99 protein-coding genes and 2 pseudogenes (2 of these 101 only partly in view) are annotated in these 115,343 nt (G+C 42.7%); 34 read left to right on the forward strand and 67 right to left on the reverse strand.

What is annotated here, in order from left to right:
- On the reverse strand, positions 1-699 hold the beginning of the coding sequence (ftsH, locus tag EGC80_RS21540; protein ID WP_101032522.1) for an ATP-dependent zinc metalloprotease FtsH. It extends 1,272 nt beyond the left edge of the window; only the first 699 of its 1,971 coding nucleotides appear in the window; it begins with the start codon at positions 697-699; its stop codon lies beyond the left edge, outside the window.
- A 45-nt stretch (positions 700-744) separates the two neighbouring features.
- Positions 745-1,374, reverse strand: a complete 630-nt coding sequence (rlmE, locus tag EGC80_RS21545; protein WP_101032523.1) for a 23S rRNA (uridine(2552)-2'-O)-methyltransferase RlmE — start codon at positions 1,372-1,374, stop codon at positions 745-747.
- Between the two features lie 90 nt (positions 1,375-1,464).
- Between rlmE and yhbY the strand changes: the two genes are divergently transcribed.
- A complete protein-coding gene (gene yhbY, locus EGC80_RS21550; protein WP_101032524.1) occupies positions 1,465-1,764 on the forward strand; it encodes a ribosome assembly RNA-binding protein YhbY in 300 nt (99 codons plus the stop codon).
- 94 nt (positions 1,765-1,858) lie between these two features.
- On the opposite strand, the pseudogene secF reads toward yhbY, so the two are convergent.
- From secF to EGC80_RS21625, 16 genes and pseudogenes are all read right to left on the reverse strand, one after another.
- Positions 1,859-2,362, reverse strand: a pseudogene (secF, locus tag EGC80_RS23075) (protein translocase subunit SecF); the annotation flags it as partial.
- Positions 2,363-2,585: 223 nt separating this feature from the next.
- Complete coding sequence (locus tag EGC80_RS22935; RefSeq protein WP_325049181.1) at positions 2,586-2,663, reverse strand: hypothetical protein; 78 nt, start codon at positions 2,661-2,663, stop codon at positions 2,586-2,588.
- 561 nt (positions 2,664-3,224) lie between these two features.
- Complete coding sequence (locus EGC80_RS21560) at positions 3,225-3,503, reverse strand: hypothetical protein (RefSeq protein WP_124012080.1); 279 nt, start codon at positions 3,501-3,503, stop codon at positions 3,225-3,227.
- Between the two features lie 441 nt (positions 3,504-3,944).
- Positions 3,945-4,421 carry a transcription elongation factor GreA gene (greA, locus tag EGC80_RS21565; RefSeq protein WP_101032525.1) on the reverse strand — a complete coding sequence of 159 codons (477 nt, stop codon included), beginning with the start codon at positions 4,419-4,421 and terminating at the stop codon, positions 3,945-3,947.
- Positions 4,422-4,649: 228 nt separating this feature from the next.
- A complete protein-coding gene (carB, locus tag EGC80_RS21570; protein WP_124012081.1) occupies positions 4,650-7,871 on the reverse strand; it encodes a carbamoyl-phosphate synthase large subunit in 3,222 nt (1,073 codons plus the stop codon).
- Positions 7,872-7,893: 22 nt separating this feature from the next.
- Positions 7,894-9,051, reverse strand: a complete 1,158-nt coding sequence (gene carA / locus EGC80_RS21575; RefSeq protein WP_124012082.1) for a glutamine-hydrolyzing carbamoyl-phosphate synthase small subunit — start codon at positions 9,049-9,051, stop codon at positions 7,894-7,896.
- Between the two features lie 189 nt (positions 9,052-9,240).
- Positions 9,241-10,053, reverse strand: a complete 813-nt coding sequence (gene dapB / locus EGC80_RS21580) for a 4-hydroxy-tetrahydrodipicolinate reductase (RefSeq protein ID WP_124012083.1) — start codon at positions 10,051-10,053, stop codon at positions 9,241-9,243.
- Positions 10,054-10,136: 83 nt separating this feature from the next.
- A complete protein-coding gene (locus EGC80_RS21585; protein ID WP_101032529.1) occupies positions 10,137-10,754 on the reverse strand; it encodes an FKBP-type peptidyl-prolyl cis-trans isomerase in 618 nt (205 codons plus the stop codon).
- 79 nt (positions 10,755-10,833) lie between these two features.
- Entirely contained in the window at positions 10,834-11,640 is an 807-nt protein-coding gene (locus EGC80_RS21590) for a M48 family metallopeptidase (RefSeq protein WP_124012084.1), read from the reverse strand.
- A gap of 169 nt (positions 11,641-11,809) precedes the next feature.
- Positions 11,810-13,048 (reverse strand): DEAD/DEAH box helicase, encoded by a 1,239-nt coding sequence (locus EGC80_RS21595; RefSeq protein WP_124012085.1) that lies wholly within the window; start codon positions 13,046-13,048, stop codon positions 11,810-11,812.
- Between the two features lie 136 nt (positions 13,049-13,184).
- Complete coding sequence (gene dnaJ / locus EGC80_RS21600) at positions 13,185-14,312, reverse strand: molecular chaperone DnaJ (RefSeq protein ID WP_101032532.1); 1,128 nt, start codon at positions 14,310-14,312, stop codon at positions 13,185-13,187.
- A 111-nt stretch (positions 14,313-14,423) separates the two neighbouring features.
- Positions 14,424-16,340: a molecular chaperone DnaK gene (gene dnaK / locus EGC80_RS21605; protein ID WP_124012086.1), complete on the reverse strand. Its 1,917-nt coding sequence runs from the start codon at positions 16,338-16,340 to the stop codon at positions 14,424-14,426.
- A gap of 815 nt (positions 16,341-17,155) precedes the next feature.
- Positions 17,156-18,430 (reverse strand): glutamate-5-semialdehyde dehydrogenase, encoded by a 1,275-nt coding sequence (locus EGC80_RS21610; protein ID WP_124012087.1) that lies wholly within the window; start codon positions 18,428-18,430, stop codon positions 17,156-17,158.
- Between the two features lie 10 nt (positions 18,431-18,440).
- Complete coding sequence (gene proB, locus EGC80_RS21615) at positions 18,441-19,550, reverse strand: glutamate 5-kinase (protein ID WP_101032535.1); 1,110 nt, start codon at positions 19,548-19,550, stop codon at positions 18,441-18,443.
- Positions 19,551-19,843: 293 nt separating this feature from the next.
- A complete protein-coding gene (locus EGC80_RS21620; protein WP_101032536.1) occupies positions 19,844-21,133 on the reverse strand; it encodes an NCS2 family permease in 1,290 nt (429 codons plus the stop codon).
- A 948-nt stretch (positions 21,134-22,081) separates the two neighbouring features.
- The gene (locus EGC80_RS21625) at positions 22,082-23,626 is read right to left on the reverse strand and encodes a M17 family metallopeptidase (protein WP_124012088.1); all 1,545 of its coding nucleotides are present in this window, start codon (positions 23,624-23,626) and stop codon (positions 22,082-22,084) included.
- A gap of 182 nt (positions 23,627-23,808) precedes the next feature.
- Here EGC80_RS21625 and EGC80_RS21630 point away from each other — a divergent pair, with 182 nt between their 5' ends.
- Positions 23,809-25,272, forward strand: a complete 1,464-nt coding sequence (locus EGC80_RS21630) for an aminoacyl-histidine dipeptidase (protein ID WP_124012089.1) — start codon at positions 23,809-23,811, stop codon at positions 25,270-25,272.
- Positions 25,273-25,359: 87 nt separating this feature from the next.
- On the opposite strand, the gene dinB is transcribed toward EGC80_RS21630, so the two are convergent.
- From dinB to EGC80_RS21725, 19 genes are all read right to left on the reverse strand, one after another.
- Positions 25,360-26,439: a DNA polymerase IV gene (gene dinB, locus EGC80_RS21635; protein WP_124012090.1), complete on the reverse strand. Its 1,080-nt coding sequence runs from the start codon at positions 26,437-26,439 to the stop codon at positions 25,360-25,362.
- A gap of 137 nt (positions 26,440-26,576) precedes the next feature.
- The gene (gene bfr, locus EGC80_RS21640) at positions 26,577-27,044 is read right to left on the reverse strand and encodes a bacterioferritin (protein WP_124012091.1); all 468 of its coding nucleotides are present in this window, start codon (positions 27,042-27,044) and stop codon (positions 26,577-26,579) included.
- Between the two features lie 12 nt (positions 27,045-27,056).
- Positions 27,057-27,527, reverse strand: coding sequence for a bacterioferritin (bfr, locus tag EGC80_RS21645; RefSeq protein WP_101032541.1), 471 nt, complete (start codon positions 27,525-27,527; stop codon positions 27,057-27,059).
- A 232-nt stretch (positions 27,528-27,759) separates the two neighbouring features.
- Positions 27,760-27,984, reverse strand: a complete 225-nt coding sequence (nqrM, locus tag EGC80_RS21650) for a (Na+)-NQR maturation NqrM (RefSeq protein WP_101032542.1) — start codon at positions 27,982-27,984, stop codon at positions 27,760-27,762.
- An 86-nt stretch (positions 27,985-28,070) separates the two neighbouring features.
- Positions 28,071-29,093: an FAD:protein FMN transferase gene (locus tag EGC80_RS21655; RefSeq protein WP_124012092.1), complete on the reverse strand. Its 1,023-nt coding sequence runs from the start codon at positions 29,091-29,093 to the stop codon at positions 28,071-28,073.
- A 122-nt stretch (positions 29,094-29,215) separates the two neighbouring features.
- Positions 29,216-30,463 (reverse strand): NADH:ubiquinone reductase (Na(+)-transporting) subunit F, encoded by a 1,248-nt coding sequence (gene nqrF, locus EGC80_RS21660; protein WP_124012093.1) that lies wholly within the window; start codon positions 30,461-30,463, stop codon positions 29,216-29,218.
- Positions 30,464-30,509: 46 nt separating this feature from the next.
- Positions 30,510-31,118, reverse strand: coding sequence for an NADH:ubiquinone reductase (Na(+)-transporting) subunit E (nqrE, locus tag EGC80_RS21665; RefSeq protein WP_101032545.1), 609 nt, complete (start codon positions 31,116-31,118; stop codon positions 30,510-30,512).
- Between the two features lie 5 nt (positions 31,119-31,123).
- Positions 31,124-31,756, reverse strand: coding sequence for an NADH:ubiquinone reductase (Na(+)-transporting) subunit D (locus EGC80_RS21670; protein ID WP_101032546.1), 633 nt, complete (start codon positions 31,754-31,756; stop codon positions 31,124-31,126).
- A complete protein-coding gene (locus EGC80_RS21675) occupies positions 31,756-32,541 on the reverse strand; it encodes a Na(+)-translocating NADH-quinone reductase subunit C (RefSeq protein WP_124012094.1) in 786 nt (261 codons plus the stop codon). Before EGC80_RS21675 ends, EGC80_RS21670 begins: the two co-directional genes overlap by 1 nt.
- Entirely contained in the window at positions 32,534-33,733 is a 1,200-nt protein-coding gene (locus EGC80_RS21680; protein ID WP_101032548.1) for an NADH:ubiquinone reductase (Na(+)-transporting) subunit B, read from the reverse strand. The genes EGC80_RS21675 and EGC80_RS21680 overlap by 8 nt, the downstream gene beginning before the upstream one ends.
- Entirely contained in the window at positions 33,733-35,067 is a 1,335-nt protein-coding gene (locus tag EGC80_RS21685) for a Na(+)-translocating NADH-quinone reductase subunit A (RefSeq protein ID WP_124012152.1), read from the reverse strand. Before EGC80_RS21685 ends, EGC80_RS21680 begins: the two co-directional genes overlap by 1 nt.
- Before the next feature lie 456 nt (positions 35,068-35,523).
- The gene (locus EGC80_RS21690) at positions 35,524-37,599 is read right to left on the reverse strand and encodes a TonB-dependent receptor (RefSeq protein WP_124012095.1); all 2,076 of its coding nucleotides are present in this window, start codon (positions 37,597-37,599) and stop codon (positions 35,524-35,526) included.
- A gap of 201 nt (positions 37,600-37,800) precedes the next feature.
- The gene (luxS, locus tag EGC80_RS21695) at positions 37,801-38,310 is read right to left on the reverse strand and encodes an S-ribosylhomocysteine lyase (RefSeq protein WP_124012096.1); all 510 of its coding nucleotides are present in this window, start codon (positions 38,308-38,310) and stop codon (positions 37,801-37,803) included.
- A gap of 90 nt (positions 38,311-38,400) precedes the next feature.
- On the reverse strand, positions 38,401-39,525 hold the full coding sequence (locus EGC80_RS21700) for a TRAP transporter substrate-binding protein (protein ID WP_124012097.1): 1,125 nt from the start codon (positions 39,523-39,525) through the stop codon (positions 38,401-38,403).
- A 150-nt stretch (positions 39,526-39,675) separates the two neighbouring features.
- Complete coding sequence (locus tag EGC80_RS21705; protein WP_124012098.1) at positions 39,676-39,975, reverse strand: BolA family protein; 300 nt, start codon at positions 39,973-39,975, stop codon at positions 39,676-39,678.
- Positions 39,976-40,117: 142 nt separating this feature from the next.
- Positions 40,118-41,539: a DASH family cryptochrome gene (locus tag EGC80_RS21710; RefSeq protein ID WP_124012099.1), complete on the reverse strand. Its 1,422-nt coding sequence runs from the start codon at positions 41,537-41,539 to the stop codon at positions 40,118-40,120.
- A 437-nt stretch (positions 41,540-41,976) separates the two neighbouring features.
- Entirely contained in the window at positions 41,977-42,636 is a 660-nt protein-coding gene (locus tag EGC80_RS21715) for an alpha-ketoglutarate-dependent dioxygenase AlkB family protein (RefSeq protein ID WP_124012100.1), read from the reverse strand.
- 31 nt (positions 42,637-42,667) lie between these two features.
- Positions 42,668-43,636: a magnesium transporter CorA family protein gene (locus EGC80_RS21720; RefSeq protein ID WP_124012101.1), complete on the reverse strand. Its 969-nt coding sequence runs from the start codon at positions 43,634-43,636 to the stop codon at positions 42,668-42,670.
- 41 nt (positions 43,637-43,677) lie between these two features.
- Positions 43,678-44,004, reverse strand: a complete 327-nt coding sequence (locus EGC80_RS21725) for a winged helix-turn-helix domain-containing protein (protein WP_124012102.1) — start codon at positions 44,002-44,004, stop codon at positions 43,678-43,680.
- Positions 44,005-44,232: 228 nt separating this feature from the next.
- On the opposite strand from EGC80_RS21725, the gene EGC80_RS21730 reads away from it, so the two are divergent.
- The 3 genes from EGC80_RS21730 to EGC80_RS21740 are packed head-to-tail and all read left to right on the forward strand — an operon-like array spanning position 44,233 to position 47,132.
- Positions 44,233-44,958: a PH domain-containing protein gene (locus EGC80_RS21730; RefSeq protein WP_164839517.1), complete on the forward strand. Its 726-nt coding sequence runs from the start codon at positions 44,233-44,235 to the stop codon at positions 44,956-44,958.
- The gene (locus EGC80_RS21735) at positions 44,951-46,567 is read left to right on the forward strand and encodes a PH domain-containing protein (protein WP_164839518.1); all 1,617 of its coding nucleotides are present in this window, start codon (positions 44,951-44,953) and stop codon (positions 46,565-46,567) included. Before EGC80_RS21730 ends, EGC80_RS21735 begins: the two co-directional genes overlap by 8 nt.
- A 4-nt stretch (positions 46,568-46,571) precedes the next feature.
- The gene (locus tag EGC80_RS21740; RefSeq protein WP_124012104.1) at positions 46,572-47,132 is read left to right on the forward strand and encodes a DUF924 family protein; all 561 of its coding nucleotides are present in this window, start codon (positions 46,572-46,574) and stop codon (positions 47,130-47,132) included.
- 37 nt (positions 47,133-47,169) lie between these two features.
- Here the strand turns inward: EGC80_RS21740 and EGC80_RS21745 are convergent, their stop codons facing one another.
- Positions 47,170-47,601 (reverse strand): universal stress protein, encoded by a 432-nt coding sequence (locus EGC80_RS21745; protein WP_101032560.1) that lies wholly within the window; start codon positions 47,599-47,601, stop codon positions 47,170-47,172.
- A gap of 328 nt (positions 47,602-47,929) precedes the next feature.
- Here EGC80_RS21745 and EGC80_RS21750 point away from each other — a divergent pair, with 328 nt between their 5' ends.
- Entirely contained in the window at positions 47,930-49,351 is a 1,422-nt protein-coding gene (locus EGC80_RS21750) for a coniferyl aldehyde dehydrogenase (RefSeq protein WP_101032561.1), read from the forward strand.
- Between the two features lie 54 nt (positions 49,352-49,405).
- On the opposite strand, the gene EGC80_RS21755 is transcribed toward EGC80_RS21750, so the two are convergent.
- Entirely contained in the window at positions 49,406-50,290 is an 885-nt protein-coding gene (locus tag EGC80_RS21755; protein ID WP_124693443.1) for an IS1595 family transposase, read from the reverse strand.
- Between the two features lie 184 nt (positions 50,291-50,474).
- Between EGC80_RS21755 and EGC80_RS21760 the strand changes: the two genes are divergently transcribed.
- The gene (locus tag EGC80_RS21760; protein ID WP_101032562.1) at positions 50,475-51,077 is read left to right on the forward strand and encodes a TetR/AcrR family transcriptional regulator; all 603 of its coding nucleotides are present in this window, start codon (positions 50,475-50,477) and stop codon (positions 51,075-51,077) included.
- A 309-nt stretch (positions 51,078-51,386) separates the two neighbouring features.
- On the opposite strand, the gene EGC80_RS21765 is transcribed toward EGC80_RS21760, so the two are convergent.
- Positions 51,387-51,704 (reverse strand): DUF1289 domain-containing protein, encoded by a 318-nt coding sequence (locus EGC80_RS21765; RefSeq protein WP_101034727.1) that lies wholly within the window; start codon positions 51,702-51,704, stop codon positions 51,387-51,389.
- A gap of 234 nt (positions 51,705-51,938) precedes the next feature.
- Here EGC80_RS21765 and EGC80_RS21770 point away from each other — a divergent pair, with 234 nt between their 5' ends.
- From EGC80_RS21770 to EGC80_RS21780, 3 genes are all read left to right on the forward strand, one after another.
- On the forward strand, positions 51,939-52,475 hold the full coding sequence (locus EGC80_RS21770) for a DUF4136 domain-containing protein (RefSeq protein WP_124014047.1): 537 nt from the start codon (positions 51,939-51,941) through the stop codon (positions 52,473-52,475).
- Between the two features lie 157 nt (positions 52,476-52,632).
- Entirely contained in the window at positions 52,633-53,277 is a 645-nt protein-coding gene (locus tag EGC80_RS21775; protein WP_124014044.1) for a DUF2913 family protein, read from the forward strand.
- A gap of 51 nt (positions 53,278-53,328) precedes the next feature.
- The gene (locus tag EGC80_RS21780) at positions 53,329-54,072 is read left to right on the forward strand and encodes a substrate-binding periplasmic protein (RefSeq protein ID WP_124014043.1); all 744 of its coding nucleotides are present in this window, start codon (positions 53,329-53,331) and stop codon (positions 54,070-54,072) included.
- A 7-nt stretch (positions 54,073-54,079) separates the two neighbouring features.
- Here EGC80_RS21780 and EGC80_RS21785 read toward each other — a convergent pair whose 3' ends face one another.
- A complete protein-coding gene (locus EGC80_RS21785) occupies positions 54,080-54,652 on the reverse strand; it encodes a DsrE family protein (protein WP_124014042.1) in 573 nt (190 codons plus the stop codon).
- Between the two features lie 114 nt (positions 54,653-54,766).
- Between EGC80_RS21785 and EGC80_RS21790 the strand changes: the two genes are divergently transcribed.
- The 3 genes from EGC80_RS21790 to EGC80_RS21805 all read left to right on the forward strand — a co-directional run bounded on the left by EGC80_RS21790 (position 54,767) and on the right by EGC80_RS21805 (position 56,426).
- Complete coding sequence (locus EGC80_RS21790) at positions 54,767-55,261, forward strand: GNAT family N-acetyltransferase (RefSeq protein WP_164839519.1); 495 nt, start codon at positions 54,767-54,769, stop codon at positions 55,259-55,261.
- Positions 55,262-55,634: 373 nt separating this feature from the next.
- Positions 55,635-55,889 (forward strand): DUF2960 domain-containing protein, encoded by a 255-nt coding sequence (locus EGC80_RS21800; protein WP_124014040.1) that lies wholly within the window; start codon positions 55,635-55,637, stop codon positions 55,887-55,889.
- Between the two features lie 27 nt (positions 55,890-55,916).
- Positions 55,917-56,426 carry an RDD family protein gene (locus tag EGC80_RS21805; RefSeq protein WP_101032569.1) on the forward strand — a complete coding sequence of 170 codons (510 nt, stop codon included), beginning with the start codon at positions 55,917-55,919 and terminating at the stop codon, positions 56,424-56,426.
- An 83-nt stretch (positions 56,427-56,509) separates the two neighbouring features.
- Here EGC80_RS21805 and lptG read toward each other — a convergent pair whose 3' ends face one another.
- On the reverse strand, positions 56,510-57,568 hold the full coding sequence (lptG, locus tag EGC80_RS21810; protein ID WP_124014039.1) for an LPS export ABC transporter permease LptG: 1,059 nt from the start codon (positions 57,566-57,568) through the stop codon (positions 56,510-56,512).
- Positions 57,565-58,677 carry an LPS export ABC transporter permease LptF gene (gene lptF / locus EGC80_RS21815; protein ID WP_124014038.1) on the reverse strand — a complete coding sequence of 371 codons (1,113 nt, stop codon included), beginning with the start codon at positions 58,675-58,677 and terminating at the stop codon, positions 57,565-57,567. Before lptF ends, lptG begins: the two co-directional genes overlap by 4 nt.
- Positions 58,678-58,950: 273 nt before the next feature.
- Here lptF and pepA point away from each other — a divergent pair, with 273 nt between their 5' ends.
- Positions 58,951-60,459 carry a leucyl aminopeptidase gene (pepA, locus tag EGC80_RS21820; RefSeq protein ID WP_101032573.1) on the forward strand — a complete coding sequence of 503 codons (1,509 nt, stop codon included), beginning with the start codon at positions 58,951-58,953 and terminating at the stop codon, positions 60,457-60,459.
- 150 nt (positions 60,460-60,609) lie between these two features.
- Here pepA and punR read toward each other — a convergent pair whose 3' ends face one another.
- A complete protein-coding gene (gene punR, locus EGC80_RS21825) occupies positions 60,610-61,512 on the reverse strand; it encodes a DNA-binding transcriptional activator PunR (protein ID WP_124014037.1) in 903 nt (300 codons plus the stop codon).
- Between the two features lie 207 nt (positions 61,513-61,719).
- Between punR and punC the strand changes: the two genes are divergently transcribed.
- The 5 genes from punC (at position 61,720) to EGC80_RS21850 (ending at position 68,955) form a co-directional block, all read left to right on the forward strand.
- Positions 61,720-63,003 (forward strand): purine nucleoside transporter PunC, encoded by a 1,284-nt coding sequence (gene punC, locus EGC80_RS21830; RefSeq protein WP_124014036.1) that lies wholly within the window; start codon positions 61,720-61,722, stop codon positions 63,001-63,003.
- Positions 63,004-63,370: 367 nt separating this feature from the next.
- Positions 63,371-63,820 (forward strand): DNA polymerase III subunit chi, encoded by a 450-nt coding sequence (locus EGC80_RS21835; RefSeq protein ID WP_124014035.1) that lies wholly within the window; start codon positions 63,371-63,373, stop codon positions 63,818-63,820.
- 33 nt (positions 63,821-63,853) lie between these two features.
- Entirely contained in the window at positions 63,854-66,766 is a 2,913-nt protein-coding gene (locus EGC80_RS21840) for a valine--tRNA ligase (RefSeq protein WP_101032577.1), read from the forward strand.
- Between the two features lie 145 nt (positions 66,767-66,911).
- Entirely contained in the window at positions 66,912-67,250 is a 339-nt protein-coding gene (locus EGC80_RS21845; protein ID WP_124014034.1) for a PBPRA1643 family SWIM/SEC-C metal-binding motif protein, read from the forward strand.
- Between the two features lie 169 nt (positions 67,251-67,419).
- The gene (locus EGC80_RS21850; RefSeq protein ID WP_124014033.1) at positions 67,420-68,955 is read left to right on the forward strand and encodes an MFS transporter; all 1,536 of its coding nucleotides are present in this window, start codon (positions 67,420-67,422) and stop codon (positions 68,953-68,955) included.
- Between the two features lie 716 nt (positions 68,956-69,671).
- Here the strand turns inward: EGC80_RS21850 and EGC80_RS21855 are convergent.
- The 4 genes from EGC80_RS21855 to EGC80_RS21870 all read right to left on the reverse strand — a co-directional run bounded on the left by EGC80_RS21855 (position 69,672) and on the right by EGC80_RS21870 (position 77,038).
- Entirely contained in the window at positions 69,672-72,065 is a 2,394-nt protein-coding gene (locus tag EGC80_RS21855; RefSeq protein WP_124014032.1) for an OmcA/MtrC family decaheme c-type cytochrome, read from the reverse strand.
- A gap of 437 nt (positions 72,066-72,502) precedes the next feature.
- The gene (locus EGC80_RS21860) at positions 72,503-74,968 is read right to left on the reverse strand and encodes an OmcA/MtrC family decaheme c-type cytochrome (protein ID WP_124014031.1); all 2,466 of its coding nucleotides are present in this window, start codon (positions 74,966-74,968) and stop codon (positions 72,503-72,505) included.
- Between the two features lie 335 nt (positions 74,969-75,303).
- Positions 75,304-76,260, reverse strand: coding sequence for a LysR family transcriptional regulator (locus tag EGC80_RS21865; RefSeq protein WP_124014030.1), 957 nt, complete (start codon positions 76,258-76,260; stop codon positions 75,304-75,306).
- Positions 76,261-76,330: 70 nt separating this feature from the next.
- Positions 76,331-77,038 (reverse strand): 16S rRNA pseudouridine(516) synthase, encoded by a 708-nt coding sequence (locus EGC80_RS21870; RefSeq protein WP_124014029.1) that lies wholly within the window; start codon positions 77,036-77,038, stop codon positions 76,331-76,333.
- A gap of 81 nt (positions 77,039-77,119) precedes the next feature.
- Here EGC80_RS21870 and glnD point away from each other — a divergent pair, with 81 nt between their 5' ends.
- Together glnD and EGC80_RS21880 are read left to right on the forward strand one after the other, a co-directional pair.
- Positions 77,120-79,771: a [protein-PII] uridylyltransferase gene (glnD, locus tag EGC80_RS21875; RefSeq protein ID WP_124693511.1), complete on the forward strand. Its 2,652-nt coding sequence runs from the start codon at positions 77,120-77,122 to the stop codon at positions 79,769-79,771.
- A gap of 614 nt (positions 79,772-80,385) precedes the next feature.
- Positions 80,386-80,886, forward strand: a complete 501-nt coding sequence (locus EGC80_RS21880; protein ID WP_124014027.1) for a YcxB family protein — start codon at positions 80,386-80,388, stop codon at positions 80,884-80,886.
- Between the two features lie 50 nt (positions 80,887-80,936).
- Here EGC80_RS21880 and EGC80_RS21885 read toward each other — a convergent pair whose 3' ends face one another.
- Positions 80,937-81,560 carry a uracil-DNA glycosylase family protein gene (locus tag EGC80_RS21885; RefSeq protein WP_124014026.1) on the reverse strand — a complete coding sequence of 208 codons (624 nt, stop codon included), beginning with the start codon at positions 81,558-81,560 and terminating at the stop codon, positions 80,937-80,939.
- Positions 81,561-81,646: 86 nt separating this feature from the next.
- Between EGC80_RS21885 and EGC80_RS21890 the strand changes: the two genes are divergently transcribed.
- The gene (locus tag EGC80_RS21890) at positions 81,647-81,892 is read left to right on the forward strand and encodes a hypothetical protein (RefSeq protein WP_124014025.1); all 246 of its coding nucleotides are present in this window, start codon (positions 81,647-81,649) and stop codon (positions 81,890-81,892) included.
- A gap of 63 nt (positions 81,893-81,955) precedes the next feature.
- Here EGC80_RS21890 and EGC80_RS21895 read toward each other — a convergent pair whose 3' ends face one another.
- Positions 81,956-82,339: an MAPEG family protein gene (locus EGC80_RS21895; RefSeq protein WP_101032588.1), complete on the reverse strand. Its 384-nt coding sequence runs from the start codon at positions 82,337-82,339 to the stop codon at positions 81,956-81,958.
- Positions 82,340-82,787: 448 nt separating this feature from the next.
- Here EGC80_RS21895 and bufA2 point away from each other — a divergent pair, with 448 nt between their 5' ends.
- From bufA2 to EGC80_RS21910, 3 genes are all read left to right on the forward strand, one after another.
- Entirely contained in the window at positions 82,788-83,246 is a 459-nt protein-coding gene (gene bufA2, locus EGC80_RS21900; protein WP_124014024.1) for a BufA2 family periplasmic bufferin-type metallophore, read from the forward strand.
- Positions 83,247-83,519: 273 nt separating this feature from the next.
- The gene (bufB, locus tag EGC80_RS21905) at positions 83,520-84,464 is read left to right on the forward strand and encodes an MNIO family bufferin maturase (protein ID WP_124014023.1); all 945 of its coding nucleotides are present in this window, start codon (positions 83,520-83,522) and stop codon (positions 84,462-84,464) included.
- A gap of 2 nt (positions 84,465-84,466) precedes the next feature.
- Positions 84,467-85,276 carry an HvfC/BufC N-terminal domain-containing protein gene (locus EGC80_RS21910; RefSeq protein WP_124014022.1) on the forward strand — a complete coding sequence of 270 codons (810 nt, stop codon included), beginning with the start codon at positions 84,467-84,469 and terminating at the stop codon, positions 85,274-85,276.
- A gap of 269 nt (positions 85,277-85,545) precedes the next feature.
- On the opposite strand, the gene EGC80_RS21915 is transcribed toward EGC80_RS21910, so the two are convergent.
- From EGC80_RS21915 to EGC80_RS21970, 12 genes and pseudogenes are all read right to left on the reverse strand, one after another.
- Complete coding sequence (locus EGC80_RS21915; protein ID WP_124014046.1) at positions 85,546-86,928, reverse strand: sensor histidine kinase; 1,383 nt, start codon at positions 86,926-86,928, stop codon at positions 85,546-85,548.
- Positions 86,929-86,930: 2 nt separating this feature from the next.
- The gene (locus EGC80_RS21920; protein WP_124014021.1) at positions 86,931-88,334 is read right to left on the reverse strand and encodes a sigma-54-dependent transcriptional regulator; all 1,404 of its coding nucleotides are present in this window, start codon (positions 88,332-88,334) and stop codon (positions 86,931-86,933) included.
- 147 nt (positions 88,335-88,481) lie between these two features.
- On the reverse strand, positions 88,482-89,690 hold the full coding sequence (locus EGC80_RS21925) for an FtsX-like permease family protein (RefSeq protein WP_124014020.1): 1,209 nt from the start codon (positions 89,688-89,690) through the stop codon (positions 88,482-88,484).
- 10 nt (positions 89,691-89,700) lie between these two features.
- On the reverse strand, positions 89,701-91,014 hold the full coding sequence (locus EGC80_RS21930; RefSeq protein WP_124014019.1) for an ABC transporter permease: 1,314 nt from the start codon (positions 91,012-91,014) through the stop codon (positions 89,701-89,703).
- An 11-nt stretch (positions 91,015-91,025) separates the two neighbouring features.
- Complete coding sequence (locus EGC80_RS21935; RefSeq protein WP_124014018.1) at positions 91,026-91,730, reverse strand: ABC transporter ATP-binding protein; 705 nt, start codon at positions 91,728-91,730, stop codon at positions 91,026-91,028.
- A gap of 157 nt (positions 91,731-91,887) precedes the next feature.
- On the reverse strand, positions 91,888-92,109 hold the full coding sequence (locus EGC80_RS21940) for a hypothetical protein (protein ID WP_124014017.1): 222 nt from the start codon (positions 92,107-92,109) through the stop codon (positions 91,888-91,890).
- Positions 92,110-92,162: 53 nt separating this feature from the next.
- On the reverse strand, positions 92,163-93,422 hold the full coding sequence (locus EGC80_RS21945) for an efflux RND transporter periplasmic adaptor subunit (protein WP_124014045.1): 1,260 nt from the start codon (positions 93,420-93,422) through the stop codon (positions 92,163-92,165).
- A 1,088-nt stretch (positions 93,423-94,510) separates the two neighbouring features.
- The gene (gene ltrA / locus EGC80_RS21950; RefSeq protein WP_124012858.1) at positions 94,511-95,983 is read right to left on the reverse strand and encodes a group II intron reverse transcriptase/maturase; all 1,473 of its coding nucleotides are present in this window, start codon (positions 95,981-95,983) and stop codon (positions 94,511-94,513) included.
- Between the two features lie 667 nt (positions 95,984-96,650).
- Positions 96,651-97,205: a tetratricopeptide repeat protein gene (locus tag EGC80_RS21955; protein WP_124013704.1), complete on the reverse strand. Its 555-nt coding sequence runs from the start codon at positions 97,203-97,205 to the stop codon at positions 96,651-96,653.
- 48 nt (positions 97,206-97,253) lie between these two features.
- A pseudogene (locus EGC80_RS23080) lies at positions 97,254-97,511 on the reverse strand (SEL1-like repeat protein); the annotation flags it as partial.
- Between the two features lie 774 nt (positions 97,512-98,285).
- Complete coding sequence (locus EGC80_RS21965) at positions 98,286-99,155, reverse strand: cobalamin-binding protein (RefSeq protein WP_372491513.1); 870 nt, start codon at positions 99,153-99,155, stop codon at positions 98,286-98,288.
- A gap of 48 nt (positions 99,156-99,203) precedes the next feature.
- Positions 99,204-100,265 (reverse strand): DUF2235 domain-containing protein, encoded by a 1,062-nt coding sequence (locus tag EGC80_RS21970; RefSeq protein ID WP_124013702.1) that lies wholly within the window; start codon positions 100,263-100,265, stop codon positions 99,204-99,206.
- Between the two features lie 122 nt (positions 100,266-100,387).
- Between EGC80_RS21970 and EGC80_RS21975 the strand changes: the two genes are divergently transcribed.
- The 3 genes from EGC80_RS21975 to EGC80_RS21985 are packed head-to-tail and all read left to right on the forward strand — an operon-like array spanning position 100,388 to position 103,210.
- The gene (locus EGC80_RS21975) at positions 100,388-100,930 is read left to right on the forward strand and encodes a hydrolase (RefSeq protein WP_124013701.1); all 543 of its coding nucleotides are present in this window, start codon (positions 100,388-100,390) and stop codon (positions 100,928-100,930) included.
- A 60-nt stretch (positions 100,931-100,990) separates the two neighbouring features.
- Positions 100,991-102,037, forward strand: a complete 1,047-nt coding sequence (locus EGC80_RS21980; protein ID WP_124013700.1) for a sulfotransferase family protein — start codon at positions 100,991-100,993, stop codon at positions 102,035-102,037.
- Positions 102,038-102,055: 18 nt separating this feature from the next.
- A complete protein-coding gene (locus EGC80_RS21985) occupies positions 102,056-103,210 on the forward strand; it encodes an aspartyl/asparaginyl beta-hydroxylase domain-containing protein (RefSeq protein ID WP_124013699.1) in 1,155 nt (384 codons plus the stop codon).
- Between the two features lie 46 nt (positions 103,211-103,256).
- Here the strand turns inward: EGC80_RS21985 and EGC80_RS21990 are convergent, their stop codons facing one another.
- On the reverse strand, positions 103,257-104,831 hold the full coding sequence (locus EGC80_RS21990) for a tetratricopeptide repeat-containing sulfotransferase family protein (RefSeq protein ID WP_124013698.1): 1,575 nt from the start codon (positions 104,829-104,831) through the stop codon (positions 103,257-103,259).
- A 161-nt stretch (positions 104,832-104,992) separates the two neighbouring features.
- Here EGC80_RS21990 and EGC80_RS21995 point away from each other — a divergent pair, with 161 nt between their 5' ends.
- From EGC80_RS21995 to EGC80_RS22005, 3 genes are all read left to right on the forward strand, one after another.
- The gene (locus EGC80_RS21995) at positions 104,993-106,339 is read left to right on the forward strand and encodes an ABC1 kinase family protein (RefSeq protein ID WP_124013706.1); all 1,347 of its coding nucleotides are present in this window, start codon (positions 104,993-104,995) and stop codon (positions 106,337-106,339) included.
- Positions 106,340-106,428: 89 nt separating this feature from the next.
- A complete protein-coding gene (locus EGC80_RS22000) occupies positions 106,429-106,815 on the forward strand; it encodes a VOC family protein (RefSeq protein ID WP_124013697.1) in 387 nt (128 codons plus the stop codon).
- Between the two features lie 221 nt (positions 106,816-107,036).
- Complete coding sequence (locus tag EGC80_RS22005; protein ID WP_124013696.1) at positions 107,037-108,743, forward strand: RluA family pseudouridine synthase; 1,707 nt, start codon at positions 107,037-107,039, stop codon at positions 108,741-108,743.
- A gap of 171 nt (positions 108,744-108,914) precedes the next feature.
- Here EGC80_RS22005 and EGC80_RS22010 read toward each other — a convergent pair whose 3' ends face one another.
- From EGC80_RS22010 to EGC80_RS22020, 3 genes are all read right to left on the reverse strand, one after another.
- Positions 108,915-109,496 carry a hypothetical protein gene (locus tag EGC80_RS22010; RefSeq protein WP_101032610.1) on the reverse strand — a complete coding sequence of 194 codons (582 nt, stop codon included), beginning with the start codon at positions 109,494-109,496 and terminating at the stop codon, positions 108,915-108,917.
- 281 nt (positions 109,497-109,777) lie between these two features.
- On the reverse strand, positions 109,778-110,572 hold the full coding sequence (locus tag EGC80_RS22015) for a 2OG-Fe(II) oxygenase family protein (protein ID WP_124013695.1): 795 nt from the start codon (positions 110,570-110,572) through the stop codon (positions 109,778-109,780).
- Between the two features lie 81 nt (positions 110,573-110,653).
- Positions 110,654-112,021: an aldehyde dehydrogenase family protein gene (locus EGC80_RS22020; protein WP_124013694.1), complete on the reverse strand. Its 1,368-nt coding sequence runs from the start codon at positions 112,019-112,021 to the stop codon at positions 110,654-110,656.
- 121 nt (positions 112,022-112,142) lie between these two features.
- Here EGC80_RS22020 and EGC80_RS22025 point away from each other — a divergent pair, with 121 nt between their 5' ends.
- The gene (locus tag EGC80_RS22025) at positions 112,143-112,499 is read left to right on the forward strand and encodes a winged helix-turn-helix transcriptional regulator (RefSeq protein WP_124013693.1); all 357 of its coding nucleotides are present in this window, start codon (positions 112,143-112,145) and stop codon (positions 112,497-112,499) included.
- A gap of 369 nt (positions 112,500-112,868) precedes the next feature.
- On the opposite strand, the gene EGC80_RS22030 is transcribed toward EGC80_RS22025, so the two are convergent.
- Positions 112,869-114,359, reverse strand: a complete 1,491-nt coding sequence (locus EGC80_RS22030) for an RNA-guided endonuclease InsQ/TnpB family protein (RefSeq protein ID WP_124013300.1) — start codon at positions 114,357-114,359, stop codon at positions 112,869-112,871.
- A gap of 73 nt (positions 114,360-114,432) precedes the next feature.
- On the opposite strand from EGC80_RS22030, the gene tnpA reads away from it, so the two are divergent.
- Both tnpA and EGC80_RS22040 read left to right on the forward strand, forming a co-directional pair.
- Positions 114,433-114,882, forward strand: a complete 450-nt coding sequence (gene tnpA, locus EGC80_RS22035; protein ID WP_124013301.1) for an IS200/IS605 family transposase — start codon at positions 114,433-114,435, stop codon at positions 114,880-114,882.
- Positions 114,883-114,954: 72 nt separating this feature from the next.
- Positions 114,955-115,343: the 5' portion of a substrate-binding periplasmic protein gene (locus tag EGC80_RS22040; protein ID WP_267898651.1), read on the forward strand. It continues 265 nt past the right edge of the window; the window shows 389 of its 654 coding nt (coding positions 1-389); it begins with the start codon at positions 114,955-114,957; the stop codon falls past the right edge of the window.

Raw genomic sequence — 115,343 nt, forward strand, 5'->3', positions numbered from 1 at the left:
AACACCAACAAACATTTCCACAAAATCAGAACCTGATATGGTAAAGAATGGCACCTTAGATTCACCGGCAATCGCCTTAGCTAGCAAGGTTTTACCCGTACCTGGTTGCCCTACCATCAACACGCCAGTAGGAATCCGACCGCCTAGCTTTTGGAACTTGGTTGGGTCACGTAAATAATCAACCAGTTCTTTTACTTCTTCTTTTGCTTCATCACAGCCAGCAACATCAGCAAAGGTGGTTTTAATTTGGTCTTCGCTCATCAGTTTGGCTTTACTTTTGCCAAACGACATTGCGCCTTTTCCACCACCGCCTTGCATTTGACGCATGAAGAATATCCAAACCCCAATCAACAGTAACATCGGGAACCATGAAATAAAGATTTGGGTTAAAAAACCTGACTCTTCAGCCTCTTGGCCTTTCATGGTGATACCTTTGCGATCAAGATCATTAATTAAATCTTGGTCAACAATAGGCATAATAGTGGTGAACTTTTCGCCGGTACGTTTAGTCCCTTCAATTGTTCGTTGGTCGCTTTTTATTTCGACCGTGTTAATTTGACCATTTCGAACATTGTCCAAAAAGGCGGAATAATCCATCTTCTGCGTATTCGAAGAAGAGGGGGAATAACCCTGAAACACTGACATCAGTACAACAGCGATGACAACCCAGAGAATTAAATTTTTTGCCATGTCACTCAATTTACTAGACCTCTTAACAGTCCTGCGATTATTAACGTTAGACTACTACAACTTGTAACCAGTCGCCACTAAGTAGACTTCTCGAGAGCGTGCTCTAGAGGAGTCTGGTTTACGGGTTTTTACTACTTTGAATGCCTGTTTAACTGTTTTTATGTAGTCGTCAAAGCCCTCCCCCTGAAAGACTTTAACAGCAAAACAGCCGTTGGGCGTCAACACTTGATGACACATATCTAACGCTAATTCAACTAAATACATACCTTTAGGTTGATCAACAGCATCCGAACCACTCATGTTCGGGGCCATATCTGATAGTACCACATCCACTTTATCTTGACCTACACGCTCAAGCAATGCTTCGAGTACTTTGTTTTCTCTAAAATCACCTTGAAGGAAATCAACACCAACAATCGGATCCATTGGTAAAATATCACAAGCAATGACTTTACCTTTGTCGCCAGCAAGTTTAACGGCCACTTGCGACCAGCCACCCGGTGCTGCACCTAAATCAACAACTGTCATCCCCTGTTTTATCAAGTGATCTTTTTGTTGGATCTCTTCTAACTTAAATGCTGCTCGTGAACGTAAACCGCGTTTCTGGGCTAATTTCACATAGTGATCATCAAAGTGTTCTTGCATCCAGCGACTTGAGCTCGCCGTACGTTTTTTTGTTGTCATTAAAATTCCGCAACGATTCAGAGTTACATAAGGTGTATATAAGGGTAGAATACCCGTTTTTCAACAGTAACTCAGCAAAAGTTGGTACAAATGAACTTAACAACCAAACAAAAACAGCATTTAAAAGGTCTGGCGCACAGTTTAAAACCAGTGGTGCTGCTTGGTGGCAATGGACTAACTGAAGGTGTTCTGGCTGAAATTGATAGCGCGCTTACACATCATGAATTGATTAAAGTAAAAGTAGCCTCTGCCGACAGAGAGCTCAAAAATGCCATCGTTGACGCCATTGTACGTGAAACCCAGTCTGCGAAAGTGCAACTTATCGGTCATGTCTTAGTCATTTTCCGTCAGTCTGCCGAAATGAAGATTGCTTTGCCTAAAGCCAAATAATCTCGCATTCTTTTATAAAAAGCCGCTGAATTCAGCGGCTTTTTTATTAGAGATGAATTATCATTAATCAAGGATGGTTGGGTAAAGGAACGACTTAATAATGTTGTGCCTTTAATCCTAAAAATTCAGGCAAGGTAGCATCAATTGAAAAAAATGACCAAGTACCTGTAACGATCCCAATAAATAATGCGATTAAATTCCCTCCAATAGTGCTCCACCCATTATCCGTAATCCATAATCCATAATCAATAATGCGTATACAGTTTATAATGTAGTCTCTGATGTCACCATTGAGCTCAAAAAAGTCGACTTAATAGCGCCATTATTAATGTCCGGCACATCCCACAAAGGCTTTGTAATAAGTTGTTTACCCATCTTATTTTCGATAATAGAGTCATTAAACGAGTAAGCTAAAATAGCCGCCAGTACGGTTAAATTTGATTCCATTTGGCTTACCGCAAAAAACCAACACAAACACCACATCATATACCAGAGCCAATAACGCACCAGAAGCTGTACGCCACTCAAAGCGAAAACTTGAATATTCCATAATACACGGCATAGCCATTAGACAACACAAGCCACCTTTGACGACCAATTATTGATCGACTTAAGACCCCCCCGTTGCTGCATAATACGTTAATACATTATTTAATACGGCTAATACCATTTTGAGATCAAAACGTTTATTTTTAATAAGAATATCGGCACCATTTATTGCCACAAACAAATTATCTTGTTGCTGTTCGATGCGTAACCTGTTGATCCCCGCTTAATATAGCAGATGATGGAATTGCTCTACTGTCAGTGATTGGGCCGGGTTAATTGTGAGTGTACCGCGACTCTTCACCATACCAAGACGCTAATGCACTCATAAACAAGATGATTAATATGCTAATTAATAACCAGTATTTCCACTGAGAATAATGATTTAATTAATGCGTTTTCGATTTGGATTTCATAATATTTGATCTCACTAAATCGAGGTGAGTTAAGCCTGGATAAAAAATGTATAGCCAGTAATGAGCGGTTTTAACCAACTCATCTATCTACAGTAAAGCTCATTAGTAAAGCTAATGACGTTTTCAATCAATGCAGAAAATCGTTAGCTGATGTGAGCGTGAACGAAAAGTAAATTAGATCTTTCTAGGCGGAAAGTCTTGAAGGGGCGACGTCGTTGACAAAATCCAGTCCAATTGTGGATTGACGTTAATTGGATACCCTATGGTTAAACTCGCTATTGGCGGCGAAAAAACTCATAGCCCAATACATCATTAGGACTTGTTTCATTTAATTGACGTTGAGCAATACTGATATAACGTGCCGAATAAGTGGCCACATAATAAATATCATTTGGATTAGATTGCTCAAAAATAGAGCCTGTTGATAATAGTTCCTAACTAGCTCAATAATGCACTGTTAACCTCTATGAGTGTGTCACTTAAGGCTGTTGGTTTATGTCAACGCACATCACTATCAATTGAACTATCAATTGAACTATCAATTGAACCATCGACTAACTGAACTGAAGACAGCATTATATCAAGAGAGGTTAAACTTATTGGCTGTTGACAAATACGATCATCTGTCACCGTATCCACATCATATGGGTAAGAGTATCCAGGAGACGTAGCAAATGGCACCGACGCTAACACCAACACGTGGCTATTGATGAGAAAGATTGAACACAACCCCACAATTACCAGCATGAGTAGTATACGAGCCCATGGAAACGTCATAATGACCTTATTTTATCAAACGACATAGTTGCTAGTATTTGAAATCAAAATGTCGAAATATAATTTAAATAGAAGATAGAAGATAGAACATAATTTCAAAGCAATGTTTCAACGGGATCTGTCAACGGAATGTTTCAAAAAATGTTGTATTTTGCCCGACAAAATGTAACAGCAATGTAAATCCAGGCGATAATATCTGTTGCACCTTTAATGTGCAAATGAATTTTTTTACATTTATTTTGGTCTATATGGAATGCACTCTGTTTGTAATAGATATAAAAAAGCACTAAATAGTATTCTATTTAGTGCTAGGTCAGGCTAGTGATCATTTATATCGATAATGGATTTAGCATAAAATAAAATAAATACTTAACCGGCTTTTTTAATTTAACAATTAAAACATATTGTTAGAAAATATTTACCCTAGCTGACTCACATCGCTTAAATATATTTAACCGCAACGATCTCATAATCAGTCAAGCCACCGGGTGTGGTAATCGATACTTCATCGCCTTCACTTTTACCAATTAATCCACGTGCAATCGGTGAATTAACAGAAATTAAATTTTGTTTAATTTCTGCCTCGTCATCACCCACAATACGATAGGTCACTTCGGCATCCGTATCCAAGTTCAAAATAGTCACTGTAGTACCAAAAATGATCCGGCCGGTATTGTCTAATGTGGTGACATCAATAATTTGAGCATTAGATAATTTACCTTCAATGTCACGAATACGCGCTTCACAAATCCCCTGATCTTCACGGGCAGCATGGTATTCTGCATTTTCTTTTAAATCACCTAATTCACGCGCAGAAGCAATCGCTTCGGTAATTTTTGGACGGCGATCGAACTTTAATATTACCAGTTCTTTACGTAGTTGATCTGCGCCAATTACAGTCATTGGGACCTTACTCATAATGTCTTTGTCTCCTTTAAAAACAAAAGCATCCCGTGCTGACAAAATCAACACAGTCAAAATTCAGTTGGAAGTACGCATTCTAGTTAGCATGCGTCTCTTGGATGCATCTTTTAGATGATGGCAGACAGCTTACCTAAGCTTTTACCGACTTGCTAGTCATGCTTCACCAAAATGTCATAAAAAAGGTCGCCTAATGGCGACCTTAATCATTAGCACACAATAAAGTTAACCTTTAATGCGTTTGTGTAACTCTTGCACTGAGGTCACTTTGATACGATCATCTGCAGCATGCGCTAAACACGTCGCAAAAGCGGCATTTAATGTCGTAGTGTAATTTACCTTATAGCGCAATGCTCCACGGCGGATCTGGCGAGAGTCTTCAATGGCTTGACGACCTTCTGTGGTGTTAACAATGTAGGTATATTCACCATTCTTAATACGATCAAGAATGTGTGGACGACCTTCATGTACCTTGTTAACTAAACGAGGATTAATCCCAGCTTCACCCAAGATAATGGCGGTACCATGAGTGGCATCAATTTGATAACCTAGCTCAATTAACTTAGAGGCTAAATCAGCAACACGTTTTTTATCACTATTACGCACAGATAATAACGCACGACCAGACTTAGGTACTTCAGATGTGGCACCCAGTTGTGCTTTTGCATACGCTTCAGCAAAAGTATCGCCAACGCCCATCACTTCACCAGTTGATCGCATTTCAGGACCTAACAGTGGATCAACACCTGGGAACTTGTTAAATGGCAATACCACTTCTTTGACAGAGAAATAAGGTGGGATCACTTCTTTGGTAAAGTTTTGTGAAATCAGGCTTTGGCCAACCATGACACGCGCGGCAATTTTAGCTAAAGGAACACCTGTCGCTTTAGACACAAACGGGACGGTACGGGCTGCACGTGGATTAACTTCAATCATATAGATTTCGTTATCTTTTACCGCAAACTGCACGTTCATTAAGCCGATTACGCCTAACTCAAAAGCCAATTTAGAGACTTGGTCACGCATTCTCGCCTGAACATCAGCACTTAAGGTATAAGGTGGTAATGAACAACCTGAGTCACCAGAGTGAACCCCTGCTTGTTCAATGTGCTCCATAATGGCGCCAACCACCACAGTTTCACCGTCACATACAGCATCTATATCCACTTCAATGGCATCATCTAAGAAGTGATCAAGTAATACTGGTGATGCATTAGAGACTTTAACCGCTTCATTAAAGTAGCGCAGTAAATCTTGCTTGTCGTAGACGATTTCCATCGCACGGCCGCCCAACACATAAGATGGACGAACTACCAGTGGATAACCGATAATTTCAGCTTCAATCACCGCACTTTCAACCGTCGTCACGGTAGCATTTTCAGGCTGCTTCATGTTTAAACGTTGAATCGCTTGTTGGAAGCGTTCACGGTCTTCTGCACGGTCAATCGCATCAGGACTGGTACCGATAATCGGTACGCCTGCGGCTTCTAATTCTCGCGCGAGTTTAAGCGGGGTTTGACCACCGTATTGTACGATTACGCCTTTTGGCTTTTCGATACGCACGATTTCGAGCACATCTTCTAACGTTACAGGCTCAAAGTACAAGCGATCAGATGTGTCGTAGTCGGTTGATACCGTTTCAGGGTTACAGTTAACCATGATGGTTTCATAACCGTCTTCGCGTAATGCTAATGCCGCATGGACACAACAGTAATCGAACTCAATACCTTGTCCGATACGATTCGGTCCACCACCCAGAATCATGATTTTTTCACGGTTCGATGGGTTAGCTTCACACTCTTCTTCATAGGTTGAATACATGTAAGCTGTATCAGTTGAAAATTCAGCAGCACAAGTATCTACACGCTTATAAACTGGGTGAATTTCATGGCGATGACGTAGTTTACGAATTTCACTTTCATTGACACCTAACACATCGGCTAAACGCGCATCAGAGAAACCTTTACGCTTTAATTGGCGTAAGTAGTTTTTCTCTAAACCTGACATACCCAGTTCAGCGACTTTCGCTTCTTGGTTAATCAAATCTTCGATTTGAACCAAGAACCAATGGTCAATATTAGTCAATGTGAAAATATCGTCACGACTTAACCCTGCACGGAATGCATCAGCGATGTACCAAATACGATCACAACCCGGCTCTTTTAATTCATGACGAATACGTTGCATAGCTTCGGGTGATTGTAAATCAACAACCGAATCAAAACCGTTACGACCCACTTCAAGGCCGCGTAAGGCTTTTTGCAATGACTCTTGGAAAGTACGGCCAATAGCCATTACTTCACCCACAGACTTCATTTGCGTCGTTAAGCGGTCATTTGCACCAGCAAACTTTTCAAAATTAAAACGCGGTATTTTGGTGACAACGTAGTCGATAGCAGGCTCGAACGATGCGGGTGTTTTACCACCAGTAATGTCGTTACTTAGCTCGTCTAATGTGTAACCGACAGCCAGTTTTGCGGCGATTTTAGCAATCGGAAAACCAGTCGCTTTAGAGGCTAATGCAGATGAACGAGATACGCGTGGATTCATCTCAATAATGACCATACGGCCCGTATCAGGACAAATACCAAACTGTACGTTTGAACCACCGGTTTCAACACCAATTTCACGCAATACGGCTAAAGAAGCGTTTCGCATTAATTGATATTCTTTGTCGGTAAGGGTTTGTGCTGGCGCAACGGTAATTGAGTCACCGGTGTGAACACCCATTGGGTCAAAGTTTTCGATAGCACAGACGATAATACAGTTATCGTTGCGGTCACGAACCACTTCCATCTCATATTCTTTCCAACCAATTAATGATTCATCAATCAATAATTCGTTAGTTGGCGACAAGTCTAAGCCTTGAGAACAAATCTCTTCAAACTCTTCTTTGTTGTAAGCAATCCCCCCGCCGCTACCACCCATGGTGAAAGACGGACGAATGATACAGGGAAAGCCCACCATATCTAATACGCCATAAGCTTCATCCATGTTATGCGCAATTCCAGCACGAGGACAATCTAACCCAATAGATTTCATCGCTTTGTCGAAACGACTGCGGTCTTCAGCTTTATCAATCGCATCCGCTGTCGCACCAATCATTTCAACATTAAACTCTTTTAGCACTCCTTTTGCTTCAAGCTGAAGGGCGCAGTTCAGTGCAGTTTGTCCACCCATAGTCGGTAGAATTGCATCAGGACGCTCCTTGGCAATGATGTTGCGTACCACTTCCCAATGTATTGGTTCGATATACGTTGCATCGGCCATTTCAGGGTCGGTCATAATGGTCGCAGGATTAGAGTTGACCAAAATGACACGATAGCCTTCTTCACGAAGCGCTTTACAGGCTTGCGCACCTGAATAATCAAACTCACACGCCTGACCAATAACAATTGGACCGGCACCTAGGATAAGAATACTTTTTATATCTGTACGTTTTGGCATTGCGTCGTCTTCTCCCAGATAACTACTTAGCGTGCTGACGGTATTGTTCAATGAGCTCGATAAAATGATCGAACAGTGGCGCGGCATCGGTTGGGCCTGGACTCGCTTCAGGGTGACCCTGAAAACTAAATGCAGGCTTGTCAGATAGATGAATACCTTGTAATGAACCATCAAATAATGACTTGTGAGTCACCTTAATGTTAGCCGGTAACGTGGTTTCATCGGCAGCAAAACCGTGGTTTTGACTGGTGATCATCACGCTGCCATTTTTAAGATTGCTCACTGGATGGTTTGCACCATGGTGACCAAATTTCATTTTTAAGGTTTTAGCACCAGAGGCAAGCGCTAATAATTGGTGACCTAGACAAATGCCAAATACAGGGATCTCTGTTGTTAATATTTGTTGAATCGCTGTAATGGCGTAGTCGCATGGCTCAGGATCGCCAGGTCCGTTTGATAGGAACACCCCATCTGGGTTCATCGCAAGTACATCGGCAGCAGAGGTTTGCGCGGGTACTACAGTCACATCACAACCACGATCAACCAACATACGCAAAATATTACGTTTTACACCGTAATCGTACGCGACAATTTTATATTTGAGTTCCGCTTCTGGTGTTTCAGACGGTAAACCACCGACTAATTTCCAGCTACCCATGCGCCATGTATACGCTTTATCGGTGGTCACTTCTTTGGCTAAATCCATGCCTTTTAGCCCTGGGAACGCTTTCGCGGCTGCCAGAGCTTTCGCTTCATCTAGGTCGCCGACCATAATACAACCGGCTTGAGCGCCTTTTTCACGCAAAATTCGAGTGAGTTTGCGAGTATCAATATCAGCAATACCAACCACATTATTCGCTTTTAAATAATCGCTTAATGATTGTTGGTTGCGGAAATTACTCGCCATAAGCGGTAAGTCACGAATAATTAAGCCACATGCATGAACCGAATCCGATTCTGTGTCTTCATCATTAGTACCTGTGTTACCGATGTGAGGATAGGTTAATGTTACTATTTGGCGTGAATATGAAGGATCCGTAAGGATCTCTTGGTAACCTGTCATTGAAGTATTAAATACCACTTCACCAACAGATATACCTGTAGCACCAATTGCGGTGCCAGAGAATACGGTTCCATCTTCGAGTACGAGTAAGGCAGACTGTGTCAACGCGACCTCCAGAAAAGAGCCAAGCCACTTAAATTAGGTGTTTTTATTTTGCACTATTTTTATTTTGCATTAAGATATCAATTTTCGTTACATTACGAAATTTTGACAAATTCTAGCGAGTCTATAAGAAATTAACTTTTACGTCTATATTTTGTCGGATTGTTTTCAAAAAAAAACACCAACGAGTGGTGTTTTTATTATCTAGTTCAATCCTAATACTTGCTGCATGTCATACAGACCTGCATTTTGATCTGAGAGCCAAAAAGCCGCCCTCATCGCCCCATTAGCAAAGGTCATCCTGCTCGTTGCTTTATGGGTTATTTCCAACCGTTCGCCCATATCAGCGAACATAGCGGTGTGTTCACCCACAATGTCACCAGCACGAACCGTTGCAAAACCAATGGTATTACGTTCGCGTTCACCGGTAATACCTTCACGTCCAAATACCGCACATTGCTCTAAATCACGACCCAATGTTTGGGCTATAATTTCACCCATTTTAAGCGCGGTACCTGACGGGGCATCTTTTTTATGCCGATGATGGGCTTCGATTATTTCGATATCGGTATAATCACCCATGACTTCTGTCGTCAGTGCGAGCAATTTCCACATCACATTCACACCAACAGACATATTAGGCGCTAACACCACGGGTACTTGTTCTGAATAGGCACCAATTAGCGTTTTTTGAGCATGATTAAAGCCTGTGGTACCGATCACGATTGCTTTGTGATTTTTCGCACACCAATCAAGATAAATAATTGAAGATTCTGGTGAGGTAAAATCGATCAGTACGTCAAAGTCATTAACAACACTATCAAGTGAATCGGTAATAGCAACATTCATTGCGCCGACACCAGCGAGTTCACCAGCATCAACACCAATTAGACTTGACCCGGTACGATCAATAGCAGCGCCAAGTACTATGACTTCTTGCTGTTTAGCAGATTCAATCAGTGTACGGCCCATACGGCCACTGGCACCAACTACAGCAATTCTCACTTTTGCAGTCATTTATTTCTCCCAGTTTTAACTAAAGGTAAACACAAAAACAGCATATACAAAAACGCCTAAGTTAACTTAGGCGTTTTTAATAACTAGATAATTTCTAACAACTCAATTTCGAATACCAAAGCTGAGTAAGGCGGGATTGATGCACCCGCGCCGCGCTCACCGTAAGCTAAGTGATGCGGGACATATAATTTAAGCTTAGTGCCAATAGGCATTAACTGTAATGCTTCAGTCCAACCGGCAATCACGCCAGATACTGGAAACTCAGCAGGCTGGTCACGAGCAACAGAGCTGTCGAATACATCACCACTGATAAAAGTACCATGGTAGTGAGTACGTACAGTTGAATCGTAAGTTGGTTTTTCGCCGTCACCTTGTACAAGCACTTCGTATTGAAGGCCAGACTCAGTTACCGTAATATCATCACGATTTGCGTTTTCTGTTAAGAATGCCTCACCTTCAGCAGCAGCTTCTTCTGCAGCAGCTTCTTGCTCTTCTTGTAAACGACGACTAATTTCAGTAAATGCAACTTGAAGCTCTTCCATTGATACTGCGCTTTCTTTACCGGCAAATGCATCAGCAAGACCAGCCTGAACGGCAGGGATATCAATACCTTCAAAAGAGTTTGCTGCTAGTTGCTCGCCCATTTGACGACCTACACCGTAGCTAGCATGCTGTTCCATTGTGCTGAACAAATCTGACATAATAATTTTCTCTCAATAAACATAAAAAATTCGCACCAGAGTTTATCACAATTAACTGCGTCAATGTTGGCAAAAAACGCTATTTAACGTGAGCCATTTTACACTCAGTCAAAGACTGTTTCCTTGCCTGTGTATAAAGCGGCATCACTTGATTTTGTGCCGCTTGCAAGTCTTCAATGCGATGACTGTGTGACGGATGCGTCGACAACAGCTCTGGCCCTTGCGCACCACCCGCTTTGGCCATGTTTTGCCACAAGGTAATACTTTGGTTAGGATTAAAGCCCGCTTTAGCCATTAACTCAAGACCGACGATATCAGCTTCTGATTCTTGGCTGCGACCAAAGGGTAAAATAATCCCCACTTTAGCCCCTAACCCAAGTCCGGCCATATACAGATCTTTATTGGCAACTCCCGATGCCCCAATAGCAGCATCCGCAGCCTGCATACCCAGCCCTGTTAGCTGGGCACGAGACACTTGCTCGTTACTATGTTGGGCTAATACATGGGCCACTTCATGTCCCATTACAGTAGCAAGCTGATCTTGGTTAACCGCGACGTTTAATAATCCACTATATACGCCAATGTGACCGCCGGGCAATGCAAATGCATTCACTTGATCTGATTCAAATAATACTACGTCCCATTGTTGCGACTGAACGGGTAATACTGCCGTAATACGCTTGGCAACACAGTTTACATAGTGGGTTTGCGCTTGGTTTTGACTTATTTTTTCAGTTTTCTTCATGGTCTCAAACGACTGAGCGCCCATCTGCTGCATCTGCGTATCAGAAAAAAGCAAGGTTTGCCCTCGACCTGTCGGCGATTGATTATTCACACAGCCAACTAATAAAGAAGTCAACAACATACTGAGTACTAACGGTTTCATCTGGTAAATCCTTATACTATTCACTTGCCATAGCGGTCAGTAAAATAATTATAGTCATTGATTATGGATAAGCGATGACTCATTTTACTGGGCAAACGTGTTATTGCCAAATGACAATGTCATTATGAGTGGCAGTCGAGACTAGATTACTGAGTATCAATTAAATCAATTAGGTCTTTTTATGGGGTGTAAAGTCACGAATACTGCGTTTGTTGGTTGTGCGTCGATTAGCTTGTTTGTCGCGAGGCGGACGTTTACTGCTTGAGTCGCTCGGTTTATCTGTCACCGGAAAACCCACTAATGCTTGCAAAGGTAATGCCTTTTGTGTCAACGCACGAATGGCATTTAAGCTTTCCATTTCACTATGACTCACCAAAGATATTGCAACACCTTGCAACCCAGCTCGGGCAGTACGGCCTATTCGATGGACATATACAGGAGCACTATTGGGTAAGTTAGCGTTTATCACCACAGGTAACGCTTCAATATCGATCCCACGAGCGAGTAAATCCGTTGCCACTAATACACTCACTTTTTGGGCTTTAAAATCAGCCAATGTCTGTCGGCGTAATGTTTGATCTTTATCGCCGTGAAGCGCGGCAGATGAAATTCCGGCTTTGAGTAGCTTTTTGGTTAATGAATCAGCATCATCTTTAGCATTAATAAACACTAAAACTTGCGACCATTGATGTTGATTAATCAAATTAATCAAGGCTTGTGCCTTGCTGCCTTTATTGACTAAATACAATTGTTGCTCAATTTCATCCACGGCGCTATTCAGGACGTTTGCTTCAATTCTTTGGCAGTTTTTGGACAAGACTTGCTGGGTTAATTGCACTAATGGCTCTGGAAATGTTGCTGAAAATAATAATGTCTGTCTGTTTGGCATTAGCGCTAATAGCTTGGTGATATCGGCTATAAATCCCATATCGAGTAAACGATCGGCTTCATCAAGCACTAATCGTTTTACTGAGCTCAAATCCACTATTTTCTGCTGGGTCAATTCCAATAACCGCCCCGGTGTAGCCACTATAATGTCTGCAGGCTTGTGTAAACGATCAACTTGTAACGATTGTAATTCTCCTCCGCAAAGCAAATCCATTGTGATATCAAGCGCCATTGCTATAGGGTTAAGAGTATCATGCACCTGTGAAGCCAGCTCTCTGGTTGGCACAATGACTAAAGCCTGTATTGCCGTTATATCGGCATTAACCTGGGCATTAACAGTCTGCAGTAAAGGGAGACCATAAGCATAGGTTTTGCCACTGCCAGTCTGCGCCAAGGCTAGTACATCTTTTCCGGCCAAAATAGCTGGAATAGCCAGAGTTTGAATACGAGTCGGCTCGTGGAGCCTTGCCGGTAATGCAGACAGTAAAGCAGGAGATAACGCTAAGGTTGAAAAAGGCATGGGATTATCACTAAGTGAACAATGGACGAAGTCTACTGAGGACGGTTGCAGAAGTAAAATAACTCACTATAAATAAAAAGGTTGCTTACCCTTGAGGTAAACAACCTTAATCGTCGTACGAGATAAAATAGGGCTATTAGCTATTTAAGTCTTGAAAAAAACTTTTAACCCCATCAAAAAAACCTTCTGCTTTTGGGCTATGTTTTTTTGATTCACCGGTTAATGTCGCTTCAAACTCCCGCAGTAACTCTTTTTGCGTGTCATTCAGATTAACAGGTGTTTCCATTACGACTTTGCACAACAAGTCGCCTACTGCATGGCTGCGAACTGACTTGACCCCTTTACCGCGTAAACGGAACATACGCCCAGTTTGAGTTTCTGTTGGGATCTTAAGGCTAACTTTGCCATCTAAGGTTGGTACTTCAATCTCGCCGCCTAATGCCGCTTTACTAAATGAAATAGGCACTTCACAGTATAGATTGTTGGCATCACGGGTAAAGATAGCGTGTTCACGTACACTGACCTGAACATATAAATCACCAGGAGGAGCGCCAAACTCGCCCGCTTCACCTTCACTGGTCAAACGAATGCGGTCACCCGTATCAACACCGGCTGGAATTTTAACTGACAGTGTTTTACTTTGTTCAACACGGCCTTCACCATGACATTTGCCACAAGGATCTTTAATGATTTTACCGCGACCATGACAAGTAGGACAGGCTTGCTGAACAGCAAAAAAGCCTTGGCGCATTTGTACTTGGCCTTGGCCATGACAAGTACCACAGGTGCTTGCCGAGGTACCTTTTTTAGCACCACTACCGTCACATAAATCACACGCGGCTAATGTCGGAATTCGCAGCTCTTTGGTCAATCCTCGTACGGCTTCTTCCAAAGACAATTCAAGGTTGTAACGTAAATCACTGCCTCGTGCAGCTTGACGTTGACCACCTCGGCGGCCACCACCAAAAATATCGCCGAAAACATCACCGAAGATGTCGCCAAAATCACCTTGGCCACCGCCGTGTCCACCACGATTAGGATCGACACCTGCATGACCAAATTGATCATAAGCCGCTTTCTTGTCGCTGTCGGTTAAAATTTCGTACGCTTCTTTAATTTCTTTAAAGCTGGCTTCTGCGGCTTTGTCACCCGGATTACGGTCAGGGTGAAATTTCATCGCTAAGCGTTTGTACGCTTTTTTAATTTCGCGTTCACTGGTGTCTCGTCCAACACCTAGAACTTCGTAATAATCACGCTTTGACATAGTGTTCAGTTTCTCGAAGGTGTGAGTAATTTGATAAACTTAATTTATACAAACGGGCGTTTGAGGATAACCCCAACGCCCGCTTTAATAGTAACTAACTGAAATTGCTAATTACTTTTTGTCTTCTTTAACTTCTTCGAACTCAGCATCAACAACATCATCAGCAGGCTTATCTTGGCCAGCATCTTGCGCTTGACCTTCTGCATCACCTTGAGCTTTAGCTTGAGCAATTTCCATTAGCTTAGCAGACGCTTCGATCAGACCTTGAGTCGCGGTATCAATGGCTTCTTTATCTTTGCCTTTAATGGCCGTTTCTAAAGTGGCGATTGCCGCTTCAATCTTTTCTTTTTCGTCGCTAGCTAACGCATCACCGGCTTCTTCAACTTGTTTTTTAGTTGAATGAGCTAAGCCATCGGCTTGGTTACGTGCATGAACTAACTCTTCAAATTTCGCATCTTCATCAGCATGAGCTTCTGCGTCACGTACCATTTGTTCAACTTCTTCATCAGACAAACCTGAAGAGGCTTTAATGGTGATGTTTTGTTTCTTACCTGTTTTCTTGTCTGTTGCAGACACATGTAAGATACCATCAGCATCGATGTCGAACATCACTTCTACTTGTGGTTGGCCACGTGGTGCTGGCTCAATACCTTCAAGGTTGAATTGACCTAATGACTTGTTCGCACTTGCTTGCTTACGCTCACCTTGAAGTACATGGATAGTCACGGCACTTTGGTTGTCGTCAGCGGTTGAGAATACTTGCTGAGCTTTAGTCGGGATAGTGGTGTTCTTCTCGATAAGCTTAGTCATCACACTGCCCATGGTTTCAATACCAAGAGATAGTGGTGTAACGTCAAGTAGAAGTACGTCTTTCACTTCACCAGAAAGTACGCCAGCTTGAATGGCTGCGCCAACGGCAACCGCTTCATCTGGGTTAACGTCTTTACGTGGCTCTTTGCCGAAGAAGTTAGTGACCGCTTCTTGTACTTTAGGCATACGAGTCTGACCACCAACAAGAATCACTTCATTGATGTCTGAAATTGATAAATCAGCATCAGCTAAGGCAACTTTTAACGGCTCTAGAGTACGTTGAATTAAGTCTTCAACCAATGACTCTAACTTGGCACGGGTAATTTTAACCACTAAGTGCTTAGGACCTGTTGCATCGGCTGTGATGTAAGGTAAGTTGACTTCAGTGTGGTTAGTGCTTGAAAGTTCGATTTTTGCTTTTTCAGCGGCTTCTTTCAAACGTTGCATAGCCAATGGATCGCGACGTAGATCTAAACCTTGGTCTTTTTTGAACTCATCGGCTAAATAGTTGATCAAACGGTTATCAAAGTCTTCACCACCTAAGTGAGTGTCACCATTGGTTGCTAACACTTCAAATGTTTGATCGCCATCATTGCTGTCGATTTCGATGATAGAGATATCGAATGTACCACCACCTAAGTCGTATACTGCAACAACGTTATCGCCTTGCTTCTTATCGATACCGTATGCAAGAGCAGCAGCAGTAGGCTCGTTGATGATACGCTTAACATCAAGACCTGCGATACGACCGGCATCTTTCGTTGCTTGACGTTGTGAATCGTTAAAGTAAGCAGGAACAGTAATAACCGCTTCGGTTACTTCTTCACCTAAAAAGTCTTCTGCTGTTTTCTTCATCTTTTTCAAGATTTCAGCAGAAACTTGTGGTGGTGCCATTTTATTTCCACGTGACTCAACCCATGCATCACCATTATCAGCTCCGATAATTTTGAATGGCATGATGTTCACATCACGTTGAACTTCGTCATCTTTAAAACGACGTCCAATTAAACGCTTAATGGCGAAAAAGGTGTTTGTTGGGTTGGTTACCGCTTGACGCTTGGCAGGTTGGCCAACAATAATTTCATCTTCGGTATAAGCGATGATTGATGGGGTTGTACGCTCACCCTCTGCGTTTTCGATTACGCGTGCTTTGCCGCCATCAAGGACTGCAACACACGAGTTTGTTGTGCCTAAATCGATACCAATAATTTTGCCCATGGGGTCCTCCGGAATTGACGTTATTCGTCGCTAATATGTTATTTGATGTTGATATGGGGATGATCAGCAAGTATTTCAAGCATTTTGTTACTTAACTTGAGATTCATAATTGACCACTCATATCAGCCTTGATACCTATATTGGGACAACAAAGTGAATTACAAGGGGATAAGTAAAATTTATCATCTAAAATTTATCATCAATTGCAGATATCGTTATAGCGCCAAGCTAAGTAAGTAAAGGGATATTATTTATCAATGCCATTGGCGGCTTAAGTGACCATAATAGTGAAAGCAACAACCGTGAGGTCAGCCCAATCGGGTACTGATATGATTTAGGCGCGGTATTATTATGGGCGACAGTGGCGACCGCCTTTTAAGTGCATTCGTTTTTTTAGCTCGTTACAACGGAGGTTGGTCGCAGTATTAACCTTAATAATGGCGTTGTTAATTATTCTGCCGTTTTAGCAATTTAATCCTCAACCGACAATATTAGCGCTAGGGTACTTTTAACACCGGTATTATTGATTGGTATTATTAATTGGAGGTTGAATTAGATACTAGGTTCTAGTGTCGCTGCTATAGCGGACTACGTCCTGCTAGTTCGCTACGCGGATAGAGCGCTGCGCTTCTAGAGCGGACTGCGTCCTGCTAGGGACAGCTTCGCTGCTAAGATCCTAGGCCGCTATGCGGATAGGCTGTTGATTTTATAGAATCTAGCAGCGAAGCGCTCTAGCCTCTAGGCCTATTACTTTTAGCTTATATAAAATCTAGCTGCTAGGCCTTTATTGTCATAAGCAACGCAAACAACACCGGTTATTGTCTACTGGTATAATCCCCCCAAGCTAGCCACTTATACGTGGTCAGTGCATCTAACCCCATCGGACCTCGGGCATGCAGCTTCTGCGTACTCACGGCCACTTCGGCGCCAAGGCCAAACTGTGAACCATCAGTAAAACGAGTACTGGCATTAACATACACAGCCGCTGAATCAACTCGGTTCAAAAAGTCACTCGCCGTATGAATGTTATCCGTTAAAATGGCCTCAGAATGCCCAGTAGAATATTGACGAATATGCGCCACAGCTTCGTCAATATGATTGACGATTTTGATCCCTAATGTGAGCGATAACCACTCGGTTGAGAATGACTCATCATGTGCCGGTGTCACCTCAAAACCTAACCCCTCAAGATAAGGTAAGGAGCTTGCACAAGCATGGAAGCGAACGCCCAACGAGTGCAAATGTGATGCTATATTGGGAATAAACTCGGCAGCAACGTGTTGATGTACTAACAAAGTATCCAGTGCATTACACACAGTAGGGCGCTGAACCTTAGCGTTGGCAATCACCTCGATTGCGCGCACTAAATCGGCTTGCTTATCGACAAATAAATGACAAATACCAATGCCACCTAAAATCACCGGAATACTCGACTGCTCAGCACACAATCGCTGCAGATTATGGCCACCGCGAGGAATAATCATATCCACATATTTGTCGAGTCTAAGTAAGCCGCTAACAAGACTACGCTCTGGTGAATCGATTAGCTGTACAGCATCTTTAGGCAAGTCTTCGCTAACAAGCGCATCACGGATCACGTCACTTAATACTTTATTTGTGGTTAAGGTTTCTTTACCGCCACGCAAAATCACTGCATTACCGGTTTTTAATGCTAACACGGCTATATCCACAGTGACATTTGGGCGAGCCTCATAAATAACCCCCACCACACCTACTGGCACACTGCGACGAGTTAATCGTAAGCCGTTATCTAATACCCGACTTTCAGCTTCTTTGCCGATAGGATCAGCCAGTGCGATAACATTATCAATGTCGGTAATAATAGCGCCCAAGCGCCCCTCATCAAGCATCAATCTGTCTATCATAGCTTCAGTTAAACCATTTTGTTTCGCCGCGGCAACATCTTGCGCATTCGCTTGTAAAATATCATTTTTACGCAGTGCTAAGCGATCGGCAATTGTCATTAATAATACCGATTTTTGTTTAGCGGTTAAACTCGCTAAGATAAAACTTGCTGCCTTAGCGCGTTGCCCTAATTGGGTTAAATATTCTGTTTCTGAGGCTGACATCTGCTTATCCTTAATTATCAAGTATGACCATATCATTGCGATGAACCACTGCATCACCGTAGTTATAGCCTAGTAAACTTTCTATCTCATCAGAGTGTTTACCGCTAATTTTGGTTAGATCATTGGCACAATATCGACTAATTCCTTTAGCCAAAATCTTGCCTGTTTGATTAACAATGAGTAAGGTCGCACCACGCTCAAAATGACCTTCAATATCAACAATACCTTTTGATAATAAGCTGCGACCATTAGCAACCACCGCGACAGAGGCGCCGGCATCAACAATTAATTTCCCTTGTGATGCGGGGCCAGCAAGGATCCATTGTTTACGACTCTCTAATGGGTTTTCTATCGCACTAAAATGAGTGCCAACCGACTCCCTAGCAGCCACTTTGGCAATCACATCAGGGTGATGTCCAGACGCTATCACGACTTCGATGCCTGCACGGCGCGCCACATCGGCCGCTTCTAGTTTAGTTGCCATCCCGCCGGTGCCAAGTCCGGAAACAGAGCCGCCAGCCAGTAAACGTAAACTGTCATCAATATTGACGACTTGTTTAATCAATTGCGCATTAGGATGAGTGCGAGGATCGGCATCAAATAAGCCTTTTTGATCAGTGAGTAAGATGAGTAAGTCAGCATCACAGAGCAGTGCGGCCCGCGCAGACAAATTATCATTATCACCGACTTTAATCTCATTGGTTGCGACGGCATCATTTTCGTTAATAATAGGGATAATATTATGCGCTAATAATGCATTTAAGGTGTCGCGGGCATTAAGGTAACGTTCGCGATCTTGTAAATCTGCACGCGTTAATAATAGTTGGCCAACTTGTAAACCATAAATACTGAATAATTGTGACCACGCCAAAATTAACTGACCTTGACCCACAGCAGCAAGTAACTGTTTGTTCGCCATAGTATCGGGCAACACCGGATAATGTAAATGCTCTCGCCCAGCAGCAATAGCACCCGATGTACACAAAACCACCTCAATGCCTGAACGCATAAGCGAAGCCATTTGCCTGGCTAATTCAACCATATGTGCTCTATCAAGCTTCTTACTGCCAGATGTCAGCACACTGGTACCCAACTTAACTACTACGCGGCGATAACCCATTTGTTTTACTCAATTTACCAAAACATTCAGTCCATTTTTATACCTAATTCACTCGATAATTCATAGTAAAAGCCGCTAATAGTAGATTATTTATCTAGATTAACCTCGGCTCGGGATAATAAACGGTTATCAAACAGTTCTTTGCCCCGCTAACTGCATTGCATTGACTTGCAATAGGCCGGCTATTGATGCGTCAATACGCCTTATTAGAAAAACAAAAAAAGGGCTATTAGCCCTTTTTTTATTGGCCTTCGCCAATTTATTACCGTTTGCCCATATTCATGGGATGCCCGTTAACCATAAATAAACTTGGCAATAAACAATGCCGCCACCACTAGAATACCTGAATTTAAATCTTTAAAACGCCCTGTCAGCAATTTGATCACCGCATAAGAAATAAACCCAAGACCAATAGCATTGGCAATAGAAAAAGTTAACGGCATTAATAAGCAAGTGACTACTACAGGAGCCGCTTCAGTTATATCGTCCCAATCAACATTCACTAACCCCGACATCATTAAGATAGCAACATAAAACAATGTCCCTGTTGTCGCATAAGCTGGCACCATAGCGGCTAAGGGCGAGAAAAATAATGACGCTATAAATAACAATCCAACGACTACTGCGGTTAAACCAGTACGACCGCCGGCACTCACCCCAGCAATACTTTCAATGTAGCTCGTGGTGGTTGATGTACCCAATGCTGCACCGGTAATGGTGGCAACGCTATCGGCGGTTAAAGCACGTTTTACACGAGGTAAACGCCCTTTTTCATCAAGTAATCCACCGCGTTGTGCAACAGCAATTAGGGTGCCTGATGTGTCAAATAGATCGACAAACAAAAAGGCAAACACCACAGATAGCATGCTCACTTCTAATACACTCGACAGGTCCATTTTCATAAATGTCGGTGCGATAGACGGTGGCATAGCCATTAACCCTTGATACTGCACATCACCAAAAAAGATGCCTAAAATCGTCACGATCAGAATACTGAAAATAACCGCGGCCTTTAGACCGCGATGAACCATGGCAATAATCAAGAAAAAACTTAACGCAGCCATCACAGCAGGAAACGAAGTAATATCCCCCATGGTCACTAACGTAGCCGGACTTGCTATCACAATCCCAGCATTTTTTAAGCCTATTAACGCTAAAAACAACCCAATACCGGCCGCAATACCAAAACGCAACGACATAGGAATACTATTGACAATCCATTCACGAATTCTGACTAAGGATAAAATCAAGAAGCACACCCCAGACATAAACACAGCGCCAAGTGCGGTTTCCCAGCTATAACCCATTTCCCCTACAACCGTGTAAGTAAAAAAGGCATTCAGTCCCATACCGGGGGCTAATGCAATAGGATAATTTGCCAATAACCCCATGACTAAACAACCAATCGCTGCGGCTAAACATGTTGCAACAAATACCGCACCATGGTCCATCCCGGCATCAGCAAGCATCATAGGGTTGACAAAAATGATGTAGGCCATTGTTAAAAAGGTAGTAAGTCCGGCCACAGCCTCTTGCTTAAGACTTGTGTTGTTCTGTTTAAGTTTAAATAATTTTTCTAACATGGAACGCGGTTCCTTGGGCAAAGGTTAAAATTGAATTAATAGCGTTAATAGTTTTGACAGTGTTATTAGCTACAGATGAGGATGCGGTAAGCCATATACCGCTTAACATTGTCACTACGTCGACATCTTTACAGAGGGCTTACTTTAATGCGGGGGAATTATAAGTACTTACGACCTTGATAGCTATAAATAGCCTTTTTCCTGAAAGATTTCAGTTTTTTATATAGCGCACGAAACTGCGACAATTCAGCTAATAACATCCTAAATCAATGCCGCTAACACTAAAACGATCCCAAATCACTACAACTAAATTATCACACCAAAATTGGGACAAAAAAAAGCCTACTCAATAGAGTAGGCAGACATGTTACAAGCATCCCATATGGGGAGAGGAAAACTAGCATCACTTAACATGATGAGGCGATAAATTAATTTACCACCCTGTCTAAAAACGTCAAACAAGACGAACAAAAGGTTGATGAATATTAAAACGACGTAAAGAGGGTCAATTCTTAACGTTTCATGGCGAATATACCGCCACGTAAAACGGTTACATCAGCAAACCAAGTGTTTTGCCAATAAAATTTGCTGTTACCTGTATAAGACATGGTCTTCTCCTGAATAATGTAAAGTTGCATAAACCTAGTAAAGCTTGGCTCGATTCCCTGGAACGTACATTTCTCAAATCCATTGAGACAACTTGTCACTCAGATCCTTGGAGGCTATATCCATCCTGGATTAACTAGAGCCGACAACCACAATGCTTGTCGACCCGATGAATTATACCGAACTGTAATTAAATTACAAGTATTATCGGCTTTAATTCACAAAAAACGCATTAAAAGTGACTTTATTACATTAAACCCGGATTATAATTATGTAATTATATTGTAAATAGCATGTTTTATTTATATTAAAATCTATAATATCATGCACTTAATAAGGTATTTACCACAACTTAGACAAGTGTAATAAAGCAACCAAAGGGCTTGCCGTTGGCTTACCATAGAGAGGATCGCCCTCAACAGCACTGCCAGCAATATCAATATGAGTGAATGCCAGTGTTGTTTGCATTAGTCCAGAGGCTTTTATTAAGAATGCTGCAGGATATTGATGTCCGCGAGCCGTAATTGAAGACGGTCCATTATTAGAAGACACCACATCGGCAACGCCATTTTTATCGGCAACCTTGTCAAAATCCTCAGTGCGTAAGCGAGAGACCTCGAACGGCTCACCCCATAATTCACCCACGTCTGCTAATAATGCGGCGACGCCTTGCTGTTTAGCGGCGCTATTTTCAACTAATGCTGGATAACCACCGTACGCGCGCACGACGTGACCGGTTAATGTTGCCAACGAAAATAATTGTGGATTCACAGCTGTTTGTGCCTGTATACGCAAATGTGATAACAAGTCAGCTAACACTAAACGACCTTCGGCATCAGTATTACCTATGCGAACTCGTACACCCGCATGGCTAGTAATAATTTCATCGGTGACAAACGCATCACTGCCGATACTATTTCTAACCAACCCAAGCTCTGCAACCACTTTGATACCTTTAGGTTTAAGTATCGACAATGCTTTCATTAATCCGGCGACAGCAGCTGCACCGCCTTTATCACGACTCATACCTGCCATAGAACCGGCCACTTTAATGTCAGCCCCGCCAGTATCGTAAATCACCCCTTTGCCCGCAAAGAATAACGTTTTTGTTATTGTTCCTTCGCCAACATATTCAAGCTTTACCACTCGAGGATGATGACGTTCAACCCCAAATGAGCTTCTGCCAACCGCACTCAATAGGGGATATTGCGCCTTCAACTGCTCCACTTGATCAATCACAGACACAGCTAAACCGCTATCAGCAAAAGCATCAATACAATATTGTGCAAACCCAATAGCGGACATCCGCTCAGGCTCTGTACCGCAGAGATCGCGTGCCAACACTCGCCCGGACTCCGCAGCATTAAGTAACATACTGTGTGCCGATGTATTCAATAATCCGATAGCCTCTAAACTTGGTAGTAATGACTTTGCTTCTCGCGCCTCTAAGGGTTGCCATAGCTCTTGCCCACACGCCAATGCTGCAACTTGTTCTGCATAGACAAAACGTTTATCGCTCACGGCGGGGACCACTAACAAAGGTTTAATGGCTCCCGCTGCTTTGGCAATGGCAATACCTTCTCGGGCGGCTTTAGCAAAAATTCTGACATCGCTGTACTCGTTAACGCTATCGGTCACGGGCGAGATAATCAAGCGACCGCCGGCTAAGCCAGATGCAAATAATAGTGTTGCACTTTTACCGACACGCATATCGATTTGACTGGCGTGCGCCGCCAGTAAACTGATTTCATCTTGCTTAATCTCAGCCAAACTTGTCGCGACGACGACTACCGCATCCCAACCTTCACCTTCAAAAATGGCTTCATCACTGGCGACATCAATAATGGGCACTTGAAATGCAGTAACAGCTTTGTTTGCTTGGTTCATAAAAAATCCTTAATCAATGGGTATACCGGTAGATTGATGGGTTCATAATTATTTACAGGTTTTGTGGACTAAACCTTGGCAAATTGATGTCGCAATATCAAGTAACCGCGCAGAATATGTTAAAATAAATGACATTATATTTTGTGTCGTATATCGACTAAATTCATCTTAGAGGGCGTTTCGTGACTGCATTAACTCAATTATATCCTCAGCCTCTTTGGCAATGGTTCGAACAAATTTGCGCTATTCCACATCCATCAAAACATGAACATGCGTTGTCGCAACACATTCAACAGTGGGCAAAAGCCCAAGGCCTTGAGGTTGTTGAAGACAAAGTAGGTAATTTAATCATCCGTAAGCCTGCCACTGCTGGAATGGAAAACTGTAAAATAGTGGTATTGCAAGCACACATTGATATGGTGCCACAAAAAAATACTGACAAAGTACATAACTTTGAAACGGACCCAATTGAAGCCTATGTTGATGGTGATTGGGTTAAAGCCAGAGGGACAACGTTAGGATCAGATAACGGCATTGGTATGTCTTCAGCGCTTGCGGTATTAGGCAGTAAAGACATCAAGCATGGGCCACTGGAAGTACTGCTCACCATTGATGAAGAAGCCGGTATGACAGGTGCTTTTGGTTTAGAAGCAGGTTACCTTGATGCAGACATCTTGATCAACACCGATTCTGAACAAGAAGGTGAAATTTACATGGGTTGTGCAGGCGGAGTTGATGCACATATCAGCGTACCTATGTCATGGCAAGCCCCTGAACACACAAATAGCAGTTTTCAGCTGACATTAGCTGGACTTAAAGGCGGTCATTCAGGGGTGAACATTCACCTTGGTCGCGCCAATGCAAACAAACTACTTGCCCGCTTTTTGTTTAAACACAGTGATGAACTGGCATTAGAACTTGTCAGCTTTAGCGGTGGCTCATTACGTAATGCCATTCCGCGTGAAGCCCATATCAGCTTTATGCTTCCTGCTGAAAATGTTGATAAATTACATCAAGCGATGGAGGCTTTCCAAGCATTAGTAAGACAAGAGCTCGCGCTCGTCGATCCAGCAATGGTGCTCAGCCTAGAGTCCATTGACGCCCCCACCAAAGTGATGGATGAAGAGGCACAAAATACCTTAATCGACTTATTGCATGCGAGCCCTAACGGCGTGATCCGCATGAGTGATGAAGTTCAAGGTGTGACTGAAACCTCGCTTAATATCGGCGTGATCAGTACCGAAGATGAAAGCGTTGAAGTCTTGTGTCTTATTCGCTCGCTAATCGATTCTGGTCGTGAAGAAGTCACAGGAATGCTCACCGCTCTGACTAATTTGTCGGGTGCAAGCATTGACCTAAGTGGTGCTTATCCCGGTTGGAAGCCAGATACAAGCTCACCCATTATGGCGATTGTGCGTGAAACTTATAACGACATTTATAAAAAAGACCCAACCATCATGGTGATCCATGCTGGTCTTGAATGTGGCTTATTTAAACAACCTTATCCACTTATGGACATGGTCTCAATTGGGCCAACCATTCGCTATCCCCATAGCCCTGATGAAATGGTCAACATCACCACCGTTGGTCAGTACTGGCAATTGCTACTTGCGGTACTAGAGCGTATTCCAGCTAAAGATGCTTAATCCGTTTTAGTGATGACGTTATCAACAAAATAAACAAATTAAAAGGCGACAATAATGTCGCCTTTTAATTTTTGTATTGTTCCAGTGTTAAAACTGTAAATCGAGCTGGGTGATTTTATCCGCACCATTATCTGTCGCTGCCAACGTCACGTCGGCTAAACCAACACTCACGCCAATCAAACGAATACCCCGCCCTTGGCTACGCTGCAAAGCTTGTTGCAGCAAGTCATGAAACAAGTTAATCGAAATCTCATCACTGCGATGCTCGATTGTGGTCTGTTTAAAATCATTAAATTTAAGCTTAACAACCTGTTTGTGGATCTGTCGGTCTTTAGCACTGCGATGTACCCGAGCACTGAGTTCTTGAATAAGCTGTGGTAACACTTGATGACATTGTTCTAAGGTAAAAATATCCTTGGCTAAGGTGGTTTCAACCCCAACAGACTTACGCACTCGGTGTGGACTAATTTGCCTTGAGTCGATCCCTTGTGCACGCTCAGCCAACACATGGCCAAATTTACCGAAAGCCTTAATTAATTGAGCCTTAGGATATTGTTGCACGTCATAACAAGTGGTTAAGCCAATATCGGCTAACTTTTTTGAAGTAACCTTGCCAACGCCAGGAATTTTACTCAGTGGCAAGTCTTTTACAAAATCACTAATTTGATTAGGGGTGATCACATATTGACCATTGGGCTTATTTAAATCGGAAGCGATTTTGGCTAAAAACTTAATCGGTGCAATACCCGCTGAAGCCGTTAATCCTGTGGCCTCAAAAATATCGTTGCGAATGGCTTTAGCAATTAATGTGGCACTGCCTTGGTGAACGTTGCAATCGCTGACATCAAGGTAAGCCTCATCTAAAGATAATGGCTCAACGAGATCTGTGTATCGATGAAAAATCTCACGAATTTGCAATGAAACCGATTTATACACTTCCATGCGTCCAGGCACTAAAATTAACAGCGGACACAACTGCAGTGCATGATAACTGGACATCGCGCTACGCACCCCAAATTGACGGGCCTCATAACTGCATGTGCTTATTACACCTCGGCGATCACTTCTGCCACCGACAGCAATAGCTTTGCCTCGTAGTTCAGGAAAATCTCGCATTTCAACGGCAGCGAAGTAGCAATCCATATCGATGTGAATGATTTTACGCATTCTATGACCATCATCATTAACTCAATTACCATGATGATACTGTATATATAAACAGTATTCAATCATTGTCTCACTGACACAAAAAAGCCCAAACTCAGTTGGGCTTTAGTAAATGGTAACCTGTATCAATGGATACGTTACATTTTGGTCTGTAAATAATTCTGTAAACCAACCATCTCAATCAGACCTAATTGCTTTTCTAACCAGTACATGTGATCAGACTCAGTGTCATCCAACAACACCTCTAAAATTTCGCGAGTTTGATAATCACTTTTGTCTTCGCATAGCGCGATCACCTTACGTAAATGATCAGCAACATGATATTCATAGGCTAAATCACTTTTAAACATTTCTTGCACATCTTTACCAATGTTCAACGCTTCACGACTGGCAACATCGGGAGTGCCTTCAAGAAATAAAATCCGTTGGACTAATTTAGCAGCATGCAACTTTTCGTCGTCTGACTCGTGCAAAATTCGGGTATACAGTTCGTTGAATCCCCAGTCTTCGTACATATGAGCATGGACGAAATATTGATCCATGGCAGACAACTCGCCGGTTAATAAACTATTTAGTGCATCGATGACTTCTGGATGGCCTTTCATGATAATTTCCTATTAGTCGTTAATTTGTGATTGAAGATAATTTTGAATACCCGTTTGATTGATAAGCTCTTGTTGCGACTCAATCCAATCTAAATGTTCTTCTTCATCTTCGAGTAAATCTTCAAATAAATCGCGGCTAACATAATCTTGCTGAGTTTCGCATACCTTAATGGCTTCACGCAAAAGCGCAATTTGTGCTGTTATAGCCGCCAGATCGCAGTTGAGCATTTCTTCAGCATGCTCACCGATACGCAATTTATCTAATTGTTGCAGATTAGGTAAACCTTCAAGAAACAATACACGTTCAATCAGCTTATCAGCATGCTTCATGTCTTCAATCGATTTTTTATATTCTTTCTCATTAAGCTTTTCCAATCCCCAATGTTTAAACATGCGTGCATGTAAAAAGTATTGGTTAATGGCAGTCAGCTCACAGGTAAGTACTCGATTGAGTTGGCTAATGACTTTAGGATGACCTTTCATAGTAATACCCTCGATAAATAACGTGATCTAGATCAATTACAAATAGAATAAAACACTATAGGGGAAAAGGCAAATTTTCCTTTCTTTTCACACACTTACTATTGATAATCATTATCATTATAACTAAGATTTGTAACTCACTAGTAATACACAAACATAAAAAAAGCCTTCAAAATGAAGGCTCTTTACAAAGCATTAGTTTGGTAACCTAGGCTTTAAATGACAAACGTCGTTAAATAATTCGATTTTGATTAAGCAACTCATTTCGAGCTTGCTCTTTTTCCATACGGCGTTTGCGGCTATCACATGGGTCGTCACAGTCACACGCCTTCTCAATACCTAAAACGCCTAAGCCACCACAACTGCCTGCTACGGCTTTCTTCTTTACAATATAACCCACAGACATAAATAAAAAGAACAATAATAATACTACAAACGCTGCAATAAATGTGCTCATCACAAACTCCAATTAACTCATTTAGATTAGGGTACTACTAGTTGAATCAATCAGTCGTTTAATCAACTAGTTTAAAAATAAGGAACCTACTCAAGATACGATTTAAACGCATCGCTGTAATAGACCTGATATCCCTGCTCTTGCTTCTCAATTAACATTACGGCTAAATTTTTCTCTCTAGCAAGTGTCAATGAAGCTTGTGTACCTAACACCATCATGGCCGTTGCATATCCATCCGCTGTCATACAACTAGAGTGTAACACGGTTGCAGAAGCAAGTTGATGCTTTATCGGGTAACCGTTACGAGGATCAATTAGATGTGAAAAGCGTTCGCCATTGTCTTGATAAAAGTTACGATAATCACCCGATGTTGCTAATGACATAGTCCCGGGCTCAATCACTTGCTGCACCGCTTGTCCTTCGCTTGTTGGCTGTTCTACTGCAACTCGCCAGGCGACATTATGGGCTTTAGTGCCTTTAACATTCAGTTCACCACCAATTTCGACTAAATAACCAGACACGTGATATTTGTCTAATATTGATGCAATTTTATCGACACCAAACCCTTTTGCTATTGAGGATAAATCAACATACAAGTCTGCATTGTGCTTAATTAATGTTAAGCCTTTTATCGACAGTTCCTTGATCCCCATCTTAGCTTTAGCGGCGTCAATTTGAGCTTGAGTCGGGATCGTTGTAGGCCGCTTATCGGGGCCAAACCCCCACAGGTTAATCACTGGCCCTAAGGTGATATCTAACGCACCATCAGTCTCTTGATAAAGACGCATGCCCTCTTTTATGACTTTAATAGTATCGGCCGATACTTTAACGCTTTGCTGTACTTGCAATTGATTAAACTTAGACAGTTCTGAGTCATGTCGGTAAGTCGACATTTGATTGTTAACCACGTCCAATGCCATATCAATTTCGGCTTGTAATAATTGTGGTCCTGGCAAGCTGCCATTGGGGACCACTTTAATATGATAAGTGGTCCCCATGGTACTACCAGATAATGAAATAATCGGATCTGGTGAGCTGCAGCTACTGGTCAATAATATTGGCAGTAACAATATTGGCAGTAACACTTGCTTGATTGATTTTACAGTCATCTCAAATTTACACTTGTATTAAATGAACAAAAAAAATTGCAGCGTGCAAGACTCGTGTTTGACCACCCTGTCTGCACTGCTGCAATTTAATGACTTACATGTCAATGTTATAAGTTAACGCATTAACCACCAAAATCATCTAATAAGATGTTTTCGTCTTCGACACCTAAATCTTTTAGCATACCAATAACCGCTGCGTTCATCATTGGAGGTCCACACATGTAAAACTCACAATCTTCTGGCGCATCATGGTCACGTAAGTAGTTTTCATACAATACGTTATGAATGAAGCCTGTATAACCAGTCCAGTTATCTTCAGCTTGCGGATCCGATAACGCTACATGCCATTTGAAATTTTCATTTTCAGCCGCTAAGCCGTCAAAATCTTCAACGTAGAACATTTCACGTTGCGAACGCGCACCGTACCAGAAGCTAATCTTACGTTTAGATTTAAGACGCTTTAACTGATCGAAAATGTGTGAACGCATTGGGGCCATACCGGCACCACCACCAATGAATACCATTTCCGCATCGGAGTCTTTAGCAAAGAACTCACCAAATGGACCAGAAATAGTCACTTTATCGCCAGCTTTTAAGCTCCAAATATACGAAGACATTTTACCACAAGGCAAGGTTAAATTACGTGGCGGTGGCGTAGCAATACGCACGTTTAACATAATTATGCCAAACTCTTCTGGGTAGTTAGCCATAGAGTAAGCACGAATAGTTTCTTCGTCTACTTTTGATTCTAACTTAAAGAAACCAAAGTGTTCCCAATCGCCACGGTACTTATCAGGCACTTCAAACTCAGCATATTTAATATGATGAGCAGGCGCTTCAATCTGAATATAACCACCGGCACGGAAAGGCACGGTTTCGCCATCAGGGATTTGCAGCTTAAGTTCTTTAATGAACGTCGCTTTGTTATCGTTAGAGACAACGTCACATTCCCATTTTTTGATGCCGAATATTTCTTCATCAAGCTCAATTTCCATGTCAGTTTTCACGTTTACCTGACAAGATAAACGACACCCCTGACGGGCTTCGCCTTTACTAATGTGGTCAAGTTCAGTGGGTAGAATATCACCACCACCAGACATAATGTTGACACGACACTGGCCACAAGAGCCACCGCCACCACAAGCACTTGAAATGAAGATACCGTTGTCGGCTAAAACGCCAAGTAACTTGCCGCCAGCACCTGTTGTAATTGTTTTATCTGCGTTGCCGTTAATACCAATCATGATATCACCGCTTGCCACCAGTTTTGATTTAGCGAATAAAATCACTAATACCAACACTAAGACAATCACAGTAAACATACTCACACCTAGATAGACATCTAGTGGAGTAGATTCAAGAATACCCATTCACTTATCCTTAAAGGTTCAAATTAATGTGTCGACTCAGTGACTCTTACAGAGAAACACCTGAGAATGACATGAAACCTAGAGCCATAAGGCCTGCTGAAACGAAGGTTATACCTAGGCCACGTAAGCCATTTGGCACGTCAGAATATTTCATCTTTTCACGAATACCGGCTAACAATACAATTGCTAATGCCCAACCAATACCAGAGCCGATACCAAATACTACGCTCTCGCCAAGGTTATAATCACGCTCTACCATGAAAGAGACTGCACCAAAAATTGCACAGTTCACGGTAATTAAAGGTAAGAAAATACCTAACGCGTTGTACAAAGGTGGGAAATATTTGTCTAACGCCATTTCCAAAATTTGTACCAATGCTGCAATCACACCGATAAAGGTGATGAACTTCAAGAAGCTCAAATCAGCTTCAGGCAAACCAGCCCAAGCTAATGCGCCTGGAGCCAGTAAACTTTGATAAATAATTTGGTTAGCTGGAACCGAAATAGCCAGTACCACAATAACGGCAACACCAAGTCCCATCGCAGTAGTCACTTTCTTTGATACCGCTAAGAAAGTACACATACCTAAGAAGAACGCTAGCGCCATGTTTTCAATGAAAATTGAACGAATTAATAAACTAATATAATGTTCCATTGCGTTTACCCTTTTGCTTCAACTTGCTCTGGCTTATAAGTACGGATCAACCAGATCAACCCACCGATCAAGAAGAATGCACTGGGTGGCAACAGTAATAAACCGTTAGGCTGATACCAACCACCATCAGAGATTTTGCTGAGGATTTCTACGCCAAATAATGAACCATTACCAAATAGTTCTCGCACAAAACCAACAGACAATAGAATAGCTCCATAACCTAAACCGTTACCGATCCCGTCCATAAAGCTCATCATAGGAGGCGTTTTCATTGCGTAAGCTTCAGCACGACCCATTACGATACAGTTAGTAATAATCAAACCAACAAATACTGACAACTGTTTAGAAATGGCATAAGCATAAGCTTGCAGTAGTTCGTCTACTACAATCACTAATGAAGCGATAATGGTCATCTGTACAATAATACGCACACTGCTTGGAATATGATTACGAATAAGCGAAATAAACAGGTTAGAAAACGCTGTTACCGCTGTTAATGCAATCGTCATTACCAATGCTGTTTCTAATTTACTGGTCACAGCAAGTGCACTACACACACCCAAAATTTGCAATGCAATTGGGTTGTTATTGATAATTGGTCCGGTCAGAATCTGTTTAAGTTCTTTAGCGTCAGCCATTAGCTTAACCCTCCGTTGCGTGCTTTAGCGATAAAGTCAGCAAAACCTTCTTTACCTAACCAAAAATCCAATGAGTGTTGAACACCGTTACTGGTCAATGTTGCACCGGAAAGTGCATCAACACCATGAACAGAGCTCGCCACTACAGGGTTTTTAGTTACACTAATTGCCAAGTTACCTTGAGCATCAAATAACTCTTTACCTTTCCACAATGCTTTCCATTTTGGATTTTCAACTTCGCCACCTAAACCAGGGGTTTCACCTTGGTCATAATAAACGAGTCCTTGCACCGTATTTAGGTCTGTGTCTAATGCCAAAAATGCATACATAGTTGACCACAAACCATAACCGTGGATAGGTAAAATCACGCTAGTCAGTTTACCTTCGTCATTACGAACAAGGTACACAACCGCTTTATCTGCAACACGTTTGATTGAGGCAACATCATTTTCAGGGATAGATGACCGGGCAGTATCACGAGAGGCTTTACGTTGATCATAAACGTTAGCATCACCCTCAACAAATTCACCGGTTTTAAGGTCAACTAACCGAGCTTCAACATATTGCTCGTACTTGCTTAGAATTTCTTTTTTGGTGACGTTACCTTCTTTGGTATTGATAAGGCTCGCCGCATCAAGAATATACTTTTGCTTATCGAGTAACTTATTTTCTTGCTGAATAGGTTTTAATAACACCGCCGCAGTTGAAACAAGCACTGAACAAATAAGACATAAGCCGACAACAACAAATAGCGTTCTACCGAACGAATCTTTATTACTAGCCACGAGCAATCCTCCGCTTAATATTTGCCTGTACTACAAAGTGGTCAAATAATGGCGCAAATAAGTTAGCAAACAGAATAGCTAACATAATGCCTTCAGGGAATGCAGGGTTAACCACACGGATAAACACCACCATTGCACCAATAAGGAAACCGTATGCCCACTTAGCCGTACTCGTAAACGACGCTGAAACAGGATCTGTCGCCATAAACATCATACCAAAGGCAAAGCCACCTAACACTAAGTGCCAATACCATGGCATTGCAAACATCGGGTTTGTGTCGCTACCAATCATATTAAGTAGAGTAGAAATTGCCACCATACCTAAGAAGACACCACCGACAATACGCCAAGATGCAATACGGGCATAAATAATAACTAGACCACCTAGTAAAATAGCAAAGGTAGACCCTTCACCTACAGAACCGGGGATAAAGCCCATGAAAGCATCAATCCAGTTGGTGGTTGAGGCATAGTCGAAAGTACCTTGTGCCGCTTGACTTAACGCCGTTGCACCAGAGTAACCGTCAGCGACAACCCATGTAGTATCACCAGACATGCTTAAAGGGTAAGCAAAGTATAAGAAAGCACGGCCAGCTAATGCAGGGTTTAAGAAGTTACGCCCTGTGCCGCCGAAGATTTCTTTTGCAACTACCACACCAAAGGTAATACCTAGTGCGACCATCCACAATGGGATAGTTGCTGGTAAGGTCAGTGCAAAGAGAACCGAAGTAACGAAGAAACCTTCGTTAATTTCATGGCCACGCACTGACGCAAACAGCACTTCCCAAAAACCACCGACAATAAAAGTCACTGCATAGATAGGTAGGAAGAAGCACGCACCATAGAACATCAAGGACGCAATGCCAGAGTCTGCAGAAAGTTGAGCTCCAAATAATTCAAATAAGCCTACTTGCCAAATATCGGGGGAACCGAAATCGGCGCCCATCGCGATTTGAGCTTGTAAACCTACGTTGTACATACCAAAAAACATTGCTGGGAATGTACATGCCCAAACCGTAATCATAATACGTTTTAAGTCAACATTATCGCGAACATGGGTTGCCCCGTGATTCACTTTACCTGGAGTATAAAATACTGTGGCAGCCGCTTCATAAAGGGCATACCACTTTTCGTACTTGCCGCCTTTTTCAAATTGCGGCTCAATACGTTCGATAAAATCTTTCAAACTCATTAGCCTTCCCTCTCGATCGTATCTAGACAGTCACGCAAATATGAACCGTAGTCATACTTACCTGGACATACGAACGTACACAATGCCAAGTCTTCTTCATCTAACTCTAATGCGCCTAAACGGGCTGCGCCGTCAAAATCACCAGAGAGTAAATCACGAAGTAGCATAGTAGGTAGGATGTCTAGAGGCATCACGCGTTCATAGTTACCAATAGGCACCATTGCACGGTCTGAACCGCAAGTGCTAGTGGTCATATTAAATAGACGCGATGGGCTTAAGTGACCTAAGAATGCACGAGTGATAGAGAACTTATCGGCACCAGGCATAGCCCAACCAAATAATTCTTTCTCATTACCTTCTTCCAGTACACTTACCTGTTGATGATATCGACCCAAATAAGCTTGAGGTCCTACCGCAGTAAGGCCGCTTAACACTGACCCCGAAATCACACGAACACCATCACCAACCGTTTCATCAGCAGTCAGTTCAGTGATGCTAGCACCTAAAACGCTACGAACAAGACGAGGGTTTTTCGCTTTAGGACCGCCAATCGCAACCACACGCTCAGTGTTTAACACACCTTGAGTAAACAGTTGGCCAAAAGCAATCACATCCTGATAGCCAACATGCCAAACAGTTCGTGCTGCAGAAGCGGGAAGAACGTGATGAATATGCGTACCCACCAAACCTGCTGGGTGTTTACCCGCAAATTCTTGAACGTGAGCATTGGCTGCTGGAATATCGGCACCTTGTGCTTTACATAGGTAAACTTTACCTTCAGTTAATCGTGCTAGGACATTAAGGCCGTTAGCAAAATCTTCTTTATGTTGAGCTATGACTACCACAGGATCGGCAGCAAGAGGTTGGGTATCAATGGCAGTCACAAAAATACCTGCTGCAGTAGAATCTACGGCGGGCACTTTACTGAAAGGGCGTGTACGCAAAGCCGTCCATAAACCTGAGTTAATCAGATTATCACGAACAACTTGTGCGTCTAACGTGTCTAACTTATCAGCATCATATTGAGCAAAAGCAACGCTATCGTCACCTTCCACAGCAATAACTACTGACTGAAGTACACGTCTTGCACCTCGGTTTATTTCTAAAATAGTACCACTGGCTAAAGCCGTATATTTAACGCCTAGATTCTTTTTATCTTCAAAAAGAACTTGGCCTTTTTGTACTTTGTCGCCCACTTTGATCTTCATCGTAGGACGTAAGCCAATATACTCTTCACCCAAAGTAGCTACGTGTCTAATGGCTGGGCCATTATGGATAACTTGCTCTGGACCGCCTGCTATAGGCAGTTCCAATCCTTTCTTAATTGTAATCATATCCACAAGCACTACGTTTGAAGGAAAGACAATGCGCCACGTTCCGCTAAAAAAACAAAGTATTAACATATACTTGCTATTTGAGCTAGCGCAGATTTAACTCGAAAATGCGATCATAATCACGCTGGTCGCGCGCATTTTACCGCAAATATGAGACTATCGCCACGAAAATTATAGGTGTTTTCATAACAATACATTACTTTGATAAATGGATTTTAGATCAGACTAAACGGATAAGAACCTGAGGGGGTTATGCCGTATGCTAGATTCTAACAAAGAGACTATAGCATTAATTTTAAAGAAATAATTTTAGTTGTTCACTCACAAAAACAGTTGTAGCAAAAATAATACCACCCAAATGAGTAGTCACTTGGGTGGTATTGGTGTTTTGACATAAAAACAACATAAGCTGTAACCAAATATGACTCAAGCTTGCCAGCGTCTAGAAACGACTCTCTAGAAATGACCTTTATAACCAAAATACGTGGTCATTTCCGACTGTCCTTGAAATCCCATTGCAGTGACATTTGCGACTAATTCTTCCTCTAACAGATTTTCAACTCGAGCATATAATTCATGTTGTGCGGTCAAACGATAAGTTGCGGCTAAATCAACCTTCCACTGACTGTCAATAGTACGCTCATTAGTAAGTGTTGCTTGATAACCTAACTCAGATTGATACAAGGCTTGCGCTATAATAGACATGTCGCCATAAATAACACCCGAGCTTAACGTCAGTTGTTGTTCTGGTACCCATGGTAATTGGCTATTAGTAGCAAAGCATCCCATCAACTCATTGCAATCGGCGTTATCGGTTTCAGCTTGGGTATATTGGTACTTTACGTTCAATGGAATAGAAAAGTGATCAAATGTCAGCCCATACGCTATGCTCAAGTCTGCGCCCACAACAGAAACGTCATTAATATTCTCTTGTAATGATATTTGTTCGTAGTCACATATCATGCCCTGCATACAGCTTACGTGTTGGCTATCGTAATCATGCATATAACCCGTCATTGCAATCGATAAAGCATCTTGCTGGTAGCTTAATGCTAATTGATATTGCAGTGCTTCTTGAGCAGTTTGCTCAATATTCCCCGCTGAAGCGACTGTCCAAGCTTGTTTGACTTGCAGCGCGGTTAACCATGATCCACTCTGATAAGCCACTTCAACAGAAGGCGACCAGCCATCATCAGAAAAGTCCGCCGCATTAAGGCTCGTATTTACATCACCAAGCTCACGAGAAACGCTGACATGTTCATAACCTAAACCGAGATTGATAGACCACTGATCATAATTTAATTTAGTGTCTACCGCTGATGAAAAAGCAGAAGCATCATCAGTATAGGTAAGCGCATACTCATCATCTGTTGTCGGCGTCAGTGATAAATCATTGTTCCACGACCACTCACGTTGACCTAAACGCATTTCAGCTTTATCTGTATGGTAGCGCGCACTATAAGTCACCTGATGCTGACCATACATGCTGACACCTTTGGTTTGCATACCAAAGCCTGCAAAATCGTTATTTTGTGTTAACGATCCTAAGTTCATCCCATCCGCGGTGGGAACGGCTTCAAACATGGCGATACTAGACAACAAAGCGCTGTCAATTTGCTGACCATCAACAAAACGCATTTCTCGAGATTGTTGTGAATAGGTTTGGTAATAAAAGTCTGTCGCCATCGTCGAAGTAGCAGACAATATGACCTTATGGGCTAATACGTAGCGTTGACGTTCGCCTTCAATATTGTCGGTGCTGGCTGCGGAGTATAATTGAGTCGGGTCTAACGAAAAATCAGCAGCTGTTAACCCCAATGTTCCTCGATCATCATCTTGCGATGAATATTGATAACTGAACTCGGTCGTTTGTTGATTGCTTGCACCAGCTAAACTATCGGCCGCAATTTTGAATAGAATATCTTTATGAGTAGCATCTGCATCTTGCGGGGCACGATAACCCACATCGTCAGATGCCGATTGATAATCGAGTGCCAGTAACATGCCATTTTGCTTTGTAGTACCGCTCACTACTACGCCACCATTTATTGCATTACTGTCACTGCCTTCGAGGTTGAGATCAGTTGCATATTTTTGGGGACTAATTTTTATAGACTGATAGTCAAGCTTACCAAAAGCCGCTTGCGAACTCTCCGTCACACTGGTCATGCTCGAAAAAGACACTTTTTGCTGGTGCAATAAATTGGGCTGCAACACTAAATGTTGTCCAGAATACGGCGCAGGAGAAAAGAAAATACCATCCTGTAAAATGGCTACACCGTCAATGGCACCTGCATGTGTGATGGTCACATCCTGATGTGATCCGGTAGGTAACACTGTCGCGCCCGTCAACCCTAGCGCAATATCACTTTGGCGATAATGAAATTGGCTTATCGATGACTGCTGCAAATCGAGTTGATTATTAAGGTTATCAATAGACTCTGTTACCGTTTCTGCAACGGCATTGGTAGAATGACAAACATAAAGCACTGCGGCTGCTAGCACTGACAGGCTAAATGGGTGGTTAGACATATTAATCTCCGTATATGTGTCTGTTCACGCAAAAGATCGTTTAAAATGACGAATAAATCACTAAGTTACGCTTATTACAATAACGGTTTCAGTTACATAAAAATAGCGTGCTATTAACGTTTACTCGACATTGGGTGTTTTATTAGCAAAAAAAAGCGGCCAAAGCCGCTTTTCTCGTGGGTATGAACTCAATCAATTAAATTAAAGATTGCCTAAAATTTCGTCACTCAGTTTTAAGTCATCATTTTGGTTAACGCTCACGCCCGCGGCAATGATCATCCGAGCAATGTCTTGCGCTTGTGTTAACGAATGCATTTCGTAAGTACCACATTGATATTCATTTAACTCAGGAATATCTTTCTGGTCAATGACATTGGTTACGTCAATCATTGCCGCTAGCCAGGCATCTGCAACTTTACTTTCTGTCGGTTGACCAATTAAGCTCATGTAAAAACCGGTACGGCATCCCATCGGTGAAATATCAATAATCTCTATACCATCACCGTTTAAATGTTCGCGCATAAAGCTTGCAAACAAATGCTCAAGGGTATGGATACCTCGTTCACTGAGGATATCTTTATTGGGTGCACAAAAACGCAAATCAAATACAGTAATAGCATCGCCACTAGGGGTGCTCATGTGCTTGGCAACGCGAACCGCTGGAGCATTCATACGAGTATGATCTACGGTAAAACTGTCTAGTAAAGGCATTGATTTCTCCCTAAATAAATAAAATAATTCGACAATATATTGCCTAATTCCAAGATAATACCACTATTCAAACATTGTCACAGTCTGAGTTTACTCTTGCTGTTGCGCGTCTAATTCAAACCGACTTAACGCATCTTCAGTATAACTAAAATAGCGTTTTACTGATTTTTCATTGGCTATGTAAGACTCAAGAACTTTATTAAACAGCACATCTTTAGCGGCTTCATGGTCAAGAACTTCATTTCTTGCTTGTTTTAACGCACGGATCACAGCATTAGGGAAGGGTTTAACCTGCACATGGTGTTCATTAAGCAAAATGTCCATCGCAGCGATATGGCCTTGAGTATAATCATCTAGCATATCTTGATTTATCGCTCTGGCAGCTACTTTCACAATCGCTTGTAAATCATCGGGCAAGGTCGAAAAAGCCTGCTTATTGATCAGAAATTCCATCGTTGACCCCGGTTCATGCCAACCAGGGTAATAGTAATATTTGGCCACCTGATCTAGTCCAAGAGGCAAGTCATTATAAGGTCCAACCCATTCGGCAGCATCAATCGCGCCAGTCTGCAGCGCACCGTATAATTCTCTACCCGCTAACGCCGTTACCGGAATGCCCCCCAGTTTCTTAAATACTTCGCCACCAATGCCCGGTAAACGCATCTTAAGACCCTTAAAGTCTTCAGGTGTTGCAATGATTTTATTAAACCAGCCCCCCATTTGCATACCGGTGTTTCCACCTGCAAGCGGTAAAATACCAAAAGGCTGATAAACTTCCTCCCACAGCTCCATCCCGCCGCCATAGTGAAGCCATGCATTCATTTGTTGTGCCGTTAAACCAAAAGGGATCGATGAGAAAAACTGGGCTGCGGGCGCTTTTTCTTTCCAATAATATGCCGCGCTATGCGCCATTTCAATCGTGCCATTGCTAACAGCATCGAACACGGATAAGGCTGGCATTAACTCGCCCGCACCGTAAACATTGATCACTAAACGGCCGTTAGACATCTTATTGACTAGTTGAGCAAACCGTTCTGGTGCCATGCCCAAACCGGCTAGGTTTTTTGGCCATGACGTTGCTAAGCGCCATTCAATCACTTGAAGGGGGGGTTGATCTATTTGAGAAAGAGAATTTGTCTTTGAAGGAGTCTCTTGTTGGCAGCCCAACAACAAGGTTAGGCCCATTAACCAGCAGGTTTGAATCACCTTGCTCATGTAAATATCCTTTTCAATCGCACTCTTCTATTTCATAACTGTAACATAATCATAACCAGTGACAAATACCGCCACGTTACAATACAAAATAAAAAAGCCTCACATAATCCGTGAGGCTTTTTTATAAATAGACCAGTAAGTTAATAACAATTAGCCTTTACAATTAGGGGTTTTAGGTACTTTATCCAATGCTTGCCATTCTGGCTGAGTATAAGCATTGATGGATAATGCATGCACACCGTTAGCTAACTCATCTGCAAGCGCTTGGTTAATCAAACGGTGACGGGCAAGCAAACGCTGGTCACTAAATTTATCGCTAACCACAACCACTTTAAAATGGGTTTCAGAATTAGGCGGAACATGATGACGATTACTTTCGTTAATCACCTCAAGATGCAATGGCTCGAAGGCATGATTCAATTTATCAGTAATGATTTGTTGGACAGACATAGTAATACTCTTGTTAATCCATATCGATGAAATCGAAGGGTACTGCTTTGCCGAATAAAGGTCAAACAAGCAGACTAAAACTTAAAGTTTGTGCACACCTTCTGTCGAGTCGATATCGACGCATATTAATGACCATTATCGATCAGCTTCTTGGCCAATCTGCTATATCGACACTATCCATGCAATACGCAGCATTGACCTCGTCTTGTTGTTGTAACACCTCACGCCCTAGCCATGCATTGATAAATAGCCCGTGTGGGTCATATGTCTGCTGCTGTTTTTCAAGATTAAAGTGCCTAGCGCCGCGGGGATCGGCGCCAACACCCGCCAGATACTGCCAATTGCCCCAATTCACGGCAACATCATAATCAATTAACTGCTGTTGAAAATAAGCGGCACCATAACGCCAATCACATTGTAGTTCATTCACAAAGCAACTTGCCACAATTTGCCTACCGCGATTTGACATATAGCCGGTGTCATTTAATTGCTTCATCAACGCATTCACTAAAGGGAAAGGTGTACTGGCAGTTTTCCACGCTTGAATACGTTGCACATAAAAACTGGTTAACGGCTTACGCCCACTAATGCCAGAGAATCGAAATAGCTGTTTATTGAATTTAAAGCCATACCAATGAAAATACTCACGCCAAATTAGCTCATACAAAATCCACTGGCTTGATTGGCTCGCACCATGTTGTGATTCAAATTGCTGCAAGGCAGACACCACTTGCCTTGCAGATAAACAACCATTAGCTAACCAAGGTGAAAACTTTGTCGAGCATTCCCAACCATCAAGCTCATTACGCATCTCCTTGTAGTGATGCGCTAAGTTTGAAGAAAAATAGCATTCTAATTGTAATAGCCCTTGTGCTTCGCCACCGCAAAATACATTGCTCATCATTTGAGTTTGTGGCACCCAGTCGGGGTAAGACAGCCAAGCCTGAAGCTGTTTATCTTGCTGCTTAAGCGCGACCATAGGTGGCAACCAAGATATTGTGTCAGCTGCTGCGGTAATATTGATGTTCTCGACTTGCTTGCGAAACTGACTGAAAGTTGGCGCAAGTTCGGCTAGCTCAAAAGGAAGTTGCTGTGAGTGAAACAGAGTTTGAGTGGTCATGGTCGAATATTGAATATCGGGGCATTGCTGCTGAATCGATTGCCAAGCGGTCTGCTCATCTGCACCACAATGATCACTACGATAGACCCGGGAAATATCATGGGCTTGGATAATATAAGCCAAGGATTTTTGCGCTGAAGCGTAAACAATATGCAGCTGTTGACCATATTGATTGAGCGCTTCGTCTAATGCCCGTAATGACTCAAGCAAAAATCGTAACCTGTGCTTACCAAGGTACTGAGCTTGATATTGGGTTGTTCGAAACCAATTGGGATCGATGCAATACACTATCATCAACTGCTGAGCATGCTGAGCAATATCAGAAAATATCGCATTGTCTGCCATTCGCAGGTCATCGCCTAACCAATAAAGCGCCCGGACTGTTGATTGCGATGTCGTTTTTATGTTTGAGTCTACGCAACCTTTGCCACCCGCATTGTTCATCTATTTATTACCACATCTTGAAACCATACCTAATAGGTACGTAAACACTGCGGTTAACGGTTCAGTAATAATCTATTTTTGCTATATACCCAAACTAGCTCGACTATCGATCTGCAAGGTCCTAGAGTCGCTTCGCTGCTAGTTCGCTACGCGGATAGAGCGCTTCGCTTCTAGGGACAGCTTCGCTGCTAAGATTTTATAGCATCTAGCCGCGCAGCGTCCTAGGCGCTTAGCTTTTTCGCTCGTTATCGCTTGTCATCGCCCGTTATCGCTTGTCATCTCTGGGATAGGATCAGCTTCGCTACTAATATTTTATAGCATCTAGCCGCGCAGCGTCCTAGCCGCTAGATCTTTCGCTTTTAGCTATGGCCATTAACGATATCTATTAACGATATCTATTAACGATATCTATTAACGATATCTATTAACGATATCTGTTAACGATAATAGTTGGGGATGATTTGTCGAAAGGTAAAGTTAATACGCGGCTCAACAACCTTAAGGCGTTTAGGCAAAGCATGTTGCCAGTGTTGCTGCATACCGGGATGCATAATAAGTAAGTCGCCCGATGCGAGCGCAAAATTAACTTTGGTCTTAGTTTGCTTATGGCGCACAACAAAGTCTCGACAGGCCCCCAAGGTAACCGATGCAATCGCCGAACCACTGACAATCTCAGGTTCATCATCACTGTGCCATCCCATACAGTCGTGGCCATCGGCATAGCGATTAACTAATACTGAATTAGTGTCGATTTGATGATCGTTAAGCAATTTTGCACGTAATCGGCTTAATACTTTTGGCCAAGCCAGTGCAGTGATGTGTAATTTGGAGTAATGATAATCGCAACCGGGGTCGCCAAACCAAGCCTGGGTTCGAGGAGTCAGATGTTGCTTACCATACACTTGTATAGAAACCCGCTCTAACGGATAGTGATTAACTTCATTTATCAATAACTGTTGCTGCTTAGGCGACAAAAAGCCTTTAATCCAAGTGACAGGTGGACTGATTTGGTTTTTAGTCCTTGCCTCGACAATATCATCTTGAGTTAAGCCGTCGTGAGGATCGCCAAAATCTAACCCATGCTGAAACTTTGTCACCTCAATAGCCTCCTTTAATCACTCACTTCGATTAATACCAACGCTTTATTTTAGCTATCCACAAGCCTGATAACACAATCACTGCCATTAGGCTCAATACTGCAAAATAGCCAAAGTGCCATTTTAACTCAGGCATATTATCAAAGTTCATTCCGTAAATGCCCGCGACTAAGGTTAATGGTAGAAAAATGGCCGTGACCATGGTTAACGTCATCATCACTCGATTGGTTTTATGGGCACTGACTGAAATATAGCCATTGATTAAGCTGTCCACTAAACCTTGATAAAGACTGGCTCGACTCGATAACCGTTCAAACTGGTTATATAAATAACTCAGTTGTTCATAGTCCATCTTAATATGCTGATGGCTGTCATCGCGAAGCCATTGTTGCAATATCTCTTCATGGTAACTAAACGAACGTTTTGCTTTTTGTAATTTACTGCTATAAGCGATTAACTCTGCAAGTAAATCATCGGTTGAAACATCAAAAATCTCATCTTCTATTTCACTTAAACGTTCTTCTAACGCCAACATCACTGCCAGATAATCAATCACAATTTGACGCATTAGTTCAAAACACACTTGGCTCATGTCCGTGCTATCTAGGTGACCTTGCTCGCGGATCCGTTGGAAAACTTTGCTGACACTGATTGACGGTTTAAGGTGTTGTGTCACTAAAAAATGGTCATTCACATGTAGCAGTAACTGGCTACGCTCAAGCAGAAGATATTCTTCCCTGTCTTTAAGCTCGTGGGTTAACAAATACGAATGGGTGCCATATTCTTCAAACTGTGGAGGATGACGTTCACGCTGTGCTTCTTCAAAATCGAGATGATCAATACCAAAGTCAGGATGTTGCTTAAAAAACGCTTGGCTATGCTGATCCGTAATATCGACCCATATTAACTGCTGTTGCGGATCATATTGACTCATGAGAGTCTCATCACCTTCAGCTAACAACAGACCTTGCGCATTGAATAATAGTATCTGTATCGCCATGAATAGCCCTTTCAACAACAAATTATTGCAGTATAAACCGCTTAACGGGTCATGTCTGACTCGCTCACCATTTCAATGTGTTGTTTGATCTGCTCGAAATGGCTATTCACCCAAGCACTGCTGATTGGGCCCCAAGTTGAAATGCGATAATAGCCTTCATTATGACGCTGGCCTTGCTGAACAAAATCCACTTCAATACCAATATCGACAAATGCCGCTAACGCATCTTGCAATGTCCTTCGTGGCATAAGCGTCAGTTTTTGCAAGCTTAATAAGTTATGTTGTTCTTCATCTAGCAGATGCGCTAAATACAATTTTCGTAAAAATGCTTTTTGCGATTTATTGATCACGTAATTATTCGAAAACATCCTTCACACGCCCTATTATCTCTACATTACTGGATAGAAATTACTGTATGTCTAGCCAGTCACGCAAGCACTATTGCCAATGTGGGCAAATTGCGGCGTAATTAATCACTGATTTTGACGCTAATAGATTGATTTATCGATAACCAATATGATTAACACTACCTAAGTTGCGACAATCTCGTTATAGTTTTTAACAATATAAATAGCCGACATGGAAAGCGAACAAACATGGATACTCCGCCGCACTCAAAGAGCCCATTAGCGCCATCGCCAATAACAGATCCGTCAACGCTAAACGATACATCTTCATTGTTGGCAGTAAAAGCAACTTCAGCAGACACTTATGACCATGGCCCACGTTTATCCGAAGATGATTATATTCAACTTGCCGACTTGCCACTGAGCAATATTGATCCTAATTACCCTAAACTATTATTGATAATTAGCAGTGTCGTTATGATGATTATCATCACGGCCTTAACGGTGTTTCTGCTGATAATTAACCCGCTGCCATTGATAATCACGACCGGGTTTATAGCATTGACAATATTGGTGGCTGCCCTGGTGATTAAACTCATTCACCTCAAAGCAAACAAAATTGCTTATGGCTTGTTTAAACATGAAATGGTGCTACGTGAAGGGTTATTTTGGGTGTCAACAACGGCACTGCCCTACACTCGACTGCAACATGTTAATTTGTCACAAGGCCCCGCAGAACGAAGGTTCAACTTAGTCACCTTAAAATGCTTCAGTGCAGGTAGTGGTTTAGCTGAAATTGATCTACCAGGCCTCAATGCCGATTTAGCTGAAAATTTACGCCAACATTTATTGAGCCAAGCGGCAGCAAGTCATCAACTACCTGCCACTAAATTAAACACACGCGAGCATTCAACATCAGTTGATGACCCTACACCAGCCATTGAACGATCTCAGCAGGATAGCCATAATGGATAAGTCATCAGCATCACAGGGTGATGATCCACATCTTGACTCAAAAGATATTGTTACCAATAAATCGATCAATTCAGAGCAAACCAATACCGATGATTTACAGCAGTGGCAAGCACTTTCAGCTTGGTCCGTCGTCAGTAATATTTTCAGTACCTTGAAAAACATCCTCAGCAATGGTTTTGCTATCGTACCCATTGTTTATACTGGATGGCGGCAAGGCTTTGATATGCAATGGGGCATACTGGCTTCTAGCCTACTATTACTGCTAGTGACACTTTCTGCGATAATAGAATGGCGAAAATTTCGTTTTCGTCTTAATAACCATCAACTTGAAGTGAAACGCGGCTTATTGTTTACCAAAAAAGATGAAATACCGCTGAGTCGCATTCAAAATATTCGTTATGAACAACCGTTTTATTTTAAGCCATTGTCGCTCGGTACCCTCGTGATTGAAACCGCTGGGTCTAAAAGTGACGAAGCTCATTTAGCCGCATTAGATACACAACAAGCGCAAACCTTAAAACGTTTACTGCTAAATTTAAGTCACACTGATGCTACTGCACCGACACACGAGCATCCGCATACTGACAATCAACATGGCATCGAGAATACACAGCCGATTGTGCGTAAAAGTTTATGGGATTTAATCTTATTTGGTTTTTATCAAAATAATTTTATTTGGTTTGCCGTAATTGCGGGCCCCATCGCTGGTCAAGTTGATTTGGATAAAATATTCGACTCCCCACTCGCGCAGCAATTTTGGTTATGGGTCCAACAGCAAACGCATCAAAATATTGGCTTGCAGACCATCATGGCAATCGTGGGGTTGTTTGCGCTATACAGTTTGTTTGCGTTAATTTCAATTGTCGCGGCAATGTTAAAATATCACCCATATCAGCTCGATAAACATGATGACACTTTACAACGAAGTGGCGGTGTCATTTCACACCAGCAAGATGCGTTGGCCATAAAACGTATTCAATTAGTCCATCTTCAACAACCCGTTATTGCACGCTTATTTAAACGCTGGACCTTATACTTTAAGCAAGTCAAAGGACATGAAGTTGGACATAAAACCAAACAACACATGTTAGTTCCAAGTGTTAAATCCACTGAAATCGAATTACTCTTGGCCAAAATCCCTCAACTCAGTGGCGGTGCCAGCGCATTACCTAGCAGTTACTCGTCTATTGATATTAATTGGCTGACCAAGAGAATTGCCTTGCCACTGATCCTGGCCAGTATACTCACCATCATGGGTTATTATGGCCATCAAAGCCCTGGTTTTTTTGAGTTCACTTGGTTCATCACCTTCATGGTGATATTAGCGATTTACATACGATACAAGCAATGGGGATATGTTGTGGCAGATAAAGTCATTTGGCAACATAGCGGCTTTTTCGGTCAACAATGGCAGCGGGTCGCATTTGAAAAAGTTCAACACGTTAACATCATCCAAACTCAAGGCCAAAAACAAGCTCAGTTAGCCTATGTAGAAGTCGGATTAGCCAGTGGCAGTGTGGTGTTCCCCTATATTCCCACTCATGTGGCAGAGCTAATTATTACTCGGTCACTCAATGCTACTAGTCACGATAACCGTAATTGGATTTAGCCTAATGAATGAAATAAAAACGACACGGGTCACCGTCAATGATGTTATTGATTTTTGGTTTGTTAAAATTTCACCTAAACAATGGTGGATAAAAGATACCGAGCTTGATTTACAGATAACAAAGACTTTTGGCACCGCTTTAAACGCTGCCATAATGGGAGAGTTACAACACTGGCGTAAAGACACTCAAGGGCGATTAGCCGAAATTATCGTACTAGATCAATTTTCGCGAAATATTCATCGCGATACGCCAGCCGCATTTGCCGCTGACAATATCGCGTTAGTGCTGGCGCAAGAAGCCGTTGCATTAGGTTGTTTAGCAGAGTTACCGACTCACCAAGCTGGATTTTTAATCATGCCCTATATGCATAGCGAATCAATGATTATCCACCAGCAAGCATTGCCATTATTTGAGCAATATGCGCCGAATAATCTACACAGCCAACGACAACATCAAGCCATTATAGCTCAATTTAATCGTTATCCTCACCGAAACGCGATCTTAGGGCGCGACTCAACGGCTGCCGAAATCATCTTTTTAACTCAACCCGATTCCAGCTTTTAACCAAGCTATACTCCAACGCCAGCTTCTATAGCCGATGCTATTTGACCACTAGAACAGGGCATGTGGCTTTATTTGCAATAGTTTCGGCGACATTATCATTCAAAAAATGAGACAGTCCGCTTCTACCATGGCTGGCAATAACCACCATACCAATATCACCGCTATTGGCCTCGGCCAAAATTTCGGCAATAGCATCACCACGTCGAATCACCGTTTCAATCTTTAAGTCGGTATTAAGTTGACCCAATAAATCATGCATTTTCTTGGCCGCAGCAGCTTCCATCGTTTTCGCCAACTCTTCAGGGGTAACGGCAAGGATCATATAATTCTCATCACCGAAAGGCTGATCAACTACGTGCACGATACGAATGCCAACTTTATATAAGTTAGCCATTTCAATTGCGTAACTTAAAGCATGTGACGACGTGTCAGAAAAATCGGTAGGCCATAAAATATTACGTGTTCGCATATTATCCTCCTTCGCAGTGTAAAATGTGTCTTTGTAGTGACATTTTATGCCTCACAGAAACACACCCAGTTCCATCTCAACAATATAACTAATCTAAACTCTGGATAATAAATCCGTTGTTAACGATTTATTCCATCTCCTACCCCGAGTTAAGTTTTAGTATAGTCAGTATTAAAGACCTCATTAGTGATTAATATCAAATTAAACCCGAAAACTTGCTTTAGATCAAAAACGAACATAACATAAAACCGACTAATCAGTCGGTTTGCTGAATGGGTTAATCACACTTCATCAAACCAACATCGTTATTTTTTGCTGGAGATCAAATATGAATATGGCCGTTGATAACATTCAAACACAATTACAACAATTACTCACAGATCAACGCGCGCGTTTTCAAGCTAATCCAGCGCCTCATTATCAATCACGGGTAGATAAGTTAACCCAATTAAAACAAGCTTTGCTTGATAATCAACAATCTATCATCGACGCATTAATTAACGATTATGGCCATCGCTCTGCAAATGACACCATAATTTCGGATATTATGCCTTGTGTAAACAACATCAATTACACCATCAAACACCTTAAGTCGTGGATGAAACCCAGTCGTCGTCATGCAGGTTTATTACTATCGCCCTCTAAAGTGTCGGTGCAATATCAGCCCTTGGGCGTGATCGGTATTATTGTGCCGTGGAACTTCCCGGTGATGTTATCAATGGGCCCATTGATCACGGCCATTGCTGCAGGCAACGGGGCCATGCTAAAAATGTCCGAATTCACCCCAGCAACCAATGCGGTATTGCGCAAGATGTTGGCAACGATTTTTGCCCCAACTGAAGTCGAGTTAGTTGAAGGTGAAGCTGATGTGGCCGCAGCATTTTCAGCATTACCGTTTGACCATATTCTGTTTACGGGTTCTTCCGTTGTCGGCCGCCATGTTATGCGTGCCGCAGCCAATAACCTGACGCCGGTAACATTAGAATTAGGCGGTAAGTCCCCAGCGATCATTGCCGCTGATATGCCAATAGACACAGCGGTAGAACGGCTTATTTTTGGAAAATGTTTAAATGCAGGTCAAATTTGTGTCGCCCCTGACTATGTATTGTGCCCAGCGGAAAAAGTCGAGGCGTTTATTGCCGCTTATCAACGTCGATTTAATAAAATGTACCCTAACTTCGACACAAACCAAGACTATGGCAATATCATTAATGATCGTCAACACCAACGCTTACTCGCAGTATTAGAAGATGCCAAAGCCAAAGGTGCAACCGTCACCTCCGCAATTGATGGCCCAATATCAACAACGCAACGAAAAATAGCCACTCAGCTAGTCACACATACCACAGACGACATGCTCATTATGCAGGATGAAATATTTGGACCATTGTTACCGATTATTAGCTATCAGTCGGTTGATGAAGCGATAGGTTATATCAACCATCATGATCGCCCCTTAGCCCTATACATCATGAGCTTTGACGATAAAACGCAGCAAGACATTCTGCAGCAGACTCATTCGGGCGGAGTGTGCATTAATGACACGGTATTTCATGTTGCCGCTGATGACGCACCCTTTGGCGGTATTGGTCCATCGGGCATGGGACACTATCACGGCAAAGAAGGCTTTCTAACCTTTAGCCATGCTAAAACAATCCTCAACAGTGGTAAAATTAATACCGGCATATTTGTTCATCCACCTTATGGCGGCGTGATCCAACGATTATTGATGAAATTTTTCTTACGCTAACACCTCAAAATATCACTACGGCAAGTATTACTTTAACATGCCTATGCAGTTGGCTCAGTAAGAATGTATTGGCGTGTGAATTATTGCCAAATTTAACAATCTGTTAGGTATTTCTCTTTCCATTTGTCTACGATTGAACCGATAACAGAACTCGCTCAGGTATTCTTGTAGGTACTTTCCTGAAACACCATGAAATGTCCCAAGTAAAAATGCCTTTAAGTTACCAATGGCAATATGAACCCAAGGCAGCCATTCATCAACAAGCTCACTGGGGGTAACCCTCGCTTCATGTTGTTGAGTCTTATCTATAATGTTCAACGCAGGTAAGCCGTCTGTATGCACTTTTTGCTGTCTCGTTAAGTGTTTGGCAACGAACTTTTCAACACTATCATGGCAAACGCTATTCACAGCCTGCATAGCAATAAATCCAGCTCTTTTTCCTTTGCTTTCAACGGCAACTAAAACAGGTGTTTTACCTTCTGCTCCACGTCCACGCTTGCCCTTCCTTCTGCCACCCACTAACGCATCATCAATTTCAATAACGCCTGACAGTCTATATAAGCTGTCTCTATGGCCCATAGCCGTTCTCAGCTTACTTAATATCAAACGTGCCGTTCGCCAATTAACTTCAATGTGCTTGCTCAATCTTAATGCTGAAATACTGCCTTTATCTGAGCCTAAAAAGTAGATTGCCCAAAACCACTTAGTGATAGGAATACGGCTACCGTGGAATAATGTGTCTGCTGTGACCGATGTTTGTTTATGACATTGACTGCATTCATATACATTGCGGGTTGTAAGCTCATAGGCATGCTCACAAGAGCATCTAGGGCAAACAAAACCATTAGGCCATCTCATTTTCTTAATGTGATTTAAGCAATCAATTTCAGCGCTGAATTGACGTTGCCATTCAAAAAAACTCGTTTCAGGCATTTTCATAGCAAATCTCACTTCTAGTCTTGATTTATACTATAAGAATAGGCCAAAACTGACTCAGATGCATAGGCATGTACTTTAATGATACTTGCTGAGCCGAATCCGACATTAACCAGTCCGCAATCAAACTGATTTAATGAATAAACGGTAGATAAACAGACACTAGATAGAATAGGTATGTGACTCAATGAGCAGTAAATCCATTAGCAGTAAATCCATTGTTACCACAGATAAAAAACAAGCTATTCTAGACTCGGCATTACAGCTGTTTGTTAATAATGGTTTTAATGCTACATCGACCGCATCAATTGCCAAAGCGGCTGGCGTGGCAACGGGCACTTTATTTCATCATTTTCCGACAAAAAAAGACATCATGAGCCAGCTTTTTTTATCCATTAAACAAGAGTTTGCTACCAACATGGTTAGCAGCACTCATTTTAGTGGTGATATCGAACAAGATGCCAATACCCTATGGCAAAAAGCCATCGACTGGGCCATTGCACAACCGTTAAAACAGCTTTTTTTTCTACAGTACTCTATGTCCGCAGACATCGATGCCGACGTCAGAAAGCAAGCGATGAACAGCATTCTAGGATTTGTTGTCGAATTGATTAATCAAGGTAAACAGCAGCATATTATCGCTGACTTTCCCAATGCGTTATTGCTCGAAAACTGCCATGGTCAGTACTTAGCTGCCATTCGTTTTTTTACCGACAATCCTCATTTAGGTAACGATGACATTCACCGATGCGCCAGTTTCAGGTTATTTTGGCAAGCGATGAAAGCCTAAGCCTGTTGACCTTTCGTGTTTACAATTTGTTCGAACTAAACGGTTTTCTGCTTACATAAGAATGCTGTGAAAAGACTAGAGACAAAGTCTTTAACTAGGCTAATACCTTGCAACAAACTTATTTTATAATAATAACTAGGACGGTTTAGGCGGACCCTTCGGGCTGCGTTCGTGGCTTCTTTGTACTGGGTTATCGCTTATTTATGGAGAATAACGACATCTCATTAGCTCTGCCTTGAAAAAAATGGCCACTAACAGCAGCAAAATTCATCTTGAAGGTTCAACAGGCTCTAGCATTTATCCCATACATTATTCATCTAAACTAAAATTCGTTAGATCAATCTGTTCATTTTCAGCCTTTGTCTGGGTGTCAAAATCTAATTGAAGAGTATGCGACGTTTGTTCTACTTGTAGCGCCAGTTGCTTCGCTTTATGAATAGCATATTGACGACGTCGTTTGCGCTGTAAACACAAACGGATCACATCTTGTTTTCTTAACTCGCTGTAACTCATCCAGTTAAATCGTTCATCTCGGCTTCGAAGGCAGCCCATACAATAGCCACGACTGTCAGACTGACAAACGCCAACGCATGGACTGGGCACCGCAAAAAAACTTAACTGTTCCATCATTAGAGTGCTTAACCTCAGCTAATATTGAATTTAGTACGTAAATGCTAAATATACGATATAGTCATTGGTAGGTTGATTTAATGATGAGGCTAGTACTTAACCAACCAAAGTCACCATCAAATACCGTTATGTTAAGGTTATACTAATTGAGTTAATTTTGTACATTATTGCACGTTAGTCGGAGGGCTCATGACAACATCAAGGCGTTCGAGTAAAGGGTTAATACACACAATGGCAGCTTGTAAGCCCATTTTACTTTTATGTGGCCTGTTATTGCTGGCCTCTTGTGCGACAAAACCCAAGCAAGATTATGATGTCAATTACGACTTCTCTGTACTCAAAACATTCAGTCAACTCACCGTAAAACAAACTGATGATCCTTTAACCGCTGACCGAATTAATGACGACATTAAGCAAACCTTACTTAACCAAGGTTATCTCTTTAGCGCCAGCAATGCTGATTTTGTAGTCAACTATGCCTTTATCACTGAAAACAAAGAAAAAGATTCAGGGCTTTCTATCGGCTTAGGTTCTGGAACTTGGGGCTCTAGTGGTGGGATAAGTCTTGGCACGAGTATCGGTATCCCGCTAGGCAGTAACACAGCTAAAACGCAAACTATTCAAATTGATATTATCGACCCAGCCGACAAACGCTTAATTTGGCGCGGCAATGGTCAGTACCACTTTGATCAAGGTGGCGAAGTTAAAGCACAAGGCATTAACCAAACTGTTGCCGCTATCTTGGCGCAATTCCCCCCGAAAAAGTAATCTACACTCTATTTTAGTTGCCGTTTATCCTTGTTGAACGGCGACTACTTTACATAGAAACGCCAGCTCTTCGAGCCGACTTAACACAAATATCTATTTAGCAATTTGCGACTACACGGTAAACTAGCTATCACACTACTTTATTGACCTCGTTAAAATGACTACAGAAACATACAACCAAGCTTTATTAACCCTTGCGCTAGCTGGAATCGATGCCATAAATACCTCGGCATCACAACACAAAGCCGTCAGAACTGCAGCACAAGAAAGCCATTTTCTATGTAACTGGATGGTTGAGTCGTTAAAAACAAAACGCTTTTCGAAACTAATGGCCGACGACTTAACGGCCTGGATAAGTCAAGCTCGAAGTCAAGGTGCTGGGGCTCAACTTAAACAACGATTAACCTGTATTGCCGATCAATACCAACAAGTTAATAACAGTGCTATCGCCACTGGCACTGGGCTTAAAAACCTATTAACCGGACTCGCAGCACAAGAATGGGTGGTGGTAACCGATACCGACATTGATGCCAAATTGAAGATCAACAGTGACGGTAAATCAAGTTTAATAATCTCAGCAAAAGAATTTAATCAACACATTGTTGATGATAAAATTGTCAAACCAATCTCAATGTACATTCGTGGTGATGAAAAGTTGGTTGCACGGTTAGCATTAGAGCAAGGTGTATTACTCAGCCAAGGCAATAAAAAGACCTCATTGATCAAACATCATAAAACTTATGTATTAATACCTGATAACTTACACTCAAGTTTATGTTTACTGTGCCTTGATCTTTATTAAGCAGCGAAAATTGTTGTAGTATTAATAGAATATTAAAGATAAGGAGTCACCATGAAAAAAGGCTTTCTAGCACTCACCTGCTTGGTGATATTTTTTTGTGGTTCCACCGTTCAAGCGAGCACAGCACTTAAGTATAACGTCAATGCCTCCAGCAGTTGGGTGCCTTATTACATTGCTGGATCGGCTGAAAACCCAGGAATACTCGGCGAGCTGGTTCCGTTACTGCTTGCAAAGGCCAACATTGAAGTTGAAAAAAACAATTATCCTCCAAAAAGAACTAATTACGCCTTAGCGAATGGCTTACTAGACTTCGACTTTGTTAGCCCAAGCTGGTTTGAGGATCAAAAAGTAGGCGATAATTTTGTCTCATCGATAGCGATATTAGTCATTCAAGAAAACATTATCACTTTAGACAAAAATGCTCAAAAATGGCAAGACGTTAATCAGATTAAAGGTAAAAAAATAGGCACAATTCGTGGCTACCTTTACCACGACGATACAGAGTTTACTCGAGTTGATTTTACCTCTGAGAGAGAACTCATCAAGGCATTACATAAAGAGCGAGTTGAAGCGGTTATCTCTGGAGATTTACCCGCCTTGTATTGGGCAAAAAAACTCAATAGACCAGTCACCCTTGCCGCGATTCATTCAGAAGGCCACTTAGTCATGCGCCTTCGTAAAAAACATACTGCCTTATTACCACAAATTAATGCCGCTATTGCTGAATTTAACCAAAATGGCACCACTCAAAGCATTATCGAAAAATACACTAAGCAGGATGTGTTTAGTCGTTAATATGGGGTTAAAACGGATTAACGCTGTAGCCTTCGCGGGCTAATACGGCATGTGCGGTTAACGCCGATAACGCCATGTCAACACCCGGCAGCAAGTCATCAGGAGTAATGCCGTAATAGGCGGCTGTTTGACCACACACATAGAACTTAACCCCCTGTCTTACCAACTGCACAATTAAATCTGAATTAGCATTCTTCTGCCCTGCATTCAACTGCTGATAAAAACTATCCTTGGTCATATCGCTAGCCGCTTTACCATGCACCACCATAGCAAGCGAAATGTCTTTCAGTTTAACCCCGGCTGCCACATGCATATTAATAAAGCGCGCCAAAGTATCAATACTAGAGTTTATTTCAGCGGGTTTAGCGGCTGTACCTAAATCAAAAGCAACTTTAAACTTCATGCCTGTTGGTATGGTTAAGCTGCTATTCACTTCGGCCACTTTTCCGTAGTCTTTAATCACTGGTCCCGGTTTAAAAGCATCAATACCAGCGGTTGCCGTAAATGATGAACACGCTATTAATGTCAACACGGCCGATGTGATAACGCATCTACTCATTGAAGGTAAACTGATTTCCATTATGTTGATCTTCCTTATCTCTATTTTTATGATTACTCTAGCACAGATTAGCGCTTAGGTTTTAGACCCTTGCTGAGTATAATGATGCGCTCAAAAACACCAAGAATGAATGATATGTCAATACGTCCAATTTACGCGACCGACTGGCCCGCTATTATGGCGATCCAAGCACAATGTTATGTTGAACTAGCGCCAGAGTCGCTTGGTGTTATGCAAAGTAAATGGCGAACGTCGCCGACTAGCTGTGTCGTGTTTGAACGACAAGGTCGCGTTTTAGCTTATGCCCTTGTTCACCCTTGGCAACGAGGCGATGCCCCGTCATTGAATACCGAAATCAGTGGCCAGATTGATGCTAACTGCTGGTATTTACATGACATGGCCATTTCACCCAATGCACAAGGCATGGGAATTGGTAAACAACTCTTCACTTATGTTGTAAATCAAGCAAAAGCGTTGACGGTGAAGGGGATTGGACTGGTGGCCGTACAGGGTGCGCAAACGTACTGGCAACAACAAGGGTTTAAAGCAGACATCACATCAGCAAAACTGACACAATCACTAGATAGTTACCCTGATGGGGCATGTTATTTGTATTTACCCTTATTATAAAGGTTCCCCTCTAAGCCGCCAGCAGTCGTCACGACGGTTTTGTTAGCCAATACTTTTTATGATGTTTTTGTTTGCTATGGCAATGTTAAAACCTTAAACCGCAAGGATTAGCTTAGTACAGCATTAGTCAGCAGGGGCATCGTATTATTTGAATATTTATTGCAAGTTCATGCCGATCAGCTTGGTTATACGTCGATGAACGTGGGATAATCGAAGATTGTGCATCAGATCATCACCCTATGGGTATTTGTCTCTTTTACCATTTGGTACCTCAAAAATCATAACGCTTAAGTCTTTGTCGGCAGATTGATGCCTTTGGGGTGCCGTATTATTTACATTAAAAAATGAATTACATTAATTTCAGGAGTTCGCCATGGCGCGCCAAGTTATCTATACCTTTAAAGGCAAAACCAAAACTATCGCGTTTAGCTATGACATACATCATGATCTTTATGAAGCAGCAGCTCAAGCTGAAGGGATTGATTTAAAAAAGTTTTTAGCCATGGAGCAACAAGTTGCGTTAACGTCAAAAAAAGGCGCGAAAGCAGAGAAAGAATTTCGTAAAACTGAATTTGCACGTTTTGGTTTTACTAGCATCAAATTTGTTCGTGAAGATGATGAGGTTTAATCATTTTGGTTTACATAAGGACTCTCTATGTTGAATTCAGATCATGCTAATTTCCCTCGAGCCAGTTTTTTTCGACGTTTAGGTGCAATGACGTATGACTCAATGCTTGCTGTAGCCGTTTATATGTTTGCTGGCGCGGTTGGTTTTGCCGTTTTCTTGGGTCTGCAAAGTAGCGGACTTATCGCGATGAATGGTCACGAAGACGTGTCAGATTTGCTCAATAACACTCCGGTTTATCATGGACTTTATCAGCTCTGGATAGCCATTTGTGTCGGCGGATTTTATGCCGTGTTTTGGAGCCGAGGTGGGCAAACATTAGGTATGCGAGCTTGGCGACTTAAAGTTCAACATCCCAATGGCCAAGACTTAAGTTTCATTACCGCCTGCGCTCGGGTAGTTTGGTCGTTATTAGGTATTGGTAATCTGTGGATTATCATCAATGATGACAAATTAGCATTACAAGACATGATGACCCGTTCTGAGGTTGTGGTATTGTCAGTAGAAGCTAATCAAATGCGTAACTGGCGTGGCGCATAATCAATTGGCCTTTACCAATAATAAAATGGCAACCAAAGGTTGCCATTTTTGCATCACAGTTTAATGTTCAAATTAACGTTTAGTTACTTACGAATGTAATACAAAGCTAATCCAGTAAATAACATGCTGGGGGCAATTGCGCCAACCACCGCAGGTAACTCATACACTATGCTCATAGGACCAAATATCTCATTACTAATATAAAAGCTAAATCCTGCTACTACACCGAGTAACACACGAGCTCCCATGGTCACAGTACGTAACGGACCGAACACAAACGACAATGCCACTAACATCATCACTGCCACCGTTACTGGCTGCATAATCTTGCGCCACAGTGCCAGTTCATAACGACTCGGATCTTGTTGGTTGATTTTTAAATAATCCAAGTAGTCAATTAAGCCACTAATGGATAATGCCTCTGGTTTAACCGACACAACACTGAGCTTATCTGGGGTTAATGAAGACTGCCACACATCGGTATCAAGATGGTCGCGAATAACTCGGTCCTCTTTTACCGTGGTATTATCAACTGCAGATAGCTGCCAAGCATCGCCAATAAATTCGGCGGTTTTAGCATGGGTCACTCCGGTTAATTCTTGTTGATCGTTAAACTCATATAAGCGAATATCAATCAGAGTATTAACGTCTTTAACCTCACCGATATTAACGAATAAGTCACCATCTTTAGCCCAAATACCCCGATGTGATTTAATCAAACTGCCACCCGATATTTTAGTCGCTTGAAGTTCTTTAGCACTTTTTTCGGCAATAGGCGCGCCCCATTCACCGAGCGCCATGACCATGATCATTAACGGAACAGCCGTTTTCATTGCAGATTGGGTGATTTGTAAGCGCGACATACCAGAGACTTGCATCACCACTAACTCAGAGTTAGATGCCAGCATGCCCATACCAATTAACGCACCTAGCAGTACCGCCATAGGGAAAAACATTTCAATATCACGGGGCACTAAAAACAACACGTATATGCCAGCATCTAGCATGGTATAAGCACCACGCCCAACCAAACGCAGTTGATCAACCCACTTAATGATGCCTGACAACCCAGTCAAAATCAGTAAACACAAGCCTGATGTACTAACGATCATACGAGCAATATAAAGGTCTAGTATTTTCATGCAGTCACCTGCTTGCGTTTAAATAAACCCAGGAACTTCATCCCTGTCGGGCGTTCTTTAATAAGTAATAACAACCCTAATATCAACGCAAAGCCATGGATCCACCACATGCCTAAAAATTGCGGCACCACCTCATCTTGCAGGGCTTTTCGGCCTGCAATCATTAATCCAAAGTAGCCCAAATAAAGCAAAATAGCGGGACCCATTTTAGCAAACTTACCCTGGCGAACATTAACCCGCGCTAACGGCACCGCAATTAACGTCAACAATGGGATCGCGATAGGGATAGCTAAGCGCCACTGAAATTCAGCTGCCGCTTCAGGTCCTGGAGTATCCAACAATTGATCAACTGGCATTGCAGATAATTTGCGTCGCCGCTCATCCACTTCTTGTTCTTTAATCTCCATTTTATAACCACCAAACTCAATTATTTGTAGTTCAAGTGATTTAGGGCTGCCTTGATAGCGGAAGCCTTTTTCGAGCTGTAATTGCTGGCTGCCAAAATCATCTTCAATCACTCGACCTTTGTTAGCCACCACAATATTAGTTAAGCCATATTCGTCTTCAGGATCGGGAAGTTGTGCAACAAATACTTTATCCAAAGTGTTGTCTTTATTTATTTTTTCAACAAACAATACCGCTCGCCCATTCGGGCTTGCTTGAAAGCGACCTTGGGTTAATGCCGCTAATCCGGCTTCAGATTGGGCTTTTTCTAAGACCTGGTTTTGACGCTCTTCCGCCCAAGGGCCAACATAAACAGACAAATAAGCGGTAAACAATAAATTGCCAATCGCAAGTAATAAGGTTACTCGAGTGACATACCATTCACTGACACCAACACCATGCAGTACCACCATTTCATTTTCGGCATACATTCGCCCATGGGCCAACAATATCCCTAAAAAGAAACTCAGCGGCAACACTAACACCGTTAATTGAGGCAAATTTAAGCCTAATAATGTCATCACCAAGGAAGCCGGGAACTCACCATCAGAGGCATCAGCTAACACGCGCACAAACTGTTGACTGATAAAAATAGTTAGCAGCACTAAAAGTACTGAGAATTGCGCTTTTAAAACTTCACTAATAAGATATCTAAATACAATCACAAGTAGGATCCGGTGGCTAAACTTATCTTTTTACTGGTATCAGAGCAACTTTCATGTAAACTGTCTACTTTCAGCAGTTTTGCTAGTTTTCTGACCAGCGCGGAAGGTGCTTTGGGGTCATGGTTAACATCTATTTTGGCTGTCAATTTACGCCTTTTTTTCGTTAATAATCCCAAACAGCTATCACCTTTTCGTTGATTATATGCCAGATGGCCTAATGCAAACATTATCTAATAAATATAGTAATTTGTCTTTAAGAATCTAGGAGTGCTCATGGAGTTTAGCGTAAAAAGCGGTAGCCCCGAAAAGCAACGTTCAGCCTGTATCGTTGTCGGAGTATACGAACCCCGCCGTTTGTCTGGTATCGCAGAGCAATTGGATAAAATAAGTGAAGGTTACATTAGTAACCTACTTCGTCGTGGTGACCTTGAAGGTAAACCGGGTCAAATGTTGCTACTGCATCATGTACCAAACGTACTAAGTGAGCGCGTTTTACTGGTTGGTTGTGGCAAAGAGCGTGAGTTAGATGAACGCCAATACAAACAAATTATCACAAAAACCATCAGTACCCTCAATGAAACCGGTTCAATGGAAGCAGTGTGCTTCTTAACTGAACTGCATGTCAAAGGCCGCGACACCTACTGGAAAGTTCGCCAAGCCATTGAAAGTACTAGAAATAGCCTGTATTCATTTGATGCCTTAAAAACCCGTAAAGACGAAACTCGTCGTCCATTACGTAAAATGGTATTTAACGTGCCAACACGCCGCGAATTAACCATTGGTGAGCGCGCAATTGAACACGGAACCGCAGTGTCAGCGGGTATGCATTTATGTCGAGACGTGGCCAACATGCCACCTAACATATGTAATCCAGCCTACTTAGCGTCCCAAGCTCGTCAAATGGCTGAAGTGCATGAAAACCTCACTGTCACGACTATTGGCGAAGAGCAAATGGCTAAGTTAGGCATGAACGCTTATCTTGCCGTAGGCCGCGCAAGCAGCAATGAATCAATCATGACCGTGATGGAATATCAAGGCGCAGTCGACAGCACTGAAAAGCCAATTGTCCTTGTCGGTAAAGGGTTAACCTTTGATTCTGGCGGAATTTCATTAAAACCTGGCGAAGCCATGGATGAAATGAAATACGACATGGGTGGCGCTGCAGGTGTGATTGGCACCATGAAAGCATTATGCGAAATGAAACTGCCTATTAACGTCATTGGCATTTTAGCGGGTTGTGAAAACATGCCTGCGGGCAATGCCTATCGCCCAGGTGATATTTTAACCACTATGTCAGGTCAAACGGTTGAAGTGCTTAACACTGATGCCGAAGGTCGCTTAGTATTATGTGATGTATTAACCTACGTTGAGCGCTTTGAACCTGAATTAGTCATCGATACTGCAACCTTAACGGGTGCCTGTGTTATTGCCCTTGGTAAGCACGCTTCTGGTTTATTCAGTTCGCACAATCCACTAGCTCATGAGCTGTTAAATGCCGGCGAGCAAAGTGGTGACCGCGCATGGCGCATGCCGTTATGGGATGAATATCAAGACATGCTAGACAGCCCATTTGCCGACATGACTAACTTAGGCGGCCGTCCTGCAGGGTCGATTACTGCCGCATGTTTCTTATCTCGCTTTACTAAGAAGTACAATTGGGCGCATTTAGATGTCGCTGGTACTGCTTGGAACAGCGGCGCGAATAAAGGCTCTACCGGTCGTCCGGTACCGATTTTAAGCCAATTCTTAATTAATCGCGCTGGTGTTGAAATTAGCGAATAAGCATTGTTAGTGCGTGATACGCAAATAAAAAGGGTAAAGCATCATGCTTTACCCTTTTTTTGTATCTCGATAGCGCAAATCAAACAATGCTAAACCATAACTTGGATTCAAATAATAAGCCCTTTTATCGCGCGGTAAGCCGCGGTAAGCCTAGGCTAACCATTGACGATGTAATTGCTCACTATCACCTAAATAATCTAGCACCCAGGCGAGTGCTGGCGACATTTGCTCATCATTCCACGCTAAACAACAAGGGCTAGGTTGTTTAACGGTGCACAGCACTTTACTGACTAATTTACCGGACTCGATTAACGGTGCAGCTAAATGTTCAGGCATGTACCCTACCCCTAAGCCTTCGACAAAACGGTTGATTGCACTGTGCCAGTCGGGTACCACTAAACGCCGTTGATTATTGAGCAACCAATCAATTCGTTTAGGGATCTCTCGCGAGGTATCTTCAAGACAAATAGACGGAAAATCACGTAACTCATCATCCACTATAAGCCGTGTAATATTCGCCAATGGATGATCAGCACTCACCACAAATAACCAATCAATATCCCCCATATGAGTGAATTTAAATGACCCATCAACTGGATTTGCAGTTGTCGCACCAATAGCGATGTCACTGCGCCCTGTGGCGAGCGCTTCCCATACACCATTAAATATTTCAATCCGAATAATCAGCTCAACATCCTGAAACTTTCTGTAAAAGTCAGCGATTAAGGCATGCACACTGTCGGTTCTGGCAATATTATCCAGCGCAATAGATAACGAAGGCTTCCACCCATTTGCCACTCGTTGAGTGTCTCTTTTCATCAGCGCCATATCGTTAAGAAACTGGCGAGCTTTAGCGACAAAATGTTTTCCTGCCGGGGTTAGGCTGACACTTCTATGATGGCGAATAAATAACTCAACCCCAAGCTCAGTCTCAATTTGTTTAACTGAATAACTAATCGCAGACGGCACCTTATGCAGTTTTTTGGCTGCCGCGGTAAAACTGCCTTTTTGGGCAACAACATCGATTAATTCAAAAATGTGCTGTGAAAGCATATCAATTTGCTCATTATAAAATGTACCTTAACAGCACTAGATGAATAACATCTTCGGCTGAGGTAATACTGGTTTCAAGTGATCATACTCAATTCCACTCACTCCTTGCAATCAAATTTTTTGATAGCTGCCTTCAAAATTAAACGTTTCCAGCTAATTTAGTAAGCCATTAAACTAGCAAGCTTTATTGACCAGACGAAAATATTTATGCCTAATTTTAGCAACAACAACATAATAATCAACAATAAACAAACAAACATAACATTTTACCTGTTCCTGTTTTATTTAGCCTTGCTGAGTATGTTGGGATTTATTGCAACCGACATGTACCTCCCTGCATTCAAATCTATTGAAGGGACGTTTAATGCTAACACTTCTGAGGTGGCCATATCATTAACCAGTTTTTTGGCAGGCCTTGCTATTGGACAGTTATTATACGGGCCATTAGTTCATAAAATAGGTAAGCGGAATTCACTCTTTGTTGGGCTAAGTCTGTTTATGTTGGCAAGCGCACTCATTGCGAACAGTGAAACCATAATGATGATGAATATTGCGCGCTTCTTCCAAGCCATCGGCGCTTGCAGTGCAGCAGTGATCTGGCAAGCGATAGTGATTGAACAATACCCCGCCGATAAAGCTCAAAATATTTTCTCTAATATTATGCCTTTGGTCGCTTTATCTCCGGCATTAGCGCCCATTGCTGGCGCATTGATACTCAATAATTTTGGCTGGCGTGCAGTGTTTATTACCTTATGTGTTATCGCCGTAATATTAATCGCTATGACACATTTTTTTGTACCTAAAGAGCCTATTCGTTTACACAAAAATAAGTCCCATATCCGCTATCAACAATTATTAGCCAACACACGTTACTTAGGTAATGTCATCATTTTTGGTGCCTGTTCGGGTGCATTTTTCGCTTACTTAACCCTATGGCCCGCGGTGATGGAACAATATGGTTACGCCGCAACTGAAATTGGATTAAGTTTTATTCCCCAAACCATCATGTTTATTGTCGGTGGCTATTCCGGTAAGTTACTTATTCGACAGTTTGGCACCAAAGCCAGCCTACGCTATTTACTGATTTTATTTGGTTTTTGTGTTGTTGCCATTTTTGTATCAAGTGTGATCCTCGATACTAAAACAATATTACCGCTTATGGTTGCATTCTCATTGCTAGCAGCAAGCAATGGCGCTATTTACCCTATTGTGGTCAATAATGCCCTCCAAGAATTCAGCAATAACGCATCCAAAGCGGCAGGATTGCAAAACTTTCTCCAAATCAGCATCGCTTTTGGGGCATCAAGTCTGGTTGCCGTTTGGGCAAGCTCTGGCGATAACGCGATTGGTTGGGGAATTCTAGCCTGTTCAGTACTGGTTGCTGTAGGCCTCTTTATTAAAAGTCATGATTCTTGGGCGCAAATAAACCAGCATTTCACGTTTCCGGATCCAGCAAGATTATCTCAAGCAACCACTAAGGATGATGAATAAACACCCCATAGCGATAAAATAAGCCATTCAATGATGAGGTTATATTCTTATTTATAATCTCATCATATTGAGGTTTATTGATTAAACAAATTATCGCCTGTTCTAATATTAACAATCCATAAATCCGTCTAGTTGAGAATAACCCCAGAGCGTCGCAGAAAACCAATCATGGCTGCGATTTATATTGGATTAATGAGCACCATCAGCTCGCATTGTGGCTGTAATACCAAATACAGCTCATTATCGGCTCAGTCAGCGAGTCACTTAGGGGAAATTCAATAAATATCAACTCACGTCCCCATTAACCCGCAGAGGATTTTAGTGTAAACTCGTGCTCAACTTATTAACCTGTCAAAAGCATCACCACATGACTCAAGCCTTGTTTTACCTTATGCCTGATAATCATAATCAAATGAGTGCATTAGATGCGGTTTATTTGGCTGCATGCAGGTTAGCAGAACAAGAATATCGCCAACAAAAAACCGTCTACATTCACTGTGAAAACAAGCAGCAAGCGTATGCCATTGACGAATTACTGTGGCAATTTGAGCCTAATGCCTTTGTGCCTCACAACTTAAAAGGCGAAGGTCCGGTGACCGGTGCACCTGTCGAAATTGGTTTTGACACCCTAGGGCCAAATAAAAGTCGCCAAGTTCTGATTAATCTTGCAGACCACATGCCCAGTTTTGCGGTAAACTTGGCCCATATTATCGATTTTGTCGCTAATGATGATGAACTCAAGCGGATTGCCCGCAATCGCTATCGTCAATACCAGAATGTTGGCATTACGCCCAGCACTCAAGCATTAGCTGAATAAACACTCAATTTAGATAGAGAACATAACGCTCCTATGGAAAAAACATACAACCCAAAGTCTATCGAACAGGCCCTTTACCAAAACTGGGAAGAGCAAGGTTACTTCAAGCCGCATGGCGATGAATCTCAAGGCAATTATTGCATCATGATCCCGCCACCGAACGTAACCGGTAGCTTGCACATGGGACATGCCTTCCAAGACACCATCATGGACACGCTTACTCGTTATGAACGCATGAAAGGTAAGAATACCTTATGGCAAGTGGGTACCGACCACGCTGGTATCGCCACCCAAATGTTGGTTGAGCGTAAACTTGAAGCCGAAGAAGGTAAAACACGCCATAATTTAGGCCGTGATGCCTTTATTGATAAAGTGTGGGACTGGAAAGAACAGTCTGGTGGCACCATCACCAAACAACTACGTCGCATGGGCGCATCGGTTGATTGGGATCGCGAACGTTTTACCATGGACCAAGGCTTATCAAAAGCGGTTCAAGAAGTGTTTGTCCGTCTATACGATGACGAACTTATTTATCGTGGTAAGCGCCTAGTCAACTGGGATCCAAAGCTTCACACCGCCATTTCAGATTTAGAAGTTGAAAATAAAGAGAAGCAAGGCCACATGTGGCACTTCCGCTTTCCTTTAGCCCAAGGGGCATTAACTAGCGATGGTAAAGACTACCTAGAAGTCGCCACCACGCGTCCTGAAACCATGTTAGGTGACAGCGCAGTAGCCGTGCATCCAGATGACGAACGTTATCAGTCATTGATCGGTAAGTTTGTGCTATTACCTATCGTTAACCGCTTAATTCCAATTGTTGCTGACGATTATGTCGACATGGAATTTGGCACAGGCTGCGTAAAAATCACTCCAGCCCATGACTTTAACGACTATGAAGTTGGCAAGCGTCATCAACTGCCTATGTACAACATCTTTACCTTAGATGCCTGTGTCCGCGGTTTTGTTGAAGTAGTTAATACCGACGGCACACCAAACAAAGACGTCGAAATTGCGCTACCTGAACGTTATGTTGGCCTTGATCGTTTTAAAGCCCGTGATGCTATTGTGGCTGAATTTGACAGCTTAGGTTTACTTGAAAAAGTCGCTCCGCACGCGTTAAAAATACCTTATGGCGATCGCTCAGGCGTAGCAATTGAACCCTTATTAACCGATCAGTGGTATGTAGCCGTTCAATCAATGGCAAAAACAGCCATTGAAGCCGTGGAAAATGGCGACATCAAGTTTGTGCCCCAGCAATACGAGAATATGTACTTCTCGTGGATGCGCGATATTAAAGACTGGTGTATTTCACGCCAACTTTGGTGGGGACACCGTATTCCAGCTTGGTACGACGAGAACGGTAAAGTCTACGTTGGCCGTAACGAAGCTGAAGTTCGCGCTAAACACAAATTTGCAGATTCTGTGGTATTACGCCAAGACGATGACGTATTAGATACCTGGTTCAGCTCGGCATTATGGACCTTCTCAACCTTAGGTTGGCCAGACAATTTAGAAGATTTAAAAACCTTCCACCCAACCGATGTGTTGGTCACAGGTTTTGATATCATCTTCTTCTGGGTTGCGCGGATGATCATGATGACCATGCACTTCATTAAAGATGAAGACGGCAAACCTCAAGTACCTTTTAAAACCGTGTACGTGACCGGGCTTATCCGTGATGAAGCCGGTAATAAGATGTCAAAATCCAAAGGCAACGTGCTTGATCCATTAGACATGATTGACGGTATCGACCTTGAAACCTTGGTCGCTAAGCGGACTGGCAACATGATGCAGCCACAATTGGCGGCAAAAATTGAGAAAAGTACCCGTAAAGAATTTGCCGATGGCATTGAAGCTCACGGTACCGATGCACTGCGTTTTACCTTAGCGGCAATGGCATCAACCGGGCGTGACATCAACTGGGACATGAAACGTCTTGATGGTTACCGCAGTTTCTGTAACAAATTATGGAACGCGTCACGTTATGTGTTAATGAACACTGAAGTGCAAACCAATCCAGATAGCGATGAAGCTGGTGAGCCTTTAGATTGCGGTCAACTGTTAGTTGATGGCAAACCGGGTGCGATGGAATTGTCGTTAGCCGATCGCTGGATCATTGGTTTGTTTAATCAGACCGTCAAAACCGTTGAAGATCACATGGCCGCTTACCGTTTTGATTTAGCCGCTAACACTTTATACGAGTTCACTTGGAATCAATTCTGTGACTGGTATTTAGAATTAACCAAGCCTGTTATGCAAAACGGCACTGAAGCGCAAATGCGCGGCACACGCCATACGTTAGTCAATGTGCTTGAAAAAATGCAGCGTCTAATGCATCCATTTATGCCATACATTACCGAAACGATTTGGCAACGCGTCAAACCGTTAGCTGGCGTAACGGGTGATACCATCATGCTGGCATCGTTCCCAACGTATCAAGCAGATCAAGTCGATGCGACCGCAATGGCGGATCTGGAATGGGTTAAGCAAGTCATTGTCGCAGTACGTAATATTCGTGCTGAACTCAATATCGCCCCGTCTAAGCCGCTTAATGCGCTGCTTCGTGACGTGAGCTATGAAGATCGCATTCGTCTTGAAGCAAACCAAACATTCTTTACCAGTTTGGCTAAACTTGAGTCAATGACCATTTTAGCAGAGGGTGAAACGGCACCGATGTCGACCACTCAGTTTGTCGGCAATATGGAGCTATTAATCCCAATGGCAGGCTTAATCGATGTCGGCGCTGAATTGGCCCGTATCGACAAACAGCTTGAAAAGCTTGCTCAAGAGATAACCCGCATTGAAGGCAAATTATCTAACCAAGGCTTTGTCGCTAAAGCACCTGCTGCGGTTATTGATAAAGAGCGGGCAAAAATGGCCGATTTGACTCGTGACATTGAAAAATTAAACGAACAAAAAATCGAACTGGCCAAAATAGAAGCATAATCAATAAAATACCATTAGAAACAAAAACCAGCGATGCATCGCTGGTTTTTTATTTCGCACGAAACTGAAACGTTGATTTCTCAATTTACATTTTTGGTGTATAAGCTTCGGCCAATATCACCATTCTATTTAATGGGTCAAAACCATGTCTGATAAATTCTTTTTTAAAGGTCGTAAAACACCTAAACCCGCTTATGGTGAAAGTGGTTATAACACCAAGCGCACAGCAAAACCGGGGACGGAAGCTTTACCGCTAATATTGTCAGTCCAAACCGAAGCTCGCCAACATGAAGTGGCGGCAATGGTTGCTGAACAACAGCTATTGGCTAATATCAGCATTAATGCAGACAAACCTGAAAACATTATTGAATTAACCGGTGTTTTGAACAAACCTAAAACGGTAAAGTTTGACGCTAAGCCTAACCGTAACGATGTGTGCATCTGTGGCAGTGGTAAAAAGTACAAAAAGTGTTGTGGTGCATAAATCACCATACTGAGGTGAACGTCCCTAAGTGGGATGTTTATCAATAAAACACTAAAGTGGGTCTTAGGATCCGCTTTTTTTATTGATTTTGGATATTTCCCCAGAACTTAGGTAAAGTGTCAGCCTTTGTTATAAAAAGGATATAGAACATAAAATAAAAGGGTGACCTATGAGCACTAATTCACATTCAGGCAACGATCTGAGTGAAGTAAAACAGTTGGGCATGTGGGCCGCGATATCCAGTTTAGGCTATATTTTTTGGCTTGTAGGTGGCATGGAACTGGTAGAACGTATTGCCTATTATGGCGTCAAAGCCAGTGCGGGTTTATATGCTAAAACGCCAGTATCTGAAGGCGGACTAGGCATCAACTTAAGTGACTATGGTCTAATCGTGTCAGTCTGGGCGTTACTGCAAACCTTCATTCCAGTGCTAACTGGCGGCATATCTGACCGAGTAGGCTACAAAGAAACCATTTTCGTTTCAACCATAGTCAAAATTTGTGGTTATTTAACCATGGCCTTTTTCCCTAGCTTTTGGGGATTTCTCGCCGGCGCCATGTTGCTAGCTATTGGCACCGGAGTATTTAAACCCGGCATTCAAGGCACCTTGGTGCTGTCTACTAATCGTAATAACACTTCTATGGCTTGGGGCATTTTTTACCAAGTGGTTAACATAGGTGGTTTCTTAGGCCCATTAGTTGCGGTGCACATGCGCCAATTGTCTTGGGACAATGTGTTTTTTGCTTGTGCGGCGATTATCTCATTTAACTTTTTATTTTTACTCGCTTACAAAGAACCGGGAAAGGAAGACCGACTTGAACGCACCCGTCAAGTAAAATCCGGCGAAGTGAAACAAGAAGCGTTGTGGAAAGATGCCCTTAAAGAACTGAAAAAGCCAATAGTGATTTACTACATGTTAGTGTTTGCTGGTTTTTGGTTTTTATTTAACTCATTATTTGATGTGCTACCTATCCACATTGCTGAATGGGTTGATACCAGTGTCATTGTTACCTCGTTATTTGGTCCCGAGGGTACCAGCAATGGCATATTGCAGTTCTGGTTGGGGCTGAGTAACGACGGTACTAAAGTAATGCCAGAAGGCATGCTCAACCTCAATGCCGGGATGATCATGACCACTTGCTTTATCGTCGCGGCACTCACCGCTAAATATCGCATTACCACCACCATGTTTGTCGGCTGTTTACTGAGTATTTTAGCCATTGCCTTAGTCGGTGCATTTAATGCGGCTTGGATGATTGTGCTGGCTATTGCCATGTTCTCTGTCGGTGAAATGATGATTAGCCCTAAGAAAAATGAATTTATGGGCAATATCGCGCCAGAAGGTAAAAAAGCCATGTACTTAGGCTTTGTGATGCTACCTCAAGGCATAGGTTGGACGTTAGAAGGTTATTTCGGCCCAAAGCTTTATGACATATACGCCTCAAAAGAGCGTATTGCCCGTGAAGTCTTATCAGATAATGGTATGAGCTTAACCGATATAGCCAACATCCCCCAAGGTGAAGCCTTTAGTCGCTTAGTCAGTTCTACGGGACAAGATCCCCAAGTTCTCACCCAAGCCCTCTATAATGCCAACAACATCGGCATGGCTTGGTATATTATTGCGGTTATCGGTATTACTTCGGCGGTAGGGATTTTCATCTACGGTAAATGGTTATTAAGGATGCAGCGCCAACAAGTCGCTTAGTTCATCGTGTGCAATTTGTTAGCATCAGCAACTGATTTAGCAACAGGGAGGCAGCAATGCCTCCCTGTTGCTATCCACAATAAAATAACAATAAATGGTCATCAAGTTGCCATACCAACGCCATTAATTAACCATTCTGTTTACGACCAAATCACTAGCAAATCACTAGCAAATAGCAATCCATAAGCGAAATAGCGCACTCGACAAAACGGCAACCTCAATGATTTTCCGAGCTAAAAGTCCAGACTAATTGTCCATAAAGAAGTCTGACCAATAAGTCGCCGTCGAATACAGCAACAAACCAAGATACTAAGATACTAAGATACTAAGATACTAAGATACTAAGATACTAGGATTATGCAGCTCACCTAAAATACAATTAACACCCATTAAATGACTCATAAATGGCTACAAATCGAGCTGATGACATCGGCAGAATGAGCAGGACAGTGAAGCTGACTGGTCTTTATCGACCTGGTGTTTATCGACGTGGTGTTTATCGACTGAGTGTTTTGGCGCGGCTTTTGTTGCCGTGACATTGTCGCTAGAAAAACATTAATAACCGATAGTCATAAGTACTTATTACTTGATCCAGCTGCACTGAGTTACAAAAAATCAATTAAAAAAATCAGTTAAAAAAACAGGGAGGCATTGCGGCCTCCCTGTTACTGACGTTGTGACGTTCTTAATTGATGATTAACACCTTATCTTAATAACTAGTCCGCTGCAGCTGAGTGAACTTTATCAATACCGTAAGTTTTACCTTCAGCATGACAAGTCGCACATGATTCAATTGGCACAGCATCTGCTGAGGTGATGTTATCACCAAAGACTGTCGCGCCATTACTCTTAAAGTGAGAAAGAGCAGCAGCGCCAGAGTGAGCGTGACAGCTACGACATGCTTCAGCGACTGGGGAGATAAACTCGCCAGGAACACCATCAAATTGATTCGCATCGACTTTAATTGCAGTTCTACCTGAGGTTAATGCACCAGTGCCAGAGAAGAATGGCATAGCATCTCCTGCAGCATTGGTCTCTTTATGACACGCTTGGCAATAGGTTTGCACAGCAGGATAGTTAACTAACTCGCCATCTGTGTCTAAGTAAATGCCAGCACCTTCATCATCTGCAAACAAGCCACTGTGGAAACGGTGAGCAACAGTGGCTAAATCACGGTTGTAAAACTCTAGGCCTTCAATTACTGCAAACGTCGGTTTACCATCAGCATCTACACCTGATTGCTTATAAACATCACTATGGAAAGAACCGGCATAACTGTTATTATGGCAATCTGCACATTGGGTAAAGTTAGTCACACCATGGTTAGGTGATTTAACGTGAGACAAATTGTCATGACAAGCATTACATTTTGCTTCATCAGCCGTTGTACGGTCGTTACCCACCTGTGTAGGTGAACTATAAGCGGTCAATGCAGGGCTGACAAAACGTAAGTTATCAGTAGTTTCAACACCTGTTGCAGCAACAGCATCAAACTTAAAGAACTTAGTAACAATGTTAGCCGGAACCGCGACATCACAAGCACCCGTGTCGGTACCAGCACCATCAGCTAACATAGTGTTAATAACAATCATGTCAGTTGTAGTGTTGCCACACATGTTCATTTCAGAAGACACTGACAGTGTTTTGCCACCAAGTGGAGTCATGGCAACGTCTTTGGTTAAGGTTAACTTACCACCTAGAACTATAAACATTTCTGGATTATCTTTCGTATTAATACTTAATCCACGTACATAGTCACCATTGCCATCAAGTGTACCGATTAAGATATCATCACCTGATTGGAATTTATTTAAGTACTGGGTTAAATCAGTAGCATCAGCCGCAACCACACCATTTAATGTTACATCAATGATGACAGTTAATAGGTCTGCAGCCACTTCAGCAGAAGCTACGTTTAACACTAAGCCATTTTCAAAAACGTCACGGCGATCAACACCATGTGCCTGGATTGGGCTTAAACTACCTGCGCCATGACAGCCAGAACAAACCGCATCACTTGACGGTACAATGCCTCTATGGTTTTCACCGGTCGCTAAGTTCACATTTACGTGACAAGACAAACAGGCTTCAGCATAAATATTGTCATTCCACTGGGTGCCATTATCATGACAAACAGTACATTCATTTAGCTCAGCAGGAAATCCAATGCCACCAAACTCTGCTTTGGCTTCGCCAGTAAGCGCGTCAACAATATGGTGACCCGCATGAATGGTGTGGATCATAGCGTTGAAGTTAGCATTAAAGCCTTTTTCAGGATCGTCTTGTCCACCCGCATAAGCAGGGTTATGACAAGCGACGCAGTTTTCAACTTTTTGGTAATTACCATGGGCACCTATGTTGGCAATACGCATATCGGTATCGGCGTAACCTTCCATTGGACTGTGACATTGAATACATGCCGCATTAGACACAGCATCTTTTGCTGACACAGCAGGTTCGCCAGTAGCAGGAATAAAATCAAGAGGAGTCGATAAAATCTTACCACTTACCCCTGAACCATCAGCCATCACAACATCATAAGCACGAATAAACACCCGCGCTAAGTCATTAACATCGCCACTGGCTAATACCACAGGCGCGTTACCATCGTGTGCCCAAGTACCAGTATAAGTACCAGGATTGGTGGCATCCTCAACTAATGTACACGCATCAACTACGGCCCCGCCTCGCGCTTCGGCAGTACCCGTTAAGGTACAATACATGCTGCTGCCAAAATCATTAGCAAGTGCATGATTTGTCCATAGCATTGGCGCACCCGTGTCAGTAGTATTGGCTGATTGGCTGGTCACATATAAGGCAACTCTTTCAAGTCCAGAGAAGGGAACGCCAGCGGCATTTTTTGCAGTAAATGTAAGCTTAAATGGATCCGCACCGACGACGACAATATCTGCTGGAGCCAGTATAATGTTTAAGTCAAATGCATTTTCAACGCTTGTTGCAACCGTACCAGCGGGAGTACCCGGAGCGCCATCAGCACCCGGAGCACCATCAACACCATCAGCACCATCACTGCCGTCAGAGCCACAACCTGTCACAGCCAAAGCTGCCATAAACGCTGCAGCCAATAATGTTCTATTATATTTTTTCATCTTAAATCCCCCGATTTATATTTGTTGGATAGCAGCTTTAAAATAGAAGCAAATAGACCATAACACCCACAATATGTTTCAATTATGTGACCGATGTTGCAAGCCAGTTAACTAAAATAGTAATTTCAGTCTTAAGTCTCCGTAAATAAGTCTCCGCAAAAAGGAACCGCCAGTGTCATACATGTAAATCTAAACAGGGGTTTGTAGAGGGGAAAATTGATGTGCGAGGAAGAAACAAAAATTTATAGCTAACCAATTGAATTATAACTATTAAGAAAATGTAACTAGTAAGCAAATGTAACTAGTAAGCAAATGTAACTAGTAAAAGTACACTTAAGTACACTCAGGTACAAAAAATCAATAAAAAAGAGGGAGACATTGCTGTCTCCCTCTTGGTTTCTTACTTTCTTAAGTGATGATTAAGAAGTTTTCAATATCTAGTGAGCTGCACCAGCGTGAACTTTATCAATACCGTAAGTTTTACCTTCAGCGTGACATGTTGCACATGACTCAATTGGTACAGCGGCTGCAGTTCCAATCTTATCACCGAAGACAGTTGCACCATTGCTCGTAAAGTGAGCTAAAGCTGCGGCGCCAGAGTGAGCGTGACAGCTACGACAGGCTTCAGCGGTTGGCGAGATAAACTCACTGTGGAATTCGACAGTATCATCCGTTTTGTCATCAGGAGTACCGTTATCATCTGTAGTAACAGAATAACTAACATCAATCGCAGTTCTACCAGAAGTCAACTTACCCGTACCATCAAAGAATGTCATCGCATTCCCTGCAGCATTGGTCTCTTTATGACACGCTTGGCAATCGGTTTTAGTAGCAGGATAGTTAACTAATGTTTCATTGCCATTTTTATCCTTACTGACGAAAATACCAGTACCGTCGTCACTTGAAAACAAACCACTGTGGAAGCGGTGAGCTACAGTTGCTAAATCACGGTTTTCAAAGGTTAAATCTGGAATTTTTACATATGTAGTAACTGGATTTTTATTATCGGCATCCGTTATAACATATTGCTCATAAGCAGTAGTATGATAAGAACCAGGGTAGTTGTTGGTATGACACTCAGCACACTGGGTAAAGTTAGTCACACCATGACGAGGTGCTTTAACATGCGCTAAATTATCATGACAAGCATTACACTTCGCTTCATCAGCCGTTGTACGGTCGTTACCCACCTGAGTAGGTGAACTATAAGCGGTCAATGCAGGGCTGACAAAACGTAAGTCATCAGTAGTTTCTGCACCTGTTGCAGCGGTGTCGCCAAACATAAAGTACTTAGTGACAATGTTAGCTGGAACCGAAACATCACAAGCACCAGTCTCGGTACCTGCACCTTCAGCTAGTTTGGTATTAACAACTACCATGCCAGCCTCTGTATCAGCACACATGTTCATTTCAGAGGTCACATAAAGTGTTTTGCCATCAAGTTGATTAGCTGCAAGGGCTTTAGTTAAGATTAACTGACCATCTGTAACCACAAACATAGCTGCGTCATCAATACTTAACCCAGGTACATAATCGCCATTGCCATCAAGTGTACCAGCCAAAATACTCTTACCATAGGCTAGAGTGTTTAAATACTGAGTTAAATCAGTACCATCAGTTGGAACCGCATCATTTAATGTTACGTCAATGACGACAGTTAATAGGTCTGCAGCCACTTCAGCAGAAGCAACATTTAACACTAAGCCATTTTCAAAAACGTCACGGCGATCAACACTGTGCGCTTCGCTTGGGCTTAAACTACCAGCACCATGACAACCAGAACAAGCGGCGTCACTTGAAGGTACAATGCCTTTATGGCCGTCACCGGTTTCGAAATCAACAGTTAAGTGACATGATACACACGCTTCAGCATAGACATTGTCGTTCCACTGGGTGCCATTATCATGACAAACAGTACATTCTGTTGACTCAGCAGGGAAACCAACTTCGCCCCACATCTCTTTAGCTTCACCTTGTAACCCCTGCCAATCGGCAAGATCTTTACCCATATGAATGGTGTGGATCATGGCATTGAAGTTTGCATTAAAGCCTTTTTCAGGATCATCCTGTCCACCCGCATAAGCAGGGTTATGACAAGCGACACAATTTTCAACTTTTTGGTAATTATGATGAGCACCAATGTTGCTAATACGCATATCAGTATCAGCGTAACCTTCCATTGGGCTATGACACTTGATACATGCCGCATTAGATACTGAGTCTTTTTGCGATACAGCAAGTTCGCCAGTAGCAGGAATGAAATCAACTGGCGTTGATAAAACCTTATCACTTATACCTGTACCATCAGCCATCTCAACATCATAAACACGAATAAACACCCGCGCTAAGTCATTAGCATCACCGTCCGCTAACACAACCGGTGCGTTACCATCATGTGCCCAAGAACCAGTATAAGTACCAGGGTTAGCTGTATCTTCAACTAATGTACACGCATCGACTACAGCGCCGCCTCGCGCTTCAGCAGTACCCGTTAACGAACAATACATGCTGCTACCAAAATCATTGGCAAGTGCATGGTTGGTCCATAACATGGGTGCGCCAGTGTCTGTGGTATTCGCAGATTGGCTAGTCACGTATAATGCGACTTTTTCAAGTCCAGAGAAGGGAACGCCAGCGGCATTTTTTGCAGTAAATGAAAGCGTAAACGGATCAGCACCAACGACGACAATATCTGCCGGAGCCAGTGTAATATTTAAGTCAAATGCATTTTCAACGGTTGTTGCAACCGAACCAGCGGCAGCGCCATCAGCACCAGCAGCACCAGCAGCACCAGCAGCACCAGCAGCACCATCGACACCATCACTGCCGTCAGAGCCACACCCCGTCACACCCAACGCTGCAATTAATGTTGCAGCAAGTAAAGTTTTATTATATTTCTTCATTTTAAATCCCCCGATTTAAATTAGTTAGTTTTACCCATACAAAGTAAAAGGAAACAGACATAAATGCTTGCTTGCTGTAACAAACCTGTGAACCTTGGTTGTAAATTCGTTAACAGGAATCAGTAGTTTCAGTTTTAAATATCCGCAAAAATGAAACTGGCAGTTTTACTTTCAGTAATCCTAAAGAGGTACCTAATGAACTAGAGGCAAGTAGCAGAACAATGAAATACAGACAAAAACACCTAAAACATTGAATTTAGAGGGTTTAATATTTAAAAAAAGATCCAACTGACAAACCTCGTCGAGTTGAATCTCATTTAAAACTCAATTAAAGTTCACACCAACAATGACTTAGTGATATCTATTATCATTTGTTTGGTTTTTAAAGAATAACGACGGTAATGCTCTGCACGCTCAATTAAGCAGTAACTGGGCATAGGCATGACCGTATTAAGCTTATTAAATTCGCTACTAGGAAGTCTTTCAACCCGTAGATGAGGGATTTTTTCGGCAACAGACGCTTCATTACAAATCGTTAAGGCTAAACAGTCCATAGTGAGCATGTGCCAGTACCAATCTTCTAACTTTTCAACACATTCAATATCTTCAATTAATAAACCATGAGTTTGGCAATAGAGTTCTAATGGATCAATGCGGTTATTAAATCCTTTACAGCGCAAATACACGATAGGATGTTGAATAATGTCATCTAAGTTAATATTAGTGGCAGTGTCCCAAAATAGATGATGACTCTGACCCACCACACACAGGGAGGTGACACTCGCAATCGAAGAGGACTCTAAACCATGAGTATCTTGAGTTTCAAAGCCAATACCAAAATCAAGCTCACCGTTATAAATCAGCTCTTCAGTGTCGTCTTGCCAGCTGTGAAGTTTAACTTTGCCGATAACATCACGCTTAAGATGACTCAAGGCAATCGCCACACTGGTAATAATGCTAGGGGAGACGGCAATATGCAAAATAGGCATTTGTTGATGATTTAAACGGTCATCTGTCACTCGCTCAATTTGACCTACCATGTCACATAATTGGCATATAGGTTGATACAAACGTTCTGCTAACGGTGTCGGTTTTAATCCTTGTTGACGCCGAAAAAATAACTCATCATTAAACATGGCTCTTAATGATGTTAAACAACGGCTAATTTTAGGTGCAGAGACAGCGAGCTCTTTGGCTGCAAAATTAGCAAAACCCGTCTCGTAAATGAGCTTAAAGACCAACAAACTAAAAACATCTAACTCACGGACTTTTTTTAATGCTTGAATATCCATATATCACTTAACTTGTTGCAATGAAGGCAATAAATTAACATGTAATCAAATAAAAAAAGTTGATCTAGTGCTAAATAATACTATCAACTTCAGCTTTTGTTAATGAACGAAATTCGCCAGGTTTTAGCTGATTATCAAGGTAAATGTCACCAATCGACTCACGATGAAGTGCCACAACAGGATTACGAAAACGGCCAAACATGCGTTTAATTTGATGATACTTACCTTCACGCAATACAACGCTTGCTTGATGACTCGATAGTAGCGTTAATTGAGCCGCCAAGGTGGTCATGTTTTCATATTCAAAATACATCCCATTGGCAAATGCCTCGACATATTCTTGGTCGATAGGATTAGCCAAGGTGACCAGATAATGTTTAGCAACCTTATGTTCAGGCGCCATTAATGCCGCTGACCATTTAGCGTCATTAGTGATTAATAACAGCCCAGTAGAATGCAGATCTAATCGACCCGCAATATGCAACATATCGTGTTCAACACCGTGTAATAAAGACAATGCCGTCGTATGTTTATCATCAACCGTTGCACTCACCACGCCGTCAGGTTTATTGAGCATAAAATAACAGGGTTGATATTGACGTAACACCACACCATTACATTCAATATGGGTAAATTCATCAATTTGTAAGTCAGGTGATTTGGCAAATTGACCGTCGACAAGCACTTTATGGGTGATTAACAATCCACGGACGGCTTTTTTCGAAATTTGTAACGTGCCAGCAATAAATTGATCAAGTCGACCTCGTTTAGACACCATAAAACTTCACCAATATAGAATGATACCAATTTGTTTAAGAATACCTTATTCTGTTAATGCACAACATCATTAAGGAGTAACATGCTTTCGCAACCTGCTTGTACAGATTTGCGTCCAGATATGACCAGCGCTGAATTAAAACAGGCAATTAAGTCTCTGGATCAATATTTACAAGATAACATTTTTCAAAGTGCCATTATTGACACCTTGAACAAGCGCTCGCAGTTCTTCGATGCATTATTATGCCAACTTTGGCTGCCTTTCGAATTAGATCCCGCGCGGATCTCGCTCAATGCTGTCGGGGGTTATGGTCGACAAACCTTACATCCTTTTTCAGATATCGACATTTGCATTATTCATGATGGCCCATTAACGCCTACCGAAGCATCTCGTATTAGCCAATTTCTTACCCAACTATGGGATCTTAATCTCGATTTAGGCCATGCTGTACGCAGCTTGGACGACACCTATCAAGCGTGTAAAGAAGACGTCACCATTGCGACCAGCTTACTGGAAATTCGTCACTTATTTGGTAATAATCAGCATCAACAGCAGGTTCTTAATGCGCTGTACGGCCAAGATTTATGGCAAAGCCAAGCGTTTTTTAATGCCAAACTCAGCGAACAGCAAGAACGCCATGCTAAAGCCCAAGGCACCTCATATAGTATTGAACCAAATCTTAAAACCAGCCCTGGCGGTATGCGCGATATTCAAACCCTTAGCTGGGTGGCCCGCAAGCATTTCGGCGTCGCCAATATGCAATCACTTCGCCACTTTGGTTATTTAACCAATGATGAATACGCCGAATTAATGGAGTGCCAACACTTTTTATTTAGGGTGCGATTTGCCTTACATCAAGCAGCCCAACGCTCAGAAAACCGTTTATTACTGCAATACCAAGCTGAAGTCGCTAAATTAATGGGGTTTGGTGATGGAATGCCCATCGGCGAGAGCGGCAATATTGCCATCGAAAAAATGATGCGCCAATTATTTCGTGCCATGAAACGCATCAGTGAATTAAACAAAATTTTAATGGCCTATTTTCAACGGGAAATTATTCCAGAGCGCAATCCAGAAATTATTGTGATTAACGATAATTTTGAAATTGTCGATCACTATATTCACGTTCGAGACGAAACCGTTTTTATCGATCGCACCCAAATTATGGCGTTATTTGAGTTTATCGCGATTCATCACGACAAAATAATCGGCATTACCGCTGAAACATTACGATCACTGCGCCAAGTAAGACGCCGCTTAATGGGCGACTTACAAGATTTTCAGCGTTGTCGCGAGCAATTTAAAGCCATCTTTGTTCATCCTCAAGGCATGGGCTTGGCCATTACCTTAATGCATCAACACGGCATTTTAGCGTCTTATTTACCCCAATGGCGTGAAGTGGTTGGCCAGATGCAATTTGACTTATTCCATGCCTACACCGTCGATGAACACACCCACAAGGTGCTTAAAAACATTTACACCTATGATAAAGACATCAAAACGTTAGATAAAGATCTGGTATTAGCCGCTGATATCTATCAGAAAATGTCAAATAAATCGACACTACTCTTTGGAGCATTATTCCATGATTTAGCAAAAGGTCGCGGCGGTGATCATAGTGAATTAGGGGCTGTCGATGCCAGTTTGTTTGCCAAGTTTCATGGTATTAAAGCCTCGCAAGAAGCACTGATTTGCTGGTTAGTAGAACATCATCTGTTAATGTCTATTACCTCACAACGTATGGATATCTACGACCCCGAAGTCGTCAACGCTTTTGCCAAAAAAGTAGGTACCTTAACCCGTTTAGACGCCTTATATTGCCTGACCATTGCCGACATTCAGGCAACTAATGATGACCTGTGGAATGACTGGAAAGCGTCATTATTAAAAGACTTGTATTTTGTTACCCGTAAAGCACTTCGTAATGGTTTTGAAAATATTCTACAACTGCGCACTTTGGTGCGAGAACATAAACAAGAAGCCCTAAACTTATTAGCCGCTGATGAAGACAGCAGCGTATATATCAAGGCATTATGGCGTCGATTACCTATCGCATTTTTCAGTAATGCCGAAGCCGATGATATCGCCAGATATACCCAAGCGATGATTAATCACGATCTTGCGCCAGTAACCGATAATCAATATAACACCTTAATTTTACTCGACGATGCAGTAGTCAAAGGCTGCAGTGACGTGTTTGTGTACACTAAAGATCGCTCAGGCTTGTTTGTTAAATTATTTAATACTTTAGCGACGCTGCGTATTTCGGTAAAACAAGCACAAATTGCCCGTACTAAAGATGGCTACGTGGTTGAGTCATTTAAGGTCCTCGATTTTGATGAAAAACCGATCACCAGTACACAACGTCGTAAGCAAGTGATCAATAAACTGCATCAAGTACTGGATAAAGGCATGATTTTATCAAAAAAACGCCAATCCAGGCGCCATCAAAGTTTTGATAATCAACCCAATGTCGAATTTTTACGTTCACGTAAATCAAACCGCAGTTTAGTCAATGTATCAGCCTTAGACACCAGTGAGTTTATGGAACAAATCGCCAGTACGTTTAGGGAATTAGATTTGCATATTCATTCGGCTACCATCAGCACGGTCGGTGAACGGGCAGACAACGTGTTTTTATTATCGAACAAAGATGATCAGCAATTAACCCCAGATCAACAACAACAATTGTCAGCGACGTTAATGCAAGTCATCAGCGAAGACGATCTCTGAGATGACAAGCGGTGACGAGCGATAGCAAGCGATGACAAGCGAAAGAGCCTAGAACGCTGCGCTGCTAGTACGCTTCGCGGCTAGAGGCTATAAAATCAACAGCCTAGTCGCAAAGCGATACTAGCAGGACGCAGTCCGCCCTAGCAGCGAAGCGATACTAGCAGGACGCAGTCCGCCCTAGCAGCGAAGCGATACTAGCAGGACGCAGTCCGCCCTAGCAGCGAAGCGACACTAGCAGGACGCAGTCCGCCCTAGCAGCGAAGCGATACTAGCAGGACGCAGTCCGCCCTAGCAGCGAAGCGACACTAGCAGGACGCAGTCCGCCCTAGCAGCGAAGCGATACTAGCAGGACGCAGTCCGCCCTAGCAGCGAAGCGACACTAGCAGGACGCAGTCCGCCCTAGCAGCGAAGCGATACTAGCAGGACGCAGTCCGCCCTAGCAGCGAAGCGATACTAGTATCTCGACAAGCTGGGCCTGTATTTTGAGGTCGTTTGGGCATCACTTATTAACGACGATCTTTTGCGACACCGTTTGTGCCAGCATTCTTCATACTTTGAGCAAATTGATGACTATGCGATACTTATACTAATCAACTGCCGTTAATTAGGTCATCATGCCACAAGCCTTTAGTTACACTACTGAGTATGTACTGGATAAAACCTACTTTGAAGAATGCTATCAGCAATCAATTAATCCCAACCCATCACCAAAACGCTTTATTAAAACCACCATATTTGCACTGGTTGGCTTGGCTATTTTAATGCTCGACTCACTAAGCTCAGCAGCAATGAGTACTAAAGAAACCTACTATTTGGGCTACTTTTTCATTGGATTGGCCGTGGTAGAATTTTTGAGTATTCGCTTTAATAAAACCTGGTGGTTATGGCGTCAAATGATGAGTAAAGCGGCGGGTGAACATGTTAATCTTACTATCGATGATCATGGTATCAACAGTCAGTCTGCCCATGTTAATCAACAGATTTTGTGGACCGATATGTATCGGATCATTGAAACCGATGTCGGCTTCTTAATTAAACTACAAAAAACCACCACTTATTTATCTAAACGTTGCTTAGATGAAAACGCTATCGACTTTATCAATCAGAAACAATAATTAGAAACAATCATTAGAAAAAAACGATTCATAATATCGTTTCGCTATCGTTACGCTAACGCCATGGCGACGCGCTGACGAATATCGGTGAGTAATTCAGCCTCAAACCATGGATTACGGCTAAGCCAAATATTATTACGCGGACTAGGATGCGGTAAGGGAATATAACGAGGTCCAAACGTGCGCCATTGCTGAACAGTTTCGGTTAATGTTTTCGGTTTATGGGTTAAATAATACTGCTGTGCATATTGCCCCACCAGCAATATCAACTGCACGTTGACTAAGTGCCGCAGCAATAAACCGTGCCATTTTGGTGCACATTCTGGCCTAGGAGGTAAGTCGCCAGACTTGCCCTTACCAGAGCCGGCATAACTGCCGGGGAAACAAAAGCCCATCGGCATAATGGCGATTTGCTTGGCATCGTAGAAAACCACTGTCGTTACACCTAACCATTGTCGTAATCGGTCGCCACTGGCATCATTAAACAAAATACCTGACTGATGCACTTTACGTCCGGGGGCTTGACCAATGATCAGTACTTTTGCTTGCGGATCAATTTGCACCACGGGGCGCACGCCATCGACTAAACTTGATGCACAAAGCTGACAATTTTTGACTTGAGTCAGTAACGAAGCCATGTCCACTACTGCCTTACTGTTTGCATATAAAATCATAAAAAGCCCGTAAATTGTTATATCCACCGGAACTAAGCTGCAGTAATATTGGTCCAATAACAAAGTTCTCCCAAGAAGGAACAACCATGCAATCATCACGTCTCACCCATATCACTTTAGTCGCAATGTTAATAAGCAGTACAGCAATAAGTTTTAACGCTGCCGCCCTTCCCCAAGCGCCAATGGAAGATGTGTTGTCTTTAAAAGGGGCCTGCCAGCAAATTGCACTTGAAGATCAACTCCCAGAAAACGAAGTCGCGACATTTTTGCTTGATTGCGTGAATGACCAATTAACTGAAATGGGCTACGAACGCGTTGCTAGTCTAGATTAATAGTATCAACTAACCCGATAAAAAAACGCCGTTAAGGCGTTTTTTTAGTTGCGCTAATCGATCTTAAAACCCTTGGCACAATATCCCTATCGATGCACCTATGCCTACAAACCAAGACAACGAGCGTAATGTACCGAAGTTCAATAAATACAGAACATGGTAAACCAACCGCGCCACCACATGCACAATCGCTAAAAGCGCGACCAAATCGGTAACATTATTGGTGACTAACGCAGTTAATACTGCAATACCAAAAATGATCAGCGATTCAAATGCATTTTGATGCCCCGCTAATGCTCTAGCACCAAAACCGGTTAATTGAGCTTGCTGCTCCCGCGGATGATTATTGTCATATCGGCCCAATTTAGTCATTGCCATTGCTAACGGTACTTTTGCGGCATAAGGCAATAAAACGGCTATTAATAAACAAATAAGTATCGTCTGCATATAATCTGTCCTTAGTTATCAATTTTTTATTATGTGTTTGCTATGTGTTTTTTAACTCCGATTGAACCCGCTCCTGTTGGCTGTCGACATTGTATTGATCACAATGTGGGCAATACAGCGTGATCAATACAATGTGATCACATTCGCCGCTCAACACCGCATCAATAATAAGCCAAGTCATATCATGCTTAAGCATTTATTGAGCAAATAGTATCCAGTAAATCGTAAACTTTCTTTCTCTTTACAAATCAATCACAAGTTAACACATCTACAACATTTCAGTCACTAGTCTACACTTTACGTTGAAAGATTTTTGATCGCACCACGGTCAATACTAATAACGCCTAACGAGAATGATGGGGTTCATCCACGATAGTATCCATCATTCTCGTCATGGGTAAACATGAATAGCAGTAAATATAATAACCACCAATGCAAGGAACACATCATGAATATTAAAGCACAAAGCAGCTTAACTGGCGCAGCATTAGCACTCGCAATGGCAAGCTTGTCAGGTCAGGCTATGGCTGCTGAAACAAGCTCTGCACCTATGGCTGCGGGTCAAACCGATTTAGTCCATTGTTACGGCGTTAACGCCTGCAAAGGCCATAACGATTGTAAAACCGCAGACAATGCCTGTAACGGTAAAGCAAGCTGTAAAGGTAGCGGGTTTGTTGGTATGCCATCAAAAGCCTGCGCTGATGTTGGCGGCACTCAAAAAGATGACTGGGTTGGCAAAGTGACCAAAGCAGATTTAGTCCATTGCTATGGCGTTAACGTATGTAAAGGTCATAACGACTGTAAAGGCGCAGATAACGCTTGTGGTGGAATGGCAAGCTGTAAAGGCTCTGGTTTTGTTAACACCACAGCAAAATCATGTGCTGACATTGGTGGCAAAACCAGCTAATTCAGCTTAAATTTAATGACTCTGTCTCTAATCTCTATTCAGAGTCATCAAATTATTTATATTACCGCGTCATAAACTTATTTATACCTTAGTGCCATTAACGTATTTTGATCTTAGCGCGAGCACATCTTTGCAGCGCGAATGCCAGTAACTAAGCAAATAACTAAGCAAATAACTAAGCAAATAACTAAGCAAATAACTAAGCAAATAATTAAGCAAATAATTAAGCAAGTAACTAGGTCCGTTACTAGGTCCGCAGAAATAGGATACCCCATGCCAGATACGCGTATTACAGAAGACTTTCTTGGATTTGGCTTAGGTTTGCGTACTGACCACTTCGAATATATTTTACAACACCAACCAGACATTGACTGGTTTGAAGTCCTGTCTGAAAACTACTTAGTGGCCGGTGGTAAACCCCGTTATTATCTTGAAGCGATTGCCGAACAGTATCCGGTGGTGATGCATGGCGTATCGATGTCGATAGGCAGTACCGATCCTTTAGATATGGATTATCTTAAAGCACTAAAAAAGCTCAGTAACGACATTCAGCCTAAATGGATATCCGATCACATTTGCTGGACATCACTCCACGGCGTCAACAGTCACGATTTACTGCCCTTACCTTATACCGAAGAAACCGTTAACCATGTGGCACAGCGAGTTAGGCAAGTACAAGATGTTCTAGGTCGTCGTATTTTACTGGAAAACGTGTCGAGTTATTTGTCTTACCAAGACTCGACCATGGATGAATGGGACTTTTTAAGCCAAGTGGCTGAAGCGGCAGATTGCCTGATTTTACTCGACATCAATAATATTTATGTCAGCGCCCGCAATCATCATTTTAATCCGCTCGATTATCTTAACAAAATCGACCCACGTCGAGTACAGCAATTCCATTTAGCGGGTCACAGTGATTATGGTGATTACGTCATTGATACTCATGACCACGATATTACGCCGTCAGTGTGGACCCTATACCAAGCCGCACTTGAACGCTTTGGTGCCGTCAGCACCATGATTGAGCGCGATGCTAATATTCCACAATTTCCCGCGTTATATAATGAATTACTTGAAGCTAAGAATATTGCTCAGTTAACCTTACCGGACCACCCAGCATTAGCCCGCTCACACTTTGGTACTCGCACACTTAGCGAGACGAGCAAGCTCGCCTCAGCAAGCCCCCATCATGATTCACCGCAAAAAATCAGGGGATAGACATGAGCCGTTTAGCTGAAATACAACAGCAATTTATGCAATTTTTACTTTCTGATAAAGCAAATGATAACCATGGCCAAATTCAGTCGGTGATGCAAAAAAATGTGTCTGATCAAGCCGGGATCAGTGCCGAGATCCGTCTAGCCATTTATGCCAACGCTTATCGCATCCGTTTAAAAGAAACCATCGAAACCGATCATCAGATCCTCGGGCTGTATTTAGGCGATGATTTGTTCGACAAAATGGCCGCAGATTATACCCGCGCTTATCCTTCGAGTAATAAGTCATTGCGCCAATTTTGCGATGCACTGCCCGATTTTTTACAACAAGATGATTTTTTTAAACAGCACCCAATCATTGCTGATTTAGCCCGATTTGAACGCCGGTTGCTTAATGCGTTTGACGCAGCCGATAGCCCACGCGCTAGCTTTAATGACTTACAAGCATTACCGCCACAACAATGGCCTAATTGCTGTTTACGTTTTCATCCCAGCGTGCAAGTGTTTACTTGTCATAGTAATGCCGTTGAAGCTTGGCAAGCCTTAAAAATAGACACCCCGCCACCTGCGCCAGACTATTTGTCACCTCGCGCGTGGTTACTATGGCGCGGTGGATCTCGCTTAACCGAGTTTGTGTCATTGTCTGCTGAACAACATGGATTATTGCTCGGTTTTATTCAGGGAAACAACTTTGCCAACCAGTGTGAACACATGCTTGAATGGCATGACGAGCAGTCAGCGCCACTGATGGTATTACAAACCTTACAAGCTTGGTTTCAACAAGGGTTAATTCGAGCGGTAGTGAGTCGCTAATAGTGAATTGTTAAAGTTGATTCGTTAGAAGTGATGGGCTAATAGTGAACCAATAGTGATGAGCTAACAGTGAACCAATAGTGATGAGCTAACAGTGAACCAATAGTGATGAGCTAACAGTGAACCAATAGTGATGAGCTAACAGTGAACCAATAGTGATGAGCTAACAGTGAACCAATAGTGATGAGCTAACAGTGAACCAATAGTGAGTGAACCAATAGTGAGTGAACCAATAGTGAGTGAACCAATAGTGAGTCGCTAATGACGTGTCAGGGTTGAGCAGGTAACCAGAGTTTGACGCTTAAGCCGCCTTGTGGGCGGTTTTGCATGCTAATCCGTCCGCCGTGGGCCTCAATAATTTCGCGGCATAATGGCAAGCCAATGCCAGTGCCAGACTGTTTGGTCGAATAAAAAGGCAATAACGCCTGCGATAATACTTCGCTCGACATCCCGCTGCCTTGATCATCCACTTTTATCAATAAACCCGCAAGCGGATGAATCGTTTCGTCAAAGCTCAGCGCCACATTATCGGCACTAGAGCCGGACTCATGGGCATTTTTAAGTAAATTAATCAGTACTTGTTCTAATTGCACTGCATCGAGCTTAATCGCGGTTTGCGGTAAGGCTGATAACAGACGAAACGGATATTGCTGCGCCAGCTGCTGGGTCATCTTAGTCCAATCAATCAGCTCTTTTTGTGGCAGTGGCAGTTTGGAAAACTGGGCATAATGGGAAATAAACTGACTTAAATGAGTGGTGCGATTTTCAATAGTATCAAAAATTAATTGCAGCTTATCATTATCTAAATGTTGGGTTAAAAACTTACCCGAATTGACCATGGAGGCAATGGGCGCGACCGAATTATTGAGCTCATGGCTGATAATTCGAATGACCTTTTTCCACACAGCGACTTCTTGACGATTAAGCTCTTTAGTCAGCTGTTTAAGTAGAATTAAATGGTGCTGCTGATTGTTTTGGGTAAAACGCCCCCGAGAAATATGCCAGGTTTCAACATCGTTACTATCAGCGTTATTATCAGCGTTACTACCAGCGTTACTACCAGCGTTATTATCAACATCATCCGAAGTGCTATCGCTGCTGCCCATCGAAAACAAGCCTTCTTGTTCACTGTTTAACGCCGTTTTAAGCGCATCGGGTAACGTGACGACAAGTTCTGGTAACAACATGCCTTCTACTTTGACACCCTGATTAAACAAATGCCTCGCGGCGCCATTCGCATAAATAACCCGTTGATTATCATCAATTAACAGCATGACATTAGGCGAGTTTTGAATCACCTTATCGAGCATTAACTCACGCTGATAAATAAACTGTCGCTCGCTGCGCAATTTTGCCGACGCTTGGTTATATAAGCTCACTAACGCATCTAACTGTGGCTCGCCGTAAGGATGCAGCGACACACTAAAGTCATTATCTTTAAAGTTAAGTAGACCGATTTCTAATGCTCGTAGACTGTCACTCAATCTGCGGGTAAGCCACATGCTGCAAAAATAACACACGGCCAGCATCACAATAATAGCCAGCCATAAGGTGTCGTCACCCAATGTAAGCCACACTAAAGCCCCTGACACTGAACCCAAAAGGCAGCTCAACATGTTACTGAGCAGCAATTTAGTGCGTAACGATAACATCATTATTTAGTTACCCTAAGGCCGTATTTCTCCATCCGGCGATACAAGGCTTGCCTACTTAAGCCAAAGGATTTTGCCACTCTGGCGATAACGCCATTATATTGCACTAAGGCATCTTCTATCTGTTGCTTATCTGGTTCGCCAATCGCCTGAGTATCATCCATACCCTGCTCTCGTTGGCCAAAATGATGTTCAACGACAAGCGCATGCTGGGTAGCCGCGCCGCCATTAGCTATCGCCATCAAGCCAAAGTCATCAATCGTTAATTGTGGTGACTTGGCTAATAGCGCCGCCCTTTTGCAGGCATTTTCTAATTCGCGCACATTACCCGACCAACTATGATTAATTAACGCCTGCTGGGTCGACTTATCAAGGCTAAAATTAGCACCAATAAAGTGTTTCACTAACGGTAAAATATCATCTTGGCGTTGATGCAATGGCGGCACACTCAGTTCAATCACATTTAAGCGGTAAAATAAATCTTCACGAAAGCGGCCATGGGCAATGTCATCGGCCAAATCGGCATTGGTCGCACTAATCACCCGCACATTCACTTTGCGGGTTTGGTGACTGCCTAAACGTTCAAACTCACCGGTTTGCAGCACCCGCAATAACTTAACTTGACCAGACAAAGGCAAGTTGCCAATTTCATCTAAAAATAACGTACCGCCGTCAGCGGCTTCAAAACGCCCCATGCGGGTTTTATTAGCGCCCGTAAACGCACCGGCTTCTGCGCCAAACAGTTCGGCCTCTAATAAATCCATTGGTAATGCGCCAATGTTAACCTTAATAAACGGCTGGTCTTTTAATGGCGAGTTGGCCTGTAAAATATCGGCTATTTTGTCTTTTCCGGCACCATTAGGGCCGGTGATCATCACGGATACATCGGAGCGGGCAACTTGCAACGCCAAGTCAACACAACGCTGCATTGCACCACTACCAAAAATCAAGCCACATAAGTCGGCACCATTAATGGCCGACATTCGATCGCTGTGAATTCGACTTAGTTGGCTATTTTGCTGTGACAATCGATAAATAGATAATAAGTTACTAATGCTATTTAAAAGCTTAGCGTCATCCCACGGTTTACCCATGTAATCGGCCGCACCCGCTTTGACTAACTCGACAGCGGTTTCTAATTGAGTCCAGGCGGTCATTAAAATAATCGGTAAATTAGGCTGCAACTGACGCAAAGCATAAAACAGCTGTTTGCCCTCTTCACCCGAGGTGGTGTCGCGGCTAAAATTCATGTCTTGAATAGCCAAGCTGATCTCTTGCTTGGTGACAATCTCAATGGCCGCTTCTGGTGTGTGACAAAAAACAGCTTGGTAGCCATGCAGCTCAATCATTAGCGCAAGTGCTTGGCAAATTGGGTGATTGTCATCAACAATTAAAATAGTGTCCATTGCAGTATGCTTGCGTCCAATTAGGTTATCTCTAAACAACAGTATGTTTAAACGGCAGTATGTTTAAACAACATTAGCATGACGTAATAACAAATCGTCACGCTATCGTAAATAATTTAAATGAAAAATATCGCCATGTTAATCTCTTTACACACTGCGGGTCGCCATAGCCGGTGAAATATTGGCGGCTTTGGTGGCCGGCACGATGACCGCCAGCGTGGTAACCATTAACAAACCCATGACCGATACGATAGGATACATTATCGGCACCATAGGTAAGCTGTACAGCTTCATCAATTGCTGACCCAGCACGAGCGACAACAGGCCGCCTATCACCCCGCCAACAATACAAATTAAATAGTTTTCGATCATAAAGTATTCAATGATGTCACGCTTATTAGCGCCTAGTGCACGACGAGTACCGATTTGTTTAGTGCGACGTTGAATATTAAACATCACCATGCCCGTTAATCCTAGCGCAGTAATAAGTAGCAGTAACACCACCATAATACTCAGTACCGTCGCCATTAGTCGGTGATTACCGTAGGTAATGGATCTTATCTCTGACAGCGTTTGAAAGTTATCAAACACGCGATTGGGGTTTTCAGCATGCAATGCTTTGCGGATCGCTTCTTCTAACGCGGGAATATGCTCAGGTAACGCTCGCACCATGTAAGACTTGTTGCTACCATTGCCACCAAAGTCGATATTTTGGATCACGCTATATTCAAAGTTTTCATGGTCAACCCAAGCACCTTGCAACTTATCCACCACGCCAATAATCGTCACAGCTTGCTCACCTTGATATAGGGTTTTACCCAGCGGTGACTCATCGCCCCAAAAGGCTTTGGCTAAGGGCTGTGACACTAACGCCAGCATGCCACTGTCATCTAAGCTGCTATTGATTTCGTCGGCAGTAAAATTACGCCCGGCAATTAACTTAGCCCCCATCACATCCAATAAATGTTCATTGCCCAAGTAAAAAGCAAATCCAGGGGTACTTTTAGCCGTATCTGGATTAGGGCCATCAACATAACGGTCCATCCAGCCACTGTCGCTTAAAGGCAACATATTGCTGGAACTGGCATCGATGACGTTCGGTAATGAACGCAAAATGAGTTGATCAACCTGATTTTGCTTCGCATTATCGATGGCGGGGTCAAAGTTATACACACTAAATGTGAGTATTTGATCTTCAGCATAACCAGACTCACGCTGCATTAACGACAAACGTTCGTTAATTATAAAGCTGGCATTGGCCACAATCGCAACAGAGAGAATAATCTGTAATAACAATAAAATAGGTGCACTTTTACTGCGCATTAAACTGGATAAAATCGGTTTAATATGTAACATGATGATGTCCTTATTGGGCTTTTAAATACACACTGGGTTTAGTGCGGCACACCACCCACGCAGGGTAAATACCAGCCAAAACCGCGGTAGAAATCGCTATTAACGGGGTGATAAACCACATACTGACATCAAGTCCTGTCACACTTTGGTCCATGTCAAAATAGCTGTGCAACGCCGTCAACGAGCCCCACGCCCACAACAACCCGACCACGCCACCGATAAAGCCAATCATGCCCACTTCGACCATGTACTGACTAAAAATCTGTCCACGACTGGCGCCAATGGCACGGCGAACGCCAACTTCTGGCGCACGCTTTAAAAATTTGGTCAGTAATAACCCGAGGATATTCACCAAGCACACACTTAAAAACAGTAAGCTTAATCCGACTAATATTTTGTTATCTTTAGGTACCACATTATTGTCTTCAAGCCATTTGTCGATATCACTGATTTGCACAGATTCTGCGGGGGTTTTAGCGGTGTCAGTAAAGCGGCCAATGGCTCGTTGCTGCTCGACATAACGCGTTAACCAGCCGAGATAGCTTTGCTTTTTCTCGTCGGTAGCCAGCTCGGTCCAAAATTGAATCCACACTTTTTCAGACACTAATCGATCCTTGTAAGTCAGCATAGGTTCAAATTTCCAACCACTGGTATTGCCCCACACATCAAATTCTTCTTGGCCAGTTAACGAGAAAGGAATAAATATTTCTTCCGCGTCATTAAATGCGCCATTGAGAGGATCGTAGTATTTGGGCTGTGGATTCCAGTCATCAATCACCCCGACGATTTGGTAAGGTTTACGGTTTAAAAATACCGTTTTACCCACACTGTTTTTACCTTCAAAAAAGCGTAAGTTTAATTTTTGACTAATCACCACTTGATAAGCAGGGCGTAAATCGACGCTAGCATCCCAGTAACTACCATATAAAAATGGCACCGAAAAAATTCGGAAAAAGTCCCTATCTGTCACTCGAACACCGTTCAACACTGGCTCAATTTTTAGGTTGTCAGACTGCAGGGCTAAGCCAGTACGGTAAGTCGCTGCCTTAAGGCTTAATTCATTGTTATTACGCAAATTAATCGCATCGGTATAAGTGATATTTGCCATTAACTCATCCCACGTATCCAACCCTTGGCTCCATAACTGCACCGAGTTAATCACCTCACTGCGATCGCCCGCCGGATTATAAGACATGGTTTTGTAGACATTGAGCGTGGTGATGGTAATGCCGATACCAATCGAAATCGCTAACACCATTAACATTGATAACATTGGCGTTTGTCTAATGCTTCGCCACGCTAAATCGCAATAATAAAAAAACATCAGTATTCCCCTTAGCGGTTACGAGTGCCGGTGGCAGCGTGTTGATACATCGAAAAATCACATACTTGACCATCAACAATCTGAATATTGCGCTGAGCGCGGCGGGCCAATTCTGGGTCATGGGTCACCATGATAATGGTGGTACCGTTTTGATTGATATTTTCCAGTAATTCCATCACTTGGCGTGCCATTAAGCTGTCTAGGTTCCCTGTGGGTTCGTCGGCGAGTAAAAACCGTGGCTCCCCCGCTAATGCACGCGCTATCGCGACGCGCTGTTGTTGCCCGCCAGACAATTGGGTCGGTAAATGCTTCATCCGCGCACCTAAGCCCACTTGTTCAAGAGCCGATTCAACTCGGCGCTTACGCTCGCTGGCATTCATACCGCGATAACGTAATGGTACTTCGACGTTTTCGGCTAAATTAAGATCGGTGATTAAATTAAAACCTTGAAAAATAAAGCCGATTTTTTCATTGCGCACTTTGGCACTTTTGTTATCGCTTAAATTAGACACATTAACGCCATCAAGACGATACTCGCCAGCAGTAAACCCTTCTAGCAGACCAGCAATATTCAAAAAGGTGGTTTTACCCGAACCAGACGGACCGGTAACCGCGACAAACTCGCCTTCATTAACTTCAAGATTAAAATCGCGCAGGGCATGGGTTTCAACTAAATCAGTTTTGAACACTTTGCTGATGTTTTTCATGGATAACATAGTGACTTTCCTTGGTGAATTTGGGGTAACATCCCAGCGGCTATGGCTGTTGATGTAAATACGGTTGATGTAAATGCTGCTAATTCAAATTCTGTCGGTACTAATTCTGTTGACGCGATTTCTATTGACGCCAATTTGGTGGTGCAAATAACGCTAACTACAGCAGCAATTTAATTTGGCCGAATGTACTGATAGCAATATCGACACTGACTCTATGGCTATCACCCAATAATCGAGTGGAGACATGGCTACTCATATCAATTAATTGCAAACTCACAGATAGCCAATCGGTATGATTATCAATTCGATAGATAACCGCCACCACCAAAAGAAACAGGGCCGCTAGCGTAATAAGCTGTCTACGTTGTGTGAATGTCATGGAATATCCTTACTCTGTTGAGTGTTTCGTTATTTGCTTATTTGTCGACTCGCTTATCGGATCTGAATCTTGGGTTCATTTTTAAAGGTTTCGGTGCCCGATATCACCCACACCTCACCTTCTTCACCCCCTTCAAGCACTTCAACTTGGCTCATACTGCGTGCGCCAAGCTTGACCGTTTTATGGCGGGCAACAGACTCACTAACTTGGTAGGCCACTTCACCGCCAAGGTTGAGAAAATCACCGCGCTTTACCATCAACACATTGGGGCGATTTTCCAGTAATACTCGGGCAGATAAACGTTGGTTTTGGCGCAAAGATAAGGTATTACTATCGGCAAAACGCACTCTGGCAGTCACTTCACGGTTGCGTACTTCAGGTGATATTGACGACAATTGCCCTACCACATTGACGTTGCCAAAGCTCAGCTCAACATCCATACCCAGTCCCAACTCATCAGCATAAGACTCTGGCACAGCCAGTTCTGCTTCAAAGGCCGTTAAATCGACTACGGTTAACATCGGCTGGCTCGCGCCAATACGGGCCTTTTGCTCCACCAGCCAATTACCAATAATGCCGCTAACAGGCGCAATAATATTGAGGGCATTGGCTTGGCGGGTTAACTCACTCACTACCAGTGCTTGGCGTTGTACTTCAAGGGTACGGTTTTTAATTTCAAAACTGAGGGTGTCGCGCATCAACTCGACTTCTTGCTGGGCGTGCTTATGCAGTAATTTTGCTTTGTGTAAGTCATCTTTGCTTTTTTCAAAATCGATTTTGCTGATCAAACTCGACTCAATCAATTGATCGCCACGACGGCTTTCGCGATCAGCGGCTTCTAAATCCACTTTCGCCATGTCTAATATCTGGCTCACCCTAAGCTGCTCGCGGCGGGCATCCAACTTAGACCGCTCTAAATTACCTTGCATACCTTCAAGTAATGACTGCTGCTGTTGCAGCTCACTTTGCAAACGCGGGCTTTCAATCTTGGCCACCACTTGTCCCTGCTCAACTTCATCGCCGGGCAGACTGAGTAACGTCACCACACCTTCTTCAGTGCTGTATAAAATCGGCGCGTTAGCCGCCACAATTTTACCTGTGGTGGCGATATCACGAACCAAGGTGCCACGGGTTAGCGTTGCTAAGCGTAAGTCAGCACCATCAACTGAACGCACTGAGCTGTCATGGCCTAAACTTGCCCACACCAATGCACTCATCAAAATAGCACCGCAGCCTATTATCAAGGGTAAGCGCAACTTATTGCCTAATTTCGGCGCGATAACGGTATCTTGGCTACTTGTGTCTTTAATCATCTCTGTTCCCCAGTCGGTGCTGACAACACACACCACTTCACGTATATACCAAGATAAAGCACAAGCCATGCCAATAGTTACTTATTGTTATTTTTCATAATGATAAAGATTTAAACTGATGATCGAACACTCTAAAAGTGTCCGCGGACAGATATAAAAACTGTCCGGTTATAGAAAAGTGTCCGAGCGGACACTTTTTGTTTTATGGATATAGGGGGTTATCTACTTCGCGAACAGAAACGATTGATGCCTGTAGGTAATATATTTAATAGTGATTAAATCATTTTTGGTCAAAAGTGTGTTTAAGATATGGCCTGCGGCCACTAACGCTTAAGATCGCAAGGTTCCACCCTGCACGGGCCAAAAGGGGATCAACAGCAATCCCCTCTTGGATCACCCCTGCCGTTCCGGCAACATTTTCGCTGTTTAACCAAACAACAGCAGCGAAAAAATTGCGACGGAAATTGATCCAGCTTTAAACCGTATTTGTAGCCGTCTTCGGCCTTATTCGAAAATGCTAACGCTTCCGATGGGGCATCCCTTCCCCTCGAAAGCTAGCTGGCCGTCCATGGCCAGCTCACGTCATTTTCTTCAACGGCCTCAAGTCCAGAGTTGAATTTAGGCATTTTCAATCAAGACTTCTAAGTAAATTAGGGACAGAAATGTGCCAGTCATCAAAATCAGAAATGGACAAAAGTGAGTTTGAGGTATTAATTAACTCAGCTTACTTGGTATTGGTTTAGCTTGATTTATAACGTAGCTTCATTTGAACTTATTGCCTGCAGCATGCTGATGTGCAGATGATTAAGCGAGACGCCACGAGCACATCCCTGTGGGCTTAACCAAAACATCCCTGTTTTGGATACTCGCTGACTCATCTACACCTGTAATTTAACTCTCTTCGATTTAGCCGCATAGTTGTCTATAGGTAAAAGCTAAAGAGGAAAAGCTCAAATCTAATTAGCTGACTTACTTTGGTCGGATAGGCGACACCTGTTACCAAGTGCCGCCCTCCTAAGAACCGTACGTGCAACTTTCACTGCATACGGCTCAAGCCTCCGCTAAGGCGTGTTCTGTTACCCAGCACCCTATATCGCAGCCAAGACGGGTTCGAACCATGAGTTTCTACCTTCCTTTGCCCGCTTGCGCGTACCTAAGTAAGCTGCATATTCGGGGTCGTAAGGTGTCGCTGCACTCCTGATTTTCACATGTCTTTGTATTAGCGTTTGAGCTATTTGGACAAGGTTAAACCGACAATCCATGTTCGCTATTTTCTGCCAACCATGAAATTGCCACTGTCCCTTACCATCCAAATAATATTTACGCCTCACCCAGTCTTTACTTTTAGACGGATGACGCCTAACTGCCCAACGCCATAACAACCAGAAAAGTTGATGGCCTACATAACCGAAAACTTGCTTAGCAACACAATGGCGATAATAGTTCGCCCACCCCCTCAGTTTCGGATTCAGTATTTTGATTAAATCGTTAACGGGTATTGTTGGATGTTTTCTGATGAATTCACGTAAGTTGCTCAGAAATGACAGAACGTTGCTCTTGCTCGGTTTAATGAGCAGTTTGCCGTTGTACTTCCTGATATTGAATCCCAGAAAGTCAAAACCATCATTGATATGAGTAATGTGTGTTTTCTCATCAGAGAGTGTTAAGCCCCTTTCCTGTAGAAAGCCAATGAGTTGCGGCTTGATTTCATTAACTAGGACTTCTTGCGAAGAACCTGTGATGACAAAATCGTCTGCGTATCCGATAAAGTTGACTCTATTCCCTGTTTTACGGGCAATAGACTTAACCAACTGTTCTAACCCAGCCAGCGTGAGCAACATAAGCGTAGGCGATATGATCCCACCTTGTGGTGTTCCTTCAGCTGTTTTATAGAACAATCCTTTATCAATATAACCACATCCAAGCCATTGTTTCAGCATTCGTTTATCTAATTGAATGTTGTCGATAAGCCATTGATGACCAATCTTATCGAAACAGGCTTTGATGTCACCCTCAAGAACCCATTGGCTAGAGCGCTTCATACATAAACATTTGAAGCACTGTGCAATTGCATCTGCTGCGCTTCGATTAGGTCGAAAGCCATAGCTATTAAGGTCGGCTACCGTTTCCGAAATAGGCTCCAAAGCGAGAAGATGAAGCGCTTGCTGCGCTCTGTCTATCATGCAGGGAATGCCTAAAGGTCTGAGTTTGCCGTTTTTCTTGGGGATGTAGATACGCCTGAGCGGTTTGGCATGATAGCCTTTTCGACTCAGTTGATTGACCGCAGTCATACAACGAGCATCACTGTTCCAAATGATGCCGTCAATTCCTGGTGTTTTGCTGCCTTTATTTTGAGAAACTCTTTTAACAGCAAGCAATTTTGCTGATGTAGAGTGGGTGAGTATCCACTGCAACGCTTTCGCCTTGCCGTGTTTACCTTCTCGGGTTGCTTTTGCAATGCGCATTTGAAGCTTTAATACATGTTGCTTAACCACTCTCCAGTTAATGGATTGCCATTGAGCATTGTCAGGAGATGCACTAACTTCGTTTGAAGCCATCATTTGCGTTTATCCTTGAATAAAGTTCTTCAAATCATCTTGCAACGGGAGACCAGCTAGAAGTCAGCTCGCTTTCGCGCCAGATAAAATCAGTATCCGCATTATTACAATGCGGCATTCGCTTTTTTCTAACCTCCTTTACCTGCATTACTATCGGTAGCCTTCACAGGTCACTTTCCCCAAAGGGAGTGATACAGGCTTACCCTGTTCCGTATGTCGCGCAACGTCAGGTTAGATGCCCACTCTAGTGCGGAGAGTTATTTGATCACGAAAGAGCACTGCCCAATCTCTTTCCAACTCTCGTGCCTTTTGGCCACAGCGTATTAACCACTTCCGCTGATTCACGTATAACGCACCTTATATGGATTCACTTATGTTCATCGTACTGACACCCTAGCACTTACCCGATTGTGGTTATCAGGAGGAACGTCCTCTCACGATTTTGTTCCCATTCGGTATAAAACCGAATTTCGTTACATTGTCAGACTCGCTGCTTTATTCAGAGTCTTAGGGGCATCTGGTGATACAGATGGTTCACTCTTATCGCGGTGAACAGCGCTTCATACGACCTCAGGTCGCACGGGCATAAACGCTTTAGGACTATGACTCTAATCATGCTTGTTTGGGTTAGACGAAGTATGGCTGTTTTAAACTTTAGTAAAGCTTAATTCTAAAGTCCAGACGTCCTTTTTAGATGGATATTTTGCAATTCCTTGATAGTTATTTCTTCAAGCCAAAACTCAACTTCCCCTTGTGACTTGAGTATTTCATCTTCTGACAACAAAGTCTTAATGTAAGATAGGTATTTATCTACAGAAGTATTGCCTAGTTCTTTCGATACGATTAAGAGACTATAGGCTTTCATTATATTTTTCTCAACGCCCCATCCTCTATAGAAATGATTGGCTAATCTTTGCGTTGCTTCCGCATTACCATTTATTGATGCTCGCCTACAATACTCAAACGATTTTTTGTAGTCTATTTTCGTTCCCCAACCATTTGTATAATAATCACAGACTTTGAGCTGTTCTGTATCGTTATCTTGTGCGGCGGCCAAATGCCACTTAAGAGCTTCTTTATAGTTAATCTTAACGCCTTCTCCAGTTTCATATGCTGATGCCAAAAAGATCTGCGAAGGGCGATCTCCTAAACTAGCTCCAGAAGAAAAAGCTTCAAATGCTTGTATAAAATCAATCTTACCGGCTATCGAGCCATCTTTATGCATAATTCCGATATGAAAATGTGCACTACCAATGTCATATTTTGCAGCAAAAGAAAAAAGTTCAAATGCTGCTTGATAGTTTTTCTCTACTCCCTTCCCATATAAATAGAAAACCCCTAAAGATAATGAACAATAAGGATTTGTTCCCGCACAGACTTTTAATTTTTCAATATCTACCAGCTTGGAAGCAGCCTCAACAGTAACCGAAGCTGTGATTCCTTGACTGGACTCCTCAGCAGGAGGTTTATAGTCAGCTTCAACAACAGCGCTAAAAATGACTAAAGATAAAATAATATTTAAAACTTTGATTTTATTGTCTCCTCACGAAGTTAACAGGCTATCATCCAGCGTCTTGAATAAATATCTACTTCACTTTCATTAAATATATCAATGTAACCTATTGATGTAAATAGACTAATCCATCATCATCATCTAAGAATTCCAGGTTAGTCATTCCGCAAAATTGGACAAGAATATTTATAGGGTCTATTGCTACTACACATGGAAAATTAAGTTGTTGAAATATAGATGTTATATTTTTACACGCTAATTTATCGATGCCATTTGAGCTGATTTTTGCATCGCTAATAGTGGCCAATTCTTAGGGAATAATTATAACTGTACATTTACAGCTTGTAGGGAGTATGTCTGTAGCAGGATTTATTGAATAAATTAGTGACATTTAAAATCGGCTACTAACACATTTTGGGGCATAAACGTGTCAGATATACTGACTTTAAAAGGGACAAATTCAACTCTGAACTTGAGGCCGTTGAAGAAAATAGCGTGAGCCTGACAGGACGTCAGGCTAGCTTTCGTTGGCCAAGGATGGCCTATCGGAAGCGTTAGCATTTTCGAATAAGTCCGAAGACGGTTACAAATGAAGTTAAAAGCTGGATTAATCCCCATGGCGACCTTTTCGCTGTTTGAAAATGTTGCGGGGCGGCTGGGCCAATTTTTGATAAAGAGTAGAGTAAAGAGGGAACAGCCGTTGGTTTCCTCTTGGTCTGGTGTGGGCGAAGCGCCACGACGTTAGTGGCCGCAGGCCATAAGAAACAGTGCAAAACGCACCAGTTCAATAATCTACCCTCTTACTTTATCCAACGCCCCACAAACCGCATTAACGCCTTGAATCGCCCTTGGGGTGGCCCGATGAAGTAAATCGGCATCAAACTGATAAATATGCTGATTTTTTACTGCGGGTAATTCAGGCCAATCTGCCCAGTTGATGCCTAATACATTGCCTTCATCTTGGCTTTGTAAAATTACTTCGGCTCCAGTTAATAACACATTCTCAATACTGATTTGCGGGTACTCACTAGCAGCGTCATAAAACACATTTTCACCGTGGCACACTTCTATAAGGTGTTGGATCCAACTGCCTTTTGCAACGGTCATTAGTGGTGTAGACCATAACTGATAAAACACTTTGACTGCGGGTTTGGCTTGGTTTTTTAGCCTGATTTGGGCTAGTTGTTGACGATAATCTGTCGCCACTTGCTGCGCTTGCGCCTGGTGACCCGTCAGTTTACCGAGCGCTTCAAGATCAGTGGCCACATCGGCTAAGTTTTTAGGGTCGCTATTAAACAGACTAAAGCCTAAATCACGCAGCTGATTAATGTCGCCCTGTTTGTTGCCACTTTGCCAAACGATGACCAAATCTGGATTTAGCTCAATCACCCGCTCTATTTGAATACCATAATAGCCACCAATACGGGGAATATCTTTAGCCGCTGCGGGATAATCTGCATAATCAGTAGTAGCTAAAATTGACTCCCCAGCACCAATAGCAAACAGCATTTCAACCCCATGAGGTGACAAGGCAATAATCCTTTTGGCTGGTAGCTTTTGTTGTTGAGCTTGTACTGAAGTGAGTTCAGCCGCTGGTAAAATCAACGACACCGACAATAATCCAATGACAATGCTCAGCGATAAAAATAGACGCAACAAGATGTTTTCCTTAATGCCTGATGTTAATTAAAAGCGACTAATCAAAAGTGGTTAATCAACCAGTTTATCGGGCCAGCCATAGTTATCAATGTAATTTACTAAGTTTTGAGGCCGGTAACGGTCGTCATTTAACCAACGGGTTTTAACCGATTGATGGATCTGTATTGGCGAAAGCTCAGACTTAAGTGCTGGCTCAAGCACAGGGGCTACTTCACGGTGAAAACGCTTTTTGATCCGGTAAAAACTGCGATACGAATCTTCGATATCTGCCATAGGATTAGGCAACAATGTATCAGCTAAGTGCAATTCTACCGTTAAATCAAATGCCTTTGCTTGACTAATCATCCACTGCAATCCAATGTCCGACAAGCTACTACCGTCTGAATTGGGCGCAACACTACCACCAATATTACTGTGGGCGCCAGCAAACCACACTTGCTTAATATCAATGCCACTTCGGGGTTGCCAAAGTGTCGGCTCAAAGTCGCTGCGATGTTCATCAAGCGCTAAAGCATGACGCGCAACTTTCACATTGCGACCAAGTTTAGTGTCGTAAAACTCATCTTTGTCTTCAAACATGCCTAAAAAAGACAGCGGGATCCCCATGGCTCCGACTGTGTCCCACACGCCAACAAACGCTACATCACGTGATGGATGAGAATGCTGCTGACGAAACTGCAGCGAACGTTCACCAACTGGAGCGAAGGGTTTAGTTTTCATTTTATAGTGGTCAAAGGCTTGCTGGATAAGCTTGGCATCTGGCCGAGTAACAATACCGCAATTGTTAATTAGGCCACACAAACAACGCACTGTGTAAGCACCTCGACTAAACCCAAATAAATATATTTGGTCACCAGGGGAATAGTTTTGCACTATGTAGCGGTAAGCATCCATAATATTTTTATGCAGCCCTCGCCCCGTCGCGCCGCCAATCATCGAGTCATAGTAGGAACCAATCCCCCAATCGTAAAACACCTGCTGGGGCACACCATCATCGGCAATAGGCTTTATCGCTCTGGCGAGTTTAAGCACATTAGTGGCGTGATCTTTTTCAAGATCTTTTTCTGGCCGATTCCAGGTGCCATCGGCACAAATAATAATTCGTTTGTTCATATCAATCCCTGACAATCCAGTGTAAATAATCCCATAATGCATAATAGACTAAATGCCTATTTTCACCATCGTCAAAATAACCAATACTCGAAAGCTCACTTAATCTATTCGAGTAACTGACCATGCTAACAGCAGAACAAAGTGTGTTAATGATTGTGGACGTACAAGGTAAGCTCGCCCAAGTTATGCAGCAATCGGCCCCGCTACACCAAAAACTTGCGATATTAATTCAAGGTGCACAACTATTTGATATCCCCATTATTTGGTTAGAACAATTACCCGATAAATTAGGCCATACTAGCGAAGAACTCTCACAATTGTTGTCGCAAACCACACAACCCATAGCTAAAAAGCATTTTAGTGGCTGGCACTGTGAAGAAGTAAAACAACAACTTAACTCATTAAAACGTCACAACGTGATCCTAGCCGGTATTGAAACCCATGTTTGCGTTTACCAAACCTGCCAAGACTTATTGGCTAACGACTATCAAGTGCATCTTGTCGCCGATGCGGTGTCATCTCGGGGTACAGACAATAAAGTACTTGGAGTGCAAATGATGCTCAATGATGGCGCTAAACTTACCAATGTCGAATCACTGCTATTTGAACTACAGCATGTTGCCCAAGGTGATCGCTTTAAGGCCTTACTGAAATTGATAAAGTAGCCATAGGTTGCCAGTGTGGGTATGATGTTAAAATAAATATAACAATAACATCATACTGCTATGCACCCATTTGATCGGCCCATTATTATTTTATCCGCGCCCCGTTCTGGCAGTACCCTGTTGTTCGAGGTGTTATCAAAAAGCCAGTCAATATTCACTATTGGTGGGGAGAGCCATGCGCTGATTGAAACCATTCCCAAACTGAATGTTGCCTACCGTCAATTTAGTTCTAATGCCTTAACGGAACAGGATATTGATGCCGATTTACGTCAGCAATTATTGCACCGTTTTAGCGATGCGCTGCAAGATAACCAAGGCCATAAGCCCGAAAAAAATAGCGATGCGAGTATTCGTTTTTTAGAGAAAACCCCCAAGAATAGCTTACGAGTCGATTTTTTTAATGCGCTATTTCCTGACGCCTTGTTTATCTACCTCGTCAGAGAACCCAAAGAAAATATTAGCAGTATTATGCAAGCTTGGCGGGCGAATAAGTTTGTCACTTACCCTAACTTACCGGGGTGGGATAAACACAATTGGTCGCTACTGCTTCCAGAAAAATGGCAACAGTTAAATCAGCAACCATTGCAGGCTATCGCCGCATTTCAATGGCAAGCGGCTAATGAAGCTATTATGGATTCATTGCAAAAGATCGACAGCAATCGCTGGTGCATGGTGTCTTATGATCAATTAATTGCCAACCCTGCGAAAACCGTTAAGCAACTCTGTCAATTTACCGGTACGGATTTCGACCCAGCTTTAGCGCAATTATGCAGTAAGCCATTAGCGCATTCTCGCTACACCATATCGACACCCAAACCCAATAAGTGGCTCGAAAACTATCATGACATTGCCAAAATTTGGCCGAGTACTTCTACGACACTGAACAAAATCAATCATCATTTACACGAACGCGGTCATCCAATATATGACACTCAATGGCAGCAACACGACATTGCTGAGCCAACCGTGCCATTAGCAAAACCGCAAGCCGCACCATTAACAAAGCCATTAACAAAAGTCCCTATCTATAATAATGTGGCTCGTAACAGTCCCTGCCCTTGTGGGTCTGGCAAACGATTTAAACAATGCCATGGTGCGTTAAGCTAAACAGCAGAGAGCCAAATTATGAAGTTACCCCATGAGTTTTATCAGTTACCTTTTAGCTTTGATGTTGGTCAATTAACCAAAGAGATCGAGCAATTTACCGAATCAGATTGGGTGACTCATCATGAAGGTTTTCAAGGCAATTCTGCCATTCCGTTAATCTCGGTCAACGGCGAATTTAATAATGACTTTAAAGGGCCAATGAAGCCCACATTGGCGCTAGATAAAAGCCCTTACATCAAACAAATATTAGCCTCATTTGGCGAAGTACTCAGTCGTTCACGCTTAATGCGTTTATCCCCTGGCGCACAAGTACCACTGCATTCAGACATCAATTATCATTGGTATAAACGCGTTCGCGTACATATTCCTATTACCACCACCGAACAAGTACAGTTTTTTTGTCATGACAAACAAGTCCACATGGGTGCGGGGGAGTGTTGGATTTTCGACTCTTGGAAACATCACAAAGTGGAAAATAACAGTGACCAGTATCGAGTGCACTTAGTGATAGACCTTGCTGGTTCAAGCCAATTTTGGCGCACTGTTTTTCAACACTCTCGCTCAATAGTAGACGATCAATCAACCGCATTAAGCAGTCAATTCGTCGGCTTTAACCCAGACTTACCTGCAACATTCATCACTGAGCAATTTAATTCCCCGCTGATCATGCCTGCGGCAGAGGTTGAATATTTAACCAATGAGCTGTTAACTGAAATTAATCACAATGCCCAAAACACAACTGAAGAAGTGAGTGCATTTAGGTTGCTGATGGCTGAGTTTGTTGCCGATTGGCGGGTGTTATGGCTGCAATTTGAGTGTACTAAAGCCGGTTGGGCGCATTATCATGCCCTGCGCCAGCAAACCATGGTCAAAGCCTCCCAATGCGCTAAATCGCTGCAACTAATGCATTCGGGCTCGGCGATAAAAGCCTTCGAACAATTGGTTGTCGTGGCGTGTATGAATATTGAACTAAGCGAACAATATCAAGGTAGCAACAAATCGGCAGCCGCGACACCTAACGTCGTCGCCAAAAGTGGCGTTGGTAAAAATCACCCCGCTAAAGCGGCGACGGCAACAACCGCCAGTCCTATCGCGGCACCACAATCACGCAACAGTCCTTGCCCATGCGGCAGCGGCGAACGCTATAAAGCCTGCCACGGTAAAGTGAGTTAGCATTAATCCTAATCAGATAAAATGGCGCCTTATTGGCGCCATTTTATTAACCAAAAAATTGCTGCGATGCTTTTTTGGCAATCGCATCAAGTTGCGCAATTTCCGCCGCAATAAAAGGCTGGTACTTAGCAGCCTGACCAATAGCCTTAGGGTTCATAGGCTGCCTAACCTGACTGGCACTGGGCGTTAATACGGCGCGATCTGACTCATAAAAAGTAAAGCATTGCGCCTGAGTAGTTAAGCCACAATAGTCCAGCATGCGCTGAATTTGCGAGTCTGGTTCACGCACCAGTTGCTCAAAACACACATGTAATATCTCGTTCGGGTACAGTTTGTCCCAATGCGCCATGATGTCTAAATAATGCTGCCAGTAACTGGTTATTCCCGTAAACGAATACGAATAATCGTGACCAAAACTGAAAAACTGCTTAAACACGCTCAAACCATTGTCGACCGTGTTACGCACCACGTTAATAATTTTTGCTTGGGGAAATAAGCTTTTAATGAGGGCAATATGCAAAAAATTATTCGGATTTTTATCAATCACATAAGTCGGTGCCTCGGTAAAATAATGATCCACTTCGGTTAAATAACGTTGGCGGAACTGCATAATCTCATTAGCAGAAAGCTGGCTTAATTGAGATTGATAACCGCCCGACATGTCCATTTGTAGCGCAAATCGCTCCATAAATGGTAACTCATCGGTAGCACCTACCTCACTATGACAGGCTAAAATCTGTTCAACCAAAGTGGTGCCAGAACGCGGCATCCCGACAATAAAAATGGGCGTTTGGCCAGTTGTCGGTAAACTATCAATATGTGGCGACGGAGTATGTCCAAGTAAAGACAACACAATTTTAGCGAACAAAGGCTGCTTAAATGGCCGATAAACCGCCATAATTTGATTGGCTGATAACATCGACTCACAGGCTTTATCGATTTGCTGATGTTGTTCATAGGCTTTACACAAGGCGAAATAAACTAACGCCTGATTTTGCTTACTGAGCGACGCGTCCGAAGCAAAGTGTTGTAATAACGCTAAATCATTAGCGCTAAATCGATACTGCTTTAAATCAGCTAAGCTCCAATAGCCAACACCGACTTGCTTTGGGCTTAATTGAATATACTGATGATAAAAATTAGCCGCGCGCTCAGTATCACCTTTCGCTTTATAAATATGACCTAAATTGAGCTGCACCGCTGGCTCTTCAAAATCATGTTCAACACACCATTCAAAACTGTGTTCAGCTAATGCCATATCGGCCACTTTAGTCGCGACTAGCCCCAGTTTATAACGGTATTGGCCGACCTGTTGTTGCAGATTAATTAACTGTTCTAAATAGCCTTTAGCCGAGAAAAAGTCTTGTTTCACTTCAGCTATAGCCAGTAACCCCGTCAACACTGAAACCGTATGAGGTTCAATCGATACAGCGCTAACAAAATAGCTTTCGGCTTGGGCATATTGTTGCTGCTGTAAATGAATGTGGCCTAATAATGCTAGGGCGCCAACGTGCCTATCATCACGCTTAACCACTTTACGAGCATATATTCTGGCCGACGAATAATTTTTAGATTTAAACAGCGATTCCGCTTGGCTCAAATATTGATTAATAATACTCAAACGAGGGTCCTTTTCTTATTATTAGTTTATGAGTCCCAATAACATTAACATAAAATACCGCTATTTCTGACTAGGGCATCAGCGCATATTGAACGAAATAATCAACTTAAGCGTACAATGACTACATGCGTTCCCCATTTACGCGAAACAAGTGAGTGATGATGAAAAATAATGAAGCCAAAGTGCCAACTAGCCGTTTATCTCGATTATCAAAAATGGGTGGGCTGGCTTCACGCCTAGCGGGTAACGTCCTGTTTGAAGGCGCAAAACAGTTTAGCCAAGGCAAATCACCATCAATGCAACAACTGATGATGACCCCAACCAACATTGGCCATGTAGCAGACAAGTTGTCACAGCTGCGCGGCGCCGCGATGAAAGTGGGTCAAATGTTGTCAATGGATGCGGGCGATCTCGTGCCTCCCGAGTTAGCAGACATATTCGCAAAACTGCGTTCAGACGCTAAAGCTATGCCACATAAGCAATTAACCCATTTATTAGTTGAGCATTGGGGCCCAGACTGGCTTGCTCCGTTTGCTCAATTTGAATTACGCCCATTTGCCGCGGCCTCTATTGGCCAAGTGCATTTAGCCTATTTAGAGACTGGCGAAAAACTGGCAATCAAAATTCAATACCCAGGTATTCGAGACAGTATCGACAGCGATATCGACAACGTTGCCACATTATTAAAAGTCTCACGCCTTATTCCGGCAAACGTTAAACTCGATACCTTATTGGCTGAAGCTAAAGCGCAGCTGCATAACGAAGCAGATTATCACTTCGAAGCACAACAAATAGCACTTTATCAGCAGCAATTGGCTGACGACCCAAGCTTTATTGTGCCCAAGGTGTATAAGCAACTCAGTAATGACAGTATTTTGTGCATGCAGTTTGTCGAAGGGGTGGCCATTGAGTCATTAGCACAATCACCACAAGAGGTGCGGGATCAAATTGCTACCACGCTAATGGCCTTGTGCTTTAAAGAGCTATTTGAATTTAAATTAGTCCAGTCTGATCCTAACTTTGCCAATTTTCAGTATCAAAAAGATACTCAAAAAATCGTTCTATTCGACTTTGGCGCTACGCGAGCGATCAGTGATACGTTATCAGATGGCTACCTAGAGCTCATGCTAGGAGCCGCTGATGAAGACAAGACTAAAATGACGGCTGCAGCCAAGCAAATTGGCTTTTTTCAAGATCAAATTGATCCCGCCCAGCAACAATTAATTATTGATATTTTCTATCAAGCTTGCGAGCCACTTCGCTTTGACGGGGATTACGACTTTGGCGCAAGTAATTTAGCTAAACGCATTACTCAAGCAGGTAAAGTCATGAGTACCCAACAAAATGAATGGCATACCCCGCCAACCGATGCTATTTTTATACATCGAAAATTGGCAGGTATGTATTTACTGGCGGCAAAACTTAATGCCAAAGTAAACGTAGCAACATTATTTTCTGTTTATCAAACCTCAAATTTGAGCTTAACTAAGCTCAATGTTAGACAATAAAAACACATCAATAAGCTAAACCCGTCGTGAAGATATAGATGGGCCTGATAACCATTGAATTCAGTTGAGTTCATACAAGGAGAGTTACTATGTTTAGTCACATTATGATCGGCGTTAATGACATCCAAACATCAAAGAAGTTCTACGATGCAATTTTAGCAACATTGGGCCACGCCGCTGGCAAGATTGATGACAAAGGTCGGTGTTTTTACATGACGCCAACGGGTATATTGGCATTAACTAAACCCATTAATGGTGAGTCAGCATGTCATGGCAATGGCACGACTATCGGTTTTGCCGCTGAAACACCCGCATTGGCTGATGCATGGCATGCTGCAGGTGTAGCCAATGGCGGCACAGGCTGTGAAGATGCGCCTGGGGTACGCTCAGGTCCAGCGTTTGACTTGTATTTAGCTTATCTTCGCGATCCAGATGGTAATAAAGTTTGTGCCTTGCACAGAGTGGCTAAAGCCTAAGTCGTTTTGGGTCTATAGCCTGAGCTTGCGATGAGAGAGCTTTTTAAAATATTATCCCGGCGGTGTTTATCCGCGGGGATTTTTTTTGACTATTTATATCCTATGTCAGCAAGTGTCTCCAAGGTGATAGGAACTAATACCAAACCTGCAATGCACTTATAGATGCATCACAAACCGCTACGGGGTAAAATAGCGACCCTTTTGTACTGTGAGTGTGTGTAATGGCTGTTAACGACCCGTATTTTATTCCTTTTAATCACAGTATTGCTGAGCACAGCCAGCCTGAGTCGTTTACCTTTCCGTTCTATTATCAGCCACACCCAATATGTTTGCAGGCTGCTGAGCAGTTGCAACAAGACTTACTTATATCAAACCCTTGGCAACATAACTTTGGCTTAGACAGCGTAAACGATCGCGGTATGGTGATTGGTAAAATGTTTGGTGTGTTGGTGGTAAAAAATCCTCAAGGGAATATCGGTTTTTTAGCAGCTTTTTCGGGTAAATTGGCTGATAAAAATATCTTGCCACCGTTTGTGCCGCCAGTATTTGACATGCTAACCCAAGACAGTTTTTTTAGTGCCGAGAATAAACAGATTAATCAAATTAATCTGTCGATTAGTCAGCAACAAGCCAATCCATTACTGGCGACGCTAACCGCGAAATCACATCAGCAACAACAGCAATCTGCCACCGAACTTGAGCAGCAACGCGGTTTAATTGTGGCAAGTCGCAAACAACGAAAAATAGAGCGTGAGCAAGCAGATTCGGCATTAGCGCTATCAAACATAAGTGCCGATGAGTATAAAAGATTGTCGATTGAGTTAAGCCGTCAAAGCGTGCAGCAAAAGCACCAGCTTAACGGGTTAAAGCAACAATGGCAGATTCTAATAGACGCGACACAATCACAACTCGGTAGCCTGCAACAACAGATTAAGCAGCTTAAATATCAGCGTAAACAACTGTCTAATGGCTTACAAAAAAAGCTATTTGCCCAGTATCAATTTTTAAATACCTTAGGTGAAGCGCGGGATTTAAACGATATTTTTAATGATGCTCCCAATCATTTACCGCCCGCTGGGGCTGGCGAATGTGCTGCACCTAAGTTGCTGCAATATGCGTTTAGCCATCAATTAACCCCCATTGCCATGGCGGAGTTTTGGTGGGGGTCATCACCTAAATCTGAAATCAAACAACATCAAAACTACTACCCTGCTTGCCACGGAAAATGCCGCCCGATTTTGACTCATATGTTAACAGGCATGCAGGTTGATGATGACCCGTTACTGATTAATCCAGGTAAAGACTTACCGATTGATATTATTTATCAAGATGAGACGATGGCCATTATTAATAAACCCGCTGAACTGTTATCGGTTCCGGGTAAAAACATTACCGACTCGGTATTTAGCCGCATGCAGCAACAATATCCTAATGCAACCGGGCCATTAATTGTCCATCGCCTCGATATGTCGACCTCTGGTTTAATGGTAATAGCGCTCACCAAAGAGGCCAATAAAGCCCTGCAACAGCAGTTTATTCAGCGCGTTGTCACCAAACGATATATTGCCCTCATTGAAGGTGCGCCGGACCAAGATGAGGGCGACATTAGCTTGCCGCTTAGGGTTGATTTAGACGACAGGCCGAAGCAACTCGTGTGCTATGAATACGGTAAGCATGCCGAGACATTTTGGCAGGTGTATCAACGTCAAGGAAAACGCACTTTACTGCATTTGTATCCTAAAACAGGTCGCACCCACCAGTTGCGCATCCATTGCGCTCATCATGACGGATTGCACATGCCGATTGTGGGCGATGATTTATACGGGGTTGTCGCTAATAGACTGCATTTGCACGCCCAGTATTTAGGCTTAAATCACCCGGTGAGCGGCGAAGCAATGGTGTTTGAAGTAAAAGCCGATTTTGAATAATGGCTTAACAGCAAAGCGCTTTAGTTTATTGCCCACAGCACTAAGCCCACAGCACTAAGCCCACAGCATTAGGCCAAAGCACTAAGCCAAAGCATTAAAAACAGCAAACCGATATTGGGTCAGCAATATCGGTTTTCATTGTTAACTCGCCTTGATGATGACTTACGCTAACTAGAACTGACGAGGCTGCTCTTCTAAATGCATTTGCTCAACCAAACCTTGACCGGTTCGTTGCTGATACTGAGATTCAGCTTGCTGCATTCTAGTGCGACCGTTGGTGAGCATATTTTGACCTTGTTCAATGGAACTCTGGCCTTCTGCTAGGTTGGTATTACCGTCTTCGATAAGTTCTTTACCGTCTGCATACATGTCGTCGGCATCTTCCCAAAGATCGGCAATATCGTCTAATCGTTCAACTAATACCAGTGCTCGTGCGCCATTTTGAGCACCGTTTAACGTGCTCGCCATCAATTGAAATGCAACACGGTGTTGTTGTGCCGCTTCTTTGGCAACGATAATCAGCTTTTCTCCTTCACGGATTTTCGTATTACCTTTGCCGATCAAATTCCGGCCATCAACTAACAAGCTGCTGCCATTTTTAACGTCTTTTTGACCTTGTTCCCATTGCTGGGACAAGTCGAGGTGTTGCTCACCTTCAGCTTTCACTTTGGATGCAAAATTATTTTGCGTTGCTGCACATCCAGACAGGCAAACAACACTCACAACCAACAAACTACACAGCACAGCTCTCATGTAAACGCCTCTTTAAATGTGGTGGAGAAAGCGGCACAATTAGATAACCTCGTCACTAAAATAGCAAGTACTGAGACGGATTAAATTTGGTTAATAAAGAGTTAATTGAATAGCGCTGATCGCCTCTAGAGATAGATAAACGTAACGTTTGTTCTCTCTAATATAGAACCACTCTCCGTTAAGCGTAACGGACGCTACACATCATTTATATTGCCCCATAAAAATGGGTTAGCTTATTGTTAAGCTAACCCATCATATTATTTATCGCTTAATCGTTATGTCTACAGCTCAAACAATACATCGGTGCGGATAATGTATTTAATCCCTTGATAAATCGGTTCAGAGCTATGAATACAATGCAGCGGATGCATACCGTGAGGGAAACAAAGCACACTCCCCGCTGGGGTTCTGACATCCACGGTCTTAACATTATCGCCGTGTTTTGCCGGTAAGTTAGGGTTATCCGCATTGACTAAAAATCGGGTGGCACCACCTTCAAAGTCTTCAGTCAGTAAGATTAAAAAAGTCAGCTGACTGTAACGATCGCCAAAAGCATCTCGCACTAATTCACCGTCTATCACTTGGCTGCCTGGCCACGAACCATCTGAATGCGGCTTAAAGAAATCGCCTTCGTTATAACGGTAAAAACGGAAACGGTTATTTAATCCTAAGGCGGCTTTACCATCAAAAATGCCTAAGGTGTCATCCATAAGATGCTTAACCCTATCCCAAATGACTTGCTCAGTGGTGTTATCAACCACCCAAGTTAAGCTGTCGTTATGACGAACATGACGAGGCAGTGACACTGCGGCATCCGGTAAAAAGCCCATCGTCTCGCTGGCCGAAATTAACCGTTTACACTCATCGGCCGACAACACATTGAGTAATTGAAAAGCACCAGGCACTTCGGCTAACATTTTTTTGCTCACCTTAGTTCGCTCTGTTTGCGTCAGCTCTGCATCGTTAAGCTCTGCGATATTGGCTTGATAATTAGCCCACGTTGGCAACGCCGGATGCTCTGCGCCGGGTTCACGTGCCACCACAAAATAAGCTGAATTTTCACTTGTTGTGTTCATTTTTTTATACCTTTAACCATAAAATGGGCCAGCGATTGTTCACCAAAAAATGGGTTAATCAATGTTGCCCAGCTCAAAAATTTAATAACTCATTACGCGTACTTGGGCAAATTGACGATGCCCTGCAGCAGTACCATGAAAGCCAAAACCACTTTGCTTAGCGCCAACCCATGGCGCATTACCGGCACCCGCACCTTGGTTAACCCCCACCATGCCAGCCTCAAGTTGCTCAGCAACCGCTTTAGCGCCCTGGCCACCAAACACCACTGCAGCTAAACCATAATGGCTATCATTCGCTCTGCTTATGGCCTCGTCAATGTGCTTATAACGACTGATAGCGACCACAGGGCCAAAGGTTTCTTCGCGCTCGATTAACATCTCTGGCGTTATTCCGCTAACCACGGTTGGCTGAATAAACGGTAATGGATAATCATCGCTACCAAGTAAAAAACTCGCCCCTTTGGCTTTAGCATCTTGCAATTGCTCAAGTACTTTTTGGTGCTGCATTGGGTTCACTAAAGGACCAATATTTACATTGGCTTCATCCCATTTACAGACTTGATAACGGCTGGCCAGCATCACCACCTTCTGTTCAAACTCATCGGCAATACGTTCATCCACGTAGACGCGCTCTGTTGAGGTACACATTTGTCCGGCGTTTTCAAACGAACTGGCTACTGCAAACCTGACCGCTGCGTCAATGTTGGCCGTCGCCATCACAATCATGGGATCGTTGCCACCAAGCTCCATCACTAAGCGTTTTAAGCCCGCTGCCGCATTGGCCATAATGTGCTTTCCTGCCGCCATAGAACCCGTAAATGCCACCATATTAATGTCTGCCGCCACCAGAGCTTGGCCAAGGGATCTATCGCCTTGTGCCAGTTGCAGCACATTTTTTGGCAATACACTATTCAATGTATTGATAAACAACTCAGCCACTAATGGTGTCTGTTCCGACGGTTTTAATATCACACTGTTACCGGCCATAAGTGCTGGCATCAGCAAGTTATTGGCCATGGCTAACGGATAGTTCCATGGCGAAATCACCGCCACAACACCTAATGGTCGATATTGTATTTCAGTGCGGTTATCAACTTGCTCAGTGGTTAATGCATCGCTTATTTCACTGGCAAAATACGCTGCATTTTGTACCGTACCACCCACTTCATAAGTGGCACGGCGATAATCTTTACCCATTTCTTGGCCGATTAATCTTGCCAGCTCATCTTGTACCGCCACAAGTTGCTGGTAGGCCTTGACCAGATACTGTTGACGTTCAATGAGCGACAAACTCGCCCAACTTTTTTGCGCGACTCGGGCATTGGCAATGACCTCAGGTAACTGAGATATCGCTAAGGTTTCAACACTGCCAACCGCAGTGGCTTCAATATGTTGGCCGTCATCGGCTTTGTGATAACTCGCCGGATCGTAAGAGGTTAATACTGCCATGGAGAAATATTCCTTAATGGGACAAAAATGACACTAGCCTGAATTAAGTCTATTTTGATACAATAGGATACAAAAGCAACCAGTATACTTTTAGTAACCTAGGATAACTTAAGTTGAAAAAATGAAAACAACAATTGAAACAATGAATAACGGTCAAAAAAAAGTTATCAACCCTTGCGCAGAACCCTGCTCAGTTGAGCGTGGAATGCGAGTGTTAGGCGGAAAATGGAAAGCATCAATACTATGGCACTTGCAAGATGGTCCAGTACGATTCAATGATTTATCTCGCATGTTAGGCGGCGCCAGTAAGAAAATGGTCGATCAACGTCTTAAAGAATTAGAAACCCAAGGATTAGTGAGCCGCCATGTGATTAGTGATCGCCCTATTGCAGTGTCTTATGCCATTACCAATCTTGGCCGTACCGCATTGGATATTTTAGAGCGCTTAAAAGATTGGGCAGACGAATATGTGGTGTAACTGAATCAGTGGTAAATAAATCACGATAACAAAGACATAAACTAAAAAACCAAAATAAGAAACACCACTGTCTACAACTTTTCAACATCCAGTAATAAACTATAATGAGTAGGATCGTTGATATATACAATAAATAGGATAAGATGCGCGGAAAATTCGGCTTAAGGTAATCCTATTTCATGATCAGGTCTCTTTTCACTTTTATAACTATTGTGGTGATATCGCTTATTTCGCTCGTTAGTGAAGCAAAAGAAAAAGTGACTTTTTATACTGAGGCATACTCGCCATTTCAATCTCAAAATCAGCAAGGTCAATTAGTTGGTTTATGAACTACTCGTAGCTAAAGCTATCGAGTTTCCAAGACAAAAACTAAGTTAATGTCCCTTGTTGTAAGAAAGCTTGGTACACAGCGTGCCGCCTGATGGTGGTCTTACGTCGGCTTGTTTGCGTTAGCAAACAAGGTGACATTTCCGAAGAAACAGCCTCTAACTTTCCTGATTTTTTAACTGATGACAGTTCGCTCACCAGTGGCGGTGATACCGCCTTTTTCTTCCTGATTGCAGTATTCTTACGAGTTTTTGCTTTATCAGCAAACTTAGACTCTTTGATGTAAGGTACTGCACGTTGTGCTATTACTATCGCTGCATTTTCGTCAGCGTTAAATGTACCACACCCGTTTAGACAAACCAGCGTAGCTTGGTTTGGTCTGACGGTGTGTTTCTTTTTGCAAATGTGACACGTTCGTGACGTGTAAGCAGGGTTTATTGCTACGACGGCTTTGCCGTAGTCGTTCGCTTTGTACGTAATAAACATACCAAGCCTGCCGAGAGATACATTAAGTAAAGAGCGGTTTAGACCACTCTTTGCTCTACCATTATTCTTGATAAATTTACGACCTGTTGAGTCACGCTTAGGCTTCGCCTTGCGCGTCATATTGGTCAGCTTTAAATCTTCTAAGCTAATAATAGGTTTGGCTTGTATAACAATTTCTTTAGAAATTGTATGGCAAAAGTTCTCACGAACATTAGCTGTTTTGCTATCTAATTTAGAAATTTTAGTCGCTAAATTTTGTTGTGACTTAGACTCACAGCGGTGCTTGTTTTTATTTTTGTTTAAGCGTTTTTTACTCGCTAAAAGGCGCTGATAATGCGCTTTTTTCTTAGCGATAGCTTTCAGTTTAGCAACTTGTGCTGGATTATAAGCGTAGCGTGCGCCCTCACTTGTACAAGCAGGGAGAACAACACCACGGTCGATGCCCGTGATTTGCGCAAGCAAATCATCGTCATTGTATTCTACAAAGCCATTAAGTAATTCTTCGTTTGTGGGTGAGTCTACACCGTCGTTATACGAACCCGAGAAAGTAAACTTATTGCCTAATCTTGAGATCCTAAACTGTTTATAAAGTTGATCTGGTACGTAATCCAGTTGAATTGAAAACAACTTTTGCCGTTTCTTGGTCGCATTATCAAAGATGGTTAAGAGCGTTTTACTTTCGCCTAACGGCTCAAGCATAAACAGCTCTTTTGTGATCAAAGCACTGCGTTTTTTGCCGCGCCCCTTTTGCTTAGGAAACTTACGTAAACCTTTGCGTGAAGCTTCTACGTCAGCAAATACAAGGCTTGCTGCGTTACGCATTATCTGCACAGGAATTGCCTTTAAAAAAGGCAGTTCCTTATTTGTGCGTATGTGGCTGTAGGCTTGATTAATCTGGTCGCCCTTGCTTTCAGCAAGCAGACCAACATACTCTGATCTTTTTTGATTACGCATTACGTTAGAAGCACCGATCCACTGAGCAAAACAAGTAGCCTGACGGCTACTTGTTTTGTCAGAGATATTGATACTAAAACCGCGTATTGCCATGCGTAAGCTACCTTGTAATGTGTTTATAAACAGACTAGACTACTTTGCATAGCAAATCAAGCGTGAGGTTTATATGTACGAGTGGAGAACAGGACGCAGTTGCATCTATAAAAACCAAGTCCATCTAGTCTTTGTTGCGAAATACAGAAGAGCGGTTTTTACTTTAGAAATGGGAGAGCGTCTTCGAGAGGTGTTTTCCGAGACTTGCCTACAAATGCAATGTGAGTTAATGGAATACAGTTTTGAAGCTGACCACGTACACTTAATGGTGCAGGTACACCCCAAAGTGGCTGTATCAAATCTAGTTGGAAAACTAAAAGGTAAATCTAGTTATGTACTTCGCAGAGAGTTTTGGGAAAGTATTCGTACCAAACTTTGGGGTAGTAAATTTTGGTCACCAAGCTATTGTGTAGTTTCATGTGGTGGCGGAAATTTGGAACAGGTAGCTGCTTATATTGACAATCAGAAGAAGCCTCCCTCTGATAAATCCATTAAGCAAAGCAAAGCAATAAGCAAACAGTAAAGCTTCGCTTTACGCAAGGCTTAACTCGCAGCTAAAGCAAGCGAGAATGCGCCCTAAAAATGTTCAATTGATATCTTACACGCTACCCAGCAATATGTTAATTTTGATATCGATATTCAAATGATGCCTTGGAGTCGGGCCTATAGAAATGCTCAAAAGCACCCTAATACGTTTATTTTTTCAATTGGGAAAACCGACAAACGCTTAACGTCTTTTAAATGGGTAAGCGATTTTTACACGGTACAAGACGCGATTTACAAACAAACCGCAAGAACCGATATCGATATATCTAATCCAGATGATATCGACAGGTACAACATAGCGCTATCTCGCAATGACGTGTCACTGGATCGCTTAAACATTGAACATGATTATGCCAACGTATATTTAGTGACCAACCAAACTACTGCGGTAAACATGCTCCAATTTGGCCGCGTTGATTTAAATTACAACAATGAAAT

Source organism: Shewanella psychromarinicola (genome assembly GCF_003855155.1).
Lineage (GTDB): Bacteria > Pseudomonadota > Gammaproteobacteria > Enterobacterales > Shewanellaceae > Shewanella > Shewanella psychromarinicola.

Excerpts from the sequence above, each read along its gene's own strand:
- rlmE (WP_101032523.1), bottom strand. The coding sequence starts at position 1,374 with ATGACAACAAAAAAACGTACGGCGAGCTCAAGTCGCTGGATGCAAGAA.
- yhbY (WP_101032524.1), top strand. The coding sequence starts at position 1,465 with ATGAACTTAACAACCAAACAAAAACAGCATTTAAAAGGTCTGGCGCAC.
- EGC80_RS21560 (WP_124012080.1), bottom strand. The coding sequence starts at position 3,503 with ATGACGTTTCCATGGGCTCGTATACTACTCATGCTGGTAATTGTGGGG.
- greA (WP_101032525.1), bottom strand. The coding sequence starts at position 4,421 with ATGAGTAAGGTCCCAATGACTGTAATTGGCGCAGATCAACTACGTAAA.
- carB (WP_124012081.1), bottom strand. The coding sequence starts at position 7,871 with ATGCCAAAACGTACAGATATAAAAAGTATTCTTATCCTAGGTGCCGGT.
- dapB (WP_124012083.1), bottom strand. The coding sequence starts at position 10,053 with ATGACTGCAAAAGTGAGAATTGCTGTAGTTGGTGCCAGTGGCCGTATG.
- EGC80_RS21585 (WP_101032529.1), bottom strand. The coding sequence starts at position 10,754 with ATGTCAGATTTGTTCAGCACAATGGAACAGCATGCTAGCTACGGTGTA.
- EGC80_RS21590 (WP_124012084.1), bottom strand. The coding sequence starts at position 11,640 with ATGAAACCGTTAGTACTCAGTATGTTGTTGACTTCTTTATTAGTTGGC.
- EGC80_RS21595 (WP_124012085.1), bottom strand. The coding sequence starts at position 13,048 with ATGCCTTTTTCAACCTTAGCGTTATCTCCTGCTTTACTGTCTGCATTA.
- dnaJ (WP_101032532.1), bottom strand. The coding sequence starts at position 14,312 with ATGTCAAAGCGTGATTATTACGAAGTTCTAGGTGTTGGACGAGACACC.
- dnaK (WP_124012086.1), bottom strand. The coding sequence starts at position 16,340 with ATGGGCAAAATTATTGGTATCGATTTAGGCACAACAAACTCGTGTGTT.
- EGC80_RS21610 (WP_124012087.1), bottom strand. The coding sequence starts at position 18,430 with ATGTCAGCCTCAGAAACAGAATATTTAACCCAATTAGGGCAACGCGCT.
- proB (WP_101032535.1), bottom strand. The coding sequence starts at position 19,550 with ATGGGTTATCGCCGCGTAGTAGTTAAGTTGGGTACCAGTGTGCTGACA.
- EGC80_RS21620 (WP_101032536.1), bottom strand. The coding sequence starts at position 21,133 with ATGTTAGAAAAATTATTTAAACTTAAACAGAACAACACAAGTCTTAAG.
- EGC80_RS21625 (WP_124012088.1), bottom strand. The coding sequence starts at position 23,626 with ATGAACCAAGCAAACAAAGCTGTTACTGCATTTCAAGTGCCCATTATT.
- dinB (WP_124012090.1), bottom strand. The coding sequence starts at position 26,439 with ATGCGTAAAATCATTCACATCGATATGGATTGCTACTTCGCTGCCGTT.
- bfr (WP_124012091.1), bottom strand. The coding sequence starts at position 27,044 with ATGAAAGGCCATCCAGAAGTCATCGATGCACTAAATAGTTTATTAACC.
- bfr (WP_101032541.1), bottom strand. The coding sequence starts at position 27,527 with ATGAAAGGTCATCCTAAAGTCATTAGCCAACTCAATCGAGTACTTACC.
- nqrM (WP_101032542.1), bottom strand. The coding sequence starts at position 27,984 with ATGAGCACATTTATTGCAGCGTTTGTAGTATTATTATTGTTCTTTTTA.
- EGC80_RS21655 (WP_124012092.1), bottom strand. The coding sequence starts at position 29,093 with ATGACTGTAAAATCAATCAAGCAAGTGTTACTGCCAATATTGTTACTG.
- nqrF (WP_124012093.1), bottom strand. The coding sequence starts at position 30,463 with ATGGGTATTCTTGAATCTACTCCACTAGATGTCTATCTAGGTGTGAGT.
- nqrE (WP_101032545.1), bottom strand. The coding sequence starts at position 31,118 with ATGGAACATTATATTAGTTTATTAATTCGTTCAATTTTCATTGAAAAC.
- EGC80_RS21670 (WP_101032546.1), bottom strand. The coding sequence starts at position 31,756 with ATGGCTGACGCTAAAGAACTTAAACAGATTCTGACCGGACCAATTATC.
- EGC80_RS21680 (WP_101032548.1), bottom strand. The coding sequence starts at position 33,733 with ATGAGTTTGAAAGATTTTATCGAACGTATTGAGCCGCAATTTGAAAAA.
- EGC80_RS21685 (WP_124012152.1), bottom strand. The coding sequence starts at position 35,067 with ATGATTACAATTAAGAAAGGATTGGAACTGCCTATAGCAGGCGGTCCA.
- EGC80_RS21690 (WP_124012095.1), bottom strand. The coding sequence starts at position 37,599 with ATGTCTAACCACCCATTTAGCCTGTCAGTGCTAGCAGCCGCAGTGCTT.
- luxS (WP_124012096.1), bottom strand. The coding sequence starts at position 38,310 with ATGCCTTTACTAGACAGTTTTACCGTAGATCATACTCGTATGAATGCT.
- EGC80_RS21700 (WP_124012097.1), bottom strand. The coding sequence starts at position 39,525 with ATGAGCAAGGTGATTCAAACCTGCTGGTTAATGGGCCTAACCTTGTTG.
- EGC80_RS21705 (WP_124012098.1), bottom strand. The coding sequence starts at position 39,975 with ATGTCTGTCCAACAAATCATTACTGATAAATTGAATCATGCCTTCGAG.
- EGC80_RS21710 (WP_124012099.1), bottom strand. The coding sequence starts at position 41,539 with ATGAACAATGCGGGTGGCAAAGGTTGCGTAGACTCAAACATAAAAACG.
- EGC80_RS21720 (WP_124012101.1), bottom strand. The coding sequence starts at position 43,636 with ATGGCGATACAGATACTATTATTCAATGCGCAAGGTCTGTTGTTAGCT.
- EGC80_RS21725 (WP_124012102.1), bottom strand. The coding sequence starts at position 44,004 with ATGTTTTCGAATAATTACGTGATCAATAAATCGCAAAAAGCATTTTTA.
- EGC80_RS21730 (WP_164839517.1), top strand. The coding sequence starts at position 44,233 with ATGGATACTCCGCCGCACTCAAAGAGCCCATTAGCGCCATCGCCAATA.
- EGC80_RS21735 (WP_164839518.1), top strand. The coding sequence starts at position 44,951 with ATGGATAAGTCATCAGCATCACAGGGTGATGATCCACATCTTGACTCA.
- EGC80_RS21740 (WP_124012104.1), top strand. The coding sequence starts at position 46,572 with ATGAATGAAATAAAAACGACACGGGTCACCGTCAATGATGTTATTGAT.
- EGC80_RS21745 (WP_101032560.1), bottom strand. The coding sequence starts at position 47,601 with ATGCGAACACGTAATATTTTATGGCCTACCGATTTTTCTGACACGTCG.
- EGC80_RS21750 (WP_101032561.1), top strand. The coding sequence starts at position 47,930 with ATGAATATGGCCGTTGATAACATTCAAACACAATTACAACAATTACTC.
- EGC80_RS21755 (WP_124693443.1), bottom strand. The coding sequence starts at position 50,290 with ATGAAAATGCCTGAAACGAGTTTTTTTGAATGGCAACGTCAATTCAGC.
- EGC80_RS21760 (WP_101032562.1), top strand. The coding sequence starts at position 50,475 with ATGAGCAGTAAATCCATTAGCAGTAAATCCATTGTTACCACAGATAAA.
- EGC80_RS21765 (WP_101034727.1), bottom strand. The coding sequence starts at position 51,704 with ATGGAACAGTTAAGTTTTTTTGCGGTGCCCAGTCCATGCGTTGGCGTT.
- EGC80_RS21770 (WP_124014047.1), top strand. The coding sequence starts at position 51,939 with ATGGCAGCTTGTAAGCCCATTTTACTTTTATGTGGCCTGTTATTGCTG.
- EGC80_RS21775 (WP_124014044.1), top strand. The coding sequence starts at position 52,633 with ATGACTACAGAAACATACAACCAAGCTTTATTAACCCTTGCGCTAGCT.
- EGC80_RS21780 (WP_124014043.1), top strand. The coding sequence starts at position 53,329 with ATGAAAAAAGGCTTTCTAGCACTCACCTGCTTGGTGATATTTTTTTGT.
- EGC80_RS21785 (WP_124014042.1), bottom strand. The coding sequence starts at position 54,652 with ATGGAAATCAGTTTACCTTCAATGAGTAGATGCGTTATCACATCGGCC.
- EGC80_RS21790 (WP_164839519.1), top strand. The coding sequence starts at position 54,767 with ATGTCAATACGTCCAATTTACGCGACCGACTGGCCCGCTATTATGGCG.
- EGC80_RS21800 (WP_124014040.1), top strand. The coding sequence starts at position 55,635 with ATGGCGCGCCAAGTTATCTATACCTTTAAAGGCAAAACCAAAACTATC.
- EGC80_RS21805 (WP_101032569.1), top strand. The coding sequence starts at position 55,917 with ATGTTGAATTCAGATCATGCTAATTTCCCTCGAGCCAGTTTTTTTCGA.
- lptG (WP_124014039.1), bottom strand. The coding sequence starts at position 57,568 with ATGAAAATACTAGACCTTTATATTGCTCGTATGATCGTTAGTACATCA.
- pepA (WP_101032573.1), top strand. The coding sequence starts at position 58,951 with ATGGAGTTTAGCGTAAAAAGCGGTAGCCCCGAAAAGCAACGTTCAGCC.
- punR (WP_124014037.1), bottom strand. The coding sequence starts at position 61,512 with ATGCTTTCACAGCACATTTTTGAATTAATCGATGTTGTTGCCCAAAAA.
- punC (WP_124014036.1), top strand. The coding sequence starts at position 61,720 with ATGCCTAATTTTAGCAACAACAACATAATAATCAACAATAAACAAACA.
- EGC80_RS21835 (WP_124014035.1), top strand. The coding sequence starts at position 63,371 with ATGACTCAAGCCTTGTTTTACCTTATGCCTGATAATCATAATCAAATG.
- EGC80_RS21840 (WP_101032577.1), top strand. The coding sequence starts at position 63,854 with ATGGAAAAAACATACAACCCAAAGTCTATCGAACAGGCCCTTTACCAA.
- EGC80_RS21845 (WP_124014034.1), top strand. The coding sequence starts at position 66,912 with ATGTCTGATAAATTCTTTTTTAAAGGTCGTAAAACACCTAAACCCGCT.
- EGC80_RS21850 (WP_124014033.1), top strand. The coding sequence starts at position 67,420 with ATGAGCACTAATTCACATTCAGGCAACGATCTGAGTGAAGTAAAACAG.
- EGC80_RS21855 (WP_124014032.1), bottom strand. The coding sequence starts at position 72,065 with ATGAAAAAATATAATAGAACATTATTGGCTGCAGCGTTTATGGCAGCT.
- EGC80_RS21860 (WP_124014031.1), bottom strand. The coding sequence starts at position 74,968 with ATGAAGAAATATAATAAAACTTTACTTGCTGCAACATTAATTGCAGCG.
- EGC80_RS21865 (WP_124014030.1), bottom strand. The coding sequence starts at position 76,260 with ATGGATATTCAAGCATTAAAAAAAGTCCGTGAGTTAGATGTTTTTAGT.
- EGC80_RS21870 (WP_124014029.1), bottom strand. The coding sequence starts at position 77,038 with ATGGTGTCTAAACGAGGTCGACTTGATCAATTTATTGCTGGCACGTTA.
- glnD (WP_124693511.1), top strand. The coding sequence starts at position 77,120 with ATGCTTTCGCAACCTGCTTGTACAGATTTGCGTCCAGATATGACCAGC.
- EGC80_RS21880 (WP_124014027.1), top strand. The coding sequence starts at position 80,386 with ATGCCACAAGCCTTTAGTTACACTACTGAGTATGTACTGGATAAAACC.
- EGC80_RS21885 (WP_124014026.1), bottom strand. The coding sequence starts at position 81,560 with ATGATTTTATATGCAAACAGTAAGGCAGTAGTGGACATGGCTTCGTTA.
- EGC80_RS21890 (WP_124014025.1), top strand. The coding sequence starts at position 81,647 with ATGCAATCATCACGTCTCACCCATATCACTTTAGTCGCAATGTTAATA.
- EGC80_RS21895 (WP_101032588.1), bottom strand. The coding sequence starts at position 82,339 with ATGCAGACGATACTTATTTGTTTATTAATAGCCGTTTTATTGCCTTAT.
- bufA2 (WP_124014024.1), top strand. The coding sequence starts at position 82,788 with ATGAATATTAAAGCACAAAGCAGCTTAACTGGCGCAGCATTAGCACTC.
- bufB (WP_124014023.1), top strand. The coding sequence starts at position 83,520 with ATGCCAGATACGCGTATTACAGAAGACTTTCTTGGATTTGGCTTAGGT.
- EGC80_RS21910 (WP_124014022.1), top strand. The coding sequence starts at position 84,467 with ATGAGCCGTTTAGCTGAAATACAACAGCAATTTATGCAATTTTTACTT.
- EGC80_RS21915 (WP_124014046.1), bottom strand. The coding sequence starts at position 86,928 with ATGTTATCGTTACGCACTAAATTGCTGCTCAGTAACATGTTGAGCTGC.
- EGC80_RS21920 (WP_124014021.1), bottom strand. The coding sequence starts at position 88,334 with ATGGACACTATTTTAATTGTTGATGACAATCACCCAATTTGCCAAGCA.
- EGC80_RS21925 (WP_124014020.1), bottom strand. The coding sequence starts at position 89,690 with ATGTTACATATTAAACCGATTTTATCCAGTTTAATGCGCAGTAAAAGT.
- EGC80_RS21930 (WP_124014019.1), bottom strand. The coding sequence starts at position 91,014 with ATGTTTTTTTATTATTGCGATTTAGCGTGGCGAAGCATTAGACAAACG.
- EGC80_RS21935 (WP_124014018.1), bottom strand. The coding sequence starts at position 91,730 with ATGTTATCCATGAAAAACATCAGCAAAGTGTTCAAAACTGATTTAGTT.
- EGC80_RS21940 (WP_124014017.1), bottom strand. The coding sequence starts at position 92,109 with ATGACATTCACACAACGTAGACAGCTTATTACGCTAGCGGCCCTGTTT.
- EGC80_RS21945 (WP_124014045.1), bottom strand. The coding sequence starts at position 93,422 with ATGATTAAAGACACAAGTAGCCAAGATACCGTTATCGCGCCGAAATTA.
- ltrA (WP_124012858.1), bottom strand. The coding sequence starts at position 95,983 with ATGATGGCTTCAAACGAAGTTAGTGCATCTCCTGACAATGCTCAATGG.
- EGC80_RS21955 (WP_124013704.1), bottom strand. The coding sequence starts at position 97,205 with ATGCATAAAGATGGCTCGATAGCCGGTAAGATTGATTTTATACAAGCA.
- EGC80_RS21970 (WP_124013702.1), bottom strand. The coding sequence starts at position 100,265 with ATGAACAAACGAATTATTATTTGTGCCGATGGCACCTGGAATCGGCCA.
- EGC80_RS21975 (WP_124013701.1), top strand. The coding sequence starts at position 100,388 with ATGCTAACAGCAGAACAAAGTGTGTTAATGATTGTGGACGTACAAGGT.
- EGC80_RS21980 (WP_124013700.1), top strand. The coding sequence starts at position 100,991 with ATGCACCCATTTGATCGGCCCATTATTATTTTATCCGCGCCCCGTTCT.
- EGC80_RS21985 (WP_124013699.1), top strand. The coding sequence starts at position 102,056 with ATGAAGTTACCCCATGAGTTTTATCAGTTACCTTTTAGCTTTGATGTT.
- EGC80_RS21995 (WP_124013706.1), top strand. The coding sequence starts at position 104,993 with ATGAAAAATAATGAAGCCAAAGTGCCAACTAGCCGTTTATCTCGATTA.
- EGC80_RS22000 (WP_124013697.1), top strand. The coding sequence starts at position 106,429 with ATGTTTAGTCACATTATGATCGGCGTTAATGACATCCAAACATCAAAG.
- EGC80_RS22005 (WP_124013696.1), top strand. The coding sequence starts at position 107,037 with ATGGCTGTTAACGACCCGTATTTTATTCCTTTTAATCACAGTATTGCT.
- EGC80_RS22010 (WP_101032610.1), bottom strand. The coding sequence starts at position 109,496 with ATGAGAGCTGTGCTGTGTAGTTTGTTGGTTGTGAGTGTTGTTTGCCTG.
- EGC80_RS22015 (WP_124013695.1), bottom strand. The coding sequence starts at position 110,572 with ATGAACACAACAAGTGAAAATTCAGCTTATTTTGTGGTGGCACGTGAA.
- EGC80_RS22020 (WP_124013694.1), bottom strand. The coding sequence starts at position 112,021 with ATGGCAGTATTAACCTCTTACGATCCGGCGAGTTATCACAAAGCCGAT.
- EGC80_RS22025 (WP_124013693.1), top strand. The coding sequence starts at position 112,143 with ATGAAAACAACAATTGAAACAATGAATAACGGTCAAAAAAAAGTTATC.
- EGC80_RS22030 (WP_124013300.1), bottom strand. The coding sequence starts at position 114,359 with ATGGCAATACGCGGTTTTAGTATCAATATCTCTGACAAAACAAGTAGC.
- tnpA (WP_124013301.1), top strand. The coding sequence starts at position 114,433 with ATGTACGAGTGGAGAACAGGACGCAGTTGCATCTATAAAAACCAAGTC.